This is a genomic window from Planotetraspora sp. GP83, assembly GCF_041262585.1.
Taxonomy (GTDB): Bacteria; Actinomycetota; Actinomycetes; order Streptosporangiales; family Streptosporangiaceae; genus JAOEGB01.
Genome location: NZ_JBGCBZ010000002.1, coordinates 57,672 through 173,014 on the forward strand (window position 1 = coordinate 57,672; position 115,343 = coordinate 173,014).

77 protein-coding genes (2 of these 77 cut by a window edge) are annotated in these 115,343 nt (G+C 70.5%); 34 read left to right on the forward strand and 43 right to left on the reverse strand.

The annotated features are described in order from the left end of the window. Both ABH927_RS03125 and ABH927_RS03130 read left to right on the forward strand, forming a co-directional pair. Nucleotides 1-422 carry the final stretch of a Glu/Leu/Phe/Val dehydrogenase gene (locus tag ABH927_RS03125; RefSeq protein WP_370018384.1) on the forward strand. 724 nt of this gene lie to the left of the window's left edge, so 422 of the gene's 1,146 nt are visible here — the last part of the coding sequence; the start codon falls outside the window, past its left edge; its stop codon occupies nt 420-422. Between the two features lie 174 nt (nt 423-596). After that, a complete protein-coding gene (locus tag ABH927_RS03130; RefSeq protein WP_370017903.1) occupies nt 597-2,132 on the forward strand; it encodes an aldehyde dehydrogenase family protein in 1,536 nt (511 codons plus the stop codon). A 43-nt stretch (nt 2,133-2,175) separates the two neighbouring features. Here ABH927_RS03130 and ABH927_RS03135 read toward each other — a convergent pair whose 3' ends face one another. The 8 genes from ABH927_RS03135 to ABH927_RS03170 all read right to left on the reverse strand — a co-directional run bounded on the left by ABH927_RS03135 (nt 2,176) and on the right by ABH927_RS03170 (nt 20,171). Then, nucleotides 2,176-3,144, reverse strand: a complete 969-nt coding sequence (locus tag ABH927_RS03135; protein ID WP_370017904.1) for a LysR family transcriptional regulator — start codon at nt 3,142-3,144, stop codon at nt 2,176-2,178. A 186-nt stretch (nt 3,145-3,330) separates the two neighbouring features. Next, the gene (locus tag ABH927_RS03140; RefSeq protein ID WP_370017905.1) at nt 3,331-6,198 is read right to left on the reverse strand and encodes an FAD-binding and (Fe-S)-binding domain-containing protein; all 2,868 of its coding nucleotides are present in this window, start codon (nt 6,196-6,198) and stop codon (nt 3,331-3,333) included. Between the two features lie 19 nt (nt 6,199-6,217). Next, nucleotides 6,218-7,624: a 2-oxoadipate dioxygenase/decarboxylase family protein gene (locus ABH927_RS03145; RefSeq protein WP_370017906.1), complete on the reverse strand. Its 1,407-nt coding sequence runs from the start codon at nt 7,622-7,624 to the stop codon at nt 6,218-6,220. A 213-nt stretch (nt 7,625-7,837) separates the two neighbouring features. Further along, on the reverse strand, nt 7,838-8,533 hold the full coding sequence (locus ABH927_RS03150) for a GNAT family N-acetyltransferase (RefSeq protein WP_370017907.1): 696 nt from the start codon (nt 8,531-8,533) through the stop codon (nt 7,838-7,840). A 414-nt stretch (nt 8,534-8,947) separates the two neighbouring features. Beyond that, complete coding sequence (locus ABH927_RS03155) at nt 8,948-10,273, reverse strand: acyltransferase family protein (RefSeq protein ID WP_370017908.1); 1,326 nt, start codon at nt 10,271-10,273, stop codon at nt 8,948-8,950. Nucleotides 10,274-10,327: 54 nt separating this feature from the next. Then, on the reverse strand, nt 10,328-10,720 hold the full coding sequence (locus tag ABH927_RS03160) for a hypothetical protein (RefSeq protein ID WP_370017909.1): 393 nt from the start codon (nt 10,718-10,720) through the stop codon (nt 10,328-10,330). A 117-nt stretch (nt 10,721-10,837) separates the two neighbouring features. After that, nucleotides 10,838-13,840, reverse strand: a complete 3,003-nt coding sequence (locus ABH927_RS03165; protein ID WP_370017910.1) for a BTAD domain-containing putative transcriptional regulator — start codon at nt 13,838-13,840, stop codon at nt 10,838-10,840. Nucleotides 13,841-14,054: 214 nt separating this feature from the next. Then, nucleotides 14,055-20,171, reverse strand: a complete 6,117-nt coding sequence (locus tag ABH927_RS03170) for a phospholipase A2 (RefSeq protein ID WP_370017911.1) — start codon at nt 20,169-20,171, stop codon at nt 14,055-14,057. A 362-nt stretch (nt 20,172-20,533) separates the two neighbouring features. On the opposite strand from ABH927_RS03170, the gene ABH927_RS03175 reads away from it, so the two are divergent. The 5 genes from ABH927_RS03175 (at nt 20,534) to ABH927_RS03195 (ending at nt 27,754) form a co-directional block, all read left to right on the forward strand. Then, the gene (locus ABH927_RS03175) at nt 20,534-20,938 is read left to right on the forward strand and encodes a DUF4396 domain-containing protein (RefSeq protein ID WP_370017912.1); all 405 of its coding nucleotides are present in this window, start codon (nt 20,534-20,536) and stop codon (nt 20,936-20,938) included. A gap of 435 nt (nt 20,939-21,373) precedes the next feature. After that, nucleotides 21,374-22,849 (forward strand): hypothetical protein, encoded by a 1,476-nt coding sequence (locus tag ABH927_RS03180; RefSeq protein ID WP_370017913.1) that lies wholly within the window; start codon nt 21,374-21,376, stop codon nt 22,847-22,849. Further along, nucleotides 22,846-25,827: a DEAD/DEAH box helicase gene (locus tag ABH927_RS03185; protein WP_370017914.1), complete on the forward strand. Its 2,982-nt coding sequence runs from the start codon at nt 22,846-22,848 to the stop codon at nt 25,825-25,827. The genes ABH927_RS03180 and ABH927_RS03185 overlap by 4 nt, the downstream gene beginning before the upstream one ends. After that, complete coding sequence (locus ABH927_RS03190) at nt 25,824-26,993, forward strand: hypothetical protein (protein WP_370017915.1); 1,170 nt, start codon at nt 25,824-25,826, stop codon at nt 26,991-26,993. The genes ABH927_RS03185 and ABH927_RS03190 overlap by 4 nt, the downstream gene beginning before the upstream one ends. A 332-nt stretch (nt 26,994-27,325) precedes the next feature. After that, a complete protein-coding gene (locus ABH927_RS03195) occupies nt 27,326-27,754 on the forward strand; it encodes a hypothetical protein (RefSeq protein WP_370017916.1) in 429 nt (142 codons plus the stop codon). A 124-nt stretch (nt 27,755-27,878) separates the two neighbouring features. Here ABH927_RS03195 and ABH927_RS03200 read toward each other — a convergent pair whose 3' ends face one another. From ABH927_RS03200 to ABH927_RS03235, 8 genes are all read right to left on the reverse strand, one after another. Continuing rightward, entirely contained in the window at nt 27,879-28,016 is a 138-nt protein-coding gene (locus tag ABH927_RS03200) for a hypothetical protein (protein ID WP_370017917.1), read from the reverse strand. A gap of 23 nt (nt 28,017-28,039) precedes the next feature. Continuing rightward, nucleotides 28,040-28,978, reverse strand: coding sequence for a hypothetical protein (locus ABH927_RS03205; protein WP_370017918.1), 939 nt, complete (start codon nt 28,976-28,978; stop codon nt 28,040-28,042). A 249-nt stretch (nt 28,979-29,227) separates the two neighbouring features. Next, nucleotides 29,228-29,428 carry an MbtH family protein gene (locus ABH927_RS03210; RefSeq protein WP_370017919.1) on the reverse strand — a complete coding sequence of 67 codons (201 nt, stop codon included), beginning with the start codon at nt 29,426-29,428 and terminating at the stop codon, nt 29,228-29,230. A 23-nt stretch (nt 29,429-29,451) separates the two neighbouring features. Then, nucleotides 29,452-30,768: an MFS transporter gene (locus ABH927_RS03215; RefSeq protein WP_370017920.1), complete on the reverse strand. Its 1,317-nt coding sequence runs from the start codon at nt 30,766-30,768 to the stop codon at nt 29,452-29,454. Beyond that, nucleotides 30,765-51,692 (reverse strand): non-ribosomal peptide synthase/polyketide synthase, encoded by a 20,928-nt coding sequence (locus ABH927_RS03220; protein ID WP_370017921.1) that lies wholly within the window; start codon nt 51,690-51,692, stop codon nt 30,765-30,767. The genes ABH927_RS03215 and ABH927_RS03220 overlap by 4 nt, the downstream gene beginning before the upstream one ends. Nucleotides 51,693-51,703: 11 nt before the next feature. Then, nucleotides 51,704-58,687: an amino acid adenylation domain-containing protein gene (locus ABH927_RS03225; RefSeq protein ID WP_370017922.1), complete on the reverse strand. Its 6,984-nt coding sequence runs from the start codon at nt 58,685-58,687 to the stop codon at nt 51,704-51,706. A gap of 166 nt (nt 58,688-58,853) precedes the next feature. Beyond that, the gene (locus tag ABH927_RS03230) at nt 58,854-60,212 is read right to left on the reverse strand and encodes a serine hydrolase domain-containing protein (protein ID WP_370017923.1); all 1,359 of its coding nucleotides are present in this window, start codon (nt 60,210-60,212) and stop codon (nt 58,854-58,856) included. A gap of 733 nt (nt 60,213-60,945) precedes the next feature. Continuing rightward, nucleotides 60,946-62,076: a MupA/Atu3671 family FMN-dependent luciferase-like monooxygenase gene (locus ABH927_RS03235; RefSeq protein ID WP_370017924.1), complete on the reverse strand. Its 1,131-nt coding sequence runs from the start codon at nt 62,074-62,076 to the stop codon at nt 60,946-60,948. A gap of 231 nt (nt 62,077-62,307) precedes the next feature. On the opposite strand from ABH927_RS03235, the gene ABH927_RS03240 reads away from it, so the two are divergent. Together ABH927_RS03240 and ABH927_RS03245 are read left to right on the forward strand one after the other, a co-directional pair. Further along, nucleotides 62,308-62,649 carry an acyl carrier protein gene (locus ABH927_RS03240; protein ID WP_370018385.1) on the forward strand — a complete coding sequence of 114 codons (342 nt, stop codon included), beginning with the start codon at nt 62,308-62,310 and terminating at the stop codon, nt 62,647-62,649. After that, nucleotides 62,646-64,070, forward strand: a complete 1,425-nt coding sequence (locus ABH927_RS03245) for a class I adenylate-forming enzyme family protein (RefSeq protein ID WP_370017925.1) — start codon at nt 62,646-62,648, stop codon at nt 64,068-64,070. The genes ABH927_RS03240 and ABH927_RS03245 overlap by 4 nt, the downstream gene beginning before the upstream one ends. A 30-nt stretch (nt 64,071-64,100) precedes the next feature. Here ABH927_RS03245 and pabB read toward each other — a convergent pair whose 3' ends face one another. Continuing rightward, a complete protein-coding gene (gene pabB, locus ABH927_RS03250) occupies nt 64,101-66,236 on the reverse strand; it encodes an aminodeoxychorismate synthase component I (protein WP_370017926.1) in 2,136 nt (711 codons plus the stop codon). A gap of 299 nt (nt 66,237-66,535) precedes the next feature. Between pabB and ABH927_RS03255 the strand changes: the two genes are divergently transcribed. The 4 genes from ABH927_RS03255 to ABH927_RS03270 are packed head-to-tail and all read left to right on the forward strand — an operon-like array spanning nt 66,536 to nt 71,128. After that, nucleotides 66,536-67,900, forward strand: coding sequence for an aspartate aminotransferase family protein (locus ABH927_RS03255; RefSeq protein WP_370017927.1), 1,365 nt, complete (start codon nt 66,536-66,538; stop codon nt 67,898-67,900). Beyond that, nucleotides 67,897-68,928 carry a Gfo/Idh/MocA family protein gene (locus tag ABH927_RS03260; protein ID WP_370017928.1) on the forward strand — a complete coding sequence of 344 codons (1,032 nt, stop codon included), beginning with the start codon at nt 67,897-67,899 and terminating at the stop codon, nt 68,926-68,928. Before ABH927_RS03255 ends, ABH927_RS03260 begins: the two co-directional genes overlap by 4 nt. Further along, on the forward strand, nt 68,925-70,151 hold the full coding sequence (locus ABH927_RS03265; protein ID WP_370017929.1) for a hypothetical protein: 1,227 nt from the start codon (nt 68,925-68,927) through the stop codon (nt 70,149-70,151). Before ABH927_RS03260 ends, ABH927_RS03265 begins: the two co-directional genes overlap by 4 nt. Then, the gene (locus tag ABH927_RS03270) at nt 70,148-71,128 is read left to right on the forward strand and encodes a hypothetical protein (protein WP_370017930.1); all 981 of its coding nucleotides are present in this window, start codon (nt 70,148-70,150) and stop codon (nt 71,126-71,128) included. Before ABH927_RS03265 ends, ABH927_RS03270 begins: the two co-directional genes overlap by 4 nt. Nucleotides 71,129-71,202: 74 nt before the next feature. Here the strand turns inward: ABH927_RS03270 and ABH927_RS03275 are convergent, their stop codons facing one another. Beyond that, nucleotides 71,203-71,475: a phosphopantetheine-binding protein gene (locus ABH927_RS03275; RefSeq protein ID WP_370017931.1), complete on the reverse strand. Its 273-nt coding sequence runs from the start codon at nt 71,473-71,475 to the stop codon at nt 71,203-71,205. Nucleotides 71,476-71,761: 286 nt separating this feature from the next. On the opposite strand from ABH927_RS03275, the gene ABH927_RS03280 reads away from it, so the two are divergent. From ABH927_RS03280 to ABH927_RS03300, 5 genes are read left to right on the forward strand one after another with little or no spacing between them, the layout of a single operon-like run. Next, nucleotides 71,762-72,694 carry a 3-oxoacyl-[acyl-carrier-protein] synthase III C-terminal domain-containing protein gene (locus ABH927_RS03280; RefSeq protein ID WP_370017932.1) on the forward strand — a complete coding sequence of 311 codons (933 nt, stop codon included), beginning with the start codon at nt 71,762-71,764 and terminating at the stop codon, nt 72,692-72,694. 58 nt (nt 72,695-72,752) lie between these two features. Then, nucleotides 72,753-73,640: a hypothetical protein gene (locus tag ABH927_RS03285; protein ID WP_370017933.1), complete on the forward strand. Its 888-nt coding sequence runs from the start codon at nt 72,753-72,755 to the stop codon at nt 73,638-73,640. Then, nucleotides 73,637-75,001, forward strand: a complete 1,365-nt coding sequence (locus tag ABH927_RS03290; protein ID WP_370017934.1) for an MATE family efflux transporter — start codon at nt 73,637-73,639, stop codon at nt 74,999-75,001. Before ABH927_RS03285 ends, ABH927_RS03290 begins: the two co-directional genes overlap by 4 nt. A gap of 33 nt (nt 75,002-75,034) precedes the next feature. Beyond that, entirely contained in the window at nt 75,035-76,531 is a 1,497-nt protein-coding gene (locus ABH927_RS03295; protein WP_370017935.1) for a condensation domain-containing protein, read from the forward strand. Then, on the forward strand, nt 76,528-77,658 hold the full coding sequence (locus ABH927_RS03300) for an aminoacyl--tRNA ligase-related protein (protein WP_370017936.1): 1,131 nt from the start codon (nt 76,528-76,530) through the stop codon (nt 77,656-77,658). Before ABH927_RS03295 ends, ABH927_RS03300 begins: the two co-directional genes overlap by 4 nt. Nucleotides 77,659-77,904: 246 nt before the next feature. On the opposite strand, the gene ABH927_RS03305 is transcribed toward ABH927_RS03300, so the two are convergent. The 4 genes from ABH927_RS03305 to ABH927_RS03320 are packed head-to-tail and all read right to left on the reverse strand — an operon-like array spanning nt 77,905 to nt 81,090. Next, a complete protein-coding gene (locus ABH927_RS03305) occupies nt 77,905-78,783 on the reverse strand; it encodes an enoyl-CoA hydratase/isomerase family protein (RefSeq protein ID WP_370017937.1) in 879 nt (292 codons plus the stop codon). Continuing rightward, entirely contained in the window at nt 78,776-79,978 is a 1,203-nt protein-coding gene (locus ABH927_RS03310) for a beta-ketoacyl synthase N-terminal-like domain-containing protein (RefSeq protein ID WP_370017938.1), read from the reverse strand. Before ABH927_RS03310 ends, ABH927_RS03305 begins: the two co-directional genes overlap by 8 nt. Next, on the reverse strand, nt 79,971-80,804 hold the full coding sequence (locus tag ABH927_RS03315; RefSeq protein ID WP_370017939.1) for a hypothetical protein: 834 nt from the start codon (nt 80,802-80,804) through the stop codon (nt 79,971-79,973). The genes ABH927_RS03310 and ABH927_RS03315 overlap by 8 nt, the downstream gene beginning before the upstream one ends. A gap of 40 nt (nt 80,805-80,844) precedes the next feature. Then, nucleotides 80,845-81,090: an acyl carrier protein gene (locus ABH927_RS03320; protein WP_370017940.1), complete on the reverse strand. Its 246-nt coding sequence runs from the start codon at nt 81,088-81,090 to the stop codon at nt 80,845-80,847. 394 nt (nt 81,091-81,484) lie between these two features. Between ABH927_RS03320 and ABH927_RS03325 the strand changes: the two genes are divergently transcribed. Then, the gene (locus tag ABH927_RS03325) at nt 81,485-82,366 is read left to right on the forward strand and encodes an inositol monophosphatase (RefSeq protein WP_370017941.1); all 882 of its coding nucleotides are present in this window, start codon (nt 81,485-81,487) and stop codon (nt 82,364-82,366) included. A 327-nt stretch (nt 82,367-82,693) separates the two neighbouring features. Here ABH927_RS03325 and ABH927_RS03330 read toward each other — a convergent pair whose 3' ends face one another. The 8 genes from ABH927_RS03330 to ABH927_RS03365 all read right to left on the reverse strand — a co-directional run bounded on the left by ABH927_RS03330 (nt 82,694) and on the right by ABH927_RS03365 (nt 86,681). Next, nucleotides 82,694-83,284, reverse strand: coding sequence for a LuxR C-terminal-related transcriptional regulator (locus ABH927_RS03330; RefSeq protein WP_370017942.1), 591 nt, complete (start codon nt 83,282-83,284; stop codon nt 82,694-82,696). Between the two features lie 885 nt (nt 83,285-84,169). After that, nucleotides 84,170-84,562, reverse strand: coding sequence for a PPOX class F420-dependent oxidoreductase (locus ABH927_RS03335; protein ID WP_370017943.1), 393 nt, complete (start codon nt 84,560-84,562; stop codon nt 84,170-84,172). Nucleotides 84,563-84,907: 345 nt separating this feature from the next. Continuing rightward, entirely contained in the window at nt 84,908-85,063 is a 156-nt protein-coding gene (locus ABH927_RS03340; protein WP_370018387.1) for a thioesterase II family protein, read from the reverse strand. Beyond that, nucleotides 85,060-85,500, reverse strand: a complete 441-nt coding sequence (locus tag ABH927_RS03345) for a hypothetical protein (protein ID WP_370017944.1) — start codon at nt 85,498-85,500, stop codon at nt 85,060-85,062. Before ABH927_RS03345 ends, ABH927_RS03340 begins: the two co-directional genes overlap by 4 nt. After that, nucleotides 85,467-85,916: an MFS transporter gene (locus ABH927_RS03350; RefSeq protein ID WP_370018389.1), complete on the reverse strand. Its 450-nt coding sequence runs from the start codon at nt 85,914-85,916 to the stop codon at nt 85,467-85,469. Before ABH927_RS03350 ends, ABH927_RS03345 begins: the two co-directional genes overlap by 34 nt. Beyond that, nucleotides 85,805-86,323, reverse strand: coding sequence for an MFS transporter (locus tag ABH927_RS03355; RefSeq protein WP_370017945.1), 519 nt, complete (start codon nt 86,321-86,323; stop codon nt 85,805-85,807). The genes ABH927_RS03350 and ABH927_RS03355 overlap by 112 nt, the downstream gene beginning before the upstream one ends. Nucleotides 86,324-86,412: 89 nt before the next feature. Further along, nucleotides 86,413-86,514 carry an aspartate 1-decarboxylase gene (locus ABH927_RS03360; RefSeq protein ID WP_370017946.1) on the reverse strand — a complete coding sequence of 34 codons (102 nt, stop codon included), beginning with the start codon at nt 86,512-86,514 and terminating at the stop codon, nt 86,413-86,415. A 26-nt stretch (nt 86,515-86,540) separates the two neighbouring features. Next, the gene (locus ABH927_RS03365) at nt 86,541-86,681 is read right to left on the reverse strand and encodes a hypothetical protein (RefSeq protein ID WP_370017947.1); all 141 of its coding nucleotides are present in this window, start codon (nt 86,679-86,681) and stop codon (nt 86,541-86,543) included. Between the two features lie 943 nt (nt 86,682-87,624). Here ABH927_RS03365 and ABH927_RS03370 point away from each other — a divergent pair. The 7 genes from ABH927_RS03370 to ABH927_RS03400 all read left to right on the forward strand — a co-directional run bounded on the left by ABH927_RS03370 (nt 87,625) and on the right by ABH927_RS03400 (nt 94,037). Beyond that, nucleotides 87,625-88,869, forward strand: coding sequence for a HAMP domain-containing protein (locus ABH927_RS03370; protein ID WP_370017948.1), 1,245 nt, complete (start codon nt 87,625-87,627; stop codon nt 88,867-88,869). After that, nucleotides 88,869-90,071, forward strand: coding sequence for a poly-gamma-glutamate synthase PgsB (gene pgsB / locus ABH927_RS03375; protein WP_370017949.1), 1,203 nt, complete (start codon nt 88,869-88,871; stop codon nt 90,069-90,071). The genes ABH927_RS03370 and pgsB overlap by 1 nt, the downstream gene beginning before the upstream one ends. Then, nucleotides 90,068-90,553: a poly-gamma-glutamate biosynthesis protein PgsC/CapC gene (locus ABH927_RS03380; RefSeq protein WP_261588429.1), complete on the forward strand. Its 486-nt coding sequence runs from the start codon at nt 90,068-90,070 to the stop codon at nt 90,551-90,553. Before pgsB ends, ABH927_RS03380 begins: the two co-directional genes overlap by 4 nt. Nucleotides 90,554-90,637: 84 nt before the next feature. Next, the gene (locus ABH927_RS03385) at nt 90,638-91,666 is read left to right on the forward strand and encodes an NlpC/P60 family protein (RefSeq protein WP_370017950.1); all 1,029 of its coding nucleotides are present in this window, start codon (nt 90,638-90,640) and stop codon (nt 91,664-91,666) included. A gap of 351 nt (nt 91,667-92,017) precedes the next feature. Then, nucleotides 92,018-93,004: an alpha/beta fold hydrolase gene (locus ABH927_RS03390; RefSeq protein WP_370017951.1), complete on the forward strand. Its 987-nt coding sequence runs from the start codon at nt 92,018-92,020 to the stop codon at nt 93,002-93,004. A 40-nt stretch (nt 93,005-93,044) separates the two neighbouring features. After that, nucleotides 93,045-93,767: an MBL fold metallo-hydrolase gene (locus tag ABH927_RS03395; RefSeq protein WP_370017952.1), complete on the forward strand. Its 723-nt coding sequence runs from the start codon at nt 93,045-93,047 to the stop codon at nt 93,765-93,767. Nucleotides 93,768-93,800: 33 nt separating this feature from the next. Continuing rightward, nucleotides 93,801-94,037: a hypothetical protein gene (locus tag ABH927_RS03400; protein ID WP_370017953.1), complete on the forward strand. Its 237-nt coding sequence runs from the start codon at nt 93,801-93,803 to the stop codon at nt 94,035-94,037. Between the two features lie 52 nt (nt 94,038-94,089). Here ABH927_RS03400 and ABH927_RS03405 read toward each other — a convergent pair whose 3' ends face one another. The 3 genes from ABH927_RS03405 to ABH927_RS03415 form a co-directional block, all read right to left on the reverse strand. Continuing rightward, nucleotides 94,090-94,254 (reverse strand): hypothetical protein, encoded by a 165-nt coding sequence (locus ABH927_RS03405; protein WP_370017954.1) that lies wholly within the window; start codon nt 94,252-94,254, stop codon nt 94,090-94,092. 64 nt (nt 94,255-94,318) lie between these two features. Further along, nucleotides 94,319-94,639: a tetratricopeptide repeat protein gene (locus tag ABH927_RS03410; protein WP_370017955.1), complete on the reverse strand. Its 321-nt coding sequence runs from the start codon at nt 94,637-94,639 to the stop codon at nt 94,319-94,321. 124 nt (nt 94,640-94,763) lie between these two features. Beyond that, nucleotides 94,764-95,303, reverse strand: a complete 540-nt coding sequence (locus tag ABH927_RS03415; RefSeq protein WP_370017956.1) for a DUF5709 domain-containing protein — start codon at nt 95,301-95,303, stop codon at nt 94,764-94,766. A 333-nt stretch (nt 95,304-95,636) separates the two neighbouring features. Here ABH927_RS03415 and ABH927_RS03420 point away from each other — a divergent pair, with 333 nt between their 5' ends. After that, nucleotides 95,637-95,978: an MmcQ/YjbR family DNA-binding protein gene (locus ABH927_RS03420; RefSeq protein ID WP_370018391.1), complete on the forward strand. Its 342-nt coding sequence runs from the start codon at nt 95,637-95,639 to the stop codon at nt 95,976-95,978. Between the two features lie 14 nt (nt 95,979-95,992). On the opposite strand, the gene ABH927_RS03425 is transcribed toward ABH927_RS03420, so the two are convergent. The 7 genes from ABH927_RS03425 to ABH927_RS03455 form a co-directional block, all read right to left on the reverse strand. Beyond that, a complete protein-coding gene (locus tag ABH927_RS03425; RefSeq protein WP_370017957.1) occupies nt 95,993-96,880 on the reverse strand; it encodes a putative protein N(5)-glutamine methyltransferase in 888 nt (295 codons plus the stop codon). 433 nt (nt 96,881-97,313) lie between these two features. Further along, nucleotides 97,314-98,147, reverse strand: a complete 834-nt coding sequence (locus ABH927_RS03430) for an alpha/beta hydrolase (protein ID WP_370017958.1) — start codon at nt 98,145-98,147, stop codon at nt 97,314-97,316. 173 nt (nt 98,148-98,320) lie between these two features. After that, nucleotides 98,321-101,074 carry an AAA family ATPase gene (locus tag ABH927_RS03435; RefSeq protein ID WP_370017959.1) on the reverse strand — a complete coding sequence of 918 codons (2,754 nt, stop codon included), beginning with the start codon at nt 101,072-101,074 and terminating at the stop codon, nt 98,321-98,323. A gap of 278 nt (nt 101,075-101,352) precedes the next feature. Next, nucleotides 101,353-101,742 carry a hypothetical protein gene (locus ABH927_RS03440; protein WP_370017960.1) on the reverse strand — a complete coding sequence of 130 codons (390 nt, stop codon included), beginning with the start codon at nt 101,740-101,742 and terminating at the stop codon, nt 101,353-101,355. 103 nt (nt 101,743-101,845) lie between these two features. Further along, nucleotides 101,846-102,814 carry an amidohydrolase family protein gene (locus ABH927_RS03445; protein WP_370017961.1) on the reverse strand — a complete coding sequence of 323 codons (969 nt, stop codon included), beginning with the start codon at nt 102,812-102,814 and terminating at the stop codon, nt 101,846-101,848. Nucleotides 102,815-103,106: 292 nt separating this feature from the next. After that, complete coding sequence (locus ABH927_RS03450; RefSeq protein WP_370017962.1) at nt 103,107-105,203, reverse strand: DUF222 domain-containing protein; 2,097 nt, start codon at nt 105,201-105,203, stop codon at nt 103,107-103,109. 531 nt (nt 105,204-105,734) lie between these two features. Continuing rightward, nucleotides 105,735-106,187, reverse strand: a complete 453-nt coding sequence (locus ABH927_RS03455) for a winged helix-turn-helix transcriptional regulator (RefSeq protein ID WP_370017963.1) — start codon at nt 106,185-106,187, stop codon at nt 105,735-105,737. A 126-nt stretch (nt 106,188-106,313) separates the two neighbouring features. Here ABH927_RS03455 and ABH927_RS03460 point away from each other — a divergent pair, with 126 nt between their 5' ends. The 3 genes from ABH927_RS03460 to ABH927_RS03470 are packed head-to-tail and all read left to right on the forward strand — an operon-like array spanning nt 106,314 to nt 109,402. Continuing rightward, nucleotides 106,314-107,486, forward strand: a complete 1,173-nt coding sequence (locus ABH927_RS03460; protein ID WP_370017964.1) for an acetyl-CoA C-acyltransferase — start codon at nt 106,314-106,316, stop codon at nt 107,484-107,486. After that, a complete protein-coding gene (locus ABH927_RS03465) occupies nt 107,483-108,193 on the forward strand; it encodes an SDR family oxidoreductase (protein ID WP_370017965.1) in 711 nt (236 codons plus the stop codon). Before ABH927_RS03460 ends, ABH927_RS03465 begins: the two co-directional genes overlap by 4 nt. A 60-nt stretch (nt 108,194-108,253) precedes the next feature. Continuing rightward, nucleotides 108,254-109,402, forward strand: a complete 1,149-nt coding sequence (locus ABH927_RS03470; RefSeq protein ID WP_370017966.1) for an NAD(P)/FAD-dependent oxidoreductase — start codon at nt 108,254-108,256, stop codon at nt 109,400-109,402. Between the two features lie 32 nt (nt 109,403-109,434). Here the strand turns inward: ABH927_RS03470 and ABH927_RS03475 are convergent, their stop codons facing one another. Beyond that, entirely contained in the window at nt 109,435-109,911 is a 477-nt protein-coding gene (locus ABH927_RS03475; protein ID WP_370017967.1) for a hypothetical protein, read from the reverse strand. Nucleotides 109,912-109,915: 4 nt separating this feature from the next. Further along, nucleotides 109,916-110,764, reverse strand: a complete 849-nt coding sequence (locus ABH927_RS03480) for an SAM-dependent methyltransferase (RefSeq protein ID WP_370017968.1) — start codon at nt 110,762-110,764, stop codon at nt 109,916-109,918. A gap of 143 nt (nt 110,765-110,907) precedes the next feature. Here ABH927_RS03480 and ABH927_RS03485 point away from each other — a divergent pair, with 143 nt between their 5' ends. Beyond that, complete coding sequence (locus tag ABH927_RS03485) at nt 110,908-111,363, forward strand: hypothetical protein (protein WP_370017969.1); 456 nt, start codon at nt 110,908-110,910, stop codon at nt 111,361-111,363. Between the two features lies 1 nt (nt 111,364). Here the strand turns inward: ABH927_RS03485 and ABH927_RS03490 are convergent, their stop codons facing one another. Beyond that, complete coding sequence (locus ABH927_RS03490; RefSeq protein ID WP_370017970.1) at nt 111,365-111,790, reverse strand: ester cyclase; 426 nt, start codon at nt 111,788-111,790, stop codon at nt 111,365-111,367. Nucleotides 111,791-112,173: 383 nt separating this feature from the next. On the opposite strand from ABH927_RS03490, the gene ABH927_RS03495 reads away from it, so the two are divergent. The 3 genes from ABH927_RS03495 to ABH927_RS03505 all read left to right on the forward strand — a co-directional run. Then, complete coding sequence (locus ABH927_RS03495; RefSeq protein WP_370017971.1) at nt 112,174-113,277, forward strand: hypothetical protein; 1,104 nt, start codon at nt 112,174-112,176, stop codon at nt 113,275-113,277. 474 nt (nt 113,278-113,751) lie between these two features. Next, entirely contained in the window at nt 113,752-113,949 is a 198-nt protein-coding gene (locus ABH927_RS03500) for a hypothetical protein (RefSeq protein ID WP_370017973.1), read from the forward strand. Between the two features lie 498 nt (nt 113,950-114,447). Then, nucleotides 114,448-115,343, forward strand: partial view of a M14 family zinc carboxypeptidase gene (locus ABH927_RS03505; RefSeq protein ID WP_370017975.1) — the 5' portion only. 640 nt of this gene lie beyond the right edge of the window; the window shows 896 of its 1,536 coding nt (coding positions 1-896); the start codon lies at nt 114,448-114,450; the stop codon falls past the right edge of the window.

The following is a 115,343-nucleotide window of genomic DNA, read 5'->3' on the forward strand; positions in this document are numbered from 1 at the left end:
GCGACATCCTGGTCCCCGCGGCCATCCAGGACGTGGTGGATGTGGATGTCGCCCGGTCGACGACGGCCTCCCTGGTGGTCGAGGGAGCCAACATGCCGACGACCGGTCCGGCCCTGGAGGTGCTGGCGGCGCGGGGCGTCTCCGTGGTTCCCGACTTCATCGCCAACGCGGGAGGGGTCATCGCCGCCGCGTTCTCCATGGACAACCGATACTCGCCGTTCGCCACCGACCCAGCTCAGATCTTCGCCCACATATCCACGAAGATCCGCGGCAACGCCGCGACGGTGCTGCTGGAGAGCAGCACGCGCGGCACCACGCCGCACGTCGCGGCCCGGCAGATCGCCCAGGAGCGAGTGCTGGCGGCGATGCGCCTGCGTGGCCGGACCGCGATCGGCGAACACGCCAAGCAGCCCGTGGCATGAGCCGAGCCCGGCGCCCCGTACAGGCCCCGGCTCCGAGCTCAAAGCCCTGACGGGCTCGGCTGCCCAGCCAGGTTCACGTGACCACAGATTGAGAGAACTGTTGTGACCCCCACCTCGTCCGCCGCCGCCTCGCCGCCCGCCGCCTTGCCAACTCACGCCTTGCCAACTCACGCCTTGCCAACTCACGCCTTGCCAACCGCCGAGCACCTCCGCGAGGAGGCCCAGCGCGCCCTTGAGCGCTGTGGCGTGGACCCCGTGCTGTTGCGTGGCGCCCACTCCTCACGGTCCCCCATCAACGGTGCGGAGTTGCTGCCGGTCACATGGGTGGACGGCGATGCCGTGGACGAGACGGTGTCGCGCGCCCGGGAAGCCTTTCTCACCTGGCGAGAGACCCCCGCACCCGTGCGGGGAGCGCTGGTGGGCAGGCTGGGCGATCTGCTTGTCGAGCACAAGCAGGACATCGCGACCCTGATCAGCCTCGAAGTAGGCAAGATCGCCTCTGAGGCGCTCGGCGAAGTGCAAGAGATGATCGATATCTGCGAGTTCGCCGTCGGCCTGTCCCGTCAGCTCTATGGGAAGACCATGCCGTCCGAGCGTCCCGGTCACCGGCTCATGGAGACCTGGCACCCGTTGGGGATCGTGGGCGTCATCAGTGCCTTCAACTTCCCGGCGGCCGTGTGGTCGTGGAACGCGGCGGTGGCGCTGGTCTGTGGTGACACAGTGGTCTGGAAGCCGTCCGAGACGGCGCCGCTGACCGCCCTGGCCTGCCAGGCGGTTCTTCAGCGGGCGATCGAGGAGACGGGAGCGCCGCGGCATGTCAGCCAGGTCCTGCTCGGCGGAGCCGATGTGGGAGAACGGCTGGTGGACCACCACGACGTGGCCCTGCTCAGCGCCACGGGTTCCACGCGGATGGGGCGTGCTGTGGGGCCACGCGTGGCGGCCCGGTTCGGCCGGTGCCTGCTCGAGCTCGGCGGGAACAACGCGGCGGTCGTCGCACGATCGGCCGACCTCGATCTCGCGACACGTGGCATCGTGTTCTCCGCGGCGGGAACCGCGGGCCAGCGATGCACGAGCATGCGCCGCGTGTTCGTCCACGAAGACATCGCCGACGAACTGGAACGTCGTCTCGTCGCGGCGTACGCGCGCCTCCCGATCGGCGATCCCACGGCAGACGGAACGCTCGTGGGCCCGCTCATCGACGAGAAGGCCTTCCAGAGTCTGGCCAGGGCCCTGGACCGGGCGTCTGAGGAAGGGGGAGAGCTTCTGGTCGGCGGAGGACGCCGTCTGGACGACGTGACTCCGGATGCCTACTACGTCGAGCCGGCCATCGTCCGCATGCCCGCGCAGAGCGCGATCGTGCGGGAGGAGACGTTCGCTCCCCTGCTGTACCTCATGCGCTACCGGGATCTTGACACCGCCATCGAGCTCAACAACGACGTGCCGCAGGGTCTGTCGTCGTCGATCTTCACTTCCGACCAGGCGGAGGCGGAGCGGTTCGTCAGCGCTGTCGGGTCGGACTGCGGCATCGTCAACGTGAACATCGGCACGTCCGGCGCCGAGATCGGCGGCGCCTTCGGTGGCGAGAAGGAGACCGGCGGCGGCCGTGAGTCGGGATCGGATGCCTGGCGGGCCTACATGCGTCGGGCGACCAACACGATCAACTATTCGGGCGAGCTTCCCCTGGCCCAAGGCGTCGACTTCACCGTCTGAGACCCTGAACGGCCGGCATGTACGGCCGGCATGGCGCTTGAGATCAACCGTTGTTGCCGGCATCGGGGTGCGTCACGTACCCGGGCGTGGGTGGGCACACTCCCGGCCGGGTGCCGACGATCGCGGCGGCGGCTCGTTCGAGCGCCCGCAGGGCCCCGGTGACGGCACGGTTGTACTTCGTCGCCCGATGCAGCACGGCGACGTGGCGGCGGGCGGTCACGTCCTTCAGAGGGGCCGCGAAGACCCCGTCGCTGGTCACGTGGCTGAGTGCCGGCACGAGGGCGATCCCGAGGCTGGAGCGTACGAAACTGCGGATGACGTCGTAGTCGTTGCTGCGTACGGCCACGGCGGGCTCGAAGCCCTTACTCGTGCACAGCCGTCTCATGCATTTGGACCCCGCGGTCCCCTCGCGGGTCGAGACCCAGTTCTCGGTGGCCAGATCGGACAGGACGATGGAGTCCACGGTGGTGAGCTGATGGCCCTCGGGGAGCAGCAGGATCAGCTCCTCGTCCAGCAACGGTTTCGCCTGCAGGGTCCGCGGCCAGGACCGTGGAACCAGGTCGTAGTGGTACACCAGGGCAAGGTCGATTCTGCCGTCCTGGAGGCTGTTCACCAGATCCTCGGACTCACCCTCGTCGAGCAGGATCTCGACCTTCGGATGGTCGTTGAGGAACGCGGCCAGCGCCTCGGGAAGCAGTCGCTCGCTCGCGGTCGGGAAGCTGCCTATCCGGATGCGCCCGACGGTGCCCTCGGCCATGCCGGTGATGTCGTCCTCGAGCGCCTTCAGGCTTGCCAGGGTGTCGTGCGCGCGGGCGGCCAGGAACTCCGCCGCCGCCGTGGGCCGCACACTGTGCGCGGCCCGCTCGAAAAGGGGCACCTTGACGACCCGCTCCAGGGCGGCGATCTGCTGCGACACCGCGGAGCCCGTGTAGCCCAGATCCCGTGCGGCGTCAGCGAACGAGCCAGAACGGATCACGGCGACGAGTGTCCGTAAGTGAACGGGATTGAGCATCCGAAATCCTATCTACAGCTCAGCCGGCGACTCGGCGACAGGGAGAGCCAAAGCGAACGCTTTGCCTCAGAATAGGTCGTGAACTGGGGTGATGTGGCCCCACGGCATCCCGATCGTGATCACGGCAGCCCCCGGCGCGCACCATCATTTCGGCCACTGCCGTACCGGTCGGCCGAAGACCAGCGCTCAGTGGGGCAGGTGTTCGGCGAGGAGCTGGGCGAGATGCCGGCCCGTGCGGTCGGTGAGCGTGCTGAGCTGGGTGCGGCAGCTGAACCCGTCGGCGAGCAGGATGGTGCCTGGCCCGGCCGCCCGGACGGCGGGCAGAAGCCGGTGCTCGGCGACGGCGACGGAGACATCGTGGTGTCCACGCTCGACGCCGAAGTTGCCGGCCAGGCCGCAACACCCGCCGAGCCGCTCGACGTCGGCCCCGGCGTCCCGCAGCAGGGCGGCGTCGGCGGCCCAGCCCATCACGGCGTGGTGGTGGCAGTGGGGCTGGGCGACGCCGGTGGTGCCGGTCAGGTCTGGCGGGGTCCAGCCGGGCGTCTGGCCGAGCAGCTCGGCCAGGGTGCGGGTCGCGGCGGCGACCTCTCTGGCGGCGACCAGGGCCGCGGCGTGCGCGGCGTCCTCCCCGTCCAGCAGTTCGACGGCGTCAGCGCGTAGCACTCCGGTGCAGGAGGGCTCAAGCCCGACGATCACGGCGCCGGCCCGCACATGCGGCAGCAGCGCGTCGATCGTGGCGCGTGCCTGTCTTCGGGCGCCGTCCAGCTGGCCGGTGGAGATCCAGGTCAGGCCGCAGCAGACCGGGCGGTCGGTGACGGTGACGCGGTAACCGGCGTCTTCGAGGACGGCGACGGCCGCCTGCCCGACCTCGGGCGAGAAGGCGTCCGTGAAAGTGTCGACGAACAGGACGACGTCCCCGTGCTCCGCGGTGCCGGGCCTTACAGGCCGCTGGGCGAACCAGCGCCGGAAGGGGTTCTCCGCGAATGCCGGCAGCGACCGGCGCCGGTCGATCCCGGCGCTCCAGGTGACGAGCGGGTGCAGCGTCTTCGACCGCATGGCGACGTTGGCCAGCCTCGTCAGGACGACCGAGCGGCCGGCCAGGCGCGCCCAGCGTGGCAGCCACCCGAGGGCGTAGTGGGACCGCGGACGCGGCCGGCGCCGATACCGCTGGTGCAGCGCCTCGGCCTTGTAGGCGGCCATGTCCACACCGGTCGGGCAGTCCGACGAGCAGCCCTTGCACGACAGGCACAGGTCCAGGGCGTCGTGCAACGCCTGCGATCTCCACCCATCCGGGCCGAGGTCGCCCGACACCGCGTCCTGCAGCACCCGGGCGCGGCCACGTGTGGAGTCCTTCTCGTCGCGCGTGGCCACGAAGCTCGGGCACATCACGCCACCATCGGCGCTGTTGTCCGCGCGGCACTTGCCCACCCCCGTGCAGCGGTGCACCGCCGCCGACAGATCACCGCCGTCGTGGCGGTACGCCAGGCCGAGGGTGGCCAGCTCGGCTCGTCTCAACGGCTTCGCCGCCGCGACCCGGACATCGGCCTCGAAGGGGGCAGGACGCACGATCACGCCGGGGTTCAGCAGGTCATCGGGGTCGAACACGGCCTTGACCCTTTCGAACAGCCCGATCGCCTGTGGCGAGTACATCAGCGGCAGCAGCTCACTCCGGGCGCGGCCGTCGCCGTGCTCACCGGACATCGACCCGCCGTGCTCGGCCGCCAGAGCGCCCGCGGCGAGCAGGAAGTCGCGGAAGACGCCGGTGCCTCGGTCGAACGGGAAGTCGATGCGGATGTGGACGCACCCGTCACCGAAGTGCCCGTACGGCAGGCCGGTCAGCCGGTACCGATTCATCAGCGTCTCGAACTCACGCAGGTAGGCGCCCAGCCGCTGCGGCGGCACCGCGGCGTCCTCCCATCCGGCGTGGGCGGGGGCGCCGGCGGGCGTGCGCGCGGACAGTCCCGCGCCGTCCTCCCGGATCTTCCACAGCGCCGCGGCGTGGACGGGGTCGGTGACGACCCGCGAGTCCAGCGCCCCGGCGTCCGCGACCAATCCGCGCGCCGCGGCCCGTACGGCGCCGCTGTCCTCCCCGGCGAGCTCGACGAACAGCCAGCCGGAACCGCGCGGCAGCTCGGGGACGGCGGCCGGCCCCCGCCGAGCGCGCACCACGTCCACGATCCGCGCGTCCAGCCCCTCGCAGGCGACGGGGTCGTGCGGCAGGACGGCGGGGACGGCGTCCGCGGCCTCCGCCATCGACGGGTATCCGAGCGCGACCAGAATCCGCACGGGAGCGTCCCGCACCAGCCGCACCCGGGCCGCGAGCGTCAAGGCCAGCGTTCCCTCGCTGCCGACCAGTGCCCGCGCGACGTCGAACCCGTTCTCTGGAAGCAGATGCTCCAGTGCGTAGCCCGACACCTGCCGCCCGAATCTGCCCAGCTCGGTGCGGATCGTCGCCAGGCCGTCGCGCACCACCCCTCGCAGATCCGTCAGCAGCGGCGAGGTCGCCGTGGGGTTGTCCATCGCGCCCAGCCGCAGCCGCTCCCCCGTACCGGCCAGCACATCGAGCCCCAGGACGTTGTCGCTGGTCCGGCCGTACCCCAGCGCCCGCGACCCGCACGCGTTGTTACCGATCATCCCGCCCAGCGTCGCGCGGTTGTGGGTCGAGGGGTCGGGGCCGAACCGCAGGCCGTGCCTCGCCGCCGCCTTCTGCAGGTCCGCCTGCACCACACCGGGCTCCACCAGCGCCGTTCCGCCCTCCGCGTCCACCTCCAGCACGCGGTTCAGGTGGCGGCTGACGTCCACCACCACACCGGGCCCGACCGCGTTGCCCGCGATCGACGTGCCGGCTCCCCGCATCGTCAGCGGGACGGCATGCTCGCGGCACACCCGGAGCACAGCGGCCAGCTCGTCCACATGACGCGGCACCACCACCACCCGGGGAGGGATCCGGTACAGCGACGCGTCAGAGGAGTACAACGACCGGCGCAGAGGCGACCCGTCCACATCTCCGGCACCCGCCGAACGCAGGGCCGCGACCAGATCCGCGTCGGCCATGGAGTCTTTCCTCGTCATCTCACGCCACCGGGATCGGTACGGTCCCGTCGAGGCCGAGCCCTGCCGCGACCTGCCGCAACGACCCCGCGCGCTGCGCCTCGTACAGCTCACCGGGCTCCTGGACCTGGCGGCCGATCGCGGCGGACATCCATTCGGCGTCCCGGTGGACGCCGCCGTCGGCGTCCGCCACGGCCCCGGCGCTCGTGAGGTTGGACGAGAAGATGCCGGCCGCGGAACGAGGCAGGAAGTCCTCGTAGACGATGGGGCGTGGCACGACCCAGCCGTCCGCGACCAGCCGCGAGAGGTCGGCGGGGGGAGCCGTGCCGTCCAGGGGCCTCGCGCCGTCGATCTCGTAGGTGAAGAAAGCCAGGTCCCCGGCCGCGAGCTCTCGCTCGGTGCGCGGCATGCGGTCCGACCAGACCTGCCGCGCCACGTCCTGACGAGTGGACGTCGCTCCGGGTAGCCTTCGGTCCGCCTCCGCCACCAGGGCGTCGTACAGGTTCCGTCCCGCGGTGGTCAGCGCGATGCCGCGTGCTTCGACCTCACCGAAGCGAACGCGTAACTCGCCAGACCGTACGGTGCCGTCCGCGTCACGGAAGCGGCGGGGCTCCGCCAGGGCGCGGAAGGACGTCTGGCGCAGGAGCACGTCGGGCCCATCCCATCGCGGCGGGCCCTGGATCTCGTCGATCATCTCCACGCCTCGGTGGCTCATCTGCCGGTAGAGCTCGTCGATGTCGAGGACACGCGGGGTGAGGTGGTTGATGTGCGTGGTGGTGACTCCGCCGATGTCGGCGGCGACACTCGAAACGGCCTCGAGCTCCTGATACCAGCCGCGGTCGACCGGCTCATCCGACAGGGCGAACGCGCCGACCGCCAGATCAAGGAAGCGGGCGGCGCGGCCGGTGTCGAGGCCGCCGTCCGCTTCCGCGGAATCCGCCAACGTCAGGAGCTCGCCGGGGAACAGCCGCCGGCGGGAGAGGAACGCGGTGAGACGCGTCGTGAGGTCGGCGTCGAAGAATCGCCTGTCCTCGGGCACGAGCAGCGAAACGAAGACCCGGAAGGGGTTCTTCGCCAGCTCCGGCGCGGTGATCGGCCGGAACGCCGTCGAGATGACGGGGATGGGACGCGGCGCGGCATCCCGGAGATCGTAGAAGCCCGTCGGGCTCATACCCAGCGCACCGAAGATCCGGGCCACCTGAGCGAGCTCGGCCGGCGTCCCCACCCGGATCGCCCCGTGACGCTCCGCGGTCACCCGGCTGATCGACCCGAGCCTTTCGGCGGAGGCGCCGCGCTCGGAGAGCACCTTCGCGTTCACCTTCTGGGAAACGTCGACAAGCGTCGTGTACGCGGGCACCTCCGTGCCGTAGAGGTCGGACAGCCTCCGCGCGAACTCGGCTCTGAGCTGCCAGGTCTCAAGGTGCGTCATGCCAGGTGCTCCAGCCCGTCGAGGTGCCTCCGGGGCACCTTCAACTCCTTCGTCGCGGTGTCGGACAGCCGCGCACCCCAAGGATCACTGACTCCCCGAGCCGCGGCCAAGGCCACGAGCGTGCGACCTGGCTGCTCCCAGACACAGCGACACTGGCGCTTCACAAGATGCCGGATCCGTGCCAGGAAGCCCTTTCACGCCGGTAACGCCGAGTCAGCCGGCCAGGTAAGTGGGTACCCGTACGACGACGAAGGTCGTGGTCTGGCGCAACCGGAAGCCGAGTGTCTCGTAGAGCCGGATCGCCGTGGTGTTGTCGGCGAGGGTATGGAGGAACGGCGTCTCCCCCCGCTCCCGGATGCCCGCCGCCACCGCCAGCACCAGCCGGGTCGCCAGCCCCTGACCTCGGAACGCGTCGTCGGTGCAGACGGCGCTGATCTCCGTCCAGCCCCGCGGGCGCAGCCGCTCACCGGCCATCGCGACCAGCGCGCCACCTCGGCGGATGCCGAGGTAGGCGCCGAGCTCGATGGTCCGTGGCAGGAAGGGGCCGGGCTGGGTCCGCGCGACGAGGTCCAGCATCTCCGGGACGTCCTCGGGCCCCAGAAGGACAGCCTCGTCATCGTGTACCCCGGTGACATCGGCGCCGGTCATCTGGACGCCCGGCACGCTCAGCTCCACCTGCCATCCGGCCGGGAGGGCGCCGGCCAGGCCGGCCACGGGCACCACCGCGCCGGGTCCGGCCAGGGCGGCGACGTCGTCCCAGTCGGCGGGGGACGATTCACTGGGCAGCGCGAGGAACGGGGCGACGTCGGGCGGATAGCGCAGCACGGCGCCACGCCGTTCGGCCAGATGCGCGTGCGCCCCCGACAACGACTCCCAGGCGGGATTGTCCAACGGATGACGCGCGCTCACGGCCCCACCTCGATCATGATCCGGCCGCCCGGCTTGGAGCGTCACGATACAACCGGAGCAAGCTCGGCGGACGCACGGGCCTTCTGGCGGTCATGCTCGGCGACCGCCTGCCTGACAAGCGGGATCACGTGACGGCCAAAGCGTGTACTGCTTGTCGAAGAAGGGCCGGACCGCGGCGAGGTTTCCGAGCCGTCGTTAGTCCCGCCGATGCCGAGGAACTCCACAGGCATGGTTGCGCCCTTTCTGGCGTTCGTGGACTTTCACCACACCATAGAGGCACATTTCCCGTCAATACCTACTTGACAAGTAGGATTATTGCCGTCCCCACCATTCGTCGACCACCGCGGCGATGGCGTCGTAGTCCCGAGGGGTCGCCGTACGAACGACATGGTGACGCATGTTTCTCCAACCTGGTCATTGGACGGCCTGGCCGGGCCCGCTCTTCTGGAGATCGACCTGGACATCGACGTCCGTTCCATGGCGGAGGGCGAACCGGGAACCCTGGTCGTCGCCACCGCCAACGGGCTGATGGCGCTGGGCGTCCACCTCTGACCCACGGATCCTCCGCGCCAGGCGGCGGCCGAGGCGCTGGGCCGGGGCCTCGATCAGGCGATGGGTCAGGTAGCCGAGCGGCACCAGGATGACGAAGAACACCGGCAGGTTCGGGCTCAGCCGCAGCAACAGCGGATGCAGCAGATAGAGGGAGAAGCTGATCACCCCGAGGTGGGCGAGCCAGCGGGGGAAGTGCCGGTGCCGCAGCGCGAACGCGGTCGCGAAGAAGCCGGCGGCCAGCAGGATCGCCGGCGCCCAGCCGGGGTCGTCCTTGGCGAAGATCCCACAGGCGAGGACCGTGAGCACGGTCGCGATGGCGGTACGCCACCGGATCGTCCCCTGCTCGGCACGGTAGACGGCCGTGCCGGCGAACATCATGGCCAAGATGATCAGGCCCTGCCAGGCGCCGACCCGGCTGCCCAGGATCACCAACGCCAGGCCGAGGAGCCCGCCGGCCACGGCGGCGGCCGTACGCGTTCGTCCGCGCGACAGCGCCGACACGACGATGACGGCGACCACCGCGACGCCGAGGAGAGCGGCCACCAGGTCGGCGCGGCCGTTGATGGTCGCGCCCGGCATCAGCAGCCCGAGAGGTGCGGCCGGCAGCGCCAGGACGATCGCCGTCGTGGCCGACCGATGCGCCTGCCGTACGGTGAACAGCCCGGCCGTCAGCAGGTAGAACGCCAACTCGTAGGAGAGCGTCCACATCACGTTGATGACGGCGGGGACGCCCAGCAGTTCCTGCAGCATCGTCAGGTTGCCGAGGACGACAAGGGGCAGGGGACGCACGCCGAGGTCACGGTGGAGCACGAACGCCCCGCCGTACGCGAGGAGGAGCGCCAGGACGATCGCGGTCAGCAGCAGGGGAAGGAGGCGGAAGGCCCGGCCGATCCAGAAGGCGCGCAGGTCGCCGCGCCGTTCCAGGGACGCGGGGATGATATAGCCGCTGACCAGGAAGAACACGAAGACGCCCCAGGTGCCGACGTCGATCCTGCGGTCGACCTCCGCCCAGATGCCCGGAATGAAGGTCCAGGCGGAGTGGTGGAGCGCGACCGCCAGCGCGGCGGGCGCCCGCAGAGCGTCCAGCCAGGCCAGCCGGGCCCGCCCCGCCTGCCGGGCCTGCAGGGCCTGCAGGGCCTGCAGGGCAAAAGTGGTTGGCGCGGCCGGCTGTGAAGTCGTCGGAGCCATTCGCCTGACTTTAGGCGATAGAACCAAATATCCGACTAAATCTGGTCAAGATCCCTATGCGGCCCGCGAGGCGATGAGAGACGTGGCCAGTGCGGCGACGACCGGGATGACGGTGAGGCCGACCAGGAACATGAGACCGACGGGCCACAGTCCCTGACCGTCTCCCCCGGCCTCCCTGATGACCCCCGCGGCGAAGACGACATAGAAGGGCGCGGCGGCGAGGAGGCCCCACAGGAACCCGGCCCTGGGGACCAGCCACCCGGCCAGGCCGGCCAGGATCCCCAGGCACAGGAACGCTGGAAGGAGATAGGGCGAGTCGAAGAAGTCGCGGGGCGCGTCGGATGAGGCCAGCGGCGAGGTGATGAGACAGATCGCCACAGCGACGGACCCTGCGACGATCAGTGCGATCGTCCACACGGTGACGGCGCCGAGCTGCGGTCGCGGCATGTGAGCGTGCTCCCTGGACCCGATGGAATGCTGCTTACGCCTCCGATCCTCCGCCCGTGACGTCCTGCCCGGAAAGTGTGGATGTACCTAAAAAGAGGTAAGTACATCGACCGGGCGTCACGGAGCCGTCCCGATGAGGTCGTCCGATTCGCGGCGGGCCCGGTCGGCTCCCGCGAGGTCTCCGGCGGCGGTGTACGCGTCGGCGAGGCTGTCCAGCGTGCCCGCGAGGAACTCCTGCCAGCCGCGCGTGCGCCAGAGCCGCACCGATTCCTCCAGGTGGGCCACCGCCTCGGCGGTCCTGCCCTCGGCCAGGTCGACCCGGCCGAGCACCCAGAGCGCGTCGGCCCGGTGGTGGGCCAGGCGATGGGAGCGGCTCAGGGCTTCGGCCGCCTCCGCCGCCGCCCTGGCCCGGGGGTCGCTGTGCACGGCGTAGAGCTTGGCCAGCGCCACGAGCCCCATCGCCTCCAGGAGCGGGTCGCGGAGCTCGCGGTAGATGGCGAGCGCCCGGACCAGATATTCCAGGCCCGCCTCGAACTCCCCGGTCTGGGCGTGCGCGAGACCGAGGAACTGGAGCGTCGTGGCCTCGAACCGGGGGTTGCCCAGCTTCTCGGCGAGTTCGAGACCGCGCAGCAGGTGGACGATGCCTTCCCTGATCCGTCGCAGGCCGTACGCGACCGCCATGCACACGTGCGCCCGCGCCTGCCCGGCCAGATGGCCGCTTCGCTCCGCGAGGCGTAACGCGATCTCTCCCGACTTCAGGCCCTGCTCGGTGTCGCCCCGGGCCCCCTCTCCCCAGGCCCGCAGCACGTAGGCGTCGGCGAGCCCGCGGTCCTCGCACAGCTCGCCGAACATGGCGATCAAGCGTTCCGCCCCGTCGTACTGCGCGGCCATGGCCTCGTCGCCGCCCTCCATCCACGTGGTGGCGTGCACGAGGCCGCGCATGGTCATCGCCTCGCCCAGCTTGTTGCCCGCCGTACGGCACGCGTCCAGGACGACCTCGTGGGTGCCGCGCCATTCGTCGAACAGCCCGCGCACATCGAAGTAGCGCTCCACGCAGCAGGCCAGATCCCACGCGGCCTCCTCCAGGCCGAGGGCGCAGGCCTGCCGGATCGACGCGACCAGGGCCGCCCTTTCCGTGTCGAACCATGCCATCGGGTCCTGCTCGACGAGGCATTCCCAGGAGCTCTGGAGGGCGTCGGGTGGAGTCCAGCGCGGGGCGGTGCCGTGGATGATGGCGCAGGAGCTCCCCGGCACCCTTTCGGTCGCCTGCTCCGCCAAGGCGAGCCAGGCCCCGAACGCCCTGCTCAGGGCGGTGGTCACGGTTTCGGGGTCGTCCTCGAGCCCGCTGCGCTCACGGGCGTACAGACGGACGAGGTCGTGGAAGCGATATCGCGGCCGCCCGGCCGGGTCCATCCCGCTGATCAGCACGAGCTGTGCGTCCACCAGCGCCTCGACGAGCTCTTCGCCCGCCGATATGGGCAGGTCGAGCAGCGCCGCGGCGACCCAGCCGCCGAAGTCCGGCGCGTTCAGCGAGCCCAGCAGCCGGAACGCCTCTCGTGTGACGAGGTCGAGCCCCACGTAGCTGAGCGCGAGGCTCGCCCGGACCGCGAGATCGCCGATTGCCAGGCGATCGAGCCGGCGCCGCTCGTCGGTCAGCTGCCCGGCGAGGTGGTTCAGCGACCAGTGGGGCCGCGCGGCCAGGCGGGCGCCCGCCACCCGGACGGCGAGCGGGATGCGGTCGGACAGCCGGACGATCTCCGCGGCCGCCTCCGGCTCCGCGGCCACCCGGTCGGCTCCGGCGATCCTGGCGAGCAGCCGGACCGCCTGCTCCGTCTCCAGCACCGACAGATCGATCAGGGTCGCCCCGGACAGCCCGGTGAGCCGTACCCGGCTGGTGATGAGGACGGCGCAGCCGGACGTGCCCGGGAGCAGCGGGCGGACCTGCTGCTCGGACGCGGCGTTGTCCAGCACGATGAGCATCCGGCGGTTGGCCAAATGGCTGCGGTAGAGGGCGGCCCGCTCCTCGGTGGTCTCCGGTACGGCGGGGCCCGGCAGTCCGAGCGCGGTGAGGAAGGCGGCGAGCACCTGGGCGGGATCGGCGGGCGACGCCTCCGCGCCGTGCAGGTTCACGTGGAGCTGGCCGTCGGGGTAGTCCCCGGCGATCCGGTGGGCGGCGTGGACGGCCAGCGTGGACTTGCCGACCCCGCCCATCCCCGCGATGACGCACACCCGGACAGGTCCCCGACCCCCGCCGGGCTCCCCGCCGAGGAGATCCGTCAACTGGGCGATCTGATCGGCTCGGCCGGTGAAGTCGGAGATGTCGGTCGGGAGCTGGGCCGGAGAGGGGTCGCGGAACGACTCCGCGGACGACACCGCGGACGGCTCGGCGGGAGTTTCGCCCGTGAGGATGGCCTGGTGAAGGTGGCGGAGCTCGGGGCCGGGGTCCAGGCCGAGCTCGGCGGCGAACAGACGGCGGGCGTCCCCGTAGACCGCGAGCGCCTCGGCCTGCCTTCCGGACCTGGCCAGGGCGAGCATCAGTTGCGCGCGAAGCCGCTCCCGCAACGGGTGCTCGGCCACGAGCCCGCTGAGCTCGGCGACCAGCGCGGCGTGCGTCCCGCGCGCCAGGTCGGCCTCGACGCGGTTCTCCAGCGTGGTCAGCCGCCGTTCCTCAAGCCGGAACGCGTGGTCGCGAAGGTCGGCGGTGAGATTGAGGCCCGCGTAGGCGGGTCCGCGCCAGTGCTCCAGCGACTGCCGGAGCAGCGTGGTGGCCCGCTCGTGATCTCCCGCGGCGAGGGCGATCGTGCCCTGCTCCGCCAGGGCCTCGAACCGGTCGGCGTCCAGCTCGCCGGGGTGGACTTCGAGCACGTAACCCATGCCGGTGCGGACGATCCGGTCCCGGCCGAGCGCCCGGCGAAGCTGGTGCACGTACAGCCGGAGATTGTCGGAGGCGGTGCGCGGCGGGGCGTCGCCCCAGAGCGCCTCGATGAGCGCGGACGGCGGGACCGCGCGACCGGCGTGGCAGAGCAGTTCGGCCAGCAGGGCGCGCTGCTTGCCGCCGCCGAGCGGCAGAGTTAGAGCACCGGCGGTGACGTGAAGCGGTCCCAAGATGGCGAACTCCATCGCGCTCCCCGGACGATCGTGCTCAAAGAAGATCAAAGCCGCTTCAATGTGCACGATGGTCTTTACTTCCGTCAACCCATAAGTCGACTCCTGTCACGCGGGCACCGGCGGGAGCCGTCGTGACGGCTCCCGCCGGTGCGGGTTCGGTGTTCAGCGATCGCGTCTCACTGCTGCCTCACTGCTGCCTCAGTGACTCGGCGTGGGGGTCACCCCGTCATCCTCCAAAGGCGCGTACCGCCAGGTAGTACTTGTACGCGATGCCCCTGCAGGTCCCCTTCCAGAAGTAGTGGGAGCAGACGCCGTAGTAGAGGACGTAGTAGAAGACGTCGTCCACCGTCTTCCTGCTGGAGATCACTCCCATGCCGCGCAGCGCGTATCCGTAGTCGTGCATCATGCACGCCGCCCGGAAGTCGTACCCGAGCGGTTTGTCGGGAGCATGGGTGCAGTAGTCGTAGAACACGCCGCGGACCCACCAGCCGGCCGGCGTCTTGACCCACCAGACGTAGCGCCAGCTGCCGTGGTACCAGGCGTAGTTGATGCCGCAGTGGTTGAACGCGAAGTGCCAGAAGTTGGTGCACCAGTACCACTTCTTGCCGTCCAGGTCGGCGTTCGAGGTGGGCGACTGGTTGCCGTAGTCGTAGGCGTTGGCGCTTCCGCCGTCCACCGGGTCGGTCTGGAGGAACCGTCCCAGCTTGGGCTGGTAGAGCCGGACACCCATGAGAATGGTGCCGTCGGGGGTGTCGGAGGCCCGCTCGGCCGCGCCGTGCCAGCCGTACCTCGTCGAGGGCTGACCCGGGCGCGGGTTGCCGAACTCGTCGAAGTCCAGCGCCAGCGGGACGCCGTCGGCCACGCTGTAGACCACGTTGATGTCGTCGTGCAGGTTGGTGAGCTGCAGCCGGACGTCTCCGGTGGCCGACGTGACCGCCGCCAGGCCGCCCGAGATGGAGTGGACGTTCCTGGTGACGGCGCCCGTGCCGGCGTTCTCGACGATCCACGCCGGCGTGTCGTCGTCGGCGTCGAAGTGCTCGGTCCGCTTGCCGATGCCGATCCACGTCCCGCCGGTCTGCTGCTCCACCGTGGTGGTGTCGCGCCGCAGTTGCGGGTCGAGCGTGTAGGACTGCCGCACCGAGCCGGAGGTCATCGACTTGACCAGGTCGGTGTTGTAGTAGTCCACCGTCAGCCCCGCCGGCGTGGACGTGGTGCGACCGTAGGCGTCGTACACGTACCCGGAGTCGGCCAGCCGGTCCCCGCCGTCGTAGACGTGGTTCTCGGTGACCGCGCCGGAGCCGTCGCACGCGCTTCTGGTCAGCGACGTCCGGTTGGAGTTGGCGTCGTATCCGTACTTCCGGCGCGAACAGGTCCCGTTCACGGTGTCGTCCACCGAGCCGATCCTGCCCGCCTTGTCATAGTCGATCTGCTGGGCCGAGATCCCGTTGTGCGAGACCTGCTGGCCGTGGATCGACCAGGTCACCGAGTCGTCGAGCAGCTTCACACCGGCGACGGTCTGGTAACCGCGCCAGGTCGGCGCACCTGACGGGTCCCTGAGGAGGCTGTAGGAGACGCCTCCCGGAAGGTTCTCGTGGACGATGGCGCCGTCCACGTCATAGGTGGCGGTGAACGTGCCCGCGACCGAGTCGGTCATCGAGGTGAGCACGCCCCTGGGGTCGGCCGCGGTGTCGTAGACGTAGGTCATCGTGGACGGCGCGCCGTCCGTCTTCTTGATCACCCGGTCGAGTGCGTCGTACTCCACCCTGGTCACACCGCCGTCGGCGTCCGTGTAGGACACCTGGCGTCCCAGCGCGTCGTACTCCCGGGTGATGGAGGTTCCGTTCGACGCGGCGGTCTTCAGCGTGCGTCCCGCCGAGTCGTAGGTCGCGGTCACCTCCGGCACCGCCGTGCCCACGCCACCGGTGATCGTGGTCTTCACGATCTGGCCCGCGGCGTCGTACGTCATGGAGGTGGTCCTGGTGACCCCGTTCGCGGTCTCGGTCACGTCGCTGACGCGGCCGCCCGGCTCGTAGGTGTAGACCTTGGTGACCAGTTCGGCGGGGTTGGAGCCACCGTCGGAGATCGTCGTCTTCGCCTTCGTACGGCAGAGCAGACCGGCCCACTCCGCCTTGCCGCCACAGGTCCCGGTGCCGTCGGCGGAGTAGTACTCGCTGGTCGTCGTGCCGGCGTCGTCACCCGACGACTTCGGCATGGTGGTGCTGATCACCCGGCCTTCCGTGTCGTAGCCCGTCGTCTTGGTGGTGTTCAGGCCGCCGGGGTCGTCGACGGTCTTGGTGGACTTGCCGGTCGTCCAGTCGTAGTAGGTCTTGCTCACCCTGACGTCGGCGTCCCCGCTCCGGCCGGGCACCGAGGCGCCCACGGTGACGGTGGTGGCCAGGTTCGCCACCTTGGCGTCGGACGGCCTGCCCTCGTCGAAGGTGTTGACCGTGTGCTTCCTCGCGGGCACCTGCACGCCGTTCACCTTGACCAGATGCAGCGGCCCGAGCTCGGCCTGCACGCGCTGCCCGTCGGAGCTGTAGATGGTCTCGTCGGACAGCACCCGGGCCCGCTCGGCGGTCGAGGCGTTGATCAGGTTGAGCTGGGTCAGGTCGTTCGCCGCGTTCGGCCCCTGGCCCAGGGCGAGCGCCCGGTTGCCGGCCGACAGCGACAGCACGGTGTTGCCCTGCGCGTCGTACTGGCTGGTGGAGATGCCGCCACCGGGGTCCGCGCGGTTGACCACCTGCGCCGACGCGTTCAGGTAGGTGATCGTCGCACGGCCGTAGTCGGACCCCGCCAGGCCGCCGCGCCCCGTGTGGTTCGCGGGCACATCGTCGGCCGGGAAGATCGCGGTGGCGTCGACGGGCGGGTCGTTCTGGCCCCACGTCGTCGTGTTGGCCGCCGCCAGGGCGTACGGCGCGCCGCTCCCGCTGACCGGGACGTCGTACACGACGGAGACGCTCGCCGTGCCGTTCGTCTCGCTCATGGTGCCGGGGCGGAGCGTCGGCCGCGAGGCGCTGAGCAGCATCCCGTCGGCCGCGGTGTCCGGGTTGCCGGCCTTGCCGTACGTGAAGGTCCACGGCAGCTCGCCGGGCGGGGAGTACCGGTTGACCCGGCCCCCGAGGTCGTAGTCGTAGCGGGTCTTCACGTCAGGGGTGTTGGGGTTCCACTGCTCACGCAGGCGGCCCAGGTCGTCGTAGCGGTACGCCGCCAGGCCCTGCGGCGTGCTCGCGCCGCCCTCCCAGAGGTCGATCTGCTTGACCTGGCCGGCCACGTCGCCGAGCTGCGCGCCCGCGGTCGTGGTGGTGGCGTAGGTGAACCTGATCAGCCGGCAGCCCTGGGGCAGGGCGGCGAGGGTGTCCACATCGCAGTCGGACTGCTGGGCGACCGACCAGGACGGCGCGATGATCTTCACCGGCCTGGCGAGCGTCGTGCCGTCGGAGCCGGTCACCGACTCCCAGACGAACGTCGTGTTGCTCTTGCCGCTCGCCGGGTAGACCGCGCGGACCAGGTAGGTCGTCGAGGCGGAGTTCACCTTGGCGAAGACCGTCCGATCCGCCGAGTTGACGTCGGAGAGCGTGTAGCGGTCGGTCGCCGAATCGAAGGTCAGCTTCAGGTTGGCGGCGTCGGGCTGCGGCGTGAAGGATCCGTCGGTGTTCTTCGTGAAGGCGACGGTCGAGCCTTCACCGCTGATCTCGACAGAGGTGGCCGAGGTCGGCCGCAGCTGGGCGAAGGTGCCCTGCCCGGACTGGGCGAGCCCGGCTGGGGTCCACTCGGTGCCGAAGATGGCCGCGACCCCCGGCAGCGAGGATCCCTTGCGCGGGTTGCGAGAGGAGAAGGAGCGCATGAGCCCGACGCCGAACACGTTGGCGTCGGTGGCCGCCATCTTGAAGTCGCCGGTGAGCATGTTGACCGAGCCCGGCCCGACGGGCTGGGTGGTCGCGCCCTCCGCGTCGCGGTCGACGACCAGGTCGACGGGCGGAGACGCCGCCGTCCCGGAGGAGGTGGTGAAGTCGGCCCTGATCTGGATCACGCCGTCGTCGGTGAGCGTGTGGGTGGTGTCCCAGACCAGCTCGGGCGAGACGCCGTTCGCCAGCGCCACGGGCCAGGTGATCGCCGAGCCGTCGGCCTTCTTCCGCACGTCCGCGGCCGGGACCTGGTGCCAGGAGTCGGCCTCGCCGCGACGGTAGGAGAAGCTCACCGCGGTCAGCCCCGCGCTGCCCGAGGCGGACAGCACAGTGCGGCGGGCGGTGGTCTGCCCGTCCGCCGGAGAGGTGACCGCCGAGGTGCCGACGTTGAAGGTGTAGGTCGTGGCGGCGGAGATGTTGCCCGCCTTGTCCTTGACCCACGCCTTCAGCGTGTGCGGCCCGTCGCTCGTGGGGGTCCAGGTGACCGTGTACGGCGTGCCGGTGCTGGCGGCCGACTGCTGGGCGCCGCCGTCGAAGGACCAGAGCACACTGGCCACGTCCGTGCCCGACGGGGTGATGGTGAACTTGCCGGCCTGGCCGGAACCCTTCGCCCACTCGTTCGCCGGGTAGTCGGTGGAGGAGACAGCCGGGGCGGGCGGAGGCGCCGCGTCCACGGTGAACGTGAACCAGCTCGACCACGCGCTGTAGTCCGTGCCGTCGAAGGAGCGGACCCGCCAGTGGTAGGAGTTGTTGGCGAGAGCCGTACCGACCTTCCAGGAGCCGGTGGCTCCGGAGGCGATGCCGGAGACGGACCCGCCGGTGACCTTGGTCACGTGGTCAGGCGTCCACACCTCGAAGTCGGCGCGCTGCGCCTGCCCGTCGGCGTCGCTGACCTTGGCGGACAGCGTCGGCTGGGCCGCCGCCACCAGCGCCGGGCTGGCGCAGGTCGTGCACGGCGCGATCGCCAGGCTCGCCGGCGTCGAGGGGATCGTGTTGTAGTTGATGGAGACGTTCGGGTTGTTCTCGAACCGCTTCCAGTAGTAGTTGTCCGTCTCGCTGCCGGCCTTGACCATGAGCGTGATGGACGTGCCGCCCGCGTTCACGGTGCTCTGCAGGGCGCTGGTCACGTCCCAGCCGACCCAGGCCGCCGGGCAGCTCGACGGCCCGCCCGATCCGCTCGATGACCAGCCGTAGGCGACGTTCTTCGCGCCGATGCTCAGGTTGGAGGCCGGCTGGTTGTTCCAGTTGGTGCCGGAGCCCACGGCGGCGGTCCGGTGCAGCTCGACGTTGCGCGCCGAGCAGGACCAGGCCCACGTCTCCCTGATGTTGAACGTCGCGGAGAGGATGTGCTTGCCCGCCATCCCCGAGAGGCCCATGTTGAAGAACGAGCGCCGCTTCATGCCGCCGCCGTTGCTGGTGCCGGCGGTGGCGTCGTTGGTCGAGTTGTAGTAGGTGCTGGTCGGATAGGCGGAGTCGACATACGTCCAGCCGGACTTCGCGGCGGTGAAGCTCGGGTCGATCGTCACGGGGAAGACCGTGGCGGGGTCGGCCAGCAGAGCGGCGTCCGGGGTGACCTTTATGGCGCCGTCGGCCAGCCGTACGTCCATCTTGCCGCGCTTGCCGGCCTGTGTACCCGTCTGGGCGATGGAGGCGGAGGGCGCGGCCGCGGGGTTGTGCCTCATGGCGGCTTCGGCGGCGGCGTCCCACATCTCCGCCGCCGAGGTGGCGAACACCGGGTCGTCCTTGGCGTTCACGACCGTGACGTTGCCGTACTTGTCGGCCTTGAGCTTGCCCTTCTTCAGGGAGGTGCCGAACGTCAGCGCCTTGAGCTTCGGATCGGCGGCCGCCTCACGGGTCTTGACCACGAGCTTCTCGGCGAAGCCGTCGACGTCGGCGGTCAGCACCAGGTCGACGCCCGGCAGCACCTCGGGATAGGTCGCGGTCGCGCCGTTCAGCACCGGCCTGGGGAGGGCGCCCAGCGGGGAGCCGAGGGTGAGCTCGGTCCCCTTCTGCGACGCGGTCACCAGCGGGCCGTCACCACCGCCGGAGAAGCGGTAGGACATGGCGGCGGCCTTCGGAGTGACCGACCCGTCGGGGTTCGCGGTCAGCGTGGCGTCCGCCGCGGCCCACTGGTCGCCCTGCTTCACGCGCACCGGGCGGAACCGGTGCTCCTGTGTCACGGTGCCATTGGGGTTGATGTAGAACTCGTCGGTCTCCGAGGTGAGCGACGTCACCTTCAACCGCTTGCCACAGACCGCCGCGGCCAGCCTGGCGGAGGCTTCGGTGGGCATCTCATCGGGACAGGCCGCCTTCGCGACCTGGATCTTCTTCGGAACGGGCATCGCTCTCGCTGAGAGGGGCGAAAGAGTGGTCGACACCAGCGCCAGGACGATCAAGGGCGGCATCGCCGTGAGCCGGCCCAGTTTCTTCGTCAACACCGAGTTTTCCTCCGCATACGCGACGGGGGCAGTGTGACTCAGGCTGACCAGAGGCTGTATACGTGCCGTATAGATCCCGTTATGCGGCCATATTCGGGGGCGAGTTCAGGGAGAGCGGTGACCGATCACCACGAGTTCTCAGGGCGGCCGCACTTCACCATCGGCACCCCAGGATGGGAAGAGGTCGCGGACTATGCGCTGATAGGGCCACCCCGGCCAGGCGGAACAGGAGCACTGCGATGCACGAACCGACGCACCACGCGGGACGCCCCCAGGAGAACCCTCCCGTCCGGCATCCGGCCCATCACGAACCCGGAGCGGCCGGCCAGGGAGCGACTTGGGCGCTCGCGGTGTAGGCCACGTTGCACTGCCTCACCGGCTGCGCCGTCGGGGAGGTGCTGGGCATGGTGCTCGGCACCGCCTTCAAGTGGCCGAACGCCGGCACCATCGCCGCGTCCGTCGCACTCGCGTTCTTCTTCGGTTACCTGTTCAGCCTCCGCCGGTTACGTCACGCCGGCCTCGACTGGCGCACCGCCGTACGGCTGGCACTGGCCGCCGACACCGTGTCGATCCTGACCATGGAGATCGTGGACAACGCCGTCGTCCTCATCATTCCGGGAGCGATGGACGCCGGTCTCACCTCAGCGCGCTTCTGGGGCTCCCTGGTCCTGTCCCTGGCGGTGGCCTTCATCGTCACGGCCCCCGTGAACAAGCTCATCATCGGCCGGGGCAAAGGCCACGCCGTCATCCACAAGTACCTGCACTGACTCGGCGGGGAAGATCACCGCGGCCGAGCCCGTTCTCGAGCCCCCAGGACATTTCGGCCGGACGCTGAAGCACTTTCAGGGCCGAGCGAGAGCGCCGCCAAGACATATTGCGAAGAATTCAGGCCCAACGATGGCGCAGTCGAGACTGGGCCCGCTCCTCGCCATTTCTCTCTCGCGGCGCCGTACAACGCCGAGAAACCGAATGACGTTCGTCGGTCCACGAGCGCCATGGCGATATGCCATTCTTGGCGATATGGCGTACAGGCTCGGTCAACTCTTCAGACATCCCGAGTTTCAGCCGGCGAACCCCAACGGCTGCCCCGCCACGGGACGCGAGGGAGCCGGTTCGGGAGGCCGGCGGGCGGGCACGTCCGCCCCGCGTCACGCCAGGAATCAGACTTCGCCAGGCGCCCCTGTCCCATGGGGGCAGGGCAGATGACCTATGGGAACGACGGGAACGACGGACCGTTCGGGATCGGGCGCGCCCCGATCGACTTTCTGGCCCACCGCCAGCGTCGGGGAGTCGCAGGCGCCAGGGAGGAGTTCGAGCAGATGCTCGGTCTCCTCGTGCGAGCAGTGATCGGCGTTCAGACCTATGCGGTCGAGGCCAATCCCGGCGACTGGGGCATCGACATCCTGGTGGGTGACCTCAACGGCCATGTGAACATCTGGCAGGCGAAGTACTACATAAATGGTTTCACCGGCCGCCAGCACCAGGATGTCCGGAAGTCCTTCGAATCCGCCCTGAAGCATGCCGGTCGAGAGGGTTATCGGATCGACCGCTGGGTGCTGTGCATTCCTCGCAGCATGGATCCGCCGTCACTCCGATGGTGGCAGCGTTGGAAGTCGGCGCAAGAAGCGGACACGAAGATCCGCATCGAACTGTGGGACGAGACCGAGCTGCGCCGTCTCCTTTCCTTACCGGAGGCGCGGCATGTGCGCGCCGACTATTACGACTGGCCCCGGCCGGTCGAGCGGCCGGACGCCCCGCCGGTGCCCCTGCCGCTGCCGACATCTCCCGATGAGCCATGGCGGACCGGACTGGTGCTGAGCTGGCGCGGTGACGACGGCGTTCCGGACGACTACCTCCTCCACGACGGCGTCACGGAGACCTACGGCGGTGACCGCTCGTGGGTGTGGCGGGAGGCGACCGCCGACCGGCTGAGCCGTGACCGAGAGCGGGTCCGGCTCCGCCAGATCCGCGTTCTGCGGAACACGCCGCACGCGGCCGAACGCCACGGATGGCTTCACGCCCAGACGCGGCTGCTCACGGACCTGAAGGGCCTGCCGGATCTCCCCAGGGTCTCCGCCGTGTACGGCGAGCGGGACGGCGTCGTGGTGGCCACGGTGCAGCCCAGAGGTCCGGCCTGGCGCGAGGTGTTCGGCCCCCCTGCCGAGCCGTACGGCACGCCGATCCCCTTGGACCGGCTGGCCGCCGCCGCGGCACTCTCAGCCGCCGCCACGGTGTGCGACCTGCTGGGCGAACTCCATCAGCGTGGGCACAGCCATCGCACTCTGAGCCCGGACACGATCGTCCTGCGCGACGGTAGGCACGAGGCGGCGTTCCGGGATGCCGGGCTGTCCGCCATCGGCCCGGAGCACGGTGAGGGGCGCGGTCCCTACCAGGCCCCCGAACAGCGTCGAATCGGACCCGGCGGCCCTGGTCCCGGCCCCCGGACCGACGTGTACCAGATCGCCGCGATCGTTCACCACACGCTGACGGGCCACCCGCCGACGCCCGGTGCCACGCTCCCGCTGCGCGCCGCCGTACCCATGTTTCCCGACTTCCTGGAGGACCTGCTGCTGCGTGCCCTGGATCCCGACCCCCGGCGACGTCCCCACAGCGTCCGCGCGTTGGCCGGCGGCCTGAGGCGGGGGCGCCGCGTGCTGTCGCAGGGAGGCCGGTCGTGACGACGATTCCGCTGTCCCTCCCCGGCCCGGTGGCCCTGATCCCCTCCCAGAAGGTCTACGACAAGCTCGCGCAGAGCGGCACGCGTCCGCTTCAGCTGGTCGAAGAGATCGACCGCCTCGTCCGATCCGGCGCCTTACCGGCACGGATCGACGACAACCGCCTGGTGGTCTACACCGGGAGGCACGTCGCCTGGCTGTTCCTGACCAAGATGGGGGATGCCTACCGGCTGGGCAGCGCGGCCCCCCGCACCTTCAGGGACGAGGAGCGGCTCCTGGGAGGCGCCCTGCTTCTCCACTGCCCCGCCGGGTGGTACGCGTTCCACCACGTGCGGGACATCCGGCCGGGGACGATGGTCTCGCATTGGCCGCTGCTGCAGCGGGCCTGGGCGGACGTGAGCCGGCCGCAGTCGCCTCCTTCGCCTCTTCCGCCCCATCACATCGCGCATCTCGACCTGATGCGCCAGGTCATCGACGCCAGCCGGGACATCGAGATCGCCCGGCAGCACTCGGCCGACCCCCTGCACTACCGCAACAAGGACAGCGCCCGGGAGCAGCGCCACACCGCACACGGCGTCTACTCATTCGAGCTGGTACGGCCCGCGGAGCTGGCCGACGGGGCCATCCTCTATCTGGCCGACCAGCCGGACCTGAGGGGCAGGGTGGTGCGGGTCAAGGGCAGGCATGTCACGATCCGCTTTGAGAAGACCGTGGACTTCGGGCGGATCCCGCCCGTGGGCGCGCTCATGGCGATGCCGAGTGATCGAATTTTCCGCGCGCAGGCCGAGGCCGTCGAGGCGCTGCGTGAGCGCCTTACGGTCAACCACCACCTGCTCGACCAGTTGATCGACCGCCGGGTCTTCCCCTTCCGGCCCGACGAGACGCTCCGCCCACGCCGGCCCCTCGACAAGGCCAGCCGGCAACTGGAGGCCTTCCAGCGGGCCGTGGCCGTACCCGATCTGCTGCTCATCCTGGGACCGCCCGGCACCGGCAAGACCCGGACCATCAGCGAGATCGTCGCAGCCTGCAGCGGCAGGCAGCGAGTGCTGGTCACGTCGCACACCAACCAGGCCGTCGACAACGTGCTGAAGCAGCTTCCTAGCGACATCCTCGCCATCCGGGTGGGCAACGAGGACAAGATGACCGATCACGCCCGGAGTCTCATGGTGGAGGCCCATGCGGTCGAGGTCCAGCGAGAGATTCTGGCGTCGACGGAGGGCATGGCATCGCGCCTGTCCGTCTTCTCCGGCTCCTCTGGCTCCTCTGGCTCCTCTGGCTCCTCTGGCGACGGCGATATCGCCGGACGGCACCTGTCCCATCTGCAGTCGTCGCTCGACGACGCGCGCGCGGCAGAGCAGGAGGCGCAGCGCATCAGGAGTGCTCTGGACGCGGCGATCAAGCGGGCGATCACGCCGGTCGCGAGGCGGATCGCCGACACTGGAAGGGCCCTGACCACAGCGCGCGCCACCGTGGGCGAGCTGGAAGCCGCATCGCAGGTCCTCCGGAAGCGCCATGCGACCAGTCAGGCCCGCGCCGCCTCGGGCCCGCTCGCCTTCCTCTTCCAATGGCTGGCTGCTCGGCGGCTACGCAAGCTCCAGGCGACGGAGATCTCACTAGGCGCCGCCCGTACAGCACTGAGCCACGGCGAGGCGGCATACGGTCAGGTGCAGGAGGAGGCGCAGAGGCTGATCGCCATGGACGCGGAAGCCGCCGGCCTCACCGCCGCCGAGGACCACGTACGGGAAACCCGGGACCGGGCGCTCTCCGACGCCGGGAAAGCCGTCGTGATCCTCCGCTCCATGGTGGGGGCGTTCCTGCCGGTCGGCGAAGGGACTCCGGATGATCTGGACGGGTGGGAGCGGCTGAGCCGGGAGCTCGCGCAGGCGACCGGTCTGCTCGAACGGCGGGCTCGGCTCCTGGCCGACTGGCGCGCCCGCATCGGCGACGCGGAGCGGGACCTGCAGCGCGAGCTGGTCCGATACGCCGATGTGGTCGCCGCCACCTGCATCGGGACCGCGACCTCGGCCATCCTCGCCGAACTGGACTTCGACCTGGCGATCGTGGACGAGGCCGGGCAGATTTCGACGCCCAACCTGCTGGTCCCGCTCGTCCGGGCCAAGCGGGCGATCCTGGTGGGCGATCACCACCAACTGCCGCCCTACCTCGACGAAGAGGTCCGGGACTGGGCGGACGGCCTGGGCCGCGACGGCTCCATGACGCCCGCGGCCGTCGAGGAGGTGGGGGACGTTCTCCGCCGCAGCGCCTTCGAACGCCTCTACGGCTCGCTCCCCGGCGATCACCAGGTCATGCTCACCGTGCAGCGGCGGATGCCCCGCGAGATCGGCGACTTCGTGTCCAACGCCTTCTACGGCGGGATTCTCCGTACCGACCACCCCGGAGGGGGCGGGGACCCCGTCTTCACGCGGCCCCTCGCCATGATCGACACCTCCGACCTGCCCCCCTCGGCTCGGCGCGAGCGCAGAGGCGGCAAGAACGAGGACGGCGACCGGCCCGGCTACGTGAACCCCGCCGAGGCTCGCCTCATCGTCCGCCTAGTCGCGCTCGTCGCCCCCTCCTACAAGGACTGGGCCGTCATCGTGCCGTACCGGGCGCAGGCCGATCTGATCCGAGCCGAGCTCGCATCAGCATTGGGCAGCGCCTCCGAGGTCGCCGACAACATCGGCACGGTCGACTCGTTCCAGGGAGGGGAACGCGACCTGATCGTGTACGGCTTCACCCGTAGCAACGACAACGGCAGGATCGGGTTCCTCAACGAGCTGCGACGGCTGAACGTCGCCGTTTCCCGCGCCCGGCGTCAGCTGGTTCTGGTGGGGGACACCGCCACCCTGGCCGGCGCACGCGACAAGGGATTCTCCACGTTGATGGTGCGGCTGCTCGACCACCTGGCCCACTCCGGCGACCGGCGACCGTCCCTCGCGGTGACCGCGTCCTTGGATCGGCTGGAGAGTGGGCAGGCATGACCGGCCGTGTCATCTATCCCGCCCGGCGAGCGGTCGAGCACGCGGTCACGGTCTCCGGGGTCCGTCCCGCTCGTCTGTTCGCCGTCCTGTGGCCGCTGTGGCAGGTCGAGATCACCGCCGATGTGCAGGATGAGCAGGCCTACGAGGTCATCGACCGGTTCCTCACCCGCGCCGTCGCCGAAGGCGGCATCGACAGCGCGGCCGAGCTGAGCCGGTTCTTCGGCCTGCATCGTTCACTGGTCGATCGCTGCCTGGCCTTCCTCACCGTCATCGGGCACATCACCGCCGACGGGGAGAGGATTCGCCTGACCGAGCTGGGCATGCGATCCATGCGGGCGGACGTCCGCTATGTCGCGAAGGAGAGCCGGCAGAAGCTCCTCATCGAGCGCTTCACCGGCCGGCCGTTGCCGAGACGTCACTACGACGGGTCGATCGCGGTCCTCACCACACCGGAGGTCGGCGAAGACCAGGTCGTCGACCGGACCCGCTTCCGGCCGCTCTTCGCCCCTATGGCATTCCAGCCACGGATGATCACCGATCTCGCATCCCGGCCCGACCGTACGGAATACAACCTTCCCCGGAGGCTCCAGGCGATCCGTGACCTCAAGCCTCAGGACGCCTACCTCCCGGCGTACATCATCGAGACCGCCGATCGGTCACTGCTCGCGTACACGGCGGTCAGCGGCGAACGGGACACCTTCCTGGAAGGGGTCTGTCGCGATGTGCCGGATATTCACGCGCGGATAGAGGCCGAACGCCGCGTCGATCCTCGGCAACTGTGGACGGCATGGCTGGCGGAAAGCGGGCTGGGACACGGTGTGCTCCAGGAACTTCCCCATGGAGTCTGGCGAGCCGTTCTCGGCAAGGCGGCCTTCAGCGGCCCACCGAAGCTCCCTCTCAGCCGGCTGGGCTCCTTCCAACTGCGCGACAACCACTTCCTGCAACTCTGGTGTGAGGACCGAGAGCTGCGACAGCGTGCCGTACAGGAACGGTCGCTCCGCATGAGCCGGCAGCGTGAGGTCAGAACCCAGGCCGACCTCACCGACCGGATGACAATGCTCGCGTGGCAACTGGAGGTGGCCGCGCCGACGATCGCGTCGCTGCGCCCCTACGCCGAAAAGAACGGGATGCACAACGAACTGGCCCATCTCGACGCCCTCGACTGAAAGGACGGCCATGCTGGACGACGACGGACGGCTGAGGCTTCGCCGTACGTTTACGGAGGACGCGGCCCTCTACGACCGGGCCCGGCCCGGTTATCCGGCCGGGTTCTTCGAGGAGTTCACACCACGAAGGACTACCTCGACGTGCTGAACACCTACTCCGGCCACCGAACCCTTCCGGAGCCCGCGCGACCCAGCCTGCTCGCCTGCGTCGCCGCCCTTGCCGACGGTCGGTACGGCGGGCAGATCGTCAAGCGCCATCAAGTAGCCTGGGCCATCCGGTGGGGCCGTACGATTCACCGATAAAACAGGCTGTATCCGCCTATGCTCCCGCTATGAAGATCGTAGCCTTCGGGACCGCGCCGGTCGGGATCGTCGCCATCGGGGTGAACGCCACAGGCGTGATCGCGATCGGGCCGGTCGCGACCGGTGTGATCGCCGTCGGCCAGCTGGCGCGGGGTGTGATCGCGCTCGGGCAACTGGCGGTCGGCATTGTGGTCGTCGGTCAGCTAGCCGTAGGGGTCGTCTGGGCCTGTGGCCAATTGGTGATCGGCGCGACCGCCGGTCCCAATCAGTTCGCAGTTGGGCTCTTCGGACGTCTCTACATGTCCCGGCTGTTCGACCCGTATGGCGGGCAGATCCTGCGTAACTCCGGGATCAAGCCGTGGCGGGCGGCCGTCGGGACGCTCGGCGTGGCGGGGCTGCTCGTGTTGTGGTGGTACGCGGTCGGCCTGCAGCTCAGCGACGCACTCGGACCGAACTGATCATCTGGTCGCTGCGGGTCGCTGGAACGGCACGATGAACGGCATCGGCTCCCGTTGTCGAGCGCCAGGACCCGGTGAAGTCGTCGTGGAGCCGTCGCCCTCCCCGCCGGCAGAGAGCGAATGGTCACGCGCGCAGGACGAAACCCAGCACGGACGGCACGATCAGCAGGAGAGATCCGCCCAGAGCGTTCAGCCAGACGGGGACGCGTCCGAACAGGGCCTCACCGCCACGCGACAGCGTGGTGGCGCGGACGGCGTTCACAGGGGAATCGTGACGGGTGCCCATCAGCCGACCTCCGCCAGACCGCCGGGAACCAGCACGAGACCCGCTCGACGCGCCTTGTCGACGCTGGCGCGCAACGCCTCCTCGACCTGACGGGCCTGCTCGGTGAGCCCGGCGAGCTCTACGACGGCCAACTCGTCCCGGACCGTCCGTGCGAGTAGTTCCTGGTAGGCATCGGTGCTGGCGGCAAGGCGCCGCATGGTCTTCCACTGCGCCAGCGCCTCGTCGGCGGCCCGAACCTGTGCCGCGTACTTCTCCAACGCCTCGATTCGCCTGGTCACGGATTCGGTGGCCAGGTTGAGCGCCCGGACCTGTGGCTTGAGCAACTCGGCGATCTGCTCGTTGCGACGGACGGCGAGCGCGGCCGCCTGCTCGCCCTTCAGCCTGCTGATCTGGGCGAGCGTCTGTGCGATCTCCCATTCCTGCTGGGGCAGAGTCACCTTGTTGCGGACGTCGTCCAGCAGCCCCTCGCTGTTGACGGCCGACTCCAACACGGTCGCTCTCGCCGTCTGCGCGCGCTGCAACAACGCCGCAGAAGCCTTGTCGAGATCGTCGGGCCTGACATAACGCCCATGGTGCTGTCGCGCCAGCCGTCCTGCTCTGCCGTCGCCGCAGAAGCTCACAAGTAAGCCGTAGACGACCGGCAGACCACCGGTGAGGAGCCACAGCCCGGCCGGTTTCCACACAAGGAGGGAGATCAGCGCGCCCTGCACGACAAGGCCCGCCACGCGGCCCCGCTTGCCGAAGTAGAAGCCAATCAGACCCGGCACGAACGTCCATAGCGGCGCCAGCCACAAACAGAAGAGGAGGTCCTTCCCGGTCCGTCCGCCGAACCTGGCCGCAGGCCGTAACCCGGACGCCGGATGCAGCGACTCGGGGTTTTCCTGCAAAACAAGCAGTTCATCGTCGCTTAGCGTGGGATCGAACACCGGCTGTGGCATGTGATCTATCTACAGCCTCATCCCCGATGAGTGAAAGTTCTTCTCGAAAATACCCCGGGCAGGCGGCCCCACGGCGCAGGGTGCGTGTCAGCCCGCCGACAGGCCCGACCATCTCGGCGATCGGCCCCCCTTGCTCGCGGACCTCTCCTCATTACAGCGCGGAGCGGCCCGCGAGGGATGCCGGTCAGGTCGTCGCCACTCGTAGCGGCCCGCGAGGGGGCCCGCTACGTGGTCTTCTACCGGGCGTTACTACGCCGGGGTGTCCATTCGCTCGCGGAGGCTCAGCGGGCGCATGTCGGTCCACACCTGGTCGACGTAGTCCGAGCACTCCTCCTTGGTGCCCTCCTTGCCCACGCGCTGCCAGCCCGCCGGAATCTCATGGCCTGCCAGCCACAGCGAGTACTGGTCTTCGTCGTTGCGCAGAACTTCGTAACGGGCGTCGTCATTCATGGTGCGGTCCTCTCTCATTTCTCTTATACGGATTCGGCGGGGACTTCTTGGGCGGCGGGCCGCCTGGGGAACCGGCGCAAGGTGGAGTTGACGGTGACCAGCACCGTGACGGTGGCGATCCCCGCGGCGCAGACCAGGACCGCCGCGCTGCCCGAGACCACCTCCGTCAGGACGCCGCCCAGCGCCGGCCCCACCGCTCCGGCGGCTCCGGTCAGGATGCCGAGCACACCGCTCAGCCGCCCGCGCAGCTCATCGGGGGTGAGCAGCAACTGCTCCGTGATGATCGTCGTGTTGGCGGTCGGCGGCAACAGGGCCATGGCGAAGAACAACACGCCCATCACGTAGCCGTTGCCGGCGAAGACCGCGACCGGGGTCAGCAGCGTCAGCGCCCAGAAAACCCCCGCGATGGACATGTACGGCGTGAGCCTCCGCTGGAGGGACGGGGCGGCCAGCGCTCCGACGATCCCGCCGACACCGAGCATGGCCGCCATGACGCCGATCTGCCCCGAAGGCACTCCCCTGGCCTGGGCCAGCACGATCACCACGAGGTAGAAGGCGCTGAAGAACAGGTTGAGCACCATCGCGCAGATGGCCGTGACCCGGACATGGGGGTGCCTCCACACCCACCGCAGGCCGGACACGATCTCCTGGCCGAGATGTCCCACCGGCGCCGGTGGCGGCTGCCGCCGTGGCAGGCGGACGAACGCGAGCGTCACCAGCGTCGTGAGGTGGGTCAGCAGGTCGACCGCGAACGGCACGAACCTGCCCACGGCGAAGAGAAAACCGCCCGCCGCAGTGCCCACGAGGTGCCCCAGGTTGCTGCGGGCCGAGTTCATCGCCACCGCGGTCGGAAGCTGCTCGTCGGGCACGATGTTGGGCAGCGACGCGTCCTCCGCCGGCTCGAACAGGGCGGAGCAGACGCCGATCACAGCGGCCACCGCCACCAGGTGCACCACGCTCACGACGTTCCAGTAGACCGCCGCGACGAGGCTGGCGGCGGCGATCGCCTGCGCCGCCTCGCAGCCCAGCATGATCGTCTTGCGGTCCCACCGGTCGGCCAGCGCTCCCGCGGGGAGCCCGGCGAGCAGCTGCGCCGCCGCGATGGTGCCGAGCACCAGCCCGGACGTCGCCGCCGACCCGGTGACCGCGAGCACGAGCAGGGGGAACGCGATGGTCGCGGCGCTGACGCCGAGCTCCGACGCCGCCCGCCCGCCCCAGAGCAGGCGGTAGTCGCGGTTGCGCGACAGCGGAGCCGCCGGCCCGGCGGTCTTGGCGCCGGTCTCGTCGATCCGGCCGGCGGTCTTTTCGGTGGTCTTTTCGGTGGTCTTTTCGGTGGTCATGGCGCGATCTCCCGGCAGTCGGCCGCGATCCGCCGCAGCGCCTCGGCGAAGTCGCCGGCGACCGTCTCCACGGTCGACCTGTCGTACAGATCCGGTCGGTAGTACCACACGAACTCCAGCCGGCCCTCCTGGGCCGCGCCGACCACCTCCAGCGCGTGCGCGCCACGCTCCGCCGGGTCGTGCTCCTGCCCGAGCGCGGTCTGCGCGCCCCGGTAGAGGCTCGCGCCGGGCTCCGCCGGCCGCGCGTCCCACTGGCCGAGGTAGTTGAACACCACCTGCGGCCCCGGCGCCGACAGCCGCTCGCGCACCTCCGGAGCGCCGAGGTAGCGCAACGCCCCGAAGCCGAACCCGTTGCCCGGTACGGCCCGCAACTGCCGGCGTACCGACTTCACCAGGCCCCGCCAGTCATCGTCGCTTGATATGTCGAGGGACACCGGGAAGATCGTGGTGAACCAGCCGACCGTGCGGGACAGGTCGACGCCGTCGAGGATGTCCTCCCGGCCGTGGCCCTCCAGCTCGACCGACACCCTGCTCTGCCCGGTCCACCGGGACAGCGCCCAGCCCAGCGCCGTGAGCAGGACGTCGTTGATCCGGGTGCGGTAGGCGGTGGGCGCCGCGCGGAGCACCGTGTCGGTGTCCTCGGCGCTCAGTCGCACGGACACCGTCCGCGCCGGGCAGAGCTCCGGAGCGGGCGCGTGATCCGTCGGCAACGCCTGAGTATCGAGCGCAGTGGCCCAGAGGTCCACCTCGTGGTCCAGGCCTCCGGCGGCGACGTGCTCGCTGAGCCGGTGAGCCCAGTCGAGGAAGGACGTCGTCTTGGCGCCGAGCCGTACGCTCTCGTCGCGTGCCGCCTGCTGGTAGGCCGTCTCGAGGTCGTCGAGCATGATCCGCCATGAGACGCCGTCGACCACCAGGTGGTGCGCCACCAGGAGAAGGTACGGCGGGCGGCCCCGGCCCCGGGTGAACAGCACGGCCCGCAGCAGAGAACCGCGTGTGAGGTCGAAGCCCGCGTGGACGTCGTCGGCCACCTTCTCCATGGCGGTGAGCTGCTCGTCGTCGGCCACGTCGGACAGGTCGTGCCGCCGGAGCACCGTCGCCGGCATGGCGGGCGGGTTGTGCTGCCGCCATTCGCCGCCGACCTGGTCGAAGCGCATCCGCAGTGCGTCGTGGTGCGCCACCAGCGCTTCGAGCGCCCTCCGGAGGGCCCCTTCGTCGAGGTCGGGAGTCAGCTCGACCAGGACGGACTGGTTGAAGTGGTGCGGATTGACCAGATGCGTCTGGAAGAACCAATGCTGGATCGGGGTCAGCGGGACCGAGCCGACCACCGGTTGCTCGGCATCGGCACTGTGGACCTCGGTGACGACGGGCGCGAGCTCGGCGATGGTCTGGTGGATGAACAGGTCCTTCGTGGTCAGTCGGAGCCCGTCCTGACGTGCCCGGGAGACGACCTGGATGCTCAGGATCGAATCGCCGCCGAGCTCGAAGAAGTTGTCCTCGGCCCCGACCCGCTCCAGCCCCAGGACCTCGGCCCAGATGCGGGCCAGTTCCTCCTCGATCGGCCCGCTGGGCGCCACGTAGGACCGCTCGCGGGTGAGCTGCGCGTCGGGGGCGGGCAGCGCGCGGCGGTCCACCTTCCCGTTGGCCGACAGCGGCAGCGCCGGCAACGTCACGAACACCGCCGGAACCATGTAGTCCGGCAACGTCCGGCCCAGGAACTCCCGCAGCACCCCGCTGTCCAGCGCCACCGGACCGCCCGCCGCCGCCCCGGCACCCGGGGTCGGCTCCATGGTCGGTGTCGGGCCGGACATGGCGGTGGCGGGGACCACGTAGGCGACCAGGTGTTTGCGGCCGGAGTCTTCCTGCCGGGCGACCACCACGGTCTGCGCCACACCCGGATGAGCCTGCAAAGCGGCCTCGATCTCGCCCAGCTCGATCCGGAACCCCCGGATCTTCACCTGCTCATCCGCCCGGCCCAGGAACTCCACCACCCCATCCGGACGCCACCGCACCACATCCCCCGTGCGATACATCCGCCCCCCGGCCGGACCGAAGGGGTCGGCGACGAACCGCTGCGCGGTCAACCCCGGACGGCCCAGATACCCCCTGGCCAGACCCGCACCCGCGATGTACAACTCCCCGGCCACCCCCACCGGCACCGGCCGCAGCGACCCATCCAGCACATACACCCGCATGTTGTCCAGCGGCGCGCCGATCGGCACACTGTCCGGAACCCCACCCGGATCCGCCATCGGGAAGCTCGTCGCGAACGTCGTCGTCTCGGTCGGGCCGTACCCATCGACCACCCGCACCCCCGGGCAGGCCCGCATCACCCGGCGCACCGCACCGGCCGGGACCACATCCCCGCCGGTCCACACCTCGCCCACCCCCGCCAGGCACCCCGGCGCCTCCGCCGCGACCAGCCTGAACAGCCCAGCCGTCAACCACACCCCGCTCACGCCATGCGCGGTGACCAGGCGCTGCAGGGTTGCCGGGTCCAGCTCACCCGGCGGGGCCACCACCACCGTGCCGCCCCGCAACAGCGGCACCCACAACTCATACGTCGAAGCGTCGAACGCCATCGGCGAATGCGCCAGCACCCGCCCATGCGCCGCCCCGTCGAACCGCCGATCGAACACCAGCGCCACCACATCCCGGTGCCGAACCGCCACCCCCTTCGGCACCCCCGTCGACCCCGAGGTGTACATCACATACGCCAACTGCTCCGCATCCACCACGTCCGGCAGATCGGCCAGGTCCACCGGCACCACGAACTGCCGCTCCGGCGTCTCCTCGTGGAGTGACCCGCCCGCGACCACGACGTGACCGGGGTGGATCTCGCGGGCGGTGGGCTCCCAGACCGGGTCGGTCACCAGCACCGACGCCCCGGCCTCGGCCAGCACCAAACCCAGCCGCTGCGCCGGAGCCCGCACATCCAGCGGGAGATAAGCCCCGCCCGCCTTCACGATGCCCAGCACCGCCACGACCGCCTCCACCGAGCGGTCCATCAACACCCCGACCCGATCCTCCGGGGCGACGCCCAACTCCACCAGACGACGCGCCAACCGATCAGCCCGCCCATCCAGCTCCCGGTAACTCACCGACTCATCCCCGCACACCACCGCCGTCGCCAACGGATCCCGCCGCACCCGCTCAGCGAACAGACCCGGCACCGAACCGCACGGAACCTCCCAGGCGGTGTCGTTCCACCCACCCACCACCAGATCCCGCTCAGCCCCGGTCAGCATCGGCAGCTCACCCACCAGCCGATCCACACCCGAACCGATCTCCTCCAGCAACACCCCAAGATGACCCGCCATCCGCCCGACAGTCCCCGCCTCGAACAGGTCCGTGGCGTACGTGACCGCGACATGCAGGCCGTCGCCGGACTCCTGGAACTCCACCATGACGTCGAAGCTCGCGGCCGCCACCGACGGCGCGAGGCCCTCGACGGCGAGGCCCGGCAGGTCGGGCATCTCGGCTGGGGTGTTCTGGAGGACGACCATGGCCTGGAACAGCGGCGTCCGGCTCGTGTCCCGAACCGGCGCCAACTCCTCCACCACCCGCTCGAACGGCACATCCTGATGCGCGAACGCCTCCAGCACCGTGTCCCTCACCCCAGCCAGCAACCCATCCACCCGCTGCCCGCCATCGACCTGGGACCGCAACACCACCGTGTTGACGAAGAACCCCACCAACCGCTCCAACTCGGCCCGCTCCCGACCCGACGTGACCGTCCCCACCGCCACATCCGCCTGACCCGACCACCGGCTCAAGAGCACCTGAACCGCCGCCACCAACGGCACGAACAACGTCCCGTCATGACGCCGCCCCACCGCCTTCAACCGCCCGACCACCTCAGCCGGAACCGTGAACTCCACCACCCCGCCCCGGCCCGACCGCACCGCAGGACGCGGCCTATCCACCGGCAGCTCCAACGGAGCCACCCCCTCCAACCGACCCCGCCAGAACCCCAGCTGATCAGCCAGCACCTCCCCCGACACCCGCTCCCGCTGCCACACCGCGAAATCCGCATACTGCACCGGAAGCACCGGCAACACGGGCGACACCGGCAGGCCCGCCGGCTCGCCCCGCACCGCCGCGCCGTACAGCACGCCCAGCTCCTCGGCCAGCACCCCCATCGACCACCCATCGGTCACGATGTGATGCAGGGTCAGCGTGAGCACGTGGTCCTTGTCGGACATCCGTACCAGCCGGGCTCGGAGCAGCGGGCCGTACCGGAGATCGAAGCCGCGCTGGGCCTCCCGGTCGAGCACCTGCATGAGCTCGGCCTCCCGATCCCGTTCCGGCCGTCCGGTGAGGTCGAGCACGGGCAGCGCCACGTCGTACGGCGGGTGCACCACCTGCACACCCCGGCCGTCCACCTCCTCGAACGTCGTGCGCAACGACTCATGCCGGGCCACCAGCGCGGACAAAACACCGCGCAACGCCGCCACATCGAGCGAGCCCCGCAGCCGCAGGGCCATCGGCGTGAGGTATTCCGTGCTGTCGGGCTCGAACTCGTGCAGGAACCACAGCCGCTGCTGCGTGAACGACAGCGGCAGCGGCCGATCCCGTGGCACGACCGGGATGGCCGAGCGGGAGTCGACGCCGCCGAGGCGCACGTCGGCGCCGATCTCGGCCGCCAGGCCCGCCACGGTGGGCGTGGTGAACAGCACCCGCGGAGACAGCTGCACGCCGAGCGCCGCCCGCACCCGGGACACCACCTGGATGCTCAGGATCGAGTCGCCGCCCAGCTCGAAGAAGTTGTCCTCGACGCCGACCCGGTCCACCCCGAGCGCCTGCGACCAGATGCCCGCCAGGACACGCTCGACGTCCGTGCGCGGAGCCACATACTCCGAACGAGCCCCCGCCGCGAAGTCCGGCGCGGGCAGCGCCTTGCGGTTCAGCTTGCCGCTGGAAGTCGTCGGCAGCCGGTCGAGGACCACGAACGCGGCCGGCACCAGGTAGTCGGGCAAGTGCCGACGCAACGCGTCGCGCAGCGCGGTCGTGTCGGGAGCCGCGCCGCCGGCCGGCACGAGGTAGGCCACCAGCCGGTTGTGCCCGTTCTCGCTCTGCCTGGCCACGACGGCCGCCTCGGCCACATCGGGCAGCCGTACGAGGGCAGCCTCGACCTCTCCGGGCTCGATCCGCAGGCCACGGATCTTCACCTGGTCGTCGGCCCGGCCCAGGAACTCCAGCACGCCCTGCCCGGTCCACCGGACCATGTCGCCCGTGCGGTACATCCGCGACCCGGGCGGCCCGTACGGGTTCGGCACGAATCGCTCGGCGGTCAGGTTCGCCCGGTTGTGGTAGCCGCGGGCGACCTGCGGCCCGGCCAGATACAGCTCGCCGCGGACCCCGACGGGCACCATTCGGAGCTGGTCGTCGAGCACGTACGCGCGGAGGTTCTCCAGCGGACGGCCCACCGCCGGCCGGGCCACCTCACCGACTCGGCAGTACAACGCGTCGATCGTGCACTCGGTCGGGCCGTAGAAGTTGTAACTGACCGTGCCTTCGGTGTCCGCGAGCCGTCGCCACAGCGACTCGTCGAGGGCCTCGCCGCCCAGCATCAGGATCCCCGGCCGGTGCCGCTCCCCATCCAGCAGACCCGCCGCGAGCAGTTGCCGCAGGTACGACGGGGTCAGGTCGAGGAAGTCGACGCGGTGCTCGGCGACGTAATCGACCAGTGCGGCCGGGTCGAGCCGCACCGCGTCGTCGATCAGGTGCAGCTCATGGCCGTCCGCCATCAGCAGGAGACCTTCCAGCGACGTGTCGAAGGAGAAGACGGCGGTCAGCGCCGCCCGGAGCCGCCCGCCTCCGGCTTCGGCCACGAATCCGGCGCGATGGCTCGCCAGCAGGTTCACCAGGCCGCGGTGCTCCACGACCACGCCCTTGGGCTCACCTGTGGAGCCCGAGGTGTAGATGATGTACGCCGCGTCGCCCGGCCGCGGCGGCACAAGCCGCCGTACGTCGGCCGTGTGGGTCGTGTCGGCCGTTCGCGCCGCATCGGTCAGCGGGGCCGCGTCGTTCAGCGGGGCCGCATCGGTCAGCGGGGCCGCGTCGTTCAGCGGGGCCGCATCGGTCAGCGGGGCCGAGCGCAGGTCGGCGAGGGTCTGTGGGGCGTCGAGCACCAGGGTGGCCACCCCAGCCGGGGACGCCACGGCCTCCACTCCCGTCCGCGAGGTCGTCACCGCCAGCGTCGCCCGCGAGTCGGCCAGCAGGAAGCGCACCCGATCGCCCGGCAGGTCCGGATCGACGGGCAGGTAGACCGCACCGGCTTTGAACACGGCGAGGATGGCGACCACCATCTCCGCCGACCGGGGCAGGGCGAGGGCCACGACCTTCTCGGGCCCGGCACCTCGGGCGGCCAGCACCCGGGCCAGCCGGTTCGCCCGCTCGTCGAGCTCGGCGAAGCTGATCGCGGCGCCGTCGAACACGAGCGCGGTCGCGTCCGGCGTCGCCGCCGCCTGCGCCTCGAACAGCTCGGGCAGCGTCGTCGCCGGAACATCGGCGTCGGTGCCGCTCCACCGATTCAGCGTCTCCCGCTCCGGCCCGCTGAGCAGTGAGAGCGCGATGGGCGGCCGGTCCGGATCGGCGGTCATGCCCTCCAGCACCACGGACAGATGCCCCGCCATCCGCTCCACGGTCGCGGCGTCGAACAGGTTGGGGTCGTAGTCGAGCACGAGATGGAGGCGGTCCTCCACGTAGGCGGTCAAGGTCAGCGCGAAGCTCGTGGTGTCCACCCCGTCCACCTCGACCACCCGTGGGCCGCCGGGGACGGCGTCGTCCCCGATGGGGTAGTTCTCGAACACCACCAGGCTGTCGAACAGGTTGGCGCCGGCGGGCAGGTCGCTCCAGTCCTGGAGCTGCGACAGCGAGACGCCGTCGAACCGCCGCGACTCGGACTGCTCAAGCTGCAGCTCGCGCAGCCACGCCACCAGCGTTTCCCCGTCTGCCTCCCCGTCTCGCTTCCCGTCGCGTACGGCGACGCGGGTCGGGACCGTGTTGATGAACATCCCGATCATCGACTCGACCCCGGGCAGCTCGGCGGGCCGCCCCGAGACCGTGGTCCCGAACACCACGTCGCTCTCGCCGCTGTACCGGGACAGCAGCAGGCCCCACGCGCCCTGCACGATCGTGTTCAGGGTGAGGCCGTTGCGCTTCGCGAGCCGTTGCAGGCGGGACGCCGCCTCGGCTCCCAGGTCGACGCGTACCGAATCGCTCGACACCGCGCGATGCGCCTCGACCGGCTGCCTGTCGTACGGCAAGGGCGTGGGCGACTCGAAGCCGGACAGCACCCGCCGCCAGTGGTCCTCCGCCTGCCGGCCGTCCTGGTCGCGCAGCCACCGCAGGTAGTCCCGGAACGGCCGGCGGGCCACCAGCTCCGGCTGCCGTCCGCCCACGATCGCGGCGTACTGCTCGCACACCTCGGCGAAGACCGCGGCCGCGCTCCAGCCGTCGAGAAGGATGTGATGGGAGGTCCAGACGAGCAGGACCTCGTCGTCTGTCACGCGCCCGATGACGAGCCGGATCAACGGAGGCTCGGCCAGGTCCATGCCGGCGGCACGATCCTCGGCGAGCACCCGCCGCAGCTCGCGGTCCCTGTCCTCGCCGGAGAGGGCCCGCCAGTCGTGGTGTACCGTGGGCACGGCGACGCGCCGCCGTACGACCTGCACCGGCTCGTCGACGCCGTCCCAGGCCACGTGGCTCCGCAGGATCGGGTTGCGGTCCACCACGCGCTGCCACGCCTCGGCCAGCGCGTGGGGGTCGGACACTCCGGACAGCCGCATCCGGAACTGGTCGAGGTACGCGCCGGACGCGGAGTCGACGAGGCTGTGGAAGAGCATCCCGGCCTGCAACGGGGTCAGCGGGTAGATGTCCTCCACCGCCCGGCCGTCTCCGGCGATCCGGTCCACCTGCCGCTGGCTGAGCCGGGCGAGCGGGAAGTCCGACGGGGTGCAGCCGCCGGCCTCGGGACGGGAGCAGTGTTCGACGATCTCCCGGAGCGCCTCGACGACCTCCTGGGCGAGGCGCCGCACCGTCGTCTCGTCGTGCGCCTCCTGGTGATACGACCAGCTCAACCGCAGCTCGCCGTCCGAGACCACACCGGTGACGTCGAGCAGATGGGCGGACTTGATCCCAGGGCCGGCATCCTGGCCGATTCCCTCGTGCCATCCGCGGTAGAACCCCTCGGAGTCGCGCTCCACGTCCCAGCGACCGAGGTAGTTGACGCTGATCCGCGGCAGCGGAGCCGCCCGGAGCACGCTCGCCGGGGAGTCCGGCGCGCTCAGATAGCGCAGGGCCTCGTAGCTCAGACCGCGACGCGGCACGGCGCGGAGCTGCTCCTTGACCGACTTGATGGTCTCCCCCCAGTCGGAGGACGGCGGCGTCCGGAGCGCCACCGGGAACCGCGAGGTGAACCAGCCCACCGTGCGGGACAGGTCGGCACCGTCGAGGATCTCTTCCCGGCCGTGGCCTTCGAGGGCGACCAGCACGCCGTCCCGTCCGGCCCACCGGCACAGCACCCTGCTCAGCGCGCTGAGCAGCACATCGTTGACCTGGGTGCGATAGACGCCGGGCACGTCGTGCAGCAGCCGCTCCGTGGTGGTCCTGTCGAGGCCGGCCGACACGGTGCGGGGTGTGCCGACCTTGTCCGTCCCTTCCCGGTCCACCGGAATGTCGGCCGGTGCGCTCGCCGACACCGCGGTCCAGTACGGAAGGTCGTCGTCGAGCGCGCCGGAACGGACGTGCTCGGTGAACCGCCGCGCCCAGTGCGTGAAGGGCGTTTCGGCGGGTTCGAGCTCCACCGGACGGCCCTCGGCGGCCTGCCGGTACGCCACGTCCAGGTCGCCGAGCAGGATCCGCCAGGACACGCCGTCGACGACCAGGTGATGGATGGTGAGGAACAGCCTCGGCGGCCGGCCCGAGCCGAGGACGAACAGCACCGCCCGCAGCAGGGGCCCGGCCGCGACGTCCAGGCTCGACTGGGCGGAGACCACCGCCTCCTCCATGGCGGCCTGCTGCGCGTCCTCCCCCAGCCCCGACAGGTCGTACCGTACGAACACCTCGGACGGCTCCGCCGCGGCGACCTCCTGAAGCCACCGGTCGCCGCTGTGGGAGAAGCGCATCCGCAGCGCGTCGTGCTGCGCGACCAGCGCTTCGATCGCCCGTGGGAGAGCCGCCTCGTCGAGGTCGGGGGCGAGCTCGACGAACACGGACTGGTTGAAGTGGTGCGGGTTGTCGCCCTCCGTCTCCAGGAACCAGTGCTGGATGGGCGTCAGCGGCGCCGGGCCGCTTCGTGCTTGTGTGTCCTGGTCAGCGTTGATGGTCTCCTCGGTGGAGACGGCCGGTGCGAGCTGGGCGATGGTCTGGTGGATGAAAACCTCTTTGGTGGTCAGCCGGAGCCCTGCCTGACGGGCCCGGGAGACGACCTGGATGCTGAGGATGGAATCGCCGCCGAGCTCGAAGAAGTTGTCCTCGGCCCCGACCCGTTCGACGCCGAGCACCTCGGCCCAGATGCGGGCCAGTTTCTCCTCGATCGGCCCGCTGGGCGGCACGTATCTGGCCCCGGACGCGAGATCCGCGTCGGGGGCGGGCAGCGCGCGGCGGTCCACCTTCCCGTTGGCCGACAGCGGCAGCGCCGGCAACGTCACGAACACCGCCGGAACCATGTAGTCCGGCAACGTCCGGCCCAGGAACTCCCGCAGCACCGCGCTGTCCAGCGCCACCGGACCGCCCACCGCCGCGCCGGCACCTGGATTTACAGCGCCCGGCGTCGTCGCGGCCTGCGGCGGCAGCGCACCGCCCGCCGCTGCCTCAGCGCCCGGCGTCGTCGCGGCCTGCGGCGGCAGCGCACCGCCCGCCGCTGCCTCAGCGCCCGGCGTCGTCGCGGCCTGCGGCGGCAGCGCACCGCCCGCCGCTGCCTCAGCGCCCGGCGTCTTGGCGGCCTGCGGTGGCAGCGCGCCGTCCGGCGGCGCCGTGCCCGGCCGCGCGCTCGATTCCATGGTCGGTGTCGGGCCGGACATGGCGGTGGCGGGGACCACGTAGGCGACCAGGTGTTTGCGGCCGGAGTCTTCCTGCCGGGCGACCACCACGGTCTGCGCCACACCCGGATGAGCCTGCAAAGCGGCCTCGATCTCCCCCAGCTCGATCCGGAACCCCCGGATCTTCACCTGCTCATCCGCCCGGCCCAGGAACTCCACCACCCCATCCGGACGCCACCGCACCACATCACCCGTGCGATACATCCGCCCCCCGGCCGGACCGAACGGGTCCGCGACGAACCGCTGCGCGGTCAACCCGCCCCGGTTCAGATACCCCCGGGCCAGGCCCGCACCCGCGATGTACAACTCCCCGGCCACCCCCACCGGGACCGGCCGCAGCGACTCATCCAGCACGTAGACCCGCATGTTGTCCAGCGGCGCGCCGATCGGCACACTGTCCGGAACCCCGCCCGGGTCCGCCATCGGGTAACTCGTCGCGAACGTCGTCGTCTCGGTCGGGCCGTACCCATCGACCACTCGCACCCCCGGGCAGGCCTGCATCACCCGGCGCACCGCACCAGCGGGGACCACGTCCCCGCCGGTCCACACCTCGCCCACCCCGGCCAGGCACCCCGGCGCCTCAGCCGCGATCAGCCTGAACAGCCCAGCCGTCAACCACACCCCGCTCACGCCATGCGTGGTGACCAGGCGCTGCAGGGTTGCCGGGTCCAGCTCACCCGGCGGGGCCACCACCACCGTGCCGCCCCGCAGCAGCGGCACCCACAACTCATACGTCGAAGCGTCGAACGCCATCGGCGAATGCGCCAGCACCCGCCCATGCGCCGCCCCGTCGAACCGGCGATCGAACACCAGCGCCGCCACATCCCGGTGCCGAACCGCCACCCCCTTCGGCACCCCCGTCGACCCCGAGGTGTACATCACATACGCCAACTGCTCCGGATCCACCACGTCCGGCAGATCGGCCAGGTCCACCGGCACCAGGAACTGCCGCTCCGGCGTCTCCTCGTGGAGTGACCCGCCCGCGACCACGACGTGACCGGGGTGGATCTCGCGGGCGGTGGGCTCCCAAACCGGGTCGGTGACCAGCACCGACGCCCCGGCCTCGGCCAGCACCAAACCCAGCCGCTGCGCCGGAGCCCGCACATCCAGCGGCAGATATGCCCCGCCCGCCTTCACGATCCCCAGCACCGCCACGACCGCCTCCACCGAGCGGTCCATCAACACCCCGACCCGATCCTCCGGGCACACCCCCAGCTCCACCAGACGACGCGCCAACCGATCAGCCCGCCCATCCAGCTCCCGGTAACTCACAGACTCATCCCCGCACACCACCGCCGTCGCCAACGGATCCCGCCGCACCCGCTCAGCGAACAGACCCGGCACCGTCCCGCACGGAACCTCCCGGGCGGTGTCGTTCCACCCGCCCACCACCAGATCCCGCTCGGCCCCGGTCAGCATCGGCAGCTCACCCACCAGCCGATCCACACCCGAACCGATCTCCTCCAGCAACACCCCCAGATGACCCGCCATCCGCTCGACAGTCCCCACCTCGAACAGGTCGGTGCTGTAGTTCACGGCCGCCCGCAGGCCACCGTCGAACTCCTCGAACTCGATGGTGATGTCGAAGGCGGCGGTCTCTGTCGGCGGTGCCAGCTCCTCCACCGTCAGCCCGGGCAGGAGCGGCATGCGGTCGTCGTTGTTCTGGAGGACGACCATGGCCTGGAACAGCGGCGTCCGGCTCGTGTCCCGAACCGGCGCCAACTCCTCCACCACCCGCTCGAACGGCACATCCTGATGCGCGAACGCCTCCAGCACCGTGTCCCTCACCCCAGCCAGCAACCCATCCACCCGCTGCCCGCCATCAACCTGGGACCGCAACACCACCGTGTTGACAAAGAACCCCACCAACCGCTCCAACTCGGCCCGCTCCCGACCCGACGTGACCGTCCCCACCGCCACATCCGCCTGACCCGACCACCGCGCCAGCAACACCTGAACCGCCGCCACCAACGGCACGAACAACGTCCCGTCATGACGCCGCCCCACCGCCTTCAACCGCCCGACCACCTCAGCCGGAACCGTGAACTCCACCACCCCGCCCCGGCCCGACCGCACCGCAGGACGCGGCCTATCCACCGGCAGCTCCAACGGAGCCACCCCCTCCAACCGACCCCGCCAGAACCCCAGCTGATCAGCCAGCACCTCCCCCGACACCCGCTCCCGCTGCCACACCGCGAAATCCGCATACTGCACCGGAAGCACCGGCAACACGGGCGACACCGGCAGACCCGCCGGCTCGCCCCGCACCGCCGCGCCGTACAGCACGCCCAACTCCTCGGCCAGCACCCCCATCGACCACCCATCGGTCACGATGTGATGCAGCGCCAGGGTCAGGGCATGCTCGTCGGCGGCGAGACGCACCAGGCCCGGCCGCAGCAGCGGACCCCGCCGCAGGTCGAACGGGCGGGCGCGCTCGGCGGCCAGCAGGCGGCACAGCTCGGCCTCGCGCTCCGGCCCCGGCAGGGCCGACAGGTCGCGTACGGGCAGCGCCACGTCGTACGGCGGGTGCACCACCTGCACACCCCGGCCGTCGACCTCCTCGAACGTCGTGCGCAACGACTCATGCCGGGCCACCAGCGCGGACAAAACACCGCGCAACGCCGCCACATCGAGCGAGCCCCGCAGCCGCAGCCCGGCGAACGTGACGTATTCGCCGCTGTCCGGCTCGAACTCGTGCAGGAACCACAGCCGCTGCTGCGCGAACGACAGCGGCAGCTCGCCGTCGCGGGGCACGGGACGCATGGCGGGCCCGTCCTCCGCCGACCCCGGCAGCGCGGCGGCGAGCCGGGCGACGGTGGGGTGGGTGAACACCGCGCGGGGGGAGATGTCCACGCCGAAGGCGGCCCGCAGCCGGGCGGTCACCCGGATGCTCAGGATCGAGTCGCCGCCGAGCTCGAAGAAGTTGTCCTCGGCGCCGACCCGCTCGACGCCCAGCACCTCGGACCAGATGCGGGCCACCGCGCGCTCCGCGTCGGTGCGCGGCGCCAGATAGGTCCTGGTGGCCGCGCCCCACTCGGGCGCGGGCAGGGCTCGCCGGTCCAGTTTCCCGTTGACGGTGCGCGGCACCGCCTCCAGCGTCACGAACGCCGTGGGAATCATGTGCTCGGGCAGCGATCCGGCGAGCCGTTCACGCAGCACGGAGCCGGACGGCTCGGGGTGACCGGGCGCCACGACGACGTAGGCCACGAGGCGCGGGACACCCGGCTGGTCCTCGCGGGCCACCACGACCGCCTCGGCGACGTCGGGGGAGGCGAGCAGCGCCGCCTGCACCTCTCCGGGCTCGATGCGGAAGCCGCGGATCTTCACCTGGTCGTCGGCCCGGCCGAGGAACTCCAGCACGCCCTGCCCGGTCCACCGGACCATGTCGCCCGTGCGGTACATCCGCGACCCGGGCGGCCCGTACGGGTCGGCCACGAACCGCTCGGCGGTCAGCCCCGGCCGGTTCAGGTAACCCCGGGCCACCTGGACACCGGCGAGGTACAGCTCTCCGGGCATCCCCACCGGTAGGGGACGCGACCGCTCGTCCAGCACGTACGCCCGGACGTTGCGGAGCGGGCGGCCCACCGCGGGCCGGGCCGGCTCGCCCACCCGGCAGGACAGGGCGTCGACCGTGCACTCGGTCGGGCCGTAGAAGTTGTAGCCGGTCGTCCCGGGCGTGTCCGCCAGCCGCCGCCACAGCGACTCGCCGAGCGCCTCGCCGCCCAGCATCAGGATCTCCGGCCGGTGCCGCCCGTCGTCCAGCAGCCCCGCGGCGAGCAGTTGCTGGGCGTAGGTCGGCGTGAGGTCGAGGAAGTCGATCCGCCGGGTCTCCACGTAGTCGACGAGCGCGGACGGGTCGAACCGCACCTCGTCCTCGATCACGTGCAGCTCGTGCCCGGCCGCCATCAGCAGCGGCCCCTCCAAGGAGGTGTCGAAGGAGAACGCCGCGGTCAGCGCCGCCCGCAGCCGTCGCCCGTCCGCCGGCAGCAGGTCGGACCGATGGCTGAACAGGAGGTTGACGAGGCTGCGGTGCTCGACCACCACACCCTTGGGCGTCCCGGTGGACCCCGAGGTGTAGATCACGTACGCCGCGTCGCCGGGCCGTACCGGGCCGTTCCGCTCGGCGTCGTCCAGGTCGCCGGTCGCGTATCCGGCCAGCGCGTCCGCGTCCACCGGTGAGTCGAGCACCACCGCCGGCTCCGAGTCCTGGAGCATCAGCGCCACCCGGTCGGCGGGCAGCGCGGGGTCGACCGGCAGGTAGACCCCGCCCGCCTTGAGCACCGCGAGGATCGCCACGACCATCTCCGCCGAGCGCGGCAGGGCCAGCGCGACCACCCGCTCGGGCCCGGCACCCCGGGCGACCAGGTGGCGGGCCAGCCGGTTCGCCCGCGCGTTGAGCTCGGCATAGCTCAGCGCGACGTCCCCCAGTTCGTGCTGCGACAGGCAGACCAGCGCCGTCGCGTCCGGGGTCAGCCGCGCCTGCGCCTCGAACACCTCCACGACCGTCGTCTCCGGCACATCGAGCGCCGTGTCGTTCCACCGCACGAGCACCTGGTCCTGCTCCGCAGGGCTCGCCAGCGGAAGCTCGCCCACGGTTCGATGCGGGTCGGCGACGATCGCCGTCAGCACGAGCCGGAGGTGATCCGCCATCCGCCGCGCCGTCGCGGGGTCGAACAGCCCGGGATCGTAGGCCAGATCGACGTCGAGCCGGTCGGTGATGTACGCGCGCAGGCTGAGCGGGAAGTTCGTGGTGTCCCGCGCCTGCACCTCGCGGACCCGTGGGCCCTCCGTGCCATCGGCGTCGTACGGATAGTTCTCGAAGACCACCATGCTGTCGAACAGGTTCGTCCCGGGAGCGAGGTCGCTCCAGCCCTGCAACTGGGCGAGCGAGACGAAGTCGTACCGCCGCGACTCGCTCTGCGCCTCCTGGAGCCGCCGCAGCCACGGCACGAGGCCCTGCTCGCCTTGTACGGCGACGCGGGTCGGGATCGTGTTGATGAACATGCCGACCATCGACTCGACGCCGGCCAGCTCCGCGGGCCGTCCGGAGACGGTGGTACCGAAGACCACGTCCGGCTCGCCGCTGTAGCGCGAGAGCAGCAACGCCCACGCACCCTGCAGCACTGTGTTGACGGTCAGCCCGCCCGTCTGAGCCACCGAGCGCAGCCGCGCGGACTCCTCCTCCGACAGCTCGAAGCCGACCGACTCGGCCGACTCGGCCCGGTGCGCCTGCTCGGGCCGCCGGTCGTACGGCAGCGCGGTCGGCGCGGTGAATCCGGACAGCTCGCGCCGCCAGTGGTCCTCGGCTCGCCGGTGGTCCTGGTCGCGCAGCCAGCGCAGGTAGTCCCGGAACGGGCGCCGGGTCACCAGTTCGGGCCGCCGCCCGCCCACGATCGCGGCGTACTGCTCGCACACCTCGGCGAACACCTGGCCCAGGCTCCAGCCGTCCAGGATCAGGTGGTGAGTCGTCCAGACCAGCAGCACCCGGTCGCCGGGGAGCCGGCCGATGGCGAGGCGCGTCATCGGCGTGGCGCCCAGGTCGGTCACGGCGGCCCGGTCGGCCGCCAGCACCCCGGCCAGCTCGGCCTCGCGCTCCTCATCGGGCAGGCCGCGCCAGTCGTGGTGACTCACGGAGACCCTGGCGTGGCGGCGCACGACCTGCACCGGCTCGCCGACCCCTTCCCAGACCACCGAGGTGCGCAGCGCGGGGGTACGGTCGACCACCCGCTGCCAGGCCTCGCCCAGCGCACGGGGGTCGGACACACCGTCCAGCGAGAGCCTTGCCTGGTCCACGTAGATGTCCGCGTCCACGAGGCTGTGGAAGAGCATTCCGGCCTGGAGCGGCGTCAGGGGGTAGATGTCCTCGATCTCCCTGCCGTCACCGGCGATCCGGTCCACGGCCTCCTGGTCGAGGCCCGCGAGCGGGAAGTCCGAGGGCGTGCGGCCTCCGGCGTCCGGCTCCGCGCAGTGTTCGACGATCTCGTGGAGCGCCCGCAGCATCCGCTCGGCCAGCCGCCGTACGGTGGCCTCGTCGTGCACCTGGTCGGAGTAGAGCCAGGTCAGCTCCAGCCGGCCGCCTTCCACCAGGCCCGTGACGTCGAGCAGGTAGGTGGAGGGCTCCGCCGGGTCGAGGTCCGGGCCGGCTCCGTCGCATCGGGCCCGGTACAACCCGTCTCCGGCCGCCGACACGTCCCACTGGCCGTGGTAGTTGAAGCGGATCCGCGGTGACGGGTCGTCACGCAACGCGGCGGCCGGCGAACCGGGCGGGCTGAGGTAGCGCAGCGCGTCGTAGCTCAGGCCCCCACGCGGCACGGCCCGCAGACGCTCCTTCACGGACTTGAGCAGGGCACCCCAGTCTCCTGCCGGGTCCTCCAGCATGACGGGGTATTGGGCAGTGAACCAGCCGACCGTCCGGGTCAGGTCCACGCCGTTGAGGACGTCCTGGCGGCCGTGCCCCTCCATGGCGACCAGGACCCTGTCCCGCCCCGTCCACTCGGACAGCACCCGGCCGAGCGCGGCCAGCAGCACGTCGTTGATCTGTGTCCGGTACACCCCCGGCACCCGGTGCAGCAGCGCGTCGGTGTCGTCGTGGCCGAGCCGTACGGTGACCGGGCGGGTGGAGCCCACCGTGGCGCGGCCGGCGTGGTCCACCGGCAACTCCGCCAAGCGCTGTGCCTGATCGTCTGCCCGGTCATCCGGGGACGCCTGGGTCCAGTACGGCAGGTCGTCGTCGAGCCCGCCGGAGCGGACGAGGTCGGCCAGTCCCCGCGCCCACTGCCCGAACGACGTGCCGACCGGGTCGAGCGCGACCGGGCGGCCCTCGGCGGCCTGCCGGTAGGCCGTCTCCAGGTCGCCGAGCAGGACCCGCCAGGACACCCCGTCGACCACCAGGTGGTGCGCGGTGATGAAGAGCCGGGGCGGCCGGTCCGGGCCGAGGACGAACAGCAGCACCTTGACCAGCGGGCCGTCCTCCAGGTCGAGGGTGGCGCGGGCCTCCGTCGCGGCCCTCTCGATCGCGGCCCGGACCTCCGCGTCGCCGAGCCCCGACAGGTCATGCCGGGCGTACGGCACGCTCCCCGCCGGCGAGGAAGCGGGGACAGGGCCGGATCCACGGACGCCTTCGGTGGCCGATTCGGGACCGGTTTTCACGGCGCCGGATTCCCGAGTCGCGGGGGCGACGGGCTCCTGGCGCCATTCGCCGTCCGTGTGGGAGAAGCGCGTCCGCAGGGCGTCGTGGTGCCCGAGGACCTCTGACACGGCGGTGCGCAGCGCCGCCTCGTCGACGTCCTCGGCCAGCTCCACCAGCATGGACATGGTGAAGTGGCGCAGCGGCCCATTGGTGGCGAAGAACCAGCTCTGGATCGGGCCCAGCGGGGCCGGACCGGCGGGCGCCGGGATGCCGGCCGCCGCCGTCGCGGCGGGTTCCCGCACGGCGGCGGCCAGCTCCGCCACTGTCTGGTGGCGGAAGAGATCCCCGGCGGAGAGCGGCAGTCCGGCCTGACGGGCCCGGGACACCACCTGGAGGCTCAGGATCGAGTCTCCGCCCAGCTCGAAGAAGTTGTCCTCGACGCCGACCCGGTCCACCCCGAGCACGCCGGCCCAGATTTCCGCCAGCCTCTTCTCGGCCTCGGTCCGGGGCGCGACCCGGTCTTCAGAGCCGGTGGCGCCCCACCGTGGGGCGGGCAGAGCGCGCCGGTCCAGCTTGCCGTTCGAGTTCAGCGGCAACCGGTCCAGGGTCACGAACGCCGAGGGCACCATGTAGTCCGGCAGGATCCCGCGGACGAAGTCCCGCAGGTGCGAAGTGTCCGTCTGCTGCCCGCCCGGCCGGGGCACCACGTAGGCGACCAGGCGCCGGTGACCGGCGTCCTCACGGACGACCGCCGCCGCCTCGCCGACCTGTTCGTGACGCAGCAGCCCCGCCTCCACCTCGCCCAGCTCGATGCGGAAGCCGCGCACCTTCACCTGGTGGTCGGCCCGGCCCAGATACACGAGCTCGCCGTCGTCGCTCCACCGCACCACGTCGCCGGTGCGGTACATCCGGGCTCCGGGCTCGCCGAAGGGGTCGGCCACGAACCGTTCGGCGGTCAGGCCGGGCCGGTTCAGGTAGCCCCGGGCCAGGCCGAGACCGCCCAGATACAGCTCTCCCGGCACGCCCACTGGCACCGGCCGCAACTCACCGTCGAGAACGTACGCCCGGGTGTTGGTGATCGGCCGCCCGATCGGCGGCCCTTGCTCACCGCTGGTGTCGTGGTCGCCGCCGACGGCGCCGGGCCGTACGGTGGGACCGGAGCGGGAGTACCACGCCGTGGCGTAGACGGTGGCCTCGGTGGGGCCGTAGATGTTGGCGACCCGGGCCCCCGGCCACGCCGTACGGATCTCACGGACCGCGTGGGCGGACAGCGCCTCTCCCGCGACCACAACCGTGTCCGGAGTCGTGGCCACCGCACCCTGGGCGAGCACCTGGGAGAGCGCCGAGGGCACCGCGCTGACCAGGCTGACCGGCCCGGCCGCCCGGTCGGCGAGCGCGAGCACGTCGCGCACGAGCTCGACGCGGCCGCCCACGGTCAGCGGGCAGAACAGCTCGAACACCGACACGTCGAAGTTGAGCGACGTGGAGGCCACCACATGGGACAGCCCGGTCTGACCGAACTGCCCCGCCGCCCAGGCCGTCAGGCCGGCCACGCTCCGATGGGTCACCACCACGCCCTTGGGCCGCCCCGTGGACCCGGATGTGTAGATGACGTAGGCGGGATGGCCGGGCGACAGCGGCTCCAGCCGCTCCGAGTCGTCCAGGTCCGAGTCGTCCAGGTCCGCGTCGTCCAGGTTCGCCTCCGCACCGTCGTCCGCCTCGGCGGCCACCGCGTCCGCGCCGCCAGTGGGCGCGGCAGCCTGACCGTCCTCGTTCAGCAGGAGCCGAGGGATAGGCGATCCCTCTGGCAGCCGCTCCGCGACCTCGTCCGTGGTCACCAGCAACACGGGCCGGGCGTCGTCGAGCATCATCCGGATCCGCTCGGCCGGATGGCCGGGGTCGATCGGGAGATACGCCCCGCCGGCCTTCAGCACGGCCAGCAGCGCCACCATCAGGTCCGCCGACCGGGGCAGGGCCAGCGCCACGAGCCGCTCCGGCCCGACGCCCCGGCGTACCAGCCGCCGCGCCAGCCGATTCGCCCGCGCGTTCAGCTCGCCGTATGACAGCTCGACGCCGTCGCACACCACGGCGACGGCGTCCGGTGTCCGCGCCACCTGCGCCTCGATCAATCCGGGCAGCGCGGCCGCCGGCACATCGCGGTCGGTGTCGTTCCATTCCACGAGCAGGCGATGCCGCTCCGCCTCGCCCGACAGCGGGAGCTCCGCGAGCCGCCGGTCGGGATCGGCCGCCACCGCCTCCAGCAGTACGCGCAGGTGGTCGGCCATCCGGGCGACGGTCCGCGCGTCGAACAGGTCGGTGCTGTACTCCACGGAGCCGACGATCTCGCCGCCGCGCTGCTGGAACTCCACGGTGAGGTCGAAGGTGGCGGCGTGGCGCTCCACGGTGACGTCCTCGACCCGGAGCCCGGTGAACGCCGGAGCCCTGCGCCCGGCGTCCTCCCACAGCACCATGACGTCGAAGAGCGGGTTGCGACTGGGGTCACGCGTGACCTGGACGGCGTCGACGAGCCGCTCGAACGGCACCTCGTCGTGGGCGAACGCGTCGAGGGCGGTGTCCCGCACGGCGGCGAGGAAATCGGCGAAGGTCAGCGACAGGTCCACCGACGAGCGCAGGACCACCGTGTTGACGAAGAAGCCGACCGTGCGGTCCAGCTCGGGCCGGTGCCGCCCGGAGACCGCCGTGCCGACCGCGACGTCATCCTGTCCGGCGTAGCGGGCGCACCACAGCTGGCAGGCGGCCACCAGCGCGGTGAACAGCGTCGCACCCCGGGCGCGGGTTACCTCAGCGAGGCGCGCGGCGACGTCGGCGTCCACGGTGAAGTGGTGTACGGCACCGGCGGAGGTCCGTACGGCCGGACGCGGCCGATCGGTCGGCAACTCCAGCGGCGAGACGCCGGCGAGTTGCCGCGTCCAATAGGCGAGGTGCTCATCCGGCAACTCACCCCGCTGCCCATTCGGCTGCTCGTCCGGCTGGCCGTTCTGCCGCTTTTCCGGCGCCTCATCCAGCCTGCCGTTCGGTTGCCTGTCGCCGGGCGCGCTGGAGCGGCGCTCGCGCTGCCACACCGCGAAGTCCGCGTACTGCAGCGGTGGTGGCGGCAGGGCGGGGTCTCCCCCGGTGACGGAGGCCGTGTAGACGGCAGCCAGCTCGTCGGCGAGGACCCCCATCGACCAGCCGTCGGTGACGATGTGGTGGGCGGTGAGCAGAAGCACATGCTCGGAGCCGGAAACAGCTACCAGCTTCGCCCGGAACAGCGGTCCACGGCGCAGGTCGAAAGGCCGGGCGTACTCGTCGGCCAGCACCCGATCCCGCTCCTCCGGCGTGGCCACCGTCACCAGGTCGAGCACCGGCAGATCAGGCGCGGGCTCCGGGTGGACGCGCTGCACCGCCTGGCCGTCGACCTCGTCGAACGTGGTCCGCAACGACTCGTGGCGGGCCACCATCTCTCGCACCGCGCCGGTCAGCGCGGAAACGTCCAGCGATCCCAGCAGCCGCAGGGCCAGCGCGCTGTGATATTCGGAGGTCCCCGGCCGCAGCTGATCGAGGAACCACATCCGCTGCTGAGCGAACGACAGCGGGATCGGGCCGCCGCGGTCCGCCGGCCGGATCACGTCGGCCTGACCTGGCTGACCTGGCTGCCCTGCCTGGCCCGCCTGCCCGGCCAGACGCCGGCGCAGTAACTCCTGAAGCTCACTGGGCAGGGCCGAGATCCGGCTCTGGTGCGATGACGGCATGGTTGCTCTCCTCAGAGGTAGCGCTCGTTGCCGCCACCGGCGGCGACCCGCTCCAGCTCGTGCAGGATCTTCTCCTCCACCAGCTCGGCGAGTGCGGAGACGGTACGGCTGATCAGCACGTCACGCGGGGTAAGGGTGACGTCGAACGCCGACTTGATCTTTGAAGTGATGAGCAGGGCCCGCAGAGAGTCCCCGCCGAGGTAGTAGATGTCGTCCTCGACTCCGACCTGGTCCGTCTCGAGCGCCTCGGCCCAGATCTGCGCCACCACGCGCTCGCTGTCGGTTCGGGGCGCCACGTAGCCGGTCCCACCTGGGGCGGGCCGCGCCGCGATCTCCACCCCGGCCTCCGACCCGAGCACCGCTGCGGCCTCCGCTCCGGCCTCCGGGACGGTGCGGGAGATGGTTTCGTGGGCGAAGGGTGCGGCCCCGTGTCCACTGCCGTTCCGCCCGGCGGGTACGGCAACGCGGTCGCCCTCTTCAGCGGACCCACCGAGGGTGCGGACGCGGCTTCGTTCGGCCTCGGTCATGGTGTCGACCCGGTCCAGTTGGCCGTCCGGTTCGTCGATGAACTGCCGCAGGACGTGCCGCAACTGGCCGGCCAGCCGCTCGACCGTCGCCACCTCGAACAGGCCGGGGTCGTAGCCGAAGTCCACCGCCAGCCGCGTGCCGGGGGTCACCGCCAGGCTGAGGGGGTAGTTGGTCGTCTCGACCGCGCTCAGCTCGCGCAGCCGAAGGCCGTGCTCCGCCGCGACCTCGTCGTCGATCGGGTAGTTCTCGAAGACCATGATGCTGTCGAACAGGTCGACCCCGCCGGGCAGCTGGCTCCAGGCCTGCAACTGGGTCAGCGATACGTGGTCGAACTTGCGCGAATGCGCCTGCGCGCACTGGAGTGCCCGCAGCCACTCGACCACGCTCGCCGGTCCCGCCACGTCGACCCGGACCGGCACCGTGTTGATGAAGATCCCGGTGATGGTGTCCGCGCCGGGGAGGTCGGCCGGGCGGCCGGACACCGTGGCACCGAAGCAGACGTCGCGCCGCCCGCTGGTCCGGGACAGCACCACGGCCCAAGCCCCCTGGAGGACCGTGTTCACCGTCAGCCGGTGCCGCCTGGCGAACTCCTGAAGCTCGCCGGACTCCGCCTCGCCGAGCCGTACGGACAGCCGGGCAGTGGAGACGCTCGCGTGCGACGGTCCGGGGGTGCGGTCGTAGCCCAGCGGCGTGGGCGCGGCGAACCCGGCCAGCAGTCCCCGCCAGTACCGCTCCGCCTCCCGCCGGTCGCGCCGGGCGAGCCACCGCAGATAGTCGCCGAAGGGCGGCCGGGCCACCGGCTCCGGAGAGCGCCCACCGGCCAGCGCCGCGTGGCAGGCGAAGACGTCGGAAAGGACCTGGAAGACGCTCCACCCGTCCAGCAGCAGGTGGTGGAACGTCCACACCACCTGGACCTCGGTGTCCGACAGCCGGGCCACCGTCAGCCGCGTCAACGGAGCCGCGCCCAGGTCAACGCCCTTGGCCCGGTCGGCGTCGAGAAGCCGCCGAAGCCGCTCCCGCCACTCCACCTCGGGAAGATCCGTCCAGTCGAGGCAGGTGAACGGCACCGCGGCGTGGCGGTTGACGACCTGGACGGGGGTCGAGACGCCCTCCCAGGCCACCCGTGACCGGAGCACAGCGGTCTGGTCGACCACGTGCTGCCAGGCGGCCCGCAGCACCTCGAGGTCGGCCACGCCGTCCAGCACGAACGTCAGCTGCTGCAGATAGAGACCCTGGTCGCCGTTGGACAGCCCGTGGTAGACCATGCCGGCCTGCATCGGCGTGAGGGGGTAGATGTCCTCCACCGACCGGCCGTCGCCCGCCAGCCGGTCCACGCCCGCCTGGTCGAGCCGCGCCAGCGGGAAGTCCGACGGCGTGCGGCCTCCGGCCTCCGGCCGCGCGCAGTGCTCGATGATCTCCCGCAGGGCGCCGATCATGTCCTCGGCCAGCCGCCTGACGGTGTGCTCGTGGTGCACCTCGTCCGAGTAGAACCAGGTGAACTCCAGCCTCTGGTCCCCGATCGCGCCGACCACGTCGAGCAGGTGTGGCCGCATCGCCTCCGGATCGTCGTCGGCGGACAGCCCCCCGGGAACGGCGTGGAAGAGTCCGCTTTCACCGACGGGCCAGTCGAACTGTCCCAGATAGTTGAAGCTGACCTGCGGCCGCCGGTCGGCTTCACCCTTTACGGCACCGCCGAGATAGCGCAGGGCCCCGTAGCCGAGACCACGGCGCGGCACCGCCCGCAGTTGCTCCTTGACCGACTTCAGCGTGGCGCCCCAGCCGGGAAGGCCGGGGTCGCCGGGGTCGCCGGGCAGGTCGAGGGCGACCGGGAAGATCGTGGTGAACCAGCCGACCGTGCGGGTCAGGTCCACGCCGTCGAGCAGGTCCTCACGGCCGTGGCCCTCCAGGTCGACCAGCACCCGCCGGCGTCCCGTCCACCGGCTCAGCACCTCGCCGAGCGCGGCGAGCAGGACATCGTTGACCTGAGTCCGGTAGACGCCGGGCACCTGTCGCAGCAGGCTCTCGGTCTCCTGGGCGCTGAGCCGCGCGGTGACCGAGCGGGTCGTCCGCACCGTGTTGGCGCCCCTGTCGGCTCCCCGGGCGTCGACCGGCACAGTGGGATCGCCGTCGTGGGTCACCGCCGTCCAGTGGTCACGCTCGTCGTCCAGGCAGCCGTCCGTGACGTACTCGGCCAGCCGGGTGGCCCACTCCTGGAACGACGTGGTCTTGGCTCCGAGATCGACCGCCTCCCCCCGGGTGGCCTGCCGGTAGGCGCGGCCGAGGTCCTCCAGCAGGATCCGCCAGGACACGCCGTCGACCACGAGATGGTGCACGACGAGGAGCAGAGCGGGCCGCCCCTCGGAGGCACGGTCGAGCGCACCGCCGGAGGCTTGGCCGGGCGTGCCGTCGAACAGGACGGCCTTCATCAGCGGACCGGTGGCGAGGTCGAAGCTCGCGTGGACCTCGCCGGCGATGGCCCGCATGGCAGCGGCCCGCTGCCCGGCGTCCATCCCGGACAGGTCGCGGCGCTCCAGCGACTCGCCGGCCTCGTCATCTGGACCGGCCGGAGGGGCGTTGTGCTGCCGCCACTCGCCGCCGGCCCGCTCGAACCGCATCCGGAGCGCGTCGTGCTGCGCGAGCACCGCGTCGAGGGCGCGCCGCAGCGCCCGCTCATCCGGTCGTACGGCCAGCTCGATGAGAACGGACTGGTCGAAGTGCTGGGGATGCTCGGGGTGGGTCTCGAAGAACCAGTGCTGGATCGGCGTCAGCGGCACGGCTCCGCTCACGACGCCCTGATCGGGGAGCCCGCCTACGGGCCGGTGAGCGGGCGCCGCCGCCTCGGTGAGGCGCGCGGCCAGGGACGCGACGGTCTGGTGCAGGAAGACGTCTCTGGACGTCAGGTCCAGCCCGTCCTGCCGGGCCCGGGACACCACCTGGATGCTCAGGATGGAGTCGCCGCCCAGCTCGAAGAAGTTGTCCGTTACGCCGACCCGGTCCACTCCCAGCACATCGGCCCAGATCCGCGCCAGCGCCCGCTCGGCCGGGGTGCGGGGCGCCACGTAGCCGGAGCCGCCCGCCGAGGTGACCGCCCGGCCGGACAACGGACGCACCTCGGACCTGTGGGGCGGCCTACGGATCTCGGCTCGGTGGCCGTCCTTCCGAATCGATGCAGCCGGGGACTCCCCCGGGTCGCCGGCCAGATCCGCCAGCGGGCGGTCCGGTGCGGCGGCGATCGCGGCGAGCAGCGTCTCCAACTGCCCGGCCATCCGCGTGATGGTGGCGGGTTCGAACAGATCGGTGTTGTATTCGAGCACCATCGTCATCGACTCGTCCCGGGGAGCGAACTCGACGACCAGCTCGAACCGGGCGGAGTGCCGGGGAAGGTCGTGCTCGGCGACCCGCAGGCCCCCCATCTCCGTCGGCCGGACCGTAGCGTTCTGGAGGACGACCAGCGCCTGCGCCAGCGGCGTCCTGCTGGGGTCGCGTTCCGGCTGGAGCTCGTCGACCAGCCGGTCGAACGGCACCTCGTCGTGGGCGAAGGCCTCCAGCACGGTCTCCCGGACCGCGGACAGGAAGTCCCCGAACCTCCGCGACTCGTCCACCTGGGAGCGCAGGACGACGGTGTTGATGAAGAACCCGACGAGATCCTCCAGCTCGGCCCGGTTGCGGCCGGAGGTGACGGTGCCGACCGCGACGTCCTCCTGGTCGCTGTACCGGGCCAGCAGCACCTGCACGGCGGCCACCAGGGTCATGAAGAGCGTGGCGCCGTATGCCTGCCCTACCTCGGTCAACGCGCCGACCAGGTCGGCCGGAAGGTCGTGGCGGTGCACCGCGCCGGCCGTGGAGAGAATGGCGGGCCGCGGCCGGTCGGTCGGCAGTTCGAGCGCCTGGCCGCCGGTCAGCTTGGCGCGCCAGTAATCCAGGTGTTCCTCAAGCGCCGGGCCTGCCAGCCGTTCGCGCTGCCACACGGCGAAGTCGGCGTACTGGATCGGCAGGGGCGGCAGCGCCACCGGAACGCCGCTCCGCGCGGCGGCGTACAACTGCGCCAGCTCGTCGACCAGGATGCCGACCGACCAGCCGTCGGTGACGATGTGGTGCTGGCTGAGCATGAGGACGTGGTCGTCCTCGTCGAGGCGCACCACGACCGCCCTGCTCAGTGGCCCTTTCCGCAGGTCGAATGGAGTGCGCAGCTCGTCCATCAGCACCCGCTCCACCCGCTGCTCGGCCGTGTCCGCCGAGGCCGTGTCCGCCGAGGCCGACGACAAGCCGGCCGCGGGCGAGCCGGATGCGGACAGATCGCGCGTGGCCGGATCAAACGTGTACAGGTCAGGCGTGGACAGATCGACCACGCGGAGGGGCAGCTCGCCGAGCGGCGCCACGATCTGCACCCCGTGTCCGTCCACGGTGCCGAACGTCGTGCGCAACGACTCGTGCCGGTCAACCAGCGATCTGAGCGCGGCGCCGAGCGCGCCGAGGTCCAGCGGGCCGGACAGCCGGAGCCCGACCCCGGTGTTGTATCCGGTCCCGCCGGAGGTCAGGTCGTCGAGGAACCACAACCGCCGCTGGGCCGCCGACAGCGGCAGCGCGCGATCGCGAGAGACCGGATGGATCCGTTCCGCGGGATCTGTACGGCCGGCCGCCCGCACCGCCTCGGCGAGCTGCGCCACGGTCGGCGCGTCGAACATCACACGGGCCGACAGCGCGACGCCACACGTCGCCCGGACGCGGGAGAGGGCGCGTGCGGCCTGGATCGAGTCGCCGCCGAGCGCGAAGAAGTCGTCGTCGATCCCCACGCGCGGCGCTCCGAGCACCTCGGCCCAAATGTCGGCGAGCGTCCGCTCCGTTTCGGTGCGCGGGGCGACATAGCCGTCGGACCCGGCACGGCCTTCCGGCGCGGGCAGCGCGCGGCGGTCCAGCTTGCCGTTGGGGCTCAGCGGCAGCGCGTCGAGCGTGACGAACGCCGCGGGCAGCATGAAGACGGGCAGCGAACCGGCCAGGAACGCGCGCAGCTCGCTGGGCGTGGCCGCGTGCCCGTTGGCCGGCACCACATAGGCGACCAGCCGTTTGTCGCCGGGCCGGTCCTCGCGGGTGGTCACGACGGCCGCGCCGATCTCCGGATGCCGCGTGAGCGCGGCTTCGATCTCGCCCAGCTCGATCCGGAAACCGCGGATCTTCACCTGGTCGTCCGCGCGGCCCGCGAACTCCAACTGGCCGTCGGCGTTCCACCGCACCAGGTCACCGGTGCGGTACATCCGCTCACCGGGCGCGCCGAACGGGTTGGCGACGAAGCGCTGCGCCGTCAGCCCCGGCCTGCGCAGATATCCGCGCGCCAGCCCCATCCCCGCCACGTACAGCTCACCGGCGACGCCCACCGGGACCGGCCGCAACGCCTCGTCGAGCACATGGACCCGGGTGTTCCAGATCGGCTCCCCGATCGGCGGCGTACGGCCGGGCACCAACGGCCGGCTCCACGTCGACACGACCGTCGACTCGGTCGGGCCGTACGAGTTGATCATCCTGCGCCCCGGCGCCCAGAGCTCGACCAGCTCGGCCGGGCACGCGTCGCCGCCCACGGTCACCATCCGGAACTCGGGCAGCTCGCGCGCCGCGTCCGCCGGCACGGTGGCCAGGGCCGCGGGCGGGATCAGCGCATGCGTCACCTTCCGTTCGGCGAGCACCTCGGCCAGCTGCTCACCGAGCAACGGACCCGGAGGCGGCACGACGAGCGCCGCCCCGACGGGCAGCGACATGCACAGCTCCAGCACCGAGGCGTCGAAACTCGGCGAGGAGAACTGCAACACCCGATCCCCAGCCCGCACCGCATATCGGTCCACCTCCGCCGCGGAGAAACTCGCCAGTCCCCGGTGCGAGACCACCACGCCCTTCGGCCTGCCGGTCGATCCCGAGGTGTAGATGACATATGCCGGGTGGGCGAGCAGCAACTCCGACGCGCGATCCGCGTCCGTCGGCGCGTGGCCGGGCATCGCCGCCAGCGCGTCCGCCGTGGCCGGTTCGCCGAGCGCCACGACGCCGGTGGCCTCCCTCACGGGCAGCCCAGCGGCCAGTTCAGGCGCCAGCTCAGCGGACGTGATGACCTGTACGGGCGCGGCGTCGGCCAGCATGAACGCGATCCGCTCCGGCGGATAGCCCGGGTCCACCGGCAGAAAGGCGGCACCGGCCTTCGCCACCGCCAGCTGCGCCACGACGATCTCCACCGATCGCGGCAGGGCGAGCGCCACGATGCGTTCCGGGCCGACCCCCCGCCGGATCAGCAGGTGCGCCAGCCGGTTCGCCCGGACCTCCAGCTCCGCGTAGGTCAGCGAGCCGCCTTCGAACAGCACCGCCGGCAGGTCCGGCGTCCGCGCCACCTGGTCCTCGAACAGTCGCGGCAAAGTCGCGGGCGCGACCTCGTGGCCGGTGTCGTTCCACTCAGGCGCCGGGAGCGTGCCGGGGGGCTCGGTCAACATCAGCTTTCACACCTTTCCGACGCGGTTCGCCGCGGAAACGGCTGGAGGACGAACCGGGAAACAGGCACATGCGGGTACGGCTCTGCGATCGGCCGTCAGGGGACGCTCGCCATGACGTTCACCGGATCGCTCACCGGATCGCTCACCGGGACACTCACCGGGACACTCAGCGGGACATGGCGGGGACGTACGGGCGCCGGCGCGCCAGGCGGCCGTTGACCTGGATCCCGTTGATCTCGCCGGTGACCGGGTCGCGCTGGAATCGCCCGCCGGGCAGGCGCTGGCCCGAGGAGTGCTCCATCAGCGAGAAGGTCAGGCCGTCCGCACTGGCCAGCACCATGAAATCCGACCCGTCCACGGCGAGGGAGAAGCACCCGTCCGAGCCGGTCACGACGAACTCGGAGTCGCCGTTGGCGTACACCCCGACGCAGTCGGGCGGCGCCATGGCGGGCGGCGCGGCGGCGGTCGGCGACCCATCGCCGGGGATCGGGATGCCGGCGTCGGCGAGCTGGGCGCCGAGCTCCCGCCAGAGGCCGATCCCGGTGCTGGTGTTGGTGGTGAGGGCGACGATCCACCCGTCGACCGGATCGACGCGCAGGTAGCAGGAGGTGCCGTCCGCGTTGCCGTCATGGCCGATCCACTCGGTGGCGTCGTCCCGGAACACGGCGAACCCGAGGCCCCAGCCGTCGGCGAGCCCGAAGGGGTTGGCCGCCGGGACGGGCCGTCGCATCTGTACGGCAAGGCCGGGCGGGAGCAGCCCCGGCACACCCGGCGGCACGTGGGTCCGCCCGAGAGCCACGAGGTCCATGGCACTCACGGCCAGCGCCCCGGCCGGAGCCTCCGGCGGCGCGAGCGACTGCTGGACGGGCTGTGTCCTGCCGAGGGCGAGGTTGACCGAGTGGCCGGTGGCGATCGGACGGCCGGACGGCCGGCCCACGGTCGGGCAGATGAAGGACGGCGCGATCCCAAGGGGGCGAAGCAGGATCGACGACATGGCCTCTGTCCAGCTCATGCCGGTGATCACCTCGACCAGCCGGCCGGCGATGACATAGCCCATGTTCGAGTAGGAGAAGCCGGCGCCCGGCGGGAGCACGAGGTTCTGCCGCCCGCAGTGGTCGGTGATGTAGCGGCGCGGCGAGCTGGTGGCCACCTCGGTGGAGTCCGGCCCGCAGGCGAACCCGGCGGTGTGGCTGAGCAGGTGGCGGAGGGTGAGCCGGTGGCCCAGCTCCCCGAGCTCGGGCAGGTGCCCGCCCAGCGGCTCGTCGATCTCCAGGTCGCCGTCCGCGACGAGGGTCATCGCCAGAGTGGCGGTGAAGGACTTGGTCACCGACCCGATGGGGAAGGCGGTGTCGCGGGTGACCGGACGGCCGCCGCCATGCTCGATCTCGCCCACCTCGATCGCCACGGTCTCGTGGTCATGCTGGATGACGAGCTGTGCGCCGCAGACCTGGTGGTCCCGGGCCAGGGCGGCGAGCTGGGCGTTGAGGAAGGTCGGGACGTGGGGCCGGTTCAGGAGTTCGATCACTGGAAACCTCCATGACGTGCCTACGGTGGCTCGCCCGCATGCCTGCCGCGGGCACGAGAACAGACGCATCGGAATGAGGAGGACACGGGATGTTCCTGGGGCCGGGAAGATGCTGCTCGCCGTGCTCCAGCCGGGCCTCGCCCTTGGGTGCCCTTGGGTAACCCTCGGTATGTGACTTTCGGGGATGACTCTCGGGATTGGTCGTCAGCGGTTCTCTTCTGGCGGAAAGCCGGGGGTCGGCCTTCCGGCACCGCGAGGTGCAATCCAAGACTTACAAGGGCAAGCCATAACAACTAGTGACAGTAATCAGCAAGAAGCGTGAATACGTCAGGGATTGGATATGCGTTTCTCACATATAAGGGGGGCACGCCCGAACCCCCCCGACCGCCAAACTCGCCGTGATCATGCACAGTTTCCCGGGAAGCTCGGGGACGTGGGAGTTCCCGGATCGTGATCATGCATCGATTCCGCCGCACGCGGCCTGATCAGTGCCGACACCGTTTGCGATCATGCAGTGTCCGTCCATCGGGGCGAACCCTCGTCATGCATGATCACGCCGCACAAAACGCCAGGGTGGAGGGTGCGTGCGGGAACATGCGCATGATCACGCCACACAAAGCGCCAGGGAGCACGGCGCGTGCGGGAACATGCGCATGATCACGCGGCAAGGTTGGGGCGGAAGGGGCCTACACCTTCTGCCCTGACTTTTCTGCCTAACTTGACCGGCGCTCTATCAGGTCGCGGGGGCCGGCTCGGAATCCGCCTCGGCCTGGCTCATCCGCCGCAGCAGGTCCAGCCGATCGAGGCCGCCCAGGACCTGGTCGGAGGGCAGGCCGAAGTCGATGAGACAGGCGACCTCGTCCACACCGATCTCCTGGAGCCGGCGCACTCGGCTCAGACACGTGTCCAGGCCGCCCAGCAGTCCGCCGCCATCGACATAGCGGTCGAAGGCCCGCGCCACGACGATGTCCACGGCCCGCTCATGGTCGTTTTCCCGCGAGAGCGGATGAGCGGTGTCCACCTGCGATCTCGCCAGATCGAGCGAGCTGCGCAGGTAGGCCGACAGCGGCGCCCGGACCTGCTCTCTCACCGCCGCGTCATCGTCTCCGACGAAGGCGTGCACCATGACGACCACGTGACCGGCTCTCCCGCGCGCACCCGGCCGCCCCTGGTCCCCGGCCTGCTCGGGCTCGCCGTACTGCTCCCGCTCCTCGGCCTGCTCGGCGGCCTGCCGGTAGACCGCTATCTTGGCGGCGAGCTGGTCCATGTCCTGGCCGAGCAGGTGGGTCAGCAGACCGAACCCGGCCTCTCCAGCGGCGCGGAAGGTCTCCGGATCGCCGCCGCTGGTGATCCAGACCGGCAGCTCGGGCTGAACAGGCCGGGGGTAGACGCGTACCCGGATCTTGTCGCCGAGACCGTCGACGACGTCGAGGTGTTCGCCGCGCCACAGCGACCGTACCGTCCGGATCTGGTCGAGAAGGGCGGCCTTGCGGTCGGGGTAAGCCTCCGGAGCGAAACAGAAGTCGGCCACGTTCCAGCCCGAGGCGAACGACACGCCGACCCGGCCCCGGGAGAGGTTGTCGACGACAGCCCACTCCTCGGCGATGCGGAGCGGATGATGCAGGGGCGCCACCACGCTGCCCGCCCTGATGTGCACCCGCTCGGTGACAGTGGCGAGCGCGGCGCCGACCACGGCCGGATTGGGATAGAGGCCGCCGAAGGAGTGGAAGTGCCGTTCGGGTGTCCAGACCGCGCGGAAGCCGTGCCGGTCGGCGAAGCGGGCGCCTTCGAGCAGCAGTGCGTAACGATCCCCGGCCGGCTCCGCTTCGCTGTCGTCGGCGAAGTAGAAGAGGCTGAAGTCCATCCGGCCACCTGTCCGTATGTGTTTTCGGGCGCGACCCCGCCTGGCAACTCCCGGTGCGTCATCAGCGAGTATCGGCTCCTCCCCCGTGCGCCACGGAGGACGGAACGGGCGCTCATCGGGCATACCCGATCCACCCTGCCCGAAAGCAGGTCGCGCCAGCGTCAGCGGTCAGGGATCGTGGAATCGCCGCCTGCCCGGGGCACGCACCTAACAGCGGAGAAACGGGTGAAGATGCACGACGTGGACACCGCCGGCCACAGCGATCCCGAGGCGTTGGTACGCCGGAGGCTGGCCGAGCGGATCGGCGACGAGGTGGCGTACGGCATCGGGGTCGACGAGCCCTTCCTCGCGGTCGGCGTGGACTCCATGGACCTGATGCACGTCGTCGCCCAGCTCGAACAGGACGCGGACGTGAAACAGGTCGCCGAGGCCGAGCTGTGGGCCGTGGCCAGCTCCATCGCCTCCCTCGTCGCGTACATAACCCGCGAGAGTGCCGGCGACAACGAGGGCGACACCGAAAGCGACGGCGAGGACGCCCAGCGCGTACACCTGGGACCGGGGGGACACGTATGACGGGGCCCTCCGACGCGGACGGGCGTTTGCTGCTGGGCCGTGCGGCGTTCTTCGACAGGCTGCGGAGCTGGGCCGTCGAACGCCCCACCGCCGACGCGGTCATCGCGGCGGACGGCACGGCCCTGCCGTACGGTGAACTGGTCGCGGCGGTCGCGGCGACCGGCGCGCACCTGCGCGACAACGGGGCGCGGCCCGGCGAGCCGGTCGCGATCCCCACCGGCAACAGTGTCGCGTCGATCGTCACCATCCTGGCCGCCGCCGCGCTGGGCGCCGTCCCGCTGCTGTTCGACGCCGGGGCCACCGAGCAGGAGCGAAGCCAGCTCATGCGGCTGGCCGAGGCGCAGACGTGCGTCCCGCCGGTCGTCGCCCGCGAACCGGCGGCCTGGCCCGAGCTGCCCGCCCAGCCGGGGTCGGAGGAGCTCGCTCTGGTCACCTCCGGCACGAACGGCCTGCCGAAGGTGGTCGGGAAGCACTGGGCCGCCGTGGTGGACAACTCGGTCCGTTTCGCCGAGGTGGCCGGTTACAGTGACGCCGACCGGATCCTCTGCACCACGCCGCTCCATCACGCCTTCGCCTTCGGAGTGGTCCTGGTCCCGGCGCTCTACACGGGCGCCACGATCGTGCTCGCACCGCATCCGCCTCTGCCGTCCGCGCTGATGTCGCTGCTCGCGGAGACCCGCGCCACCGTCGTGCAGTCCGTGCCGTTCCTGTACGGCGCGGCGCTCGAAACCATGCCGTCGCACGGGCTGCCGGATCTGCGGCTGTGCGTGTCCGCCGGGGAACCGCTGCGGCCGGCCGTACGCTCCACTTGGCTGGAGGCGACGGGCGCGAGGCTGCGCGACCAGTACGGAGCCACCGAACTGGGCCAGATCGGCTTCGCCGTTCCCGACGCCCCGGATGACGCCTGCCGGTTGGTGCCGGGCGTCCAGGCCCGGACGAGGGTCGACGGTGAGTGGTCGGCGACCGAGGGCGAGCTGTTCGTCCGGGTGCCGGGACCGCCGAGCCGCTACCTCGGACAGGACGAGCTCACGGAGCGGTCCTACGTCGACGGATGGTTCCGGACCGGCGACTGGGGGACGGTGGACGGCTCCGGCCGGATCGTCGTCACCGGGCGGGTCAACCGGCGCGTCGTGGTGGGAGGCCGCAAGGTCGACCCCGCCGAGGTGGAGAACGCGGTGCGGTCGATGCCGGGCGTCCGGGACTGCGTCGCCGTCGTCGGGGAGGACGCCGGATATGTGGCGTTCGTCGTGGCCGAGCCGGACGTGACGGAGCTCGGCCTGCGCAGGCATCTGGCCGCCCTGCTGTCGCCGTACAAGATCCCCAGGCGTCTTCACCTGGTGCGGGCGCTGCCGAGGACGACGACGGGAAAGATCCGCATGGCTCCGTTGTGGCAGGACCTGACGGACGGAAGCGCCACCTGACCGCTACCCGCGCCGCCCCGCCCAGAGCCTTCAGCGTGACTGGTGCGCCGCGTCCTTGAGCGTGACCGGCTCGCCGGCGAGAAGCGGCCGCAGCGGCGCCCGGGCCTTGAGGAGCATCTCCTCATACTCGGCGACCGGATCGGAGTCGAGCACGATGGCGCCCCCGGCCCCCACGGTGAGGTGGCCGTCGCCGCTCACCGCCGTGCGGATCACGATGTTCAGATCGCATGCGCCGCTGAGCGCGAAATAGCCCAGCGTCCCCGAGTAGACACCCCGGGCGGCCCCTTCGAGCCTGTCGATGATCTCCATGGTCCGGACCTTCGGCGCGCCCGTCATCGAACCGCCCGGGAAGCAGTGCCGGGTGGCGGTCAGCGCGTCGACGTCGTCGCGCAGCCGTCCCCGCACGGTGGACACGAGCTGGTGCATGGTGGTGTACGACTCCACCGCCATGAAGCGGGGCACCTCCACCGTCCCGACCTCGCAGACCTGGCCCAGATCGTTGCGGAGCAGGTCCACGATCATCATGTTCTCGGCGCGCGTCTTCGGGTCTTTCGCCAGTTCGTCGCGGATGACCCGGTCGAAATCCGGATCCGGATGCCTGGGCGCCGTTCCTTTGATCGGTTTCGACTCCACCACCCGGTCGCGGGTGACCCGCAGGAAGCGCTCCGGCGAGGAACACGCCACCCCGTGCCCGTCCCACTGCAGGAAGGCGGCGTACGGCGCGGCGTTCAGCAGGCGCTGCCGCGAATAGAACGCGAACAGATCCCCCGTGTACGGCAGGCGGACCGAGTTCGTCAGGCAGATCTCGTAGCTCTCGCCCTCCCGCAGCAGGCGCCGGCATTCGGCGATGTCGGCCAGATAGTCCTCGCGCGGGCGGGTCAGCAACTGCTCGACATCCGTCAGAAGTTCCTCTGGCGCGGCGGGCGGCCCGATCGTGGCATCGGCCGGCGTGTCCGGGCCGGGCAGGCCGGCGGCGACCCGGTCGGCCCACCGGTCGGCCGCCGCGACGTCCTCGGGATCGGGGGCGGCCAGCGCCACCACGTACGTCCGGCCCTCCAGGTGGTCGACCGCGACGAACCGCGTGGCGGAGATCCACACGGCGTCCGGCAGGGCGGAGCGGTGCGCGGCCACACCGGTCGACTCCGCCTTCATCTCATAGCCCAGGTATCCGACATATCCGCCGTCGAGATCGAACGGGAGGCCACCGTCGTCCACGAGTGCCCGCTCACGCAGGCGCGCGGCGAGAACGTCGTAGATCGAGCCGGGGAGCTGCGAGGTCGTCCCGTCGGCGCGTACCGACTGGACCCGGCGGCTGCCGACCCGGTATCGCAGCGTCTCGCCGTGGGGGCCGCCCCCGTCTCCGACGAAGGAGAACCTCGACAGGCCGCGTTCGACCCGGCTGCTGTCCAGCCAGAAGGCCGACGGGCTGCCTGAGAACCACCGGCGGAAGAGCCATTCGGGATCCACCTCGGAGTCGACGGTCCGCACCCGGAGCCGCCACCCGCCGTCCCGCCGGCGGGACCCCTGGGCGGATGTCGCGGCCGCCTCCCGCGGTGGTGGTGGTAAGGGCGTGGCCAGAACGGCCCGGCTCCGGCGTGCCAGCCCGGCGAAGTTCTCGACCAGCCGCGCGCCGTGCTGGGTGCCGACCGATTCGGGATGGAACTGCACCCCCCACCACGGCCGGGTGCGGTGCCGCAGCGCCATGACCACACCGTCCTCGGTCCACGCGGTGGTCGCGAGGTCGGGCACGCCCTCCGGCTTCACGCACAGCGAGTGATAGCGCACCGCCGCGAAATCCTGCGGGAGCCCGGCGAACAGGTCCGTCCCGTCGTGCCGGATGCGATCCACGTACCCGTGGCGCGGCTGCGGAGCGGGCCCGACCCACGCGCCGGCCAGCCAGCCGATGGCCTGGTGCCCGAGGCAGACACCCAGCACGGGCAGGGTCGTGGTGCGTAACAGGTCGACGGTCAGTCCCAGGTCCTGCGGCGCCTGGGGCCTGCCGGGGCCGGGCGACACCACGATCGCGTCGTAGTCCGCCGGGTCGACGGCCCGCAACTCGGTGGCGTCGTTCCGCACCACGGTGGGCAGCCGTCCGTATACCCGGGCCATGAGCTGGGCCAGGTTGTACGTGTACGAGTCGTAGTTGTCGATGAGCAGCACTCGCACGACGCCTCCAGGCTCGGTCTGCACACGGGCACGGACGGGCCGACGCGACGGTCGGCCGGAATGATGGCGTCGCCCCCAATGGATCCGTGAAGGGATCGGCGTGACGCCGGCCCGAGAAACGATCTCGCCTCGGCGCGGCGCTGTCGCCGAGTCTACGGCTCTCCCGCACGGCGGCTATCGCGATAGGGAGGGGGCGGTTCGACTATGCCTTTCGGGCGCACTTCGGCGCTTGGCCGCCGAGCCGGCGCGCCTGAATACTCCTTGCGTCGGGCAGTGACGGTTACCGAATGGAGCGTGTAATGGCGCGGAGTCCCCGGTGGGGTCTGTCCGGCCCGCCGCAGGAGACGCATCGTCACTGGGCCGAGGAGCAGGAGGTGATCGGCCCCGGCTTACAGGCGGTCATGCTCTGGTCCCAGTTCTGTGTGGCCGAGGCGCACGGCGCGGTCCTGTCCGATCTCGACGGCAACGAGGTGCTGGACCTGCAGGGCGCCGGTGGGGTCAACTCCATCGGACACGCCGAACCGACCCTCGTCGCCGCGATGACCGAGCAGTTGCGGACCTGGACCGCGGGCGCCTTCGGGTCGCGGGCACGCCTCGACATGGCCCAGGTGCTGCGCGACTTCCTGCCCGAGGGGCTGGACCGGATCCAGCTCTACAGCGGCGGCAGCGAGTCGGTCGAGGCCGCGCTGCGCCTGGCGAAGTCCGCCACCGGCAAGTACGAGGTGCTGTCGTTCTGGGGCGGCTTCCACGGAAAGACCCTGGGCAGCCTGGCCATGACCGCGGGAGCGCGGAAGGACCTGGGGCCGCTGCCGGGCGGGTTCATGAGCGCGCCGTACGCCAACTGCTACCGGTGTCCGTTCAAGCTCCGCCATCCGGGGTGCGGGTTCGCCTGCGTCGATCACGCCAGGGAGGTCGTCAAGCAGCAGTCCACCGGGGCGCTCGCCGCGATCGTCGTCGAACCGGTGCAGGGACGGTCGGGCAATGTCGTGCCGCCGCCCGGATACCTGACCGCCCTGGCCTCGCTCGCCGACGAGTTCGACGCGCTGCTCATCGTGGACGAGATGATGACGGGCTTCGGCCGCACCGGCGCGCCGTTCGCGTTCCAGCATGACGGGGTCGAGCCGGACATCGTCACGGTCGGCAAGGGAATGGGCGCGGGCTACCCGGTGACCGGGGTCATCGCCTCCGCCGAGACCATGGCCTCGGGCCCGTTCAGCGAACCCAGTGCCAGCTCGTCCAGCTTCGGCGCCTTCCCCATGGCCTGCCGGGCCGTCGCGACGACGGTCTCGGTGATCGAGCGCGACGGCCTCGTGGAGCGGGCCGAACGGCTCGGCAAGGACCTGCTCGCCGCGCTCGCGCCGCTGGCCGAGGAGGCCCCCCTGGTGGGTGATGTGCGAGGCGCCGGTCTCGCGATCGGCATCGAGCTCGTCGAGGACAAGGAGAGCCGGCAACCGGTCTCCACGGCGGTGGTCCGGCAGGCGTTCATGGCGCTGCTGGAAGCCGGCGTGCTGGTGATGACCGGCGGCAACACGCTGCGCCTGTATCCGCCGCTGAACATCGAGGAGACGCAGGCCCACGAGGCCGTCGAGATCATCCGGCGCACCCTCGCCGCGCTGCCCGGCCCATCGGCCGGTGCGGAGCAGACCGCCGGCGGCCGGTTGTGAGAGTCGCCATCGTCGGCTTCGGAGTCGCCGGAGCCGCCCGCCTGACCGCCTACCGGCAGGTGCCGCAGGCCGAGGTGGTGGCCGTCGTCGACCCGTCGGCCGAGCGTCGCGCCCAGGCCTCCGCGCTGGACCCCCGGCTGCGCACACTGCCCACCCTCGCGGACGCGCTCGACGGGGCCGCACTCGCTGCGGTCGATGTGGTCGACATCTGCGCACCACCGGCATTCCACGCACCCCTCGCGGAACAGGCGATGTCGGCCGGCTGCCACGTGCTGTGCGAGAAGCCGGTGGGCCTGGACGTCCGCGAGACCGAGCGCATGGTGGGCTGCTCACGCCGCACCGGACGGCTGCTCTATCCCGTGTACAACTACGTCTACTCCCCGATGATGAAGGTGCTCACCCAGGCCGCCGACGGCTGGCTCGACCGGCCGCTCAAGGCTCGCTTCGAGATCCGGCGCACCACCCACGCCGTCGGGACGCCCGGATGGCAGCCCGACTGGCGGCGCGACCGCGGCGTGGCCGGCGGCGGCATCCTGCTCGACCACGGCACCCACTGCGTCTACATGGCCACCCGGCTTCTGGGAGGCCAGCCCGAGCAGGTGGCCTGCACCACCGGGCCCGGCCCGGCCACCGCCTCCTCCGACGACGACGACGGCCGGAGCGTCGAGGAGTCCGTCTCCGCCCGGCTCGACTTCGCCGGCGGCACCTGTGAGATCGAGCTGAGCTGGGCCTGCGACGAGCGCCGCAACCGCTACTCGGTCGTCGGGGGCAACGGTTCCGTGCTCATCGACGACGACACCTTCGTCGTGGAGACCGCCGCCGGCGTCGAGCGGGGGACCTTGCGCTCGCCCACGGCCAGCGGCACGCACGAGGAGTGGTTCCCGGAGCTTTTCGCCGACTTCATCCGGCACGTCGAACAGCCCGGCCGGTGGTCGGACCCGCTTGACCAGATTCTGTCGACCGCCCGGATCATCGAGGCCGCCTACACTTCGGCGGCCGATGCGGGCCGGCCGCTGAGGATGCGGTGACCGCCACGCCGGTACGGCTGAGCACGGTGGTCATGCACCATCCGGCTCGGGCCGCGTTGCTCGACACCCTGCTGTCGTCCTGTGCTCGCCTGGCCCCGCGTGTGGTGCTCGACCCCCGGCCCGGCGACTTCCCCAGTCCGCTGCGCACGGCCAAGGTCGCGTGGGCGGCCGTGGGCGAGGACGCCACCCACCATCTGGTGCTCCAGGACGATGTACGGCTGGCCGACGAGTTCGCCGCGCAACTACTGGAAGTGCTGGCTCGGCGCCCGGACCGGGCACTGACGCTCTACACCAGTTGGCACACAGGGCAGAACTCCTACCTGGTCCGCCTGGCTACCGTCCTTGGAGCGCCCCTGGCTCCGCTCTCCGCCCGCGAGTGGACACCCACGCTCGGCCTGGTGCTCCCAGCGGCACAGGCTCGTGAACTCGCCGCGTTCCTCGCCGAGTTCCCCGATGAGGTCCGCGATGACGACTGGCTGGTGCTGACCTTCCTGCGGCGCTTCGGCCGCCCGGTGCTCGCCACGGTCCCGCATCTGGTCGACCACACCGAGAGCGGAACGTTGGCCGGGCACCCCGGCCGGTTCCACGCCACGCTCTTCCAAGGCGACCGGCCGGTGCCGCGGACCCACTGGACGTCGGCGGCCGAGCTGGAACACGCGCTCACCGAACGGGCCGCCCTGCGTGGGCCACGTGCCTTCACGGTCGAGCTGACCGGCTCACGGTGCCTGCTGCGGCTGCTCAGCCCTGACCGGGGCGAGCCCGTGGAGCACACCTTCGGCTGGTACTGGCACGACTGGTGTCATCTGGTCGGCGCCGACCCCGACCGGATCGCCGACGCTTTCGACCGGCACCGCCGTACGGCCGGCGACCCGCCGGCGGGTGAGATGTGGCCGGCGGTCGAGGTGTGGGCCGCGGGCTACCTGCTCGGCGCCGACGCGGCCGCCGTGGCCAGAGGGCTGCCGAAGCACGACCCGCCCGATTCGAGCACAGGCGACACGAGAACAAACGACACGAGCACGGGCGACGGCAACACGGGCGACACGAGCACAGGCGACGCGAGCAGAGCCGGCTTTGTCCGCCGGGCCCTGGTCACCTGGATCCGGAGCGGCATGCGCGACAGCGACCTGGCCCGGCTCGGCGACGCCGGCCTGCGGGCGTTGACCGAGGTCGGCGTCGCGGCGGTGGCTGCCGGAGCCCGGGACCCACTGGAGCGGGTCGAATGAGCCACGCGAACGCCACGAAGAGCACGACCACGGAGAACACGACCACGGAAAGCACCACGCTGGGCAGCCCTCCGGACACCCCTACGAACAGCCGCCCCCCGAACAGCCCCCGTCCGAACAGCCCCCGTCCGAACAGCCCTCTGAGCGGCGCCGGGGAGCCCGTCGCGGACTCGGTGACGGCCGCCCGTGCGGTGGGTGTCACGCGGCGCATGGTGGAGTTGCTGGCGTGGCGGGAGGCGTCGGCGGCGTTCCTGCCGACGCCGCCGGTGCCCGCGCCGACGACGTTCGGTGGGCCCGACCCGGGCGTCGCGGTCCGGCTGCTCGCCTGTCCCTGGTGCTCCGACGTGGACACGGAAGTGGACATGGACGCCGCCCCGCCGCCGGCCGGCGCCCTCCGGCTGGTCCCGGCCTGGGAGGCCGACCCGGCGCTCCCCGTGCTCACGCTGCTCAGTTGCGAGTCACTGGAGCCCCGCGCGCTGCTGCCGATCGTGCTGGCGACACGCGCCTGCGCGGGCCCGGTCACCGCCACGTTCACGACCCGGGCCGCCTGGCGCGCCGCGCGGCTCGGCCACGGCCGCGCCCCCGACGACGGCGATCCACGTGAAGATCTCAGCAAGGATCTCAGCAAAGACCCCAGTGAGCTCGCGCGACTGCTCTGGCGCCTCAACGCGGCCGAGAGCTGGCTCAACCCCCTGCTGAAGTCGGCCACACCGGACGATCCGCCGCGAGCGTTCGTGCGACTCCTCACGGTGGCCGGCGAGCCGCTGGCCGTACCGGCGGCGACCCGGCCGCGCATCGACCTGGACGGCGAGGGAACGCGGGCGCCCGCTCGCGAGAGGCTCCGGCCGCGGTTCCTCGGCCCGCACGCCACCGGACCGGCGCTGGACGAGCTCGACGCGGCCTACCGTTCGACCCGGGACCGGGTCGCGGCCGCCTTGCTGGAGGGAAGTCCCGCAGGGACGTCACACCGTACATAAAGGCACGTGGAAGGCGCGCTTGGCAGGCGACGGGCGGGAAGGAGGGCCTGCCCGACGCCGGCGAACCGGCGCGCTCAGCCCTGCGCTCGCGGCGACTCCAGCCCAGGCGCGTCGCGCAACGATTCGACGAGCGTGACGATCCGGTCGACCGTGAGGAAGTTCTCAAGCATCAGCACATCGTCTGGCACCGTGATGCCGAATCGTTCCTCCAGGGCCATCAGCAGCACCACCGACTGGAACGAGGTGATGCCCCGCTCGCTGAGGTCCTGCGAGCCGTCGTCGCCCGGCTCGACCTGAAGAGACTCCCGGAGCAAAGCGATGACCCCTTCTCTGACACCGTCGCCCACGGTCCGCTCCCTTCCGACTTCCTTCAATGGCTGCCACGCTAAGCGGAGCGCTTCCAGGGGATCAAGGCGATCCCGGATAGCCCTTCGGGCATAGCCGGGCGGTCGAATCATCGACCGCCCGCGTGGATCTTTGGCCGGTTCGGGCGGACTCGCCATGCTGCCTGTGGTGGGTGCAGACCATGCAGACCATTGGGTGCAGACCATATGAACAGGCTCATGTAGCGACGCCGAGCGTACGGACGACCGACAAGGAGTGGCCAATGCCGACTTCCGCCCATGGTGGGTCATGACCGTCCTGCATGCCGTCGCCGGCTACCTCCCGCCCGGCCGGAAGTCCATCGAGACGATCGCCGAACGGATGAAGCTGCCCCCGGACAAGGTCAAGATGTTCCGCCGGTTCTACGGCTTCCGCGAGGTGTGTTACGAACCCGAAGGCACCCTGGTCGAGCTGCTGCTCGCCGCCGCGTCCGCGCTCGACGTGCTGCCCGGCCTGCGGCATCGGGTGCGTTACCTCATTTACGCCCGCGGCGTGGCGGAGGTCGCGCCGTACCCGATGAATCCCCTCCAGCGGGTCCGCGAGCTGCTGGGCCTTGAGCACGCCCAGGCGTTCGCCCTGGCCGCGCACGGCTGTGCCACCGGGCTGCAGGCGGTCGACGCCGCCGGCAAGCTCCTCGCCTCGGATGACGACCCCGACGCTCTCGCGCTCATCCTCGCCGGCGAAAAGATCTTCAGCCATCGGATGCAGGTGATCAGCGACATCACGTTCATGGGTGAGGGGTCGGCGGCGGTCCTCGTCGGCCGGAGCGGCGAGCGTGACCGGATGGTGTCGTACGCCAGCCAGACCTATGGGCGATTCGCCTCATTCTGGAAAAGCACCCCCGGTTCGTTCAGCAATTACAAGGAGGCGTATCCGGCGGCGCTGGCCGAGGTCATCACCACGGCCGCGGAGCGCGCCGGGCTGACCCTCGACGACGTGGCCGTCATCCTGCCGCACGGGGTGAACACCATGTCGTGGCACCGGTTGTGCGTGCAGATCGGATATCCCGCCAAACGGGTCGTCCTCGACAACGTCGCCGTCGCCGGGCACAGCTCCTGCGCCGATCCGTTCATCAATTACTGCACGGCGATCGACGATGGCAGGATTCGCCCGGGTGACGCCTACATGATGGTGGCCGCCGGATTGAGCGGGACGTTCTCGGCGATGGTTTTCCGTCACTGAACGTACCGGACTCCGCGATGCATTTCCGTCGCTGAACGCACCGAATGGAGAAACCGCCGTGTACGTAACTCCGCCGCCGGAGGGCTCGCCGGCCGAGCCGCCCGGAGCTCCGAGCACCCTGCCGTTACGCCTCGGCTCCTGCCGGCACGTCCTGTTGCCGCCGGGAGAGTGGGAGGCGTCGGAGGACGACCGGCGGACCGTCACACGGCACTACGACGAGATGCTGGCTCTCTACGGCGTGAACCTCCCGTTCACCGAGCTGGCCGGCGATCACCGCAACACCTACGCCGACCTCGGGGCCGCCGTCATCCAGCCGGACACGGATGGCGCCGACATGCTCATGCTCGCCTACTCGACGCCGGACTACGACGCCCGCCGATCGGCCACCTCCGAGCTGGTTGGACTGCTGGGCGACAGGCCCCTGCCGTACCTGGTCTCCGATGAGGGAACCGTCGCGCCGTTCACCGCGCTGAGGCTCGCCGGCGCGCACGCGCGGTGGGACGCGACGGAGCGAGTCCTGCTGCTGATCATGGATCAGGCCGGAACACGTCCGGTGAGTCCCGTGCCGCCGTCGGCCGTCGTCGATCAGGACTCCGTGGTGGCGCTGACGCTGGTCAGGTCGGCGGCCCCGGCGGGTATGCGGGTGCGCCAAGCCACCGGAATCGTGGAGGCGCACGTGCCGGCCGCTCTCGCCGCGGCCGTCAAGGAGCTGCTTCCCAGCGCCGCGCCGTACTCACTTGTCCTCGGCGCGGGGCTGGCCGGACTGCCGGCCCCCGCCGAAGCCGGAGAGGTGCTCCGCGCCCGCCCGGGGCTGGGCTGCACCGGCGCGTGGGCGACGCTGGCCGAGCACGCGACCCGGCTGCTCGACGGTGGGCGCCCGGTGGTGCTCGCGGAGTACGACCCCGAGTACGAGTTCCTCGCCCTGGCCGTCCTGGCTGGCTCATGATGGTGGCCAAGACCACGGAGAGCCACCCGCCGGCGGCCCCCATCTCCCGCCAGATCCTCCGGCAGGCGGGCCCGATGACGATCGGCGAGCTGGCCGGCGTCGTCGCCCCGATCATCATGGTGTCGATGCTCGGACGGGCCGTCGGCGACCACGCCCTGATCGTCCGCTCGCTCTACTGGCCGCTGGAGCTCGTCTACATCGCGATCCAGTTCGCCTACGGCACCAGCAGCCAGGTCGGCGCGGCGATCAGCTTCGGCGCCGGCCGCAAGAACGAGGTCGGGACGCAGGCCGTGGGCCTGGCCGTGCTGTGGGCGGCGATGGCGACGATCATGGCGGTGGCGCTCTGGGTCGCCGCGCCGTACCTGGCGGACGTGCTGCACGTCGGGCCCGGGGCGCGCGATGACTTCCTGGCGCTGGTGCGCTGGTCGGGGATCTGCCATCCGGCGCTGGCGATACCGGTCCTCACCGCGGCGAGCCTGCGCGGCGCGGGCCACCCGAAGGCGGGCACGGCGGTGAGCACGACCGGCGCGGTGCTGGAGCTGGGCATCGTGGCGGTGTTCGGCGTGGGCGGCGGCCTGGGCGCCAACGCCATTCCCGTCGCGTTCGCGCTCGGCGGCGCGATCAGCGGCGCGCTCGGCCTGTTCCTGATGCGCCGCGCCGGTCTGTGGCCCGGCTCCGATCTCGAACTCCGCAAGCACGTGCGCCAGGCCCTCCGCCGGCTCACCTCGGTGGGCCTGCCGGTCGGCCTGTCGTACGGCATCCTCTCGGTCAGCAACTTCGTGCTGCTGATCATGCTGGGGCCGCTCGGGCCGCTCGTGCAGACCGGGTACGCGAACGCGCTCACCCTGCAGACGTTCGTCACGGTGCCCGGTGTCGTGCTCGGCTCCGCGACGGCGATCCTGATGAACCGGCAGCGTGGAGCCGGCCGGGAATCCGAGCTGGGCCACACGTTCCTGTCCGGTCTGAGGATCTGCGCGATGGTCTACGTGCCGCTGGTCGCGGCCATGTGGCTGGGCCGCGACTGGCTCGCCGGGCTCAGCACGACCGATCCCGGCATCCAGGCGGAGACCGCCCGGTTCCTGACCATCGTCGGGCCCACGTACGTCTTCCTGGGGCTCTCGTTGCTGACCCTGATCGCCATCGAGCAGACCGGCATGGGGGCCCTGGCCACCACGCTCAACCTCATCTACTTCACCACCATCACCGCCCTCGGTGGCTGGCTCGCCCGTTCGGAGCACAGCTCGACGGGCCTTTACTGGACAGTGGCGGTGCTCAACTCGATCGCGTTGCTGATCGACATCTACATCGCCCTGCTCATCCGGCACCGTGCCCGGAAGGCGCTGGACGCCACGCCCGCATGACCGTGTCCCCTTCGCACTCAGGTAGGAGCACGCATGGATCACCCGTCCACCGCGATCCGGCACACCGTCGCCTTCCACGGCGAACGCACCGCCACGGCGCCCCTGACATGGGCCCAGGAGCAGGTGTGGAACGACATGCGGTGGATGCTTCCGGACATCGCGTTCTTCGACATCTCGCTGGGCGTCCCGATGCCCGCCGGCGCCTCCCTCGCCCAGATCACGGCGCAGATCGGTGAGCTGGTGAGCCGCCACGAGTCGCTGCGCACGCTCTTCTCGCCCGACCCGAACGGCCTGCCGGAGCAGCGCGTGCTGGCGGCCGGACAGGTCGACGTCGACGTGCTGCGGGACGGAGGCGACGTCCCCGACGCGGTGTTCGAGGACTTCCGCGCGCGGTGGAGCCGCCAGGGGTTCGACACCGCGCGGGAGATCCCGGTCCGCTTCCTGGTCCGCCACGTCGCAGGCGGCGCGTCCACGGTGGTGGTGTGCACCTCGCATCTGGCGGCCGACCACGCCGCTCAGCGACTGCTGGTCGCGGAGCTGACCGCGCTGGTGGAAGCGGCCATCGCGGGTACGGCGGCGCCCCCTCCGCGGCCCGCCCGCCAACCGGTCGACCAGGCGGCGCTGGAGGCGTCGCCCGCGGGTGAGCGGCTCTGCGAGCGGGCGGTGGAACACTGGCGCCGCCACCTCACGACGGCCCCGCCGAGCATGTTCCCCCACCGCGGCACGAGAGCCGGCCAGACTCCCCGGTTCTGGCGTGGCGAGCGGATCTCCCGTGCCGTGCCGCTGGCGCTGCGGGTCCTGGCGCCTCGCTACCGGAGCGGGCCGTCGAGCGTCCTGCTGGCCGCCGTCGCCGCGCTCCTCGCCGGCTCGACGGGCCTCGACCGCTGCGCGCTGCGGCTGATCGTCGACAACCGGGAGCTGCCCGAGGCCCGATACGTCGTGAGCACGCCGACGCAGGAGGTCCTCATCACGCTGCCGGTCGATCAGGACTCCTTCGGCTCACTGGTGCGAGCCTCCTGGGCGGCCTCGACCGCCGCCCACCGGTACGGCCGGTGCGACCCCAAGCGCATCGACGAGGTCATCGACGAGGTAGCGAAGGCCCGGGGCGTGGAGCTCGACCTCGACTGCTTCTTCAACGACACCTGGTCGGCCTTCCAGCAGGCGGATGGCGCCGGGGATCCGGACGCCGTCCGCGCCGCCGTCGCCGACTCCCGGTTCCAGTGGGTGGACCGATACGACCGGGACAACGTCGACTTCTTCTTCACCACCTTCGACACGGCCGAGTCGACCGAGCTGATCAGAATGAGCCTGCTGGTGGACACCCGGACCATCCCGCCGGCCGCCGCGGAGGAGTTCCTGCGCCGGGTGGAGGCACTCTTGGTGGCTCTCGCCACCGGCGTCCTCGCCGACGTCCAGCCGTCGGCCATACCTCCGGTCGCCGGCTTGTCCGACACCGGCTTGTCCGACACCGGCTTGTCCGACACCCCCAACTCCGACACCACCAACGCGGAAGCGGAGGTCCCGTCATGACCGTCCACCTCGACCTGCCCGAACAGCTCTCCCCGGCGCAGGTGCGGGCCATCGCCGACCGGCTCGCCTACAGCGTGGAAGGGATCAGCGCGCTCGAGGTCCTCGCGTCACCCGGCACGCCGCCCGTGCTCGCGCTGTCGCACGACGGTCGCCTGGCCGGCGAGGAGATCGGCCGGATCGTGGCGGAGCTGACCCGAGAGACGATGGCGGCGCGGGTGAGCGATCCGGTGGTCGTCCGCGAGCGGCGGCCGGATCGACAGCACGCAGGGCCGCCTCCCCTCACCCCATCGCCGGGCCCTTCCCTAGACGGGGCCGCCGCCGCGCGGCCTGTGCTCCACCGGGCCTTCGACACGATCTTCCTGAACCTCGCTCATGCCGCCGGGGCGGAGGAACGACGCTGTCCCGCGCTGATCGACCTCCGGGTGATGGAGCGCTGCCAATACGTGAAGCTGTTTCCGCAGAACGCCTACCTGGTGGACGAGCTCCCCCACCATCGGCCGCTGCTGGCCGGGCTTCGGGACGGCAGTGCCACTCTGGACGAGGTGCGCCGGCCCAGCCGCTACATGCTCAACCCGGCCCTGTGCTTCCACATCTACGACGAGTTCTCCGGCACCCGCTCCGATGGCGGGCTCACCGTCGTGACCGTCGAGGGCGACTGCTTCCGGCACGAGGCCACCTGGCGGCTGAACGACTTCCGGCTGCCGTCGTTCACGATGCGAGAGATCGTCTTCTTCGGCCCCGCCGACGAGGTGGAGTCGCTGCGCGGCACGCTGCTGGAGCAGGTGTGGCAGCTCTACTGTGAGCTGGGCCTGTACGGGCGGGTCGAGACCGCCACCGACCCGTTCTACTACGTGGAGGATTCGGCCATGCGCCAGCACCAGCTGCTGGCCCAGACCAAGTACGAGCTGGTCGCGTTCCGGCCGGGCGGGGCCGAGTCGGCCATCGCGTCGTTCAACAACGTCCGCGACGCGCTGTGCCGGCAGTTCGACATTCAGGGCACGGACGCGGGGGCCGTGCATTCGGGATGTGTCGCCTTCGGCGTTGACCGCTGGGTGGAGCTGACCCTGGAGGTCTTCGGCACCGACCGTCGGGGGTGGCCGAAGCCGATCCTGGAAGTCTGCCCCTGAACCTCCCGCCCGCAGCGTCGCCGTGATCATGCAGGGTCTCCCGGAAAGCTCGGGGACGTGCGGTTCCCCGGATCGTGATCATGCATGGATTCCGCCGTACGCGGTCTGATCAGGACCGGCACTGTTCGTGATCATGCGGTGTCCGCCCCGTCGGGCACACCCTCGTCATACATGATCACGCTGCACAAAGCGCCAGGCAGGACGGTGCGTACGGGAACATGTGCATGATCACGCCGAAAGTTTGGCCTAGCCGTCGTACCTGGTGGTGTGGTCCGGCCCGTGCTCGATGAAGGCGGCGACGGCGCGACGGTGGTCCCGCGTCCGCACCAGGTCGGCCGCCACCTTCGGGAGCATTTCATCCGATCTCGCCACACCGCCGGATTGGAAACCACGCAGGATCTGTTTCGTCGCCGCGTGGGCCCGAGTCGGGCCGGTGGCCAGCCGCATCGCGTAGGCGTGCGCGTCTCCGTGGAAGGAGTCCGCCGGGAAGAGAGCATTGACGACACCCCACTCGGCGAGTGTCTCGCCCCGATACACATCACCGGTCATCACGAGCTCGCAGGCGCGGGAGACGCCGGCGCGCTGGGCCAGGCGCTGGGTGCCGCCCATCGCAGGCGTGAAGGCGACCTTCCGCTCGACCAGCCCGAATCGCGCGGACCGCGTCGCGACGATGAGATCGCAGGCGAGAGCGATCTCGAAGGCGGCGGTGAGGGTGAGGGAGTGCGCCGCGAACACGGTCGGACAGGGCAGCCTCTCCAGCGTCTGCACGATGCCGAGGTGGGCCGACCAGAACGCCAGGGCCTCGTCAGGCGGAACCTCGTTGAAGATCTCGACGTCCAGGCCCGCGCTGACGACACGCCCGTCAGCGCGTACCAGCAGGCCGCGCGGGGAGTTGGCGGCCAGCCAGCCCACCGCCTCGGAAAACGCTCGCAGCATGGCGGTGTCGAACAGATTCGCGGGCGGCTTGTTCAGCGTGAGGACGGCGAGCGGCCCGTCGAAGGCCAGCCGTACCGGCGACGTCGCCGCGGACAGAGCCTCCGGCACAGCGCTTGTCTGGGCTGCCTCGGACGCCGCGTTGACCTGGGCTGCCTCCGGCGCCGCGTCGCCGGCCAGGGTGTCAGCCATCGCCGGCCCCTTGGGAGGCCGCGCCGAAGATGGCGATGGCGTTGTATCCGCCGAACCCGAACGCGTTGTTCTGCACGTAACGCAGCTCCGGTACGGCACGGGGCGCGCCGGTGACCAGATCGATGTCGAGTTCGACATCGCCGGGATCGACCGCGGTCGGCGGCACCAGCCGCTCTTCCAGCGCCAGACAGGCCGCGACCGCCCCCGCCGCGCCGGCCCCGCCCATCAGGTGGCCGACGGTGCCCTTGATCGCCGTGATGGCGGCGCGCGGGTACGTCTCGGCGAAGATCGCGCCTTCGGTGCTGTCGTTGGCCCGGCTGCCCGTGCCGTGCGCGAAGACGGCGTCGATGTCGTCCGCCTTGAGTCCGCACTGCTCCAGGGCACGCCGATGGCAGTCCACCACACCCTCGGGGTCCGGCGCGGTGAGATGGCGTGCGTCGTTGTTCACGGCCACGGTCAACAGCTCGGCGTACGGCCGGCGGCCGCCGGCGGCGGCGCGTCCGGTCCGCAGAACCAGGATGCCCGCGCCCTCCGACGGCGTGACGAAACGACGACCGCGGCTGAACGGCTGGCAGCCCACGGGGCCGATGGCGTGGAGGCTGCTGAAGCCGATGATGTTCTTCTCCGAGTACGCGTCGCAGCCGCCGACCACCGCTGTGTCCGCGACACCGGCCCGCAGCATCTCCAGCGCGCAGGACAGCGCCACGTTCGACGAGGCGCAGGTGTTGTGCAGGGTGAAGACCGGTCCGTTCGCGCCCACCGCGCGGGCCACGCCGTCCGCGATGGAGTAGCTGGAGAATCCGCCGGTGCCGGCGACGTCCTTCCGCCCGGCGACCAGGTCCTCCAGGACGTCGGCCTGGCCGTCGTTGGTGCCGACGCAGACCACCGCGTTCCGCAGCGCGGGGTCACCCGGCGTCAGCCCGGCGTCCGCGATCGCCTCCAAGGCGGCGTACTCGGCGAAGACCGAGGCGGCGCGGGGCCGCGCCCGGGTCGTCTCGCTGATCCGCTCCAGCGCCGCCGTACGCGCCGCCTCCGGCACCCGGCCACCGAGGACGCCCGGCTTCATGCCCGCGTAGAGCGGGGTCAGCTCCTCGAACCTGCGCCGCGCGGCGCACAGATCAGCCCAGAACGGCGCCACACCGGCACCCGCCGGAGAGATCATGCCGAGCCCGGTGACGAAGATCCGCTCATCCATCGCTTTCGTCCTTCCGGGACACGGTGACCGCGGCACGACGCCCGTCCGTGCCCAGGCAGCGGAGCACGGCACTCTGCGCCGGTCGCAGGCCGCGCACCAGGCGGAGGAACTCCGCGGTCACGAAGGCGCCGTTGCGCTCCGCCGGAGCGTCGCCAGCGTCGCCGAGCGGAGACTCGTCACCGTCGCGTAGCCACGCGTATCCGCCAGGACGGGCCGTGCTCTCCTCGTCCGCGGTGAACTCGAATCTGGCCGTGAGCTCGTCGCCCGCGGTGAGCACGCCATGCGCCACGCCCGATCGGCAGCGAAGGTCCCCGCCGTCGTGCCGCGCGTCGAGGAGCGTCTCCGGCGAGTACACGTCACCGACGAGGAGATGGCCCGTGCTCGATCCGCCGTTCGCGAAGGCGGAGAGCACCTGCCACAGCGACAACACCGGAGTCAGCTGACCCGCGTTGAGCGTGACACTCCGCCCGGTCGCGCCGAGCGTCAGGCTGACGGACGCGGACGCCGAACTGCTGTGGGCTTGCGGGAAGGCCTGAGCGGACAGGCGGCGGCCCTGCTCGGCCGCGTCGCGCTGGAGCTTGGCGACCGCGGCGGTGTTGCCGTACTCCGTGCCGATCACCACGGTGTCGTGGGTGCGCGGCCGGGACGGGTCCCCTCCGCTCAGCACCATGTACAGGCACAACCGGGTGAACCAGTCGCGGAACTGGTCTCCACCCGTGCCGACGACATCCCAGAGATCCCCCGGCAACTTCTCGGGGTCGACATCCGGCTGATCGGGGTCCTCCATGGCCAGCAACGCGACACTGCTCAGGTTGAACTGAAACACGCGACTCCCCACGCGACTCTTGTCGTCGCCGCCGAACGGCCTAGCTATCGGTCAATCCAGCGACATATCTGTCGATATCGCCCACAGTCCCGAACCCGTGGATATCTTCGTCGTCCAGGACAACGCCCAACTCCTCCTCGACGTTGACCACCACATCGATGAGCTTGAGAGAGTCGATGCCCAGGTCGTCCTGCAACTTCTGGCCGGGGGTGATCTCGGTGGACTCCGGGAGCTGACCGATCCGCCGCAGGATGGCGGCGATCTTCGGGTGAACGGCTGTATTCACGGCGCCTTTCCCTTGTTCATCGCACGAGGACGGCCAGGCATCCGCGCGACGGCACTGTCCTGCGCTGGTCCGACGATCCGCGCAGGCGGGACGTCGCACTGACCGCAACTCGTCACTGCCCCTCACAAGGGAGTATTCAGGCGCGTCGGCTCGGCGGCCAAGCACAGACGTGCGGCCCAAAGGGCATACCCGAACCGCCCTGTCCGATCTCGATCAGGCGCGGGTCTCGGCCGTCGTGGCATCGACGGAGTGGGGTTGTGCTTCGAGCGGCCCGTACAGGGCGATGCCAGGGATGGCGGTGGACGCCTGAGTGACCGCGCCGCTGACCGACCCCCTGGCATGAGTGACGCGGGACGACCACCGTCCCGGTGAGCGTCTTCCTATAATGACCGCCGTGGACGAGCGCGCTGATGAGCTGGTCGAGGTCGCGGCGAGGGCATGCCGGCGCGCGGGAGCCTATCTCGCCGACTCCTTCTCACGGCCTTTCCACGTGGGCACGAAGAGCGGCCGATACGACCTGGTCACCGAGTGCGACGCCGCGGCGGAGAAGATGATCAGGCGGGATCTGGCCGACGCCTTCCCCGGCAGCGTCGTCGTCGGCGAGGAAGACGGGGCGAGTGGCGCCGGAGACCTGACGTGGTACGTCGATCCGATCGACGGCACCCACAACTTCGCCCGTGGCATCCCGCTCTTCTGCGTCTCCATCGGGATTCAGCGGGCGGGCGTCCCGATCGGCGGCTGCGTGTACGACCCGGTCCGCGACGAGCTGTTCAGCGCCGATGCCCACGGGCTACGACTGAACGGCGCACCGCTGTCCGTTCCCGCCGGCCACGGTCCGGCAGATGACACGGTGGCGGATGACACGGTGGCGGATGACACGGTGGCGGATGACATGGTGGCCGATCCGGCCGGGGGCCGCCTGCCGATGCTGCTGACCGACATCCCCACGGCTGGTACGGCCGACAGCGCCGAGCTGAACCTCTTCTGCCGGATGCTGGATGCGGCGGACGTGCGCCGGATCGGCAGCTCCGCACTGGCGTTGGCCTATGTCGCCGCCGGACGCGCCGACGTGGCGGCCAACGCCGACGTGTTCCCCTGGGACATCGCGGCGGGGCGGGTCCTGGTGACGGCGGCCGGCGGACGGTTCACCGAGTTCCCGGGTCCCCGGCGGCCGGGGGCGCCGGGAGGCTTCGTTGCCTGGCTCCCGTCGTGTGACGCGCTCGGCCGCCTGCTGGTGCGGGAGATGAGCGGACTCCCGGCCCTCGGCACGCACTAGTGCTCTCAAGAGCCCCGGTCAAGTAAGGGAAGAAGGTGTGGGCCCCTTCCGCCCCGCCCTTGCCGCGTGATCATGCACATGTTCCCGCACGCACCGTCCTGCCTGGCGCTTTGTGCGGCGTGACCATGCATGACGAGAGTGCGCCCGACGGATGGACACCGCATGATCACAAACGGTGTCGGCACTGATCAGACCGCGTACGGCGGAATCCATGCATGATCACGATCCGGGAAACCCCACGTCCCCGAGCTTCCCGGGAAACCCTGCATGATCACGGCGACGGGTTACCTGACCGGCTCTCCAGTCGCTCTCTAGTGCTCGGAGCGGTCAGTTGCTCGGAGCGGTGCCCTCCACGAGTCCGTACTTGATGGCCGTGACCACGGCGGCCGTGCGGTTGGTCGCACCGAGCTTCAGCAGCAGGCTGCTCACCAGGCGCTTCGCGCCATGCTCGGAGATCCTCATGCGGGTGGCGATCTGCCGGTTGCTCAGCCCGTGGGCGAGATGGGCCAGCGCCTCCTGCTCCCGGAAGGTGAGCCGCGCGGAGCCGAGCGCGAGAGCCGTACCCCGTCCACGGCCGCGGCCGATCAGCATCCGCCCGAGATCAGCCGGGAGCGGCATCTCTCCCGACGCGAGCTGCACCAGAGCCCGCTCAAGGGCGTCGGCCTTCAGCTTCTGCCGGATGAGATAGCCGTCGGCAGGGCTCGCGGCGACGTCGAACCCGACCGAGACCTCATGTTCGTCGATCAGCAGCAACGTCCTCGGGACGGCGCCGTCCCGCCCGTCCCGCCCGTCCCGCCCGTCCTGTCCGTCCCGCCCGTCCGGCCTGTTCGCCGTGAGGTCGACGTCGGCCATGCTGTCCGGTGTCGACAGGACCACGTCGGCCTGCGTATGCTCCAGCACCCGATGCAGCTCACGCACATCGCCGGGGTATTCCGCCTTGATGGCGAGAGAAAGCGTCGGAAGCAACGTCTGTAAACCTAGGCGTAACAACTCGTCATTGATGAACACCACGACATGAACAATGGGGAGGTCCACTATTTCCTCCGTGCTTTTCTTTGCATCGATGGGTAGGCTCCTTCGGCCGGCGCGGAGACCGGCCGGGTGACGAAGCCGGCGCCAGGCGCCAGCCTGCAGTGTCGAATGATCGAGCCTCCGGCCGACACGCGGATGCCCGAAGGGGTCAGGAGCCTTTCCGCAGGCGCTCCGGTGACGAGCCGCCCAACGGTGACAATCACCACGCGTGCCGCACGATCACGTCGTGGAAGGCCGCGTGGCCGGTCATCGAGATGCCCTGGCCGCCAGAACAGGCTCGCGAAGTCCCGTTCTCGCAGGGCATCGAGTAAATGAAGTGCCTTCGACCGTCAGGTCGCGCCCGCCGCGCCATTGTGACCACCGGAGTGCAACTCCGGCACGTCCGTCGCAAAGCCAAATCGGCTCGCCGAGAAACTCTTCCCGCAACGGCCCCCCTCAAGGACAGCCAGATCGTGTACATCACAGCCCGCTAGCGAATGGCAGCTGTTAGTAAGTAAGGCTTCCTATCGATGCGGTGGAGGCTACCGGCGCGCCAGCGGAGCAGTCAAGGGTGCAGTGAGCCGCCCCATTTACTGCCAGGCCGTACGCACCCGTCTCTATCTGGGAATTCAGCTACATGAATATAGCCGGACCGCTTGGCGGCATCACGATGTCCTGCTGTGGGTCCATGCGCACGCCTCCCAGCATTTGGAACGTGTCGGTTCAGCCGCCCGCGTTCAACCCTCCCGGGCGTCACGTCCGTGGGGTCCATACGCACGGGTGCGGGGGGTGTCACCCCACGCCGCTGATCTTCTCGGGCTTGATGACGAAGATGACGCGCACCTGGTCGCGCCCGCCGTACCAGGGGTACGGCTTGCCCAGGTATTTCTGGGCGAGCATCTCGATATGGTCCACCGCGCCCTTGGTGGTCACGTCGACCACCCGGCCGCGCACCTGGAAGTAACGCGAAGGATTGTCCGGGTGCGATATGGCGACCGCCACGCGCGGGTCTCGCTCGATGTTCCGGGTCTTCACGTGGCTCTGCACGCTGTTGATGAGGACATGCTCGCCATCGGTGTCCACCCAGGTCTGGGTCACCTGGGGCGAACCGTCGGACATCAACGTGGCGAGGTAGCAGATACTCGGCTGGCGCAGCAGGGCGATCAGTTCTTCGGTGAGTTCCACGGCGTTCTCTCAGCTCGCTGGTTGTCCATGGGCCGGGGGCCGGCCTCGCGGGCAGATCCGGTGAGCACCCTGGACGGCTTCATCGCCGGACCCGGCAGGACACTTTGACTTCTCCCCCTTCGAAGGCGGACACCGCGGCGGCGGCCATCCCCCGTCCGAGTATCCCTGAGACCATGAGCAGCGCAGCACAACGCACTGGCGGTCATGCTCGTCATGACAGCCAGCGCGCAGTTCCTCCATCACATCGAGACGCTCATAGGACGGATCCCAAGAGTCTGGCCCTGCGAGGCCGCACCTCGGCGTGGGACAGCGGGGAACCCCTCAGGCAGTTGGAGACGACCGAGGTCACGGCGGCATCTGCTCGGTGAGGTAGAAGTGCCCACCGGGGAAGACCAGCATGTCGAAGGCCGCCGTGGTGTGCTCCTGCCAGGCCATCGCCTCGTCCAGTGTGGTGCGGGGGTCGTTGTCACCGGCGAAGGAGACGATCGGGCTGCTGATCAGACGGCCCGGCGGGGCACCGGTAGTGTTCGTCTCAGCGTTCGTGCGTCAGGCTCCTTCCGCGTTGGGGACAAGGACGGAGGAATCCCGCTCGGGCCCGTCATCGGAGGGGACCCGGGAAGGGAGCAGGAACAGCGTGGCCACCGCGCCGACGGCGACATCCCGATGCCGAACGCCACAAGCGTCACGGCGATCGGCAGATAGCCACCTGTGGGACCGTAGACGGCCATGACGCCCAGGCTGACGCCGACGAGCACCAACCCGCTCGCCACCACCGTGCGGACGCCGAGCGCCTTGGCCGGCACGGCACAGAGCAGAGATCCCGTCATCACCGCGGCGGCCACCGGAAGCAGCGCGGCGCCCGCCTTCAGCGTGGAGTAGCCGAGGACGAGCTGGAACTGCTCAGTCAGCGCGAACAGCATGCCGTTGACCCCGAACATGAGCAGAGCCGCGGTGCCACTGGCGCCGACGAACCTGGGGTTGCGCAGGATCGCCAGGTCACCATCGGATGTTTGGTCAGGGCCTGCCTGGCCAGGAAGAGGGCCAGGGCGACCACGCCGCCGCCGAGGCCGATGAGGGCGTCGGCCGAACTCCACCCGTCGCGAGGAACCGAGATCACGCCGTAGGTGATCGCGGTGAACGCGACGACGGACAGCACCGTGCCGACGAGGTCGATGGGGCGCGGGTTCGGGTCGGTGGACTCGGGCACCACGGCGAGCGCGCCCACCGCCGCGATGACCACGATCACCACGTTGGCGAGGAAGACCGAGCCCCACCAGAAGTGCTCGAGCAGGATGCCGCCGAGGAGCGGGCCGATGACGACGCCGAGCGAGGTGATGCCGCCCCACGCACCGATCGCCGCGGTCCGCTCCTCGGCCGGAAATACCTGGACCAGGATGGAGACAAGGTGCCCGGCATGAAGAACGAGGCGCCGAAGCCCATCACGGCGCGCGCGGCGACGAGTTGCGCGGGTTCATGTGCGAAGGCGCCGGCCGCGGAGGCGATGCCGAAGACGACGAGGCCGAACAGCAGCAGCTTCTTACGACCTAACCGGTCGGAGAGGCTGCCCGAGGTGAGCAGAAATCCGGCGAGCGCGAGCGAGTACGCGTCGACGATCCACTGCAAATCGCTCGGGGACGCGTGCAGCTCGCTCAACAGCGTCGGCAGGGCGACATTCAAGACAGTCAGGTCAATGGACACGCCGAACACGGCGAAACACAAGACGGCGAAAATCCACCACCTTCGCGGATCCCCCTGTGTCACACTTCATCCTCCTTTAATGCCGTTCCTGACATGCCGGAGCACCGCCTGCAAGCGCGCCTCACCAACCGGCGATGTTCCACCGCTAATAATCAGGCATTTCCCGCTACCGCAGCACCTGATCCGACGTAGCGCAGGTCCGCCTGGGTCACCGTGGCCCGACGGATCTTCGATTTCATCAGAGTCAAATACATATTTTTCCGCCTTCCATAAATAGGACCTAGCGGAGGCTGAGCGGCCTCGGGTCGGTCCAGACCGTGACGATGCACTCCAGACACTCCTCGCGGGTGGCCGTCGCCTCCTCGCCGGGCCCCTCGTGGATGCTCTCCTTGAGCAACTCCAGTTCGCGCACCCGGTTCAAGCATCGACTCACCCAATACGGAGTTGACTTCTAACTTCTCTCGCGTCCGCATGCGATCCTCCGTCGGATGATTTCCGATATTTGTGCCGAGCGTAGGGCGCCGCACTCGACCCGGTATCCCTAATTCCCGCACCCATGGCCGCCGGCAGTCCGCCGACCGGAGGCGACGCGCTCGCACCATAGGCCGGTGATCAAACTGCGAACCGCGCACTCGACCCGGGCTTGACAAGACTATTTTCCCGGGTGAAGCCACGCCATAACAACGGCGGTCCGGAAACGCCGACGCCGAATTCATTACAAGCGTCAACCCACACGCGGTTAGGGTGCGCCAGCCGGGGACGACGAGGCCGGACTCCGCTTCGTCCCGATCACCGAGGCTGTGGGGGGCGTCCCGATCGCGCTCGCTCTCGGCGCGATCGGCGTCTGCTTCCTGCGCGGCTCGCAGCCCGCCCTGGAACCCGCCACAGGACGGTGAGCCCACGCCGTACGGTCGGCGCCATATCGGTCAGCGAGGAGGCCGATATGGCGCGACCGAAACAGCACAGGCGCCAGGGGCGGGACGCGCCACGCCGACGAGGGACCCGATCACCTCAGCCCATACCCGTTGCTCATGACTGCGGCTTGGCCGAGACCTTGACAGACGGGGTCGAGAAATCACCATATAGCCACTCGTTATAACCCCAGGTAGGCACGGTCCAAGCTCTCATCACAAGCGGACTAGGCGGCCTGCGCGCGAATTTGGGCCCTTGCGTGCCCCACAAGCCGATGCTTTCCTAGGGGATCGTTAGGAAACCTTCCTAACTATGCCCGGGGCGCGCACCGCACCGCCCACGACGCGGTGCGCGTCCCGGGAGTCCATGGCTTCGTGTGGCCTCGTGTGGCCCCTCGTGCCGCTCGATGGACATCACAGACCTGGCGACCTGCGGCAGCTCGGAGACCCCCCATGCGGGACCGCACAAGCGTAGACCCTCGGACGAGGGCCACCGGCGACGGCACGATCGGCCGCGACTCGCAGCTCATCACCGGCGCTCCTCCGGACCCTTCTCAGGGACGTGGCGCGGTGAGTGCCCCTGGGGCGACGCGCCGGGGCGGCGTTCGACGGCTGGCGTCGTCCGTGTGGCTTCCATGGGTGTGCGGGCTCCTGGCGCTGATGACCATCGCCGGGGCGGAGCTGGTCGTCGGCGGCCGGCTCGACCCGGGGAGCCCGGTCCCGGCGATGGTGCTGAACGGCCAGCGATCATCCACGATCTCCAAGGCCCGGCTCGTGCGCATGGTCATGCGCTTCGCCGCGCGAGACCTGGACCAGCTCGCGGACGACCTGTCGCGGGCGACCGACCCGGCCTCGTTCGGCGCGCTGCTCAGGGACTTCCAGAACAAGCGGCACAACCCGTACCGCAGCGTGTACGTCCTCGACCCGAGCGGACGCCTGCTCGCTCAGGCCGGCGGGCAACCGCACGCCGACCGTCTCTCGGTGGTGCCGACGAGCGCCGGCAGCACGGACGCGATCGACATCGACCACGTGCCGGTGATGTTGCACTACGCGCCGCTGGGCTTCGGCAAGAACGGGCGGGCGGTCGCCGTCGGCGAGTACGACCTGACCGGCCTGCGGCGCGCGGTTCACGTCAGGGGGACGGCGACGGCGTGGGTGGTCAACTCAAGAGGCGAGGTCATCTACTCGACCGCGGGTTTCACGGCGTTCCAGCAGCTCGGGACCCCGGAGCTGCGCGCCGCGGCCCTCTCGCTGGCGGGCAGGTCACAGGTGTCGCTGCTCGGTCAGGCGGGCTCGCAGCAGATCGTGGTGTCCGTGCCGATACGCGGGAGGGGCAGATGGCCCGGACCACTGTGGAGGCTGGTGATCGCGCGGAACGTCGACACCGTCGGCCTGCCGGGAAGCCACGCCCGCGACCAGGCCCTTCTCGCGGCCCTGGCGACGGCGGTGGTGACCGCCGGCACGTTCGGCTGGCTGTACGTGATCTGGCTGCGCCCGCTGCGCCGGCTGGTGCGTGACGCCGAGCGTCTCGCGGCCGGTGACCTGAGCGCCCAGGTGCAGGTCCGCCGATACGACGAGCTGGGCCTGGCCGCCCGCGCGCTCGAACGCGTCCGGATCACCCTGATCCGCGACGTCGCACCGGCCGCCGGGCCGGGCCTTGACCGGCGGCTGAGCCTGCCGCCCGGAAGGGAGTCGTGATGGTCTACTACCTGTACGGGGTCTTCGCCTTCTCAGTCGGAGCGCTGTTCGTGGCCGGTCTGGCCGAGCGCCGGGGCCACCAGCGCCACCTGGCCGAGATCCCGGTGCGCATCCTGGTCAACGGCATCCGCGGCAAGAGCTCTATCACCCGCCTGGTCGCGGGCGCGTTGCGCGCGGGAGACCTCGGCGTGGTGGCGAAGACCACGGGCACCGCCGCTCGGTTCATCCATCCGGACTCCACCGAGGAGCCGGTTTACCGCAAGTTCGGGATCGCGAACGTCGTGGAGCAGATCGGCGTCGTGCGCCGCGCCGCCGCCGCCAACCCGGACGTCCTGGTGATGGAGTGCATGGCGATCCAGCCCGCGCTGCAGGAGCTCAACCAGAAGGTGCTGGTCCGCTCCACGATCGGCGTCCTCAGCAACGTCCGTGAGGACCATCTCGAGGAGATGGGCCCCACACTGGACGACGTGGCCAGGTCGCTGGCCCGGTCGATGCCGACCGGCGGCGTCTGCGTGACCGCCGAGCGGGATCGCCGCGCGTTGCTGGAGCGCGAGGCCGCCAGGCGCGACTGCAGGCTCGTGGTGGTCGATCCGTCCGAGGTCACCGGCGACGAGCTGGCCGGTTTTCCGTACCTCGCGTTCAAGGAGAACGTGGCGATCGCCCTCGCGGTCGCCGCCGAGCTCGGCGTCGGCCGGGAGGCGGCGTTGCGGGGGATGTACGCCGCCCCGCCCGACCCGGGCGTGCCGTCGGTCGAGGACTACCACACCGAGGACGGCACCGTACGGCTGGCGAACATCTTCGCGGCCAACGATCCGCAGTCGACCGTCATGAACTTCCGCCAGCTCGCCGCGGCCGGAAAGATCAAGCCGCCGTTCATGACGCTGATCAACTGCCGTCCCGACCGGATCGCCCGCAACGCCCAGATGAGCCGCCTCGTGGCCGAGCTCGACACCGACATCCTCGTCCTCATCGGGCATCCGACCAAGTCGGCGTTGGACGCGGTCCCGGCGGACTGGCAGGGCCGCGTCCTGGACCTCGGTGGGCCGGACCGGGATCCCGCCGACATCTGGCACAACATCACGAGACACGTCACCGGCAACACCTCGCTGATCGCGATCGGCAACATCCACGGTCAGGGCGAGCGGCTGCTGGAGCATCTCGAATCCCTTCGCCACCTGCCCACACCCCTGGAGGCACGGTGATCCCCTCCCTGCCGACCGACCTGCCCGCCGAAGCCGCCACGCTGGGCCTGGCCATCGGGCTGCTGTTCGGGCTGTGCTGCTACCTGCTCACCAACCTGTCCCCCGGAGGGATGATCACCCCGGCCTGGCTGGCGATCACCCTGCTGGAGGACTGGCGCCGGATCGCCATGATCATCGCGATCACCGTGCTGACCTGGGGCGGAGCCGTGGCCGCACGCAAGGTGATCATCCTGTACGGCAAGCGGCTGTTCGCCGGCGTCGTCATGCTCGGCGTGCTGCTGCAGATGACGCTCTCGCTGTTCCTGATAAGGGAACATCCGCTGCTGTTCGGCTACCAGACGCTCGGCTTCATCGTGCCGGGGCTCATCGCCTACCAGTTCCTCCGGCAGCCTGTTGTGGCGACCGCGACCGCCGCCCTCACCGTCACCGGGCTTACCTATGCCGTCCTGGTCGGCGGACTCCTGCTGTTCCTGCCCTGGTGACGTCCGCGGAACCTCAAGAACTTCGAGGACCTCAAGGACATCAAGGACATCAAGGGCGTTCCGAATCGGTGAGGCGAAGGACCGATGAGACTCAAATCGACACGGCATGACCAGGTGTTGCTCGAACCGCTGCGGCCCGCCGCCGCGAGCCGGCGCCTCCGCTGGCGGAGGCCGCTGATCGCCTCACTGATCGTCATCGGCGCGGCCCTGGCCTGCGGCTTCGCGTGGCGGAGCAGCGGTGGCGACGAGCTCACCTTCGAGCGGTTCGCCCGCCAGCACCGCACGATCGTCAGGGACGGTGACGGGCGGACCCTCGCGATGCTGACCGACGGCGCCCGCACCGTGGTGTTCATCGGCCTCGAACGCACCTTCGCCGAGCCCAGGGCGACGGGGGCGACCGTGACCACTCGCGCGCACGTCCGCCTCGCTCCGCGCCCATGGCACAGCGGGGCCGAGATGGAGGACTGGTTCACCAGATGGTTCGCCGCCACGCGGAACAGCCAGGCCCCTGACGTGCTGGACATCGCCGCCCAGTATCTCGACGGAGCACCGGCCCGGCGTGACGGCAAGGGCCTGCGGTACGCCGGCGAGGCCGACTACGGTCCGCTGGGCGAGGACGAGCGGGTGGAGGCCGCCGACTTCAACGACTACCTGGGGCTTCGCTGGACCTACGGCCGCCTCGTCCGCGAGCCGAGGCCCCAGTTCCACAACTCCCTCGACTGCTCGGGCTTCCTGCGCATGGTGTACGGCTACCGCTCGGGATATCCCCTGGAATTCAAGCCGCCGACCGGCCGGGCCCTGCCCCGCAGGGCCATCTTCATGGCGGAGAAGGGCCCGGGCGTCGTCATCGTCCCCGACAGGCACCGCCGGGCCACGAACTACACCCGGCTCCAGCCGGGAGACCTGCTGTTCTTCAACGTCAGCCCGAACGACGGCGACGACATCGACCACTCCGCCATCTACCTCGGCCTCGACTCGCAGGGACACCATCGCTTCATCTCCAGCCGCAAGACCGCCAACGGCCCCACCATGGGCGACATCGGTGGACGCTCGGTGCTCGACAGCCGGGTGGGCCTGTACGGCCAGGGCTTCCGCGCCGCGCGACGACTGTGAAGGTGGCCGCGCTCGATTCTTCCCCGGGCGCTCGGGCTTGACGGGTGTATGGGGCTTTGGCGTGTGGCTCGGGACGTTTTCACGGAGGGTTCGGAGCGTTTCACCGGGGACTCGGGGCGTTTTCACGGGGGACTCGAGGCTTTGACGAGGGCGGAAGGCTTTTACGGGGCTGAGACGGGCCGACGGCGGGGCTGCCGGCAGTCGGCGTGCCAGTACGGCCACCAGTCAAGTGACTCAAGCGCCCCTGTCGCCCTGATTCATACCGTCCCTTATGTGAACGCCGTCTGGAGATGTCGTCCCGTCGGCGAGTCAGCCGCGATTTCCGTACCCGAAATGCTGGAAGAAGATCACATGCGCCGCACCGTCCTCCCCGCGACCGTTCTGCTCGCCACACTGGGGATCACCGCCATCGCTCCGTCGGCCGACGCCGTCGTGTCGCGGCAGGCCGCCCCCACGGCGGCGCGCCATGCCGACCCGCGCGTGCCCGCGGGCTTCGCCGAGCGCCAGGCCCACGTCAACGGCATCACCGTCAACTACGTGCGCGGCGGGCACGGGCCGACTCTCGTGCTGCTGCACGGATATCCCGAGAGCTGGTACGAGTGGCGCGGGATCATGCCGGCCCTCGCCGAGCACTACACCGTCATCGCCCCCGACCTGCGGGGCGCCGGTGGCTCCAGCGCCCCGGAGGGCGGCTACGACAAGAAGACGATGGCCGCCGACCTGCACGGCTTGCTGACCAAGCTCGGCCTGGACCACCACATCAACCTCGTCGGCCACGACATCGGCACGATGGTGGCCTACTCCTACGCCGTCCAGCACCAGGACCGGGTCGCCAAGCTCGTGCTCAGCGAGGCGCCCATCCCCGACAAGAGCATCTACAACTTCCCAGCGCTGACCCCGCAGGGGCCGGGTGTCTGGAACTTCGGATTCTTCAGCGTTCTCAACGGCCTGCCCGAGCAGATCATCGACGGCCGCGAGCGGCTGTGGGTCAAGAAGTTCATCAGCCTGATCGCCGTCCACAAGGACCGCGCGGCCGACCCCGCCGCCATCCGCGAGTACGCCGGTCACCTGCGCGACGACCGCAAGCTCAGGGCGAGCTTCGAATGGTTCCGCGCCCTGAACCAGGACGTCGCCGACAACAAGGGCTTCGCGAAGCACAAGCTCCGCATGCCCGTCCTGGCGCTGGGCGCCGACCACAGCCTCGGCCGGTTCGTTCCCGGCCAGGTCAAGCAGTACGCCAACAACGTCAAGGGCGACGTCATCGCCGACTCCGGCCACTGGATCTACGAGGAGCACCCCAAGGAGATGACCCGCAAGCTCCTCGACTTCCTGGCCTGAGCCTGACACCCCCCGATCACGTACAGAAAAGAACGATGTGATGACATCCCAGCGCCATGCTCAGGCGAGCCGGCGGACCTTCCTCGCACGCGCGACGGCCGCCGCGGCCATACCCGTCACCGCCGGCCTGTTCGCGGGCCGCGCGGCGGCGGAAGCCGTCGATCTGCCCGACTACGCGGCGATACCTTCGGCCTCGCTGGGGCCGGCGGTCAACGCCAAGGGCTACTTCGTCGGCCAGATCAAGGGCAACCTCTACTGGGTCACCGACGGGTACTACCAGGCGATGTTCCTGACCACTCGGCAGGGCGTGGTGCTCGTGGACGCGCCGCCGACCATCGGGCACAACCTGCTGCGCGCCATCGAGGAGGTCACCCAGGCCAACGGCAGGCCGAGCACGGTGACGCACCTGGTTTACTCGCACTCCCACGCCGACCACATCGGAGCCTCGGTCATCTTCGGCAAGGACGTCGTCCGCATCGGTCACACCGAGACCCGTACGCTCCTCCGCCGCGACAAGGACCCGAACGGCCCCAACCACTCGCCGGACAACATCTTCATCTACGCCCCCGACCAGGAGACCCTGATGGTGGTGGACGTGATCTACCCGGGGTGGGTGCCGTTCACGAATCTCGCCGTCTCCCAGGACATCCCCGGCTGGATAGGCGCGCACGACGTGGCGATGAACTATCCGTGGAAGACCCTGGTGGGCGGGCATCTCGGCCGCCTCGGCGTCCGCGCCGACGGCCACCTGCAGCGGCAGTAAATCGCCGATCTGGAGGCGAGCACCCGGGACGCGATGGCCACCGTGGATCCGACGCCGTTCTTCCAGAAGTACGGACCGGCGGGAAACGGCTGGGCGATCTTCAAGACGTACCTCAACGCCGTCGCGCAGCAGGCGGCCTCCCCGGTGGTCGCGAAGTGCACCGGGACCCTGGCCGCCGCGGACGTCTACACCATCGACAACGCCTTCACCATGCTGGAGTCACTGCGGATCGACTCGGGCCTGCTCGGGCCGTTCGGCATCCACCCCTGAGGCTCGTACGGTGGACACCGCCGATCTTCATGGCGGTGTCCACCTCGCCTGTTCAGGACCGGCGCTTGGGAGTGTCGGCGTAGCGGGCGCGCATGATCTCACCCGCGGCCGGACCGGCGGTGAAGACGAAATCATCGCCGTCGACGCGGCGCCCGGTCGCTCTGTCGACCACGACCGGCTCGACCTCCTCGCCGATCTCGGCGTCGACCAGGATCATGCTGCGCTTGCCGGGGTCGAGCCGGGCGTTGCCCCACGCGGCCAGGGCCGATTGGGGCCCGCGCTCAACTGCCGGTCATCACGGCGTGCATGCGCACGTGCGGAAGGGCCTCGGACCCTCTGTTCTGACGCTGCAAAGTACGGCCGAGCAGCAGGTGGGCGTACGCCTCTGCCGGGTCCTGCTCCAGCACCCGGCGCAGCTCGGCCTCTGCCCTGCCGAGCTGGGCCGAGTGGTAGTACGCGCGAGCGAGGAGCAGCCGTACGGACAGGTTGCCCGGGTCCTCGGCGACGACGTCGGCCAGGATCCGAGCGGCCGTGATGTAGTCCTTCGCCTCGAAGAACAGCGCTCCGCGCCGGTACTCCTCGGCGAGCATAGTCGTGTTCATGGTCGCTCCTTCCTGCGGTGTCGCCAGCCCCCAACGTAGTTTGAGCGCTCAACTATTCCGCGGGTGCACGGACGCGACCGCGCCTCGCATGCCGGGGACGTTCCAGTCTTCGGAGTGCCGCTGATCAGCCGTCGTAGGACTCCGGGTCGGCCTCGCGGGCCTGGTCGGCGGCGAGGTTCGCGACGGCCGTCTCGAGGTCCTCGTCAGCGGCGTCGTCCAGCTCGGCGTCCCGGTCCGCGTCCTCGTCCGTGAGGTGCACCGCGGCCTCTTCGGCGCTCGCGGCGCCGGCGTCGATGCCCACGTCACGACCGAGCAGCTCACCCGACCGGTCGCCGTCCTCGCCGACCAGCCTGCCGCTGCGCGGCTCCTCGTCCTCCCACCGTCCGGCGAGCCGGGCCGGGTCCAGCTCGGGCTCCTCCTCGGCCAGCAACTGGTCGAGGGACTCGCCCTCGGCGGCCTCGGCGGCGGTCGTGCCGTACCTCTGTCCGGCCGACCAGCGCTCGGCCGCGGTCAGGCCTGTGTTGAGCGGATCGTCGTCAAGGTCATCGGTCAGCAGGGAATCGGAGGGCTCCAGCACCCCGTCGTCCTCGATCATGTCCTCCTGGACGTCTTCCTGAAACTCGTCCTGGAGCTCGTCCTGGAACTCGTCGTCTTCGGTGGCCATGGCAAGCCTTTCGGCAGTAGTGATCGGTAGTGATTGGGCAGTGATTCGGCGGTGATTCGGCCAGACCGGTGCGAACCGGCTGCGCGGCGACCAATCATGTCAAGTTATCCGGAGTCCCGCCCGGCCCACCCCGGCGTCGGCGGGTCGGCGCCCGAAAGGACCGGTCAGCGGCCTGTTACGACTCCTGAGCGTAGGTGCTGATCTCGATCAGATCGCGGTCGGGGTCGCGTATGCCCATGGTTCGGTGTTCACACTGGTCCGCAACGGAGCCGTTGTGTCGGAGCCGTCTGATACATGTGTGGCATGGGCGTGAGCGTGGATGAGTTCCTGGAGATGCTGGCCAGACTGCCCGAGGTCGAACAGGCCGACAGCGACAACTGGATCTCGCTGAAGGTGCGGGGCAAGGGTTTCGGCTACCTGTGGGAGAAGACGGAGACCGTAGGGCTCAAGGCGACGATCGAGGAGCAGATCGCGCTCGTCGCGGAGCGTCCGGAGGTGTTCGAGGTCCAGTTCACCACAGGCCGGTTCGGCTGGGTGGTGGTGCACCTGGCCAAGATCGATGCCGACGAGCTGTTCGAGCTGGTCACCGAGGCATGGTGCCTGACGGCGCCCAAGCAGCTGGTCGACGTCCACGAGGCCGCCGGCCTGGGCCCCCAGGCCGGTCGGCACCCGTGACCGTCCACGATGCCTCATGTGCGAAGGGCAGGGCCTGATCCCGTCCTGAGGGGCATGGTTCCGATGACCACGCTGGCGTTCAGCTCGTCGGAGCCGGCCGTTCTCGGGATCAGCCCGTTGCGGGCGACGATCTCGGCGGTCTCCCTGGCCTGGCCTTCGCTCATCTCGACCAGCAGGAAGCCGCCCGGCGCCAGCCATAGTGGCGCGGCGGCGGCCACCCGGCGCACTACGTCGAGCCCGTCGGCGCCACCGTCGAGCGCCATCGGCGGCTCGTGGATGCGGGCCTCCGGAGGCAGCAGCCTGATCGCCCCAGTGGGCACGTACGGCGCGCTGGCGACCAGGATGTCGACTCGGCCTCGCAGCGTGGCGGGCAGCGGCTCATAGAGGTCGCCTTCGTACACGTGGCCACCGGCGGCGGCGACGTTCCGGCGGGCGCACCGTACAGCCGCGGGGTCCATGTCGACGGCGTGGAGGTCGACTCGGTCCAGGGCCGCGGCCAGCGCGGCGCCCACCGCGCCCGAGCCGCAGCACAGATCGACGACGACCGGTGACCGGCCGGATGTCTTCCCCGCAGACCCGGTGGAGTCGGCGGAATCGGCGGAGTCGGTGTGATCGGCGGCAGGGCGGGCGAGGGTGACGGCCTCGTGGACGAGGAACTCGGTGCGGCGGCGGGGGACGAAGACCCCTGGGTCGACGGCTATCCGCAGGCCGCAGAACTCGGCCCAGCCGAGGACGTGTTCGAGGGGCAGGCCCGCGACGCGCCGGTCCACCATGGCGGCGAGATCGGCCGGCGTGCGTGCCGTGGAGATGAGCAACCGCGCCTCGTCCTCAGCGAAGACGCAGCCGGCGGCGCGAAGCCTGGTGATGACGAGGGACCGGGGGTACGAGGGGGAAACCGACATGGAGCGCCTTTCGGAACGCCTATGGGCGCTCCCTCGGTCACCTATATCGGGTCGACCGCACAGCCGTGAGATGAGAGCACCCAGCCTGATACAGCGGTAATGGGTCTCACCTCCTAGGTCCGTGCACTGCTGAGGACGGCCACACTACCCGAGCCGGATCGCCGCCCCGGCACAGCCCCCACCGCAGCTCCATCTGATCGCGGCTTCAGCTGACCGTCGAGGGCACCGGCTCGGGGCTCTTGGCCTGCCCGGCCTGGGTCACGACCCGCGATCCGGCGACGGATGACGGCGGTGGCGCCGCTGACGGCGAACGCCAGCGGGATCACCCACCAGCGGGAGCCCCTTCCGCACTCGGCTGCCCCAATCCCCGCGAACTGTGCGGGTTGTGGCATGACTGAGTCATACCCGAGGGCATCTCGCCGGCGGCGATCCATCAGAGGGCGGCTCGGCCGACGCCCGTCCCGGCGCCGAAGCCCTGCCGGGTGAGCCAGCCGAGGGTGTAGTCGGCGACCTCGTACCACCCGCTGTCGATGGTCAGCGAGTGGCCGCGATCGGCGAACTGCTTCAGCTCGGTGACGGCGGGCGAGTCGCCGTACAGCTTGAAGGTGGCGCGGGTGACCACGTCGGGGACGGTGTGGTCCTTCTGCCCGGAGATCAGCAGCAGCGGTCCGCGGGTGGCGTTGGCCGTGTCGATGGCTGCGGGCGAGTGCGAGCTGAAGTTCGCGAACGCCGCCTCGAACAGGGGGCGCCCCGGCGAGGGGATCGTCCACCGCGCGTACAGCTCGTTGGACTCCTTCTCCGAGATCGCGTTGCCGAAACCGAAGCGGAACTGGGCGGCGGTGAGGGATACCGCGCGCTTGCGGTTGGCCGGGTTGCCGAGGACCGGGAAGCCCGAGCGGAGCTGCGCGAGCGGCAGCGGCTTGACGCCCTTGATCTGCGCCGGGTCGATCGCGACGGCCGCCCTGCCGTACCCCATGCCGAGGAGCTTCTGGGCGATCAGGCCGCCGAAGGAGTGGCCGATGAGGATGGGCGGCTGCTCCAGCGCCCTGATGGTGTGCGCGTAGTGCTCGACGACGGCGTCGATGCCGACCCCTGCCACGGCCTCGGGAGTTTCGCGGGCCTCGGCCACCATGGGGGACTCGCCGGGCCAGCCCGGCGCGATCGGGTCGTAGCCCTGGGCGCTGAAGACGTCCATCCAGGGCCGCCACGAGGTCGCGTGGAGCCAGAGGCCGTGGATGAACAGGACGGGGGTGCGGGTCTCCGACATGATGCCGTCTCCTTGAGTCGTGTCCGGGCTTTCGCTACCGGCTTTCGCGGCTTTCCTGTCCGGCTTTCGGCCGGCTCGCTGATGACTCAAGGTTCCGCCGACCGTCATGCCCGGCGACACGGTCAAATGACTGGCGCATGACGGGTCACGTCCCGACTGGCTCTTTAAATCCCCTATCCCTCCTGCTGTCCGTTCATCGCGGCGAGGGCGTCGCGGAGTGAGGCCCGGGAGGTGATCCCGAGCTTCGGGAAGACCTTGTAGAGATGCGACCCGACGGTGCGGGGCGACAGGAACAGCCGGGCGCCGATCTCCTTGTTGCTCAGCCCTGTCGCCGCGAGCTCGGCGATCTCCTTCTCCTGCGCCGTGAGCTGCGGCCGGTTGCCGTCTCCGGACCGTACGCCGGCCCCGGTGGCGCGCAACTCGAGCTGCGCCCGTTCCAGCCATGGGCGCGCGCCGAGCCGGGCGAAGGCCTCCTGGGCGAAGTGCAGCGCCTCACGGGCGGCGCTGTTGGCGTGCAGGCGCCGCAGCCAGATGCCGTAGGCGAGCCGGATGCGCGCCTGCTCGAACGGGAAGCGACCGCCCGCGGGCAGTGCGAGGGCCCGTTCGTAGAGCTCGCGGGCCTGATCGTCAGGCGCGGTCATCGCCAGGGAGCCGAGCGTGACCAGCTCCAGGCGTGGGGAGATCTCCCCGAGTCTCGCCTCTTCGGCGGCCAGGGCATGCCGCCGGGCCTGCTCGGAGCGGCCCGTGTGCAGGGCCGCCTCGACCAGGTCGAGCAGCATGCGGGGCGCCTGGTGGGAGTACGGCGTGAAGATGCCCGGCTGCGTCACGCTGGAGGCGTACATGTAGGCCGTCTCGTAGTCGCCCGCCCCCAGGGCCGCCAGCGTCCCGATGAGGTCGTGGAACTGGGTGAGCAGGCCGATGCCGCGCGGGCGCGCCCAGCTTTCGACGGTGTCACGCAGCTCGCGGGCCTGCTCCAGGTCGCCCCGCGAGGCCGCGATGACTCCGAGGTAGCTGCGGAACTGGTGGGCGAACAGCTCGTAGCCGTGGCGGATGGTCATCTCCAGGCCCCTGCGGCCAGTGATCTCTGCCTCGTCCCAGTGTCCCGCGCCGATCTGGTCCAGCATGACGAGATGGAGCATGGTCATGACGTTGGTGATCGCGCCGGCCTCGCCCTCGCGCTCCACCACCTTGCGCAGAGCCGGCCGGTAATCCGCCAGGGAGTCGACATAGAACGCCGACACGGCCAGCCGCATGAGGTCCCATGGCTCCCCGCTCGACAGCTCGGCGAACGTCTTCTCCAGGCGGGCGCGTACGGTGAAACCCCGGCGGGCGAGGTCGCTCCAGGCGTCCCGGTACAGCAGTGTGAGGGGCTCGACGCGGTCGACGAACCGGTCGAGCTCCGCGTCGGTCAGCGCCCACAGCTGCGGGTCGGAAGCGAAATGGCTCACCGCGAGCAGCACGTGCAGCAGGCGCGACAGCATCTCCTGATCGGCGCCGTCGCCCTCGCGGCGGAGGGCGTGCACGAGTTCCCGGTGCGCGGAGGCGACGTCACCGTGGCGGTACAGCGCCCGGTATGCCGACGTCATCGCGGATGCCGCCGACTCCACCGCCCCGACTGCCCGGTCCGACTCCTCCAGCAGCCGCTGGGCCTGGTCGAGCTGGGCCGACTGCCCGGCGATGTAGGCCGCGTCGGCCAGCCTCCGCGACCGGTCCGCGTTCCTGGGGCTCAGCTCGGCCGCCCGGGTGAGCGCCGCGACCGCCGCCGTCGAGCCGCCGCGGAGGGTCGCGATGCGGGCGGCCTTCTCCAGCGCCGCCGCCACCGACTCGTCCGGGTCGAGCGTGGCCGCCGCCAGATGCCAGGCGCGCCGTTCCGGGTCATGCCGGTAGACCTCCGCGAGGTCCGCATGCGCGGCCCGCCGCTCGTTCGGCGTCGCCATCTGCGCGATCGCCGACCGCACGAGCGGATGCTTGAACGCCATCGCGCCCTCGCGCGGGTCCACGACCAGCAGGCCCATCTCGATCGCCTCGTCGACGTCCCCCAGACGGTATCGGGCCGTCGTACGGCTGCGCGGGGCGTTCCCGGCCCGCATGCCGTCCAGCGCGGCCCTGAGCAGCCGGAGCCGCGTCGAGCCGGACAGTTCGCGCACTCTGTGACCGTAGACGGCCTCGAGGCGGCGGGAGAGCGGGACTCCGGCCGGGAGCAGGTCGTCGCCGCTCACACGACGAGCGGCGAAGGCGCGGGGCAGCTCCTCCAGCGCCAGCGGGTTGCCCTGGGCGTGTTCGAGCACCTCCCTGCGCGCGTCGGAGCTGAGCTCGGGATGGGCGGAGGCCAGCAGATCGGCCGCCGCGCTCTCCGGAAGCGCGGAGATCTCCAGCTCGGGGAGACGGGCGCTGTCGAACGGCGTCTCCACGTCCGAACGCGCCGCCAGAGCCGTGACGATCTCGTAGTCGGCGAGCCTCCGGAACACGAACGCACAGATCTCCGCGCTCGGCCGGTCGAACCAGTGGACGTCGTCAATGATCAGAAACAGTGGCTGTTCGGACGCCGTCAGGGCCAGGAGGTCGAGAACGGCGCTGCCGATCGTCATCGTGTCGGGCGCCGCGCCGGAGACCTGCCCAAGGGCCCGCTCCAGGGCGCTCCTGTGCTCCTCGCTCAGGTCGCCGATATGCCGCCGGACGGGATGGAGCAGCTGGTGGAGCGCCGCGTACGGCAGCGTGGCCTCGCTCTCCACTCCGGAGGCGTGCAGCGTCCGCATCCCACGTTCGGCGGCGAGATCCGCGGCCGCCTCGAGAAGGCTGCTCTTGCCCACACCGGCGTCCCCCCGAAGGAAGATCACACGCCTGGCTGTGGGAGCGGTGGAGAGGAGGTCGCGCAGGACACCCAGTTCGTGGTCACGCCCGATAAGGCGCGGAGCACGCCCGGTCATGGACATCGTCTCACGGGGGACACTCCGCCACTTTATCGACAGTTCGCCGCCCCCGGGTGGCCATCACCGGCCGCCGAACCACCAGGCCAGCAAGGCCATGCCGTACGCCCAGGACGCCTTTGTACGGCCGGCTCGCACGGCCGGCTCGCACGGCCGGCTTGTACGGCCGGCTTGCCGCACTGGCGGCTGGGGTGTGAAGGCCGCCGCGACCGGCCGGGACCGCGATCGGAGGGCTTGTCACCTCCCGGGCCGGTCTCCGGCCGATCGCGGCTGGTTACCTACCCGAAGGCCTGATCGCCCAGCGCGGACCGCGCCTCGTCGATCTTGTCGGCGCACAGCGCGAAGAGGACTTCGCCCTGGCAGATCGACACGGGCAGCAGCCAGTTCACGTTGACGTTGGCGTTCGCCAGCCTCCGCGCGAACTTGGCCACCTCACCGGGCTGGTCGGGACACCTGACCTGGAGCGCGGGATGCGCGGTGAAATCGATGCCGGCGCCCTCCAAGGCCGCGGCGGCCGCCGACTCGTCTGACGCGACGAAGCAGACGGTTCCATGGTCGCCTGTGGTCGTTCCGGCGCATTCGATGTTGACACCGCTGTGGCCGAGCACCTCGCACACGTGGGCCAGCTCACCAGGTTGGTTCTTGAGTTCAACGGTGTAGATGTTCATGACGACTCCCCCAGGTCGTAGCCGAACTCTCCCCGTCAGTTCTGACGCTACGCCCGTCGCCGGTCACCGGAAAGCCGGGAAAGCCATGGCAGCGGCGGGGCCGTCATCGGACGACGCGGCCACGGTGGATCACCCGCATCGGGGTGTCCAGGACGCTCAGATCAGTGCGCGGGTCCCGGTCATAGGCCACGACATCGGCGGGGGCAGCTGGTTCGAGGCCCGGGAAGCCGAGGAAGGACCGTGCCGTCCACGACGCCGCTCCAATCGCGGCTTCCGGCGGCATGGACGCTGTCGCGAGATGCCGCACTTCGCCGGCCACCCTCCCGTGCGGGAGTTCCGGCGTCCCGTAGCTGTCGGTCCCGGCCAGCACCGTCACGCCCGCGTCGTACGCGGCGGCCGCCAAACGCCCCAGACGGGCATGGGCCGACCGGAACCAGTCCCGGAACCGATCAGAACCCGAGACGCGGGCGACCTCCTCGAACGTGGCCCAGACGGTGAACGTCGGCACGAGAGCCGTCTTCTGCTCGGCCATCCGGTCCAGGAGCGCCAGGTCGAGGCCGAGCCCGTGTTCCAGGCTGTCCACTCGGGCCTCTACCGCGGCCCGGGCGCCGTCTGCCGTCTGCGCGTGAACGGCGACGCGCCCGCCTACGGCATGCACCCGCCGGGTCAGGTCCCCGAGAAGGTCAGCGGACAGAGGCGGCGCGTCGAGACCCTTCTCGTCGACCACCCAGTCCGCGTAGATCTTGCACCAGCCGCCGGACGCGAGAGCCTCCTCGACCGCCGCCTGAGCCAACTCCGCCTCGCCGACCTGCCGCGCCCAACCTTTGTAGAACATGCCCGGCAGGCCCAGCCAGCGGCCGGCCGACACGACACGTGGCTGGTTCGGCTCCGCGCCGAACCAGGCAGGCAGGCGATCCGCCGAGCCGGGCACGCGCAGTAGGGTCACGCCCGCCGCCAGGTGCTCCCTGCCGTGACGCCGGAGCAGCGCCGCGTCGAGGGGATCGCCCGGCCGCTCGGCGCCCGGATGCGTGTGCGCGTCCACCAGCCCGGGCAGCAGCCATCCGCCGTCCACGACAGTCGTAGCGTCACGGACAGGCTCACATGACAGCACGCCTTCCGTGATCCAGAATTCGACGGGCTCCTCGGAAGGCAATGCGACACCACGCACCCGCAACGCCCCCACCAGCCCAGGACTGCCCGTGCTCCCCGCCCTCATAACGCCCCCAACCCGACGCGTTCATGCAGGTCGTTCCCCCACAGTGCAGCGTGCGACAGCTTCATTGACCCGCGCGGCGTGCGCGGTGGAGTAAGACCCCTGCGGCTTGGTCAGGGAGCGTGCGTGGTCACCGTTGCGCTGTTTCTGCTCAGGTTCGGAATCTTCCGGCGTAGCGGCCTTTTCTGCCGAGGTGGGTGAGGGTCCAGGTGCCGTCGGGGTTGCGGTGGGTGGTGTAGCGGTCGGGGTGGGCGGCTTTGTCGCGGTTGTGCCAGGGGCAGGCGGGGGCCAGGTCGTCCAGGTTGGTGTCGCTGCCGTTGATCCAGCCTTTGACGTGGTCGATTTCGGTCATGTCGGAGGGGATGGCGCAGCCGTCGCAGTAGCAGGTGGCGTAGCGGGTGGTGAGGGCGTGGCGTTGGGCGGGGGTGGCCAGGCGTACGGCGCGGCCCATGTTCAGGACCTGTCCTTGGGCGTTCACGACCATGCGGACCAGGCGGGAGGTGCGGGCCAGCCGCTGCACGTCACAGATGGGCAGCAGTTGCCCGGTGGCGATCAGCAGCCCGGGTGCGAGCCGGTCGGGGTGGTGCCCACACCTGCCACACGCCGCGTCCCCCGCCCCCTGGCCCGCAGCGCCGCCAGCGTCCGCACCGGCACCCGCGTCGTTACCGGCACCCGCCTCCGCGCTCGTGTCCGCGCTCGTGTCTGTGCCCGACCCCGCGTCGTTGCCGGGACCCGCGTCGTTGCCGGGACCCGCGTCCGGGCGCGTGTCCGCACCCGCGTCCGCGCTGGTGTCCGCGCTGGTGTCCGCAGTCCCACGTCTGGTATCTGCCCCGGCGGGATCCGCGCCCGAGGTCGCGCCCGCGCTGTGGCACGCGCCGTCGGTGCAGCAGGTGGAGCCGTCACCGGGCTGGGCCGTGCCGGGCCGAACACCACTGGGGTCAGCCGCTTGGGTGGTGAGGTCAGCCTCGGCGGCGGCGGTCGCGGTGGGGTTGTCGCTGGTGGGGTTGTCGGGGGTGAGGTCGTCGGGGAGGGATTCGGCCCGGACCAGCACCAGCAGTTCGGTGCTGACCTTCTTGCTCAACAACGCGGCCAGCGCGTCGGCCTGCCGCACCCGCAGCGGCCGGTCGTCGTCCTTGCCCTTCGGGCGGGCGTAAGCGGTCAAAAACTCGCGCAGCCGGGCGCCGGCCTCACGCGGCAACCGGAACTCCCCCTCCACCCCACCCGTGGAGGAGGGGCGGACCAGCAGGAACCGCGTCGCGTAATCAGCATCCGCCTCATCATCCAGCGTCCCCGGATCCAGCAACTGGCGCAGGTACCGCCCGGCCTTGGCGATCTCCGCCGGGGTGGCATGATCGGCCAGGTCCACCAGAATCGGCTCCACCAGCGCGGCCTGCTCATCGGTCAGCCGGGAAGTCACCTGAGTGATCACATCCACCGGCCCCTCAGCCAAAGTCCCGGCCGCGAACCGCCCCCGCACGAGGGGCAGCCGGGCCAGCTCCGTCGCCAGCCGGAGCAACCGCGACGCCCCCGCACCGGTCATCCCCGCCGCGCCACGCAACCACGTCCCGGTCGAGGCGTACCCGACACTCTTGGCCTCCCCAGCGGCGTGCACCCGGCCCACCCGCGCGGCGATCGCCGAGATCAACCGATCCCGCGCGTACAGCAACTCCTCCACCTCAACCAGACACAAAGCGGCGGTGCCGGGAAGGCCGGCCACCGCCAGCCGGGACGCCATCTCCCGCAACTCCGACACCAACACCCCCGACCCCACCGGCTGACCGCCCGACGGCTCACCGCCGGAAGGACCGCTATCAAAAGGGTCACCGTCGGAGGGCTCACCGTCGGAGGGTGCGTCGCTGGAAGGAACACCGTCGCAAGGGGCGCCGTCGGAGGGAGCGGCGTTAGAAGGGGCGCCGTCGGAGGGAGCGGCGTTAGAAGGGGCGCCGTCGGAGGGAGCGGCGTTAGAAGGGGCGCCGTCGGAGGACTCATCGTCGGAGAGGGCGGCACCATCTGGGCTCGCGGAGCGACCCGCGGTGCCAGCGGAGGTGCCGGAGTCGGGCGAGGACCCGCTGACGAACTGCCGGTACGCCTCGTGCTGCCACGCGCTGCCGTACGCCTCCTCGGCGGGCCGCTGCGGCGGGACGTACTCGGGGTCCAGCACCGTACCCTTCAGGACCTCGGGCAGCCCGCGCCTGGAAGCACCCGCCGCACCAAGGGAACCCCACACATCGATCGGTGACCCGGCCATCCAAAGGCACCTCCCCCCACGCTCCAGCGAATCTCAACAACTGCCCTCACGCTATCCAGCACCTACGACAAAACCAGGACTTGATCAACTACAAAACCGCAGGTCAAGACGATGGCGGAAAGATCTACCTAGAGGCCCCTACACCGAACCCCGGACGAGTGACCCATCTCCGGCGGTAGACCCGCCAGCGTGCCCGCCTCTGACTCCGGCCCGACTTGCGAAACAGGCATCAGAGGAGCATCGGCTTGCCCGTCACGATCAGAGCAAAGGCTCCTCCAGACCTCCGCGCCCCTCGAAGACGGGGTAGGACTGCCGACCGGCTCTCGATCACCCCCTTGGCGTACACCACTCATGGCCTCCGGCGCCCGTTCGAGGAGCTTTCCGCGCGCCTCGGCGGATACACCACACCGAGCACGCGACGTGCGGCCGCCGGAATCGCTTCACGTCGGCGCACGGCTCATCGCACGCGGTGCGGCGCACGGCTTCCTCGTCCCCCCACGCGGTGCGGCGCACGCATACGCCGGAGGAGGGTTATGCCGTGGCGCCGGCGGCGGTCCAGCCGGGGATTTGGAATCGGGCGGTGTAGGAGCCCGCGCCGGCCGGTTCGCCACAGGAGCGGCAGGTGACAACGGGGTCGAGGTCGGCGCCGCAGGAGTGTTCGAGGACCACGGGAGGCCGGTCGGCGAGGTGGCGGTCGCCCCACTGGCTCAGGAGGAGCAACACGGGCCGCAGCTCCTTGCCCGCCTCGGTGGGGCGGTACTCGAACCGGGGCGGCCGCTCACTGTAGGCGACCTTCTCCAGCACCCCGGCCTCGACGAGGTGGCGGAGCCGGGCGGCCAGGATGTCGCGAGGGGCGCCGATGTTGCGTGCGATCGCGTCGAAGCGGTGCACGCCGAAGAAAACCTCGCGGAGCACCAGCAGGGAGTACTTCTCCCCGATCACACCGAGTGCGTCGGCGATCGAGCACGGTCGCGCCGTCGTCATATCCCATCCTCCTGTCCGGCATGCCGCAATGCCAGATTTATCAGGCCCACCGTACGGCAGTGCGTTGGCTAATCAAACTTACTCGACGTATAGTGCATCCAGTTTCCCAACTCACAGGAGGCTGCGATGCGTGACGCCGTCATCGTGCGAGCCGTACGCACCCCGATAGGCAAGGGCAAGCCCGGAGGTGCGCTGGCCTCGGTTCATCCGGTGGAGCTGCTCGCCCACACCCTGCGCTCTCTCATCGAGCGCAGCGGGGTGGACCCCGCCCTGGTGGACGACGTGATCGGCGGCTGTGTCGACCAGGTCGGCGAGCAGGCCATGAACACGACCCGCTACGCCTGGCTCTCGGCCGGCTTCCCCGACTCGGTCCCCGCCGTGACCGTGGACCGGCAGTGCGGGTCGTCGCAGCAAGCCGTCCACTTCGCCGCCCAGGGCGTCATCTCCGGCGCGTACGACCTGGTCGTCGCCTGTGGCGTGGAGTCGATGAGCCGGGTGCCGATGTGGTCGAACGTGCCGCCGGGCACGGACCCCTTCGGCCCGGGCATCGCGGCCCGCTTCCCCGAAGGGCTGGTCCCCCAGGGCATCAGCGCCGAGCTGATCGCCGCGAAATGGTCCATCAGCCGCGAGCAGATGGACGCCTTCTCCGTCACCTCGCACCAGAAGGCGGCCGCCGCGCACGCCGACGGCCTGTTCGCCGACGAGATCGTGCCAGTCGGCACGCATGACCGGGACGAGTCCGTACGGCCGGGCACCACGCGGGAGATCCTCGCCGGGCTGAGGCCGGCCTTCGCCGACCCCGGCTACGCCGAGCGCTTCCCGCAGATCGACTGGTCGGTCACCGCGGGCAACAGCAGTCCGACCAACGACGGAGCGGCAGCCGTACTCATCACGACGAGCGAGACGGCCGCGAAGCTCGGCCTTCGCCCGCTGGCCCGGCTGCACAGCTTCGCGGTCACCGGTTCCGACCCGCTGCTCATGCTGACCGGGATCATCCCGGCCACCGAGAAGGTCCTCCGCCGCGCCGGACTGGGGCTGGACGACATCGACCTGTTCGAGGTCAACGAGGCCTTCGCCAGCGTCGTCCTGGCCTGGCTGCGGGAGACGGGCACGGACCCCGCCAAGGTCAACGTGAACGGCGGCGCCATCGCGCTGGGGCACCCGCTGGGAGCCAGCGGCGCCCGGATCATGACCACTCTCGTGAACGCCATGCGGCAGCGCGGCGCACGCTACGCGCTGCAGACCATGTGCGAGGCCGGAGGCCTCGCCAACGCCACCATCCTGGAGAGCATCCAATGAAGATCAACGGTTCTGTCGCACTCGTGACCGGCGCCAACCGCGGCCTGGGGGCGGCGTTCGCGCGTGCGCTTCTCGACCGGGGCGCGAGCACTGTTTACGCGGGCGCGCGTGACCCCTCCACGATCAGCGAGCCGGGTGTGATCCCGGTGGAGCTCGACATCACCGACCCGGCCAGCGTGGCCGCCGCCGCCGAGCGCTGCGGCGACGCGACCCTGGTGATCAACAACGCGGGCATCTCCCGGGGCAGCGCGCTGCTCGGAGCCCCGAGCCTCGATGCCGCCCGCGCCGAGATGGAGACGAACTTCTTCGGCACTCTCTCCGTGAGCCGTGCCTTCGCCCCCATCCTGGCGCGCAACGGCGGTGGGGCGCTGGTCAACGTGCTGTCGGTGCTGTCCTTCGTCTCCGCGCCGCAGATCGGGTCCTACTCCGCGTCCAAGGCGGCAGCCTGGTCGTTGACCAACGCCCTGCGGCTGGAGCTGCGTGAGCAGGGCACTCTCGTGGTGGGCGTGCACGCCGGATACATCGACACGGACATGGCCTCCCAGATCACGGGCCCCAAGATCAGCCCCCAGGAGGTCACCGCCCAGACCTTGGACGCCGTCGAGGCAGGACGGCCGGAGGTCCTCGCCGACGCCCTCAGCCGCGACGTCAAGGCGGCCCTCTCCGGCGACCTGGAGGTGCTCTACCCGGCGCTGCGAGAAGCCTGACGCGACAGCCCGCCGCCGCGGAGCGGTTTCATCGAGGGGTGCCGTGGAAGGCTCACCGGCGTGGATGATCTGTGGGATCTGGTGGTCGTCGGCGGCGGTCCCGCGGGCTCCGCGGCGGCGCTCCGCGCGAAGCAGCTCCGCCCGGACGCGCGGGTGCTCCTGCTCGACAAGGACGACTTCCCCCGGGACAAGGCCTGCGGCGACGGCATCGCCGCGCACGGCCGGGAGGAACTGGCCCGGCTGGGCGTCCCCGATCTCATCGACGACTACCGGCCGACATGGCACCTGTCGGTGGTCTCCCCCGGTGGTGCGCACGTGTCCGCCACCGTCGCCCGGCCCAACCATGTCGTGCCGCGCAGGGTCTTCGACGCCCGGCTCGTGGACGCCGCACGGGCGCGCGGCGTCGAGGTCCGCCGCCACCGCGTCCGCGCGCTCGCCGCGTCCAACGGTCATGTCGTCCTCGACGGCGACGTCACCGCTCGCGCCGTCGTCGCCGCCGATGGGGCCAACTCGACCGTCAGGCGCCTCATCGGCGTCCCCGCCACTCCGGACAAGCACACCGCGATCGCCGTCCGCGGCTACGCCGACGTGCCGCTCGCGGACGACGCCCAGCTCATCGCCATGCAGAAGGACGGATGGCCCGCGTACGCGTGGTCCTTCCCGATCGGGGACGGCACCGCCAACGTGGGATTCGGGATGCTCCTGCCCCAGCTCCGCGCCACCGGCCTGCCGGGCCGCCAGGTGCTCCACGGCCGGCTCGCCGAGTTGCTTCCTCATCTGCCCGCCCGTGACCTGCGCGCCCATCACCTGCCTCTGTCCTCCGGCCGGCCGAGGCCCGGCGCCGGCCGCGTGATGCTCGCCGGTGACGCGGCGAGCCTCATCAACCCGCTGACCGGCGAGGGCATCTACTACGCGCTGCTGTCCGGGCGGCTCGCCGGCGAAGCCGCCGTCCAGGCGGCCGACGACCCGCTGCCAGCCTACCGGCGCGAGCTGAGAAGGGCGCTCGGACGGCACCTGCGGACCACGGACGTGCTCAGCCGCGCCGCCCGATCACCCGGCTTCATCGACGCCGCGATCGACACGGCCGCCCGGCGCCAGGAGGTGTTCGATCTGCTCGTCGACGTGGGCCTGGGCGCGGGCACCGTACCGCTCCCGCTCGCGGGCGCCGTCCTCCGCCGCTGGATGACCAACCTCGCCCGAAGACCCTGACCGCGACACCGGGTCGATCCGGCCTGCCAGGATCACGACTGTGGGATCGGCCAGCAAGCCGGCGGGAAACAGCCCGTCGTCCTGGCCTCCGTGGAGGTGCGTCTCCCACTCGCGCAGATCGGCCTCCTTGCCGATCTTCTCCCATCGGACGGCATCGCCAGTGGAAGGTCGCGACTCCTCCGGCGGCTCGGCAGGTGAAGGATCCACTGCGCCTCGAACAGCACGCGGAAGCCTGCGGCCGACAGGTCGAGCCGGGCGAAGCTGTCCTTCACCGACGCGCCGCCGGGCTCACCGTCGACGGCCCGGCGATCCAGCAGGCGCAGCACCTCCGCGACGGTCGCGTCCGGAGTCAGGGTCACGGCGTCCGGGTAGTACGGCGGCGCCTTGCGCGGGTTGAAGAGGGATTCGGTGAACCCGCCCGGCATGCCGTGGGCGCGGCACATCGCGTCACACCATTCGGCGTTGTTCCGCGCCGCCGCCAGAACCCCGCTGCCGGCCATTCTGTCCACCGGCTCAGGGCTTCCGGGCGATCCCGCCGTACATGAGCCGCTGGCCCACGGTCAGCTCGCCGGGGACCGGTCCGTCGGGACGCCACAGCGGCAGCGGGACGACTCCCGGTTCGAGCAACTCGAATCCGTCGAAGAAGGCGGTGATCTCCTCCGGCGTACGGAACCGGCCGGTGCCCAGCAGAGCGAGGTATTTCTGCTCGGCGTCGCGCGCCTCCTGGGTGGAGGCGGAGAAGTGCGTGATGAAGACGTAGCTGCCCGACGGGACGGCGGACATGTACGCCTCGACGATCCCCCGAGGGTCCTCGTCGTCGTGAAGGTGGTGCAAGATGCCGACGAGCAGCACGCCCACCGGCTGGTCGAGCTCGATGAGCCTCTTGACGGCCGGGTCGGCCAGGATCACCTTCGGCTGGCGCAGGTCCGAGGTGACGACCGCCGTGCCGTCGTTGTCCGCCAGCAACGCCCGGCCGTGGGCCAGCACCATGGGGTCGTTGTCGACGTAGACCACCCGCGACTCCGGGTTCGCCCGCTGCGCCACCTGGTGGGTGTTCTCCACAGTGGGCAACCCGGAGCCGAGGTCGATGAACTGCGTGATGCCCTGGCTGGACAGGAACCGCACCCCTCGGCCGAGAATCTGCCGGTTGTAGGTGGCCACGTCGTAGATCTCCGGAACGACCTTCACGATTTCGGCGACGAACGCCCGGTCGACCTCGAAGTTGTCCTTGCCGTTGAGGACGACGTCGTAGGCCCTGGCGATGCTGGGCCTGGTCGTGTCGATGCTGCTCGACCAGTCATTCGGCTGCTCGGCCACAGGGGAGTCCTTCCTCGCGGTCCCGGGGCGATCACGCGTGATCATATTGCGTACGCTGCCGCGAAATATGGCTTTGAAGCACTAAGCCTGATTGCGGACACCATCATGACCCGTCCCGTACGGTGTCGGGCTGTGCCAGATGATGTCCTGATCTATCAGCTTCGTCCTACAGCCAGTCAGACGCTCCCGTGCCCGTCATCGCCGTCGCCGCGCTGGGCAAGTGGCTGGGCATTGTGCGGGATTGGGGGATCGCGCTGGTACTCGGCTGTGCCTTCACGCTGTCGGCGCTGATAGAGGCGGCCGCTCGCTGGGGCACCGTCTCGGCTGCGGAGCTTCACTCCGACGGCCGGTTGATCCTAACGTCGAGGAAGGGCACCTTCGAGGCGAATGTCCGCGATCTCGTCTCCCTGCGCCTGGGCCGGCGGACGCTCCTGGCCGTGTTCACGTGGCACGACGGGACCATCCGCATGGCCTCGACCCGCGTCCGGCTCGTCGAGTCCAAGGACCAGGGACACAGCGATGGAAACCGTATGTATCCATCCCGGGATTTCGTTGACCTCGTCCGGCGGATAATCGGCGAGAACCCGACCCTCGCCATCGAGAACGCATTCACCGAGAAGATGCTCCGCCATTACGGCGATTAGCTCATCGATTCGCCGTGGGGTCGTCGATGAGCTGGCGGAGCAGATCCAGGTCGTCGGAGATCATCCAGACGCCGGTCACCAGGCCGTCCTCCACGGTGAGGATGTCGATCACCCGGATCTGTACGGCGCGGCCGGTTCCGGCCAGCGTGCCGAACAGCGTCGCCAGCGGTCCGACGTGGCGACCGTGCATGCGGAAGCCGACGACCAGCCGGCCGGGAGCCTCCACCACATCCACCGGCTCGCTCCGGAGGTCGGCGTAGGTCGTGTGCAAGGAGTAAGCCCGCTGGACCAGGTCGGCGACGCTGAAGATCGCGTCGTTCACGGTCAGCGGGTCGGCGTAGACGGCGCGGAAGGCCGCCTCTGCGGTCGCGGGGTCCGCGGGCGGCGCCAGCCAGAGGCTGAGGAGCCGGTCGATGAGAGTGGACATGCCGCCGAGCGTCCCCCGGTGTCTGGCTCCGCACCGCGCAGCCGTACACACCCGAAGTGGTAAAAGGACCTGGACAACTCCAGGCTCCTGCCCCGCCGGTCTCACCGGCGACCATCGCGTTGCCGCCGTACGACGACGAGACGGGGTCATCCCGGGGAACACGCCTCTTCGGCCGTGGCGGTCAAGGCCCGCGAGGTGGCCGGAACTGGACAGCGCCCGCACCTGGCCCCCCGAAGGTTGGGTCTTCTCAAGGGCCGGTGGGCGGGTTATCAAATGCCCTAGAGCCGTTGTGATCTGAACGCTCCATCCGATCAAGACCCGCCGGGACACCGGCGTCGCGGTTATGTGTGTGGCAACCCAACCCAGAGTGGATGGAGAACGGCATGCGCCAGTTACGAAGAGTCATCCTTCGGATGCTCTGCATCACCGCCGTGCTTGTGAGCGGCCTCATCTTCGCGGCCGGCACCGCACAGGCCGCCGTTCCCGATCGCTGGGGCTTCGCGTTCGTCAACACCAGCTCGGGCGTCCCCAACCTCTCCTACCAGGCCGGAAGCTGGCCGGGCGGGTTCAACGTCACGGTCACACCGGGCGTCGTGGGCCAGGTGTTCGTGAAGTTCCCGCAGATCGGCGCCTCCTCAAGCACAGCCAACAGCGGAGTCGTGCACGTCACGGCGACGTCCCAGACGGCCGAATGGTGCCAGGTCCAGAAGTACTGGTCGGCGGGCGTCGACGAGATCGTGGCGGTGCGGTGCTACCACTACGGCGGGGCTCCGCTGTTCACGCCGTTCTCCATCGTCTTCTCCGAGAGCACCGGCCCGCTGCCCGCGCCGAAGGCGTTCGGCTACGTGGGCTGGAACGGCTCCGCCATCGCCACGCAGTACAACTCGGCACTCGCCGCGAACTCCGTCATACCGACATCCACAGGGGTGTGGACCGTTGTCCTTCCCGGCCTCGGCTCCTCGGGGATCGCGGGCAACATCCAGGTCACAGCGGTCGACTCGACCAATGCCGCCCGCTGCAAGGTCGGGGCGTGGTCTCCGTCGGCCGGGCAGCAGAAGATCCAGGTCCGATGCCACGACGCGACCAACGTGCCGCTCAACACGGGCTGGACGCTGACCTACCAGCGCGAGCGGGCGATCACGGGGGCCGCGATCCCACCGAAGAATTTCGCCTACACCTTCGACAACAGCCCGGCCAACCCCGGGCCGTACGCGCCGGCCCCCGCGGCGATCAACTACAACTCGCAGCTCGCGGTGAACACCGTCCAGACGGCGGGCCCGGGCCAGCGGCTGGTCAAGTTCCCCATCGTCGGAGTGCTACCCAACAACGTGCAGGTCACGGCGTTCGGCCCGGGGCCCGAGTTCTGCAACCTGGTGACCCTCTGGGGCACGTCAGGCGGTGACGTCCTCGTCCGTAACGTCATCTGCTACAACGGCACCGCCCGGGTCGACCAGCCGTCCTTCGTCTCCTATCTCTCGGCCTTCTGAGCCGATCAGGCGCCGCTTTTCAACCGGCCCGGTGTCGTACGGCACCGGGCCGGGTCGTCCCTCGGAATTCGTATTATTCGTATTTAGCGGAAACGACGCCTGCTGTCCGAGTCACAGCAGACCGAGGTCGAGGCGGCCTTCCAGCGACTTGAAGAGGCTTTTGAGGCCGCGCGGGGCACCGGTATCGTCAGGCCTGCCGTGGGCGAGCAGGATGGAGACGTTCGTCTCGCTCCTGCTGTATCTCCGGCCGGCACTTCATATCCGCCATAAACGGAAGAACCATCAGTGGGCGGCGCTCGTGCGGAGGGTCGTGCGATTCAGCATGCCCCTGCGCGTCGTCGAAACGCCAGGCCAACGCGTCATCGCGTCCAATCACGTCACACGTGGCCCGAATCGCCCGCGGACAGACCGCGTCCTGTCTGTCCGCGGGTAGCACACTCTTTCGTGCTCCCCGCTTTTCAGGGGAATCCTTTCATGCTGGATGTTCTGCTCAAAGCCCTGAGTCCGGCCGTCACGTGGGTGAGTGTCTTCGCCGCCGCGATAATCGGCGTCTTCACCCTCTACGTCGGCCTGACGATCTGGATGATCCTGTTCGGTGAGAAAGATGTGGCCGAGCGGGCGCTGAAGGTTTTCAGGGAACTGCTCACACTGTTCCGGCGGAGGTCGCGATGACCTCCGTAGGACGGCGACCCGGGCGGCCGCGGCGGTGTCCGGACGATGTCCTGGCTCAGGTCGTCGCGCTTCGTGTCAGCGGCGCCCGCCTGGTGGACATCTGCGACCACCTCAACTCCACCGGCGTCCGCACACCCTGGCGGTGGGGCACGATGGTGGCCCTCCCACGTGCATCGGCTGCTGAGGACACGCGACGCCCGCTCGATGCTCGGCGACGACCACTCCATCGAGGCACCGTCAGCGCCTTGATCTGGATCCATGTCCAGGCTCATGGCCCACCGTGCCTGCCCTCCCGGAACATCGCGTGTCGAGCCGTCGTGACCGCGAAGCGCCGCTTCGGCGAGGCATCCCCGCAGGTCGAACGGCCGGCATCGCGGGCGCGGGGCGGGAGCCGTACGAAACCCGGAAATTTCGGGTCTTTCGCATTTTTACGGTTTACCTGACCCTCGGTCTGAGGCGTGCGACAACCCCCCTTCAGCGCACGCCCGAGGAGGAAACGTGCGACGCCGCCTGCTCGCCGGATTGGCGATCCTCGTGCTGCTCTGTGTCGGAATCGTCGGAAACATCGGAAACATCGGCCGAGCCGACGCGTCCGCCGAGCCGCCCCCCAACCACCAGTACCGGGTCGCCGGCCCCAGCGACTCGCAGCAGCGTAGCGCCGTCGCGGCCACGGGCGCCGCCATCGACGAAGTGGGTGCGGCGTACGTCGTGGTGACCGCAACGGAGAGCGAGCTCGCGCAGATCAAGAAACTGGGCTACAGCGTCACCCGGCTGCCGCGCCCGTTATCCACAGCCCTGCCGAAGCCCTACGACTTCCCTCCGGCGGACTCGGGATATCACAACTACGCGGAGCTGACCGCCGAGGTGAACCAGATCGTCGCCGCCCACCCGGCCATCGCGCGGAAGTTCAGCTGGGGCAGGTCGTACGAGGGTCGCGACCTGATCGGCGTAAAGATCAGCGACAACGTGGCGACCGACGAGAACGAGCCCGAGGTGCTGCTGACCTACAACACGCACGCCCGCGAGCACCTCACCGCCGAGATGGCCGTCTACACCCTGCACCTGCTGGCCGACAACTACGGCGGCGACAGCCGGATCACCACGCTGGTGAACACCAGAGAGATCTGGATCATGCCGAACCTCAACCCCGACGGCAGCGAGTACGACATCTCGGGCGGCTCATACCGGTCGTGGCGGAAGAACCGCCAGCCCAACCCCGGGTCGTCGGCCGTGGGCACGGACACCAACCGCAACTGGGCCTGGAAGTGGGGCTGCTGCGGCGGCTCCTCCGGCTCCCCCTCCAGCGAGACCTATCGCGGGCCGTCACCCGAGTCGGCGGTTGAGGTGAGGGCACTGGCCGACTTCGTGCGCGGCCGGGTGGTCAACGGCGTGCA

Excerpts from the sequence above, each read along its gene's own strand:
- ABH927_RS03160 (WP_370017909.1), bottom strand. The coding sequence starts at position 10,720 with ATGCCGCGACCGCAGCTCGGCGCCGTCACCGTGTGGACGATCGCACTG.
- ABH927_RS03165 (WP_370017910.1), bottom strand. The coding sequence starts at position 13,840 with ATGGAGTTCGCCATCTTGGGACCGCTTCACGTCACCGCCGGTGCTCTA.
- ABH927_RS03220 (WP_370017921.1), bottom strand. The coding sequence starts at position 51,692 with ATGCCGTCATCGCACCAGAGCCGGATCTCGGCCCTGCCCAGTGAGCTT.
- ABH927_RS03145 (WP_370017906.1), bottom strand. The coding sequence starts at position 7,624 with ATGACGCACCTTGAGACCTGGCAGCTCAGAGCCGAGTTCGCGCGGAGG.
- ABH927_RS03420 (WP_370018391.1), top strand. The coding sequence starts at position 95,637 with ATGCTGGCCAGACTGCCCGAGGTCGAACAGGCCGACAGCGACAACTGG.
- ABH927_RS03215 (WP_370017920.1), bottom strand. The coding sequence starts at position 30,768 with ATGACCACCGAAAAGACCACCGAAAAGACCACCGAAAAGACCGCCGGC.
- ABH927_RS03430 (WP_370017958.1), bottom strand. The coding sequence starts at position 98,147 with ATGTCGGAGACCCGCACCCCCGTCCTGTTCATCCACGGCCTCTGGCTC.
- ABH927_RS03415 (WP_370017956.1), bottom strand. The coding sequence starts at position 95,303 with ATGGCCACCGAAGACGACGAGTTCCAGGACGAGCTCCAGGACGAGTTT.
- ABH927_RS03425 (WP_370017957.1), bottom strand. The coding sequence starts at position 96,880 with ATGTCGGTTTCCCCCTCGTACCCCCGGTCCCTCGTCATCACCAGGCTT.
- ABH927_RS03190 (WP_370017915.1), top strand. The coding sequence starts at position 25,824 with ATGACCGGCCGTGTCATCTATCCCGCCCGGCGAGCGGTCGAGCACGCG.
- ABH927_RS03255 (WP_370017927.1), top strand. The coding sequence starts at position 66,536 with ATGGCGCGGAGTCCCCGGTGGGGTCTGTCCGGCCCGCCGCAGGAGACG.
- ABH927_RS03300 (WP_370017936.1), top strand. The coding sequence starts at position 76,528 with ATGACCGTCCACCTCGACCTGCCCGAACAGCTCTCCCCGGCGCAGGTG.
- ABH927_RS03360 (WP_370017946.1), bottom strand. The coding sequence starts at position 86,514 with ATGTATTTGACTCTGATGAAATCGAAGATCCGTCGGGCCACGGTGACC.
- ABH927_RS03270 (WP_370017930.1), top strand. The coding sequence starts at position 70,148 with ATGAGCCACGCGAACGCCACGAAGAGCACGACCACGGAGAACACGACC.
- ABH927_RS03435 (WP_370017959.1), bottom strand. The coding sequence starts at position 101,074 with ATGACCGGGCGTGCTCCGCGCCTTATCGGGCGTGACCACGAACTGGGT.
- ABH927_RS03295 (WP_370017935.1), top strand. The coding sequence starts at position 75,035 with ATGGATCACCCGTCCACCGCGATCCGGCACACCGTCGCCTTCCACGGC.
- ABH927_RS03280 (WP_370017932.1), top strand. The coding sequence starts at position 71,762 with ATGACCGTCCTGCATGCCGTCGCCGGCTACCTCCCGCCCGGCCGGAAG.
- ABH927_RS03245 (WP_370017925.1), top strand. The coding sequence starts at position 62,646 with ATGACGGGGCCCTCCGACGCGGACGGGCGTTTGCTGCTGGGCCGTGCG.
- ABH927_RS03495 (WP_370017971.1), top strand. The coding sequence starts at position 112,174 with ATGCGCCAGTTACGAAGAGTCATCCTTCGGATGCTCTGCATCACCGCC.
- ABH927_RS03225 (WP_370017922.1), bottom strand. The coding sequence starts at position 58,687 with ATGTTGACCGAGCCCCCCGGCACGCTCCCGGCGCCTGAGTGGAACGAC.
- ABH927_RS03290 (WP_370017934.1), top strand. The coding sequence starts at position 73,637 with ATGATGGTGGCCAAGACCACGGAGAGCCACCCGCCGGCGGCCCCCATC.
- ABH927_RS03135 (WP_370017904.1), bottom strand. The coding sequence starts at position 3,144 with ATGCTCAATCCCGTTCACTTACGGACACTCGTCGCCGTGATCCGTTCT.
- ABH927_RS03210 (WP_370017919.1), bottom strand. The coding sequence starts at position 29,428 with ATGAATGACGACGCCCGTTACGAAGTTCTGCGCAACGACGAAGACCAG.
- ABH927_RS03310 (WP_370017938.1), bottom strand. The coding sequence starts at position 79,978 with ATGGATGAGCGGATCTTCGTCACCGGGCTCGGCATGATCTCTCCGGCG.
- ABH927_RS03180 (WP_370017913.1), top strand. The coding sequence starts at position 21,374 with ATGACCTATGGGAACGACGGGAACGACGGACCGTTCGGGATCGGGCGC.
- ABH927_RS03500 (WP_370017973.1), top strand. The coding sequence starts at position 113,752 with ATGCTGGATGTTCTGCTCAAAGCCCTGAGTCCGGCCGTCACGTGGGTG.
- ABH927_RS03235 (WP_370017924.1), bottom strand. The coding sequence starts at position 62,076 with ATGGACTTCAGCCTCTTCTACTTCGCCGACGACAGCGAAGCGGAGCCG.
- ABH927_RS03410 (WP_370017955.1), bottom strand. The coding sequence starts at position 94,639 with ATGAACACGACTATGCTCGCCGAGGAGTACCGGCGCGGAGCGCTGTTC.
- pgsB (WP_370017949.1), top strand. The coding sequence starts at position 88,869 with ATGGTCTACTACCTGTACGGGGTCTTCGCCTTCTCAGTCGGAGCGCTG.
- ABH927_RS03455 (WP_370017963.1), bottom strand. The coding sequence starts at position 106,187 with ATGACGACGGCGCGACCGTGCTCGATCGCCGACGCACTCGGTGTGATC.
- ABH927_RS03400 (WP_370017953.1), top strand. The coding sequence starts at position 93,801 with ATGGCCACCGTGGATCCGACGCCGTTCTTCCAGAAGTACGGACCGGCG.
- ABH927_RS03240 (WP_370018385.1), top strand. The coding sequence starts at position 62,308 with ATGCACGACGTGGACACCGCCGGCCACAGCGATCCCGAGGCGTTGGTA.
- ABH927_RS03385 (WP_370017950.1), top strand. The coding sequence starts at position 90,638 with ATGAGACTCAAATCGACACGGCATGACCAGGTGTTGCTCGAACCGCTG.
- ABH927_RS03390 (WP_370017951.1), top strand. The coding sequence starts at position 92,018 with ATGCGCCGCACCGTCCTCCCCGCGACCGTTCTGCTCGCCACACTGGGG.
- ABH927_RS03195 (WP_370017916.1), top strand. The coding sequence starts at position 27,326 with ATGAAGATCGTAGCCTTCGGGACCGCGCCGGTCGGGATCGTCGCCATC.
- ABH927_RS03305 (WP_370017937.1), bottom strand. The coding sequence starts at position 78,783 with ATGGCTGACACCCTGGCCGGCGACGCGGCGCCGGAGGCAGCCCAGGTC.
- ABH927_RS03450 (WP_370017962.1), bottom strand. The coding sequence starts at position 105,203 with ATGGCCGGGTCACCGATCGATGTGTGGGGTTCCCTTGGTGCGGCGGGT.
- ABH927_RS03370 (WP_370017948.1), top strand. The coding sequence starts at position 87,625 with ATGCGGGACCGCACAAGCGTAGACCCTCGGACGAGGGCCACCGGCGAC.
- ABH927_RS03395 (WP_370017952.1), top strand. The coding sequence starts at position 93,045 with ATGACATCCCAGCGCCATGCTCAGGCGAGCCGGCGGACCTTCCTCGCA.
- ABH927_RS03490 (WP_370017970.1), bottom strand. The coding sequence starts at position 111,790 with ATGTCCACTCTCATCGACCGGCTCCTCAGCCTCTGGCTGGCGCCGCCC.
- ABH927_RS03480 (WP_370017968.1), bottom strand. The coding sequence starts at position 110,764 with ATGATCACGCGTGATCGCCCCGGGACCGCGAGGAAGGACTCCCCTGTG.
- ABH927_RS03205 (WP_370017918.1), bottom strand. The coding sequence starts at position 28,978 with ATGCCACAGCCGGTGTTCGATCCCACGCTAAGCGACGATGAACTGCTT.
- ABH927_RS03140 (WP_370017905.1), bottom strand. The coding sequence starts at position 6,198 with ATGGCCGACGCGGATCTGGTCGCGGCCCTGCGTTCGGCGGGTGCCGGA.
- ABH927_RS03405 (WP_370017954.1), bottom strand. The coding sequence starts at position 94,254 with ATGATCCTGGTCGACGCCGAGATCGGCGAGGAGGTCGAGCCGGTCGTG.
- ABH927_RS03155 (WP_370017908.1), bottom strand. The coding sequence starts at position 10,273 with ATGGCTCCGACGACTTCACAGCCGGCCGCGCCAACCACTTTTGCCCTG.
- ABH927_RS03345 (WP_370017944.1), bottom strand. The coding sequence starts at position 85,500 with ATGTTCGGGGTCAACGGCATGCTGTTCGCGCTGACTGAGCAGTTCCAG.
- ABH927_RS03465 (WP_370017965.1), top strand. The coding sequence starts at position 107,483 with ATGAAGATCAACGGTTCTGTCGCACTCGTGACCGGCGCCAACCGCGGC.
- ABH927_RS03460 (WP_370017964.1), top strand. The coding sequence starts at position 106,314 with ATGCGTGACGCCGTCATCGTGCGAGCCGTACGCACCCCGATAGGCAAG.
- ABH927_RS03440 (WP_370017960.1), bottom strand. The coding sequence starts at position 101,742 with ATGAACATCTACACCGTTGAACTCAAGAACCAACCTGGTGAGCTGGCC.